This is a genomic window from Ciceribacter sp. T2.26MG-112.2 (assembly GCF_900492205.1).
Taxonomy (GTDB): Bacteria; Pseudomonadota; Alphaproteobacteria; order Rhizobiales; family Rhizobiaceae; genus Allorhizobium; species Allorhizobium naphthalenivorans_A.
The window spans coordinates 1-112,786 of sequence record NZ_UEYQ01000001.1 but is presented as its reverse complement, the minus strand read 5'-3'; the positions used below and the strand labels follow the sequence as shown (position 1 = coordinate 112,786).

At 63.5% G+C, this 112,786-nt stretch carries 111 protein-coding genes and 1 tRNA gene (1 of these 112 cut by a window edge); 72 read left to right on the top strand and 40 right to left on the bottom strand.

The genetic code is table 11. The annotated features are described in order from the left end of the window. Positions 1-643: the 5' portion of a bifunctional demethylmenaquinone methyltransferase/2-methoxy-6-polyprenyl-1,4-benzoquinol methylase UbiE gene (gene ubiE / locus DYZ14_RS00560; protein ID WP_154718864.1), read on the bottom strand. It extends 134 nt beyond the left edge of the window; 643 of the gene's 777 nt are visible here — the first part of the coding sequence; the start codon lies at positions 641-643; the stop codon falls past the left edge of the window. Positions 644-786: 143 nt separating this feature from the next. On the opposite strand from ubiE, the gene mutM reads away from it, so the two are divergent. The 5 genes from mutM (at position 787) to DYZ14_RS00535 (ending at position 5,996) form a co-directional block, all read left to right on the top strand. Next, positions 787-1,683: a bifunctional DNA-formamidopyrimidine glycosylase/DNA-(apurinic or apyrimidinic site) lyase gene (gene mutM / locus DYZ14_RS00555; RefSeq protein ID WP_154718863.1), complete on the top strand. Its 897-nt coding sequence runs from the start codon at positions 787-789 to the stop codon at positions 1,681-1,683. Positions 1,684-1,709: 26 nt separating this feature from the next. Further along, positions 1,710-2,483 carry an enoyl-CoA hydratase gene (locus tag DYZ14_RS00550; RefSeq protein WP_154718862.1) on the top strand — a complete coding sequence of 258 codons (774 nt, stop codon included), beginning with the start codon at positions 1,710-1,712 and terminating at the stop codon, positions 2,481-2,483. Positions 2,484-2,673: 190 nt separating this feature from the next. Further along, positions 2,674-2,940 carry a 30S ribosomal protein S20 gene (gene rpsT, locus DYZ14_RS00545; RefSeq protein WP_115668673.1) on the top strand — a complete coding sequence of 89 codons (267 nt, stop codon included), beginning with the start codon at positions 2,674-2,676 and terminating at the stop codon, positions 2,938-2,940. 848 nt (positions 2,941-3,788) lie between these two features. Beyond that, positions 3,789-5,342, top strand: a complete 1,554-nt coding sequence (gene dnaA / locus DYZ14_RS00540) for a chromosomal replication initiator protein DnaA (RefSeq protein WP_154718861.1) — start codon at positions 3,789-3,791, stop codon at positions 5,340-5,342. Positions 5,343-5,402: 60 nt separating this feature from the next. After that, the gene (locus tag DYZ14_RS00535) at positions 5,403-5,996 is read left to right on the top strand and encodes a class I SAM-dependent methyltransferase (protein WP_195949768.1); all 594 of its coding nucleotides are present in this window, start codon (positions 5,403-5,405) and stop codon (positions 5,994-5,996) included. A gap of 27 nt (positions 5,997-6,023) precedes the next feature. Here DYZ14_RS00535 and DYZ14_RS00530 read toward each other — a convergent pair whose 3' ends face one another. The 5 genes from DYZ14_RS00530 to rph are packed head-to-tail and all read right to left on the bottom strand — an operon-like array spanning position 6,024 to position 9,795. Continuing rightward, positions 6,024-6,761, bottom strand: a complete 738-nt coding sequence (locus DYZ14_RS00530) for a class I SAM-dependent methyltransferase (protein ID WP_154718860.1) — start codon at positions 6,759-6,761, stop codon at positions 6,024-6,026. 28 nt (positions 6,762-6,789) lie between these two features. Further along, positions 6,790-7,971 carry a radical SAM family heme chaperone HemW gene (gene hemW, locus DYZ14_RS00525; protein ID WP_154718859.1) on the bottom strand — a complete coding sequence of 394 codons (1,182 nt, stop codon included), beginning with the start codon at positions 7,969-7,971 and terminating at the stop codon, positions 6,790-6,792. Positions 7,972-7,978: 7 nt separating this feature from the next. Continuing rightward, positions 7,979-8,623, bottom strand: coding sequence for an RdgB/HAM1 family non-canonical purine NTP pyrophosphatase (gene rdgB, locus DYZ14_RS00520; RefSeq protein WP_154718858.1), 645 nt, complete (start codon positions 8,621-8,623; stop codon positions 7,979-7,981). 11 nt (positions 8,624-8,634) lie between these two features. After that, on the bottom strand, positions 8,635-9,051 hold the full coding sequence (locus DYZ14_RS00515; RefSeq protein WP_154718857.1) for a VOC family protein: 417 nt from the start codon (positions 9,049-9,051) through the stop codon (positions 8,635-8,637). Between the two features lie 27 nt (positions 9,052-9,078). Further along, positions 9,079-9,795 carry a ribonuclease PH gene (rph, locus tag DYZ14_RS00510; protein WP_154718856.1) on the bottom strand — a complete coding sequence of 239 codons (717 nt, stop codon included), beginning with the start codon at positions 9,793-9,795 and terminating at the stop codon, positions 9,079-9,081. Positions 9,796-9,967: 172 nt separating this feature from the next. Between rph and hrcA the strand changes: the two genes are divergently transcribed. Together hrcA and grpE are read left to right on the top strand one after the other, a co-directional pair. Continuing rightward, the gene (hrcA, locus tag DYZ14_RS00505; protein WP_154718855.1) at positions 9,968-11,056 is read left to right on the top strand and encodes a heat-inducible transcriptional repressor HrcA; all 1,089 of its coding nucleotides are present in this window, start codon (positions 9,968-9,970) and stop codon (positions 11,054-11,056) included. Between the two features lie 99 nt (positions 11,057-11,155). Then, positions 11,156-11,773, top strand: a complete 618-nt coding sequence (gene grpE / locus DYZ14_RS00500) for a nucleotide exchange factor GrpE (RefSeq protein WP_154718854.1) — start codon at positions 11,156-11,158, stop codon at positions 11,771-11,773. Positions 11,774-11,845: 72 nt separating this feature from the next. Here grpE and ptsN read toward each other — a convergent pair whose 3' ends face one another. The 6 genes from ptsN to lptC form a co-directional block, all read right to left on the bottom strand. Next, positions 11,846-12,310, bottom strand: a complete 465-nt coding sequence (gene ptsN / locus DYZ14_RS00495; protein WP_115668663.1) for a PTS IIA-like nitrogen regulatory protein PtsN — start codon at positions 12,308-12,310, stop codon at positions 11,846-11,848. Positions 12,311-12,382: 72 nt separating this feature from the next. After that, a complete protein-coding gene (hpf, locus tag DYZ14_RS00490; RefSeq protein ID WP_115668662.1) occupies positions 12,383-12,967 on the bottom strand; it encodes a ribosome hibernation-promoting factor, HPF/YfiA family in 585 nt (194 codons plus the stop codon). A 231-nt stretch (positions 12,968-13,198) separates the two neighbouring features. Further along, positions 13,199-14,770: an RNA polymerase factor sigma-54 gene (gene rpoN / locus DYZ14_RS00485; RefSeq protein ID WP_154718853.1), complete on the bottom strand. Its 1,572-nt coding sequence runs from the start codon at positions 14,768-14,770 to the stop codon at positions 13,199-13,201. Positions 14,771-14,918: 148 nt separating this feature from the next. Then, positions 14,919-15,704 carry an LPS export ABC transporter ATP-binding protein gene (lptB, locus tag DYZ14_RS00480; RefSeq protein WP_181903933.1) on the bottom strand — a complete coding sequence of 262 codons (786 nt, stop codon included), beginning with the start codon at positions 15,702-15,704 and terminating at the stop codon, positions 14,919-14,921. A gap of 40 nt (positions 15,705-15,744) precedes the next feature. After that, on the bottom strand, positions 15,745-16,305 hold the full coding sequence (locus tag DYZ14_RS00475; RefSeq protein WP_154718852.1) for an LptA/OstA family protein: 561 nt from the start codon (positions 16,303-16,305) through the stop codon (positions 15,745-15,747). A gap of 14 nt (positions 16,306-16,319) precedes the next feature. Then, positions 16,320-16,985, bottom strand: a complete 666-nt coding sequence (lptC, locus tag DYZ14_RS00470) for an LPS export ABC transporter periplasmic protein LptC (RefSeq protein WP_154718851.1) — start codon at positions 16,983-16,985, stop codon at positions 16,320-16,322. A gap of 341 nt (positions 16,986-17,326) precedes the next feature. Here lptC and DYZ14_RS00465 point away from each other — a divergent pair, with 341 nt between their 5' ends. From DYZ14_RS00465 to DYZ14_RS00440, 6 genes are all read left to right on the top strand, one after another. Further along, positions 17,327-17,629 carry an integration host factor subunit beta gene (locus DYZ14_RS00465; protein WP_028738774.1) on the top strand — a complete coding sequence of 101 codons (303 nt, stop codon included), beginning with the start codon at positions 17,327-17,329 and terminating at the stop codon, positions 17,627-17,629. A 110-nt stretch (positions 17,630-17,739) separates the two neighbouring features. Then, entirely contained in the window at positions 17,740-18,084 is a 345-nt protein-coding gene (locus tag DYZ14_RS00460) for a DUF1049 domain-containing protein (protein WP_154718850.1), read from the top strand. 105 nt (positions 18,085-18,189) lie between these two features. After that, positions 18,190-19,401, top strand: coding sequence for a class I SAM-dependent methyltransferase (locus DYZ14_RS00455; RefSeq protein ID WP_445292172.1), 1,212 nt, complete (start codon positions 18,190-18,192; stop codon positions 19,399-19,401). Further along, positions 19,398-20,258 (top strand): TrmH family RNA methyltransferase, encoded by an 861-nt coding sequence (locus DYZ14_RS00450; protein ID WP_154718848.1) that lies wholly within the window; start codon positions 19,398-19,400, stop codon positions 20,256-20,258. The genes DYZ14_RS00455 and DYZ14_RS00450 overlap by 4 nt, the downstream gene beginning before the upstream one ends. Beyond that, positions 20,255-20,746: a signal peptidase II gene (lspA, locus tag DYZ14_RS00445; RefSeq protein ID WP_115668655.1), complete on the top strand. Its 492-nt coding sequence runs from the start codon at positions 20,255-20,257 to the stop codon at positions 20,744-20,746. Before DYZ14_RS00450 ends, lspA begins: the two co-directional genes overlap by 4 nt. A gap of 138 nt (positions 20,747-20,884) precedes the next feature. Further along, a complete protein-coding gene (locus DYZ14_RS00440; protein ID WP_154718847.1) occupies positions 20,885-21,763 on the top strand; it encodes a GNAT family N-acetyltransferase in 879 nt (292 codons plus the stop codon). A gap of 91 nt (positions 21,764-21,854) precedes the next feature. On the opposite strand, the gene DYZ14_RS00435 is transcribed toward DYZ14_RS00440, so the two are convergent. Further along, positions 21,855-24,140, bottom strand: coding sequence for an NADP-dependent malic enzyme (locus DYZ14_RS00435; protein WP_154718846.1), 2,286 nt, complete (start codon positions 24,138-24,140; stop codon positions 21,855-21,857). A gap of 197 nt (positions 24,141-24,337) precedes the next feature. Between DYZ14_RS00435 and mutS the strand changes: the two genes are divergently transcribed. From mutS to murJ, 3 genes are all read left to right on the top strand, one after another. After that, a complete protein-coding gene (mutS, locus tag DYZ14_RS00430; protein WP_154719384.1) occupies positions 24,338-26,989 on the top strand; it encodes a DNA mismatch repair protein MutS in 2,652 nt (883 codons plus the stop codon). A 99-nt stretch (positions 26,990-27,088) separates the two neighbouring features. Continuing rightward, entirely contained in the window at positions 27,089-29,917 is a 2,829-nt protein-coding gene (locus tag DYZ14_RS00425; RefSeq protein ID WP_154718845.1) for a [protein-PII] uridylyltransferase, read from the top strand. A 2-nt stretch (positions 29,918-29,919) separates the two neighbouring features. Further along, positions 29,920-31,488, top strand: a complete 1,569-nt coding sequence (gene murJ / locus DYZ14_RS00420; RefSeq protein WP_154718844.1) for a murein biosynthesis integral membrane protein MurJ — start codon at positions 29,920-29,922, stop codon at positions 31,486-31,488. On the opposite strand, the gene DYZ14_RS00415 is transcribed toward murJ, so the two are convergent. After that, positions 31,485-31,916, bottom strand: a complete 432-nt coding sequence (locus DYZ14_RS00415; protein WP_154718843.1) for a YcbK family protein — start codon at positions 31,914-31,916, stop codon at positions 31,485-31,487. The two genes, murJ and DYZ14_RS00415, sit on opposite strands and share 4 nt — an antisense overlap. A gap of 327 nt (positions 31,917-32,243) precedes the next feature. Here DYZ14_RS00415 and trpS point away from each other — a divergent pair, with 327 nt between their 5' ends. From trpS to trmB, 15 genes are all read left to right on the top strand, one after another. After that, a complete protein-coding gene (gene trpS / locus DYZ14_RS00410; protein ID WP_154718842.1) occupies positions 32,244-33,308 on the top strand; it encodes a tryptophan--tRNA ligase in 1,065 nt (354 codons plus the stop codon). A gap of 85 nt (positions 33,309-33,393) precedes the next feature. Continuing rightward, on the top strand, positions 33,394-33,885 hold the full coding sequence (locus DYZ14_RS00405) for a universal stress protein (protein WP_115668648.1): 492 nt from the start codon (positions 33,394-33,396) through the stop codon (positions 33,883-33,885). A gap of 111 nt (positions 33,886-33,996) precedes the next feature. Continuing rightward, positions 33,997-34,560 (top strand): NifU family protein, encoded by a 564-nt coding sequence (locus DYZ14_RS00400; RefSeq protein ID WP_115668647.1) that lies wholly within the window; start codon positions 33,997-33,999, stop codon positions 34,558-34,560. Between the two features lie 23 nt (positions 34,561-34,583). Continuing rightward, positions 34,584-35,234 carry a tRNA (adenosine(37)-N6)-threonylcarbamoyltransferase complex dimerization subunit type 1 TsaB gene (gene tsaB, locus DYZ14_RS00395; RefSeq protein WP_154718841.1) on the top strand — a complete coding sequence of 217 codons (651 nt, stop codon included), beginning with the start codon at positions 34,584-34,586 and terminating at the stop codon, positions 35,232-35,234. Positions 35,235-35,240: 6 nt separating this feature from the next. After that, entirely contained in the window at positions 35,241-35,738 is a 498-nt protein-coding gene (locus DYZ14_RS00390; RefSeq protein WP_154718840.1) for a GNAT family N-acetyltransferase, read from the top strand. A 43-nt stretch (positions 35,739-35,781) separates the two neighbouring features. After that, positions 35,782-36,210 (top strand): Fur family transcriptional regulator, encoded by a 429-nt coding sequence (locus tag DYZ14_RS00385; protein ID WP_115668644.1) that lies wholly within the window; start codon positions 35,782-35,784, stop codon positions 36,208-36,210. A 29-nt stretch (positions 36,211-36,239) separates the two neighbouring features. Beyond that, positions 36,240-37,037: a lysophospholipid acyltransferase family protein gene (locus DYZ14_RS00380; RefSeq protein WP_154718839.1), complete on the top strand. Its 798-nt coding sequence runs from the start codon at positions 36,240-36,242 to the stop codon at positions 37,035-37,037. Between the two features lie 56 nt (positions 37,038-37,093). Beyond that, a complete protein-coding gene (gene miaB / locus DYZ14_RS00375; protein WP_154718838.1) occupies positions 37,094-38,500 on the top strand; it encodes a tRNA (N6-isopentenyl adenosine(37)-C2)-methylthiotransferase MiaB in 1,407 nt (468 codons plus the stop codon). 39 nt (positions 38,501-38,539) lie between these two features. Next, the gene (locus tag DYZ14_RS00370; RefSeq protein ID WP_154718837.1) at positions 38,540-39,595 is read left to right on the top strand and encodes a PhoH family protein; all 1,056 of its coding nucleotides are present in this window, start codon (positions 38,540-38,542) and stop codon (positions 39,593-39,595) included. Positions 39,596-39,609: 14 nt separating this feature from the next. After that, the gene (ybeY, locus tag DYZ14_RS00365; protein ID WP_154718836.1) at positions 39,610-40,116 is read left to right on the top strand and encodes an rRNA maturation RNase YbeY; all 507 of its coding nucleotides are present in this window, start codon (positions 39,610-39,612) and stop codon (positions 40,114-40,116) included. A gap of 12 nt (positions 40,117-40,128) precedes the next feature. Then, positions 40,129-41,340, top strand: a complete 1,212-nt coding sequence (locus tag DYZ14_RS00360; protein WP_154718835.1) for a transporter associated domain-containing protein — start codon at positions 40,129-40,131, stop codon at positions 41,338-41,340. A 102-nt stretch (positions 41,341-41,442) separates the two neighbouring features. Continuing rightward, the gene (lnt, locus tag DYZ14_RS00355; RefSeq protein WP_154718834.1) at positions 41,443-43,032 is read left to right on the top strand and encodes an apolipoprotein N-acyltransferase; all 1,590 of its coding nucleotides are present in this window, start codon (positions 41,443-41,445) and stop codon (positions 43,030-43,032) included. Between the two features lie 146 nt (positions 43,033-43,178). Then, the gene (locus DYZ14_RS00350; protein ID WP_115668639.1) at positions 43,179-43,598 is read left to right on the top strand and encodes a helix-turn-helix domain-containing protein; all 420 of its coding nucleotides are present in this window, start codon (positions 43,179-43,181) and stop codon (positions 43,596-43,598) included. Between the two features lie 163 nt (positions 43,599-43,761). Further along, positions 43,762-45,000, top strand: a complete 1,239-nt coding sequence (metK, locus tag DYZ14_RS00345) for a methionine adenosyltransferase (protein ID WP_154718833.1) — start codon at positions 43,762-43,764, stop codon at positions 44,998-45,000. Positions 45,001-45,004: 4 nt separating this feature from the next. Next, positions 45,005-45,706, top strand: coding sequence for a tRNA (guanosine(46)-N7)-methyltransferase TrmB (gene trmB, locus DYZ14_RS00340; protein WP_154718832.1), 702 nt, complete (start codon positions 45,005-45,007; stop codon positions 45,704-45,706). A gap of 9 nt (positions 45,707-45,715) precedes the next feature. On the opposite strand, the gene DYZ14_RS00335 is transcribed toward trmB, so the two are convergent. Together DYZ14_RS00335 and DYZ14_RS00330 are read right to left on the bottom strand one after the other, a co-directional pair. After that, positions 45,716-45,973 carry a BQ00720 family protein gene (locus DYZ14_RS00335; protein WP_115668636.1) on the bottom strand — a complete coding sequence of 86 codons (258 nt, stop codon included), beginning with the start codon at positions 45,971-45,973 and terminating at the stop codon, positions 45,716-45,718. A 44-nt stretch (positions 45,974-46,017) separates the two neighbouring features. Next, positions 46,018-46,239, bottom strand: coding sequence for a hypothetical protein (locus tag DYZ14_RS00330; RefSeq protein WP_154718831.1), 222 nt, complete (start codon positions 46,237-46,239; stop codon positions 46,018-46,020). Between the two features lie 29 nt (positions 46,240-46,268). On the opposite strand from DYZ14_RS00330, the gene DYZ14_RS00325 reads away from it, so the two are divergent. Further along, positions 46,269-47,213 (top strand): nucleoside hydrolase, encoded by a 945-nt coding sequence (locus DYZ14_RS00325; RefSeq protein ID WP_154718830.1) that lies wholly within the window; start codon positions 46,269-46,271, stop codon positions 47,211-47,213. Between the two features lie 38 nt (positions 47,214-47,251). Here DYZ14_RS00325 and DYZ14_RS00320 read toward each other — a convergent pair whose 3' ends face one another. Both DYZ14_RS00320 and DYZ14_RS00315 read right to left on the bottom strand, forming a co-directional pair. After that, on the bottom strand, positions 47,252-48,151 hold the full coding sequence (locus DYZ14_RS00320) for a ribokinase (protein ID WP_154718829.1): 900 nt from the start codon (positions 48,149-48,151) through the stop codon (positions 47,252-47,254). A gap of 36 nt (positions 48,152-48,187) precedes the next feature. Continuing rightward, complete coding sequence (locus DYZ14_RS00315) at positions 48,188-49,405, bottom strand: DNA recombination protein RmuC (protein WP_154718828.1); 1,218 nt, start codon at positions 49,403-49,405, stop codon at positions 48,188-48,190. 273 nt (positions 49,406-49,678) lie between these two features. On the opposite strand from DYZ14_RS00315, the gene DYZ14_RS00310 reads away from it, so the two are divergent. The 7 genes from DYZ14_RS00310 to arsH all read left to right on the top strand — a co-directional run bounded on the left by DYZ14_RS00310 (position 49,679) and on the right by arsH (position 56,488). Further along, on the top strand, positions 49,679-51,211 hold the full coding sequence (locus DYZ14_RS00310) for a methyl-accepting chemotaxis protein (RefSeq protein ID WP_154718827.1): 1,533 nt from the start codon (positions 49,679-49,681) through the stop codon (positions 51,209-51,211). A gap of 174 nt (positions 51,212-51,385) precedes the next feature. Then, a complete protein-coding gene (locus tag DYZ14_RS00305; protein WP_195949806.1) occupies positions 51,386-52,903 on the top strand; it encodes a globin-coupled sensor protein in 1,518 nt (505 codons plus the stop codon). 94 nt (positions 52,904-52,997) lie between these two features. Next, positions 52,998-53,513, top strand: coding sequence for a peptide deformylase (gene def / locus DYZ14_RS00300; RefSeq protein WP_154718825.1), 516 nt, complete (start codon positions 52,998-53,000; stop codon positions 53,511-53,513). A gap of 65 nt (positions 53,514-53,578) precedes the next feature. After that, a complete protein-coding gene (gene fmt, locus DYZ14_RS00295) occupies positions 53,579-54,514 on the top strand; it encodes a methionyl-tRNA formyltransferase (protein WP_154718824.1) in 936 nt (311 codons plus the stop codon). Then, entirely contained in the window at positions 54,514-55,275 is a 762-nt protein-coding gene (truA, locus tag DYZ14_RS00290; protein WP_154718823.1) for a tRNA pseudouridine(38-40) synthase TruA, read from the top strand. The genes fmt and truA overlap by 1 nt, the downstream gene beginning before the upstream one ends. Before the next feature lie 80 nt (positions 55,276-55,355). Next, positions 55,356-55,769: an arsenate reductase (glutaredoxin) gene (arsC, locus tag DYZ14_RS00285; protein WP_154718822.1), complete on the top strand. Its 414-nt coding sequence runs from the start codon at positions 55,356-55,358 to the stop codon at positions 55,767-55,769. Continuing rightward, entirely contained in the window at positions 55,766-56,488 is a 723-nt protein-coding gene (gene arsH, locus DYZ14_RS00280) for an arsenical resistance protein ArsH (protein WP_154718821.1), read from the top strand. Before arsC ends, arsH begins: the two co-directional genes overlap by 4 nt. A 4-nt stretch (positions 56,489-56,492) precedes the next feature. On the opposite strand, the gene DYZ14_RS00275 is transcribed toward arsH, so the two are convergent. The 4 genes from DYZ14_RS00275 to dapD all read right to left on the bottom strand — a co-directional run bounded on the left by DYZ14_RS00275 (position 56,493) and on the right by dapD (position 59,621). Further along, on the bottom strand, positions 56,493-57,089 hold the full coding sequence (locus tag DYZ14_RS00275; RefSeq protein WP_154718820.1) for a hypothetical protein: 597 nt from the start codon (positions 57,087-57,089) through the stop codon (positions 56,493-56,495). After that, positions 57,076-58,269 (bottom strand): succinyl-diaminopimelate desuccinylase, encoded by a 1,194-nt coding sequence (gene dapE / locus DYZ14_RS00270; protein WP_154718819.1) that lies wholly within the window; start codon positions 58,267-58,269, stop codon positions 57,076-57,078. Before dapE ends, DYZ14_RS00275 begins: the two co-directional genes overlap by 14 nt. Positions 58,270-58,374: 105 nt before the next feature. Further along, positions 58,375-58,758 (bottom strand): DUF805 domain-containing protein, encoded by a 384-nt coding sequence (locus DYZ14_RS00265; protein ID WP_154718818.1) that lies wholly within the window; start codon positions 58,756-58,758, stop codon positions 58,375-58,377. A gap of 5 nt (positions 58,759-58,763) precedes the next feature. Next, the gene (gene dapD / locus DYZ14_RS00260) at positions 58,764-59,621 is read right to left on the bottom strand and encodes a 2,3,4,5-tetrahydropyridine-2,6-dicarboxylate N-succinyltransferase (protein WP_154718817.1); all 858 of its coding nucleotides are present in this window, start codon (positions 59,619-59,621) and stop codon (positions 58,764-58,766) included. Positions 59,622-59,774: 153 nt separating this feature from the next. Between dapD and DYZ14_RS00255 the strand changes: the two genes are divergently transcribed. Further along, positions 59,775-60,635 carry an LOG family protein gene (locus DYZ14_RS00255; protein WP_154718816.1) on the top strand — a complete coding sequence of 287 codons (861 nt, stop codon included), beginning with the start codon at positions 59,775-59,777 and terminating at the stop codon, positions 60,633-60,635. 60 nt (positions 60,636-60,695) lie between these two features. Here the strand turns inward: DYZ14_RS00255 and DYZ14_RS00250 are convergent, their stop codons facing one another. From DYZ14_RS00250 to DYZ14_RS00240, 3 genes are all read right to left on the bottom strand, one after another. After that, complete coding sequence (locus DYZ14_RS00250) at positions 60,696-61,541, bottom strand: calcium-binding protein (protein WP_154718815.1); 846 nt, start codon at positions 61,539-61,541, stop codon at positions 60,696-60,698. A gap of 111 nt (positions 61,542-61,652) precedes the next feature. After that, positions 61,653-62,372, bottom strand: a complete 720-nt coding sequence (locus DYZ14_RS00245) for a pyrimidine 5'-nucleotidase (protein ID WP_154718814.1) — start codon at positions 62,370-62,372, stop codon at positions 61,653-61,655. Between the two features lie 153 nt (positions 62,373-62,525). Next, on the bottom strand, positions 62,526-63,296 hold the full coding sequence (locus DYZ14_RS00240) for an ABC transporter substrate-binding protein (RefSeq protein WP_154718813.1): 771 nt from the start codon (positions 63,294-63,296) through the stop codon (positions 62,526-62,528). 141 nt (positions 63,297-63,437) lie between these two features. On the opposite strand from DYZ14_RS00240, the gene DYZ14_RS00235 reads away from it, so the two are divergent. From DYZ14_RS00235 to DYZ14_RS00220, 4 genes are all read left to right on the top strand, one after another. Next, positions 63,438-64,394: a LysR family transcriptional regulator gene (locus tag DYZ14_RS00235; RefSeq protein WP_154718812.1), complete on the top strand. Its 957-nt coding sequence runs from the start codon at positions 63,438-63,440 to the stop codon at positions 64,392-64,394. A 78-nt stretch (positions 64,395-64,472) separates the two neighbouring features. Continuing rightward, positions 64,473-65,594, top strand: a complete 1,122-nt coding sequence (locus tag DYZ14_RS00230) for an NAD(P)/FAD-dependent oxidoreductase (protein WP_154718811.1) — start codon at positions 64,473-64,475, stop codon at positions 65,592-65,594. A 66-nt stretch (positions 65,595-65,660) separates the two neighbouring features. Further along, positions 65,661-66,575, top strand: coding sequence for an EamA family transporter (locus DYZ14_RS00225; RefSeq protein WP_154718810.1), 915 nt, complete (start codon positions 65,661-65,663; stop codon positions 66,573-66,575). Between the two features lie 93 nt (positions 66,576-66,668). Further along, the gene (locus DYZ14_RS00220; protein WP_195949766.1) at positions 66,669-67,202 is read left to right on the top strand and encodes a methylated-DNA--[protein]-cysteine S-methyltransferase; all 534 of its coding nucleotides are present in this window, start codon (positions 66,669-66,671) and stop codon (positions 67,200-67,202) included. Positions 67,203-67,232: 30 nt separating this feature from the next. On the opposite strand, the gene argB is transcribed toward DYZ14_RS00220, so the two are convergent. After that, positions 67,233-68,120: an acetylglutamate kinase gene (gene argB, locus DYZ14_RS00215; protein ID WP_154718808.1), complete on the bottom strand. Its 888-nt coding sequence runs from the start codon at positions 68,118-68,120 to the stop codon at positions 67,233-67,235. A 179-nt stretch (positions 68,121-68,299) separates the two neighbouring features. Between argB and DYZ14_RS00210 the strand changes: the two genes are divergently transcribed. From DYZ14_RS00210 to DYZ14_RS00200, 3 genes are all read left to right on the top strand, one after another. Next, complete coding sequence (locus tag DYZ14_RS00210) at positions 68,300-68,860, top strand: sigma-70 family RNA polymerase sigma factor (RefSeq protein ID WP_154718807.1); 561 nt, start codon at positions 68,300-68,302, stop codon at positions 68,858-68,860. Next, complete coding sequence (locus DYZ14_RS00205; RefSeq protein ID WP_154718806.1) at positions 68,832-69,554, top strand: anti-sigma factor; 723 nt, start codon at positions 68,832-68,834, stop codon at positions 69,552-69,554. Before DYZ14_RS00210 ends, DYZ14_RS00205 begins: the two co-directional genes overlap by 29 nt. 214 nt (positions 69,555-69,768) lie before the next feature. Continuing rightward, positions 69,769-70,326, top strand: coding sequence for a fasciclin domain-containing protein (locus tag DYZ14_RS00200; RefSeq protein WP_154718805.1), 558 nt, complete (start codon positions 69,769-69,771; stop codon positions 70,324-70,326). A gap of 54 nt (positions 70,327-70,380) precedes the next feature. Here the strand turns inward: DYZ14_RS00200 and yihA are convergent, their stop codons facing one another. From yihA to rpmH, 5 genes are read right to left on the bottom strand one after another with little or no spacing between them, the layout of a single operon-like run. After that, complete coding sequence (gene yihA, locus DYZ14_RS00195; RefSeq protein WP_115668610.1) at positions 70,381-71,040, bottom strand: ribosome biogenesis GTP-binding protein YihA/YsxC; 660 nt, start codon at positions 71,038-71,040, stop codon at positions 70,381-70,383. Positions 71,041-71,089: 49 nt separating this feature from the next. After that, a complete protein-coding gene (locus DYZ14_RS00190; protein WP_154718804.1) occupies positions 71,090-72,007 on the bottom strand; it encodes a DMT family transporter in 918 nt (305 codons plus the stop codon). 58 nt (positions 72,008-72,065) lie between these two features. After that, positions 72,066-73,865 (bottom strand): membrane protein insertase YidC, encoded by a 1,800-nt coding sequence (gene yidC, locus DYZ14_RS00185; RefSeq protein ID WP_154718803.1) that lies wholly within the window; start codon positions 73,863-73,865, stop codon positions 72,066-72,068. Next, the gene (rnpA, locus tag DYZ14_RS00180) at positions 73,865-74,254 is read right to left on the bottom strand and encodes a ribonuclease P protein component (RefSeq protein WP_115668607.1); all 390 of its coding nucleotides are present in this window, start codon (positions 74,252-74,254) and stop codon (positions 73,865-73,867) included. The genes yidC and rnpA overlap by 1 nt, the downstream gene beginning before the upstream one ends. A 27-nt stretch (positions 74,255-74,281) precedes the next feature. Continuing rightward, on the bottom strand, positions 74,282-74,419 hold the full coding sequence (gene rpmH, locus DYZ14_RS00175) for a 50S ribosomal protein L34 (RefSeq protein ID WP_115668606.1): 138 nt from the start codon (positions 74,417-74,419) through the stop codon (positions 74,282-74,284). A 443-nt stretch (positions 74,420-74,862) separates the two neighbouring features. Here rpmH and DYZ14_RS00170 point away from each other — a divergent pair, with 443 nt between their 5' ends. The 3 genes from DYZ14_RS00170 (at position 74,863) to DYZ14_RS00160 (ending at position 78,796) form a co-directional block, all read left to right on the top strand. Then, positions 74,863-76,881, top strand: coding sequence for a methyl-accepting chemotaxis protein (locus DYZ14_RS00170; protein ID WP_154718802.1), 2,019 nt, complete (start codon positions 74,863-74,865; stop codon positions 76,879-76,881). A gap of 259 nt (positions 76,882-77,140) precedes the next feature. Beyond that, positions 77,141-78,571 (top strand): sensor histidine kinase, encoded by a 1,431-nt coding sequence (locus DYZ14_RS00165; RefSeq protein WP_232365416.1) that lies wholly within the window; start codon positions 77,141-77,143, stop codon positions 78,569-78,571. A 148-nt stretch (positions 78,572-78,719) separates the two neighbouring features. After that, positions 78,720-78,796, top strand: a tRNA-Arg gene (locus tag DYZ14_RS00160). Between the two features lie 101 nt (positions 78,797-78,897). Here DYZ14_RS00160 and DYZ14_RS00155 read toward each other — a convergent pair. Then, on the bottom strand, positions 78,898-80,283 hold the full coding sequence (locus DYZ14_RS00155) for a hypothetical protein (RefSeq protein ID WP_154718800.1): 1,386 nt from the start codon (positions 80,281-80,283) through the stop codon (positions 78,898-78,900). A 319-nt stretch (positions 80,284-80,602) separates the two neighbouring features. Between DYZ14_RS00155 and DYZ14_RS00150 the strand changes: the two genes are divergently transcribed. Continuing rightward, positions 80,603-82,096, top strand: coding sequence for an acetyl-CoA hydrolase/transferase family protein (locus DYZ14_RS00150; RefSeq protein ID WP_154718799.1), 1,494 nt, complete (start codon positions 80,603-80,605; stop codon positions 82,094-82,096). A 51-nt stretch (positions 82,097-82,147) separates the two neighbouring features. Here DYZ14_RS00150 and DYZ14_RS00145 read toward each other — a convergent pair whose 3' ends face one another. Then, complete coding sequence (locus DYZ14_RS00145) at positions 82,148-82,450, bottom strand: ArsR/SmtB family transcription factor (protein WP_115668601.1); 303 nt, start codon at positions 82,448-82,450, stop codon at positions 82,148-82,150. An 83-nt stretch (positions 82,451-82,533) separates the two neighbouring features. Between DYZ14_RS00145 and trxC the strand changes: the two genes are divergently transcribed. Both trxC and DYZ14_RS00135 read left to right on the top strand, forming a co-directional pair. Beyond that, positions 82,534-82,977: a thioredoxin TrxC gene (gene trxC / locus DYZ14_RS00140; protein WP_154718798.1), complete on the top strand. Its 444-nt coding sequence runs from the start codon at positions 82,534-82,536 to the stop codon at positions 82,975-82,977. Positions 82,978-83,156: 179 nt separating this feature from the next. Continuing rightward, complete coding sequence (locus DYZ14_RS00135; protein ID WP_154718797.1) at positions 83,157-84,386, top strand: alpha/beta hydrolase; 1,230 nt, start codon at positions 83,157-83,159, stop codon at positions 84,384-84,386. 14 nt (positions 84,387-84,400) lie between these two features. On the opposite strand, the gene DYZ14_RS00130 is transcribed toward DYZ14_RS00135, so the two are convergent. The 4 genes from DYZ14_RS00130 to DYZ14_RS00115 are packed head-to-tail and all read right to left on the bottom strand — an operon-like array spanning position 84,401 to position 87,413. After that, a complete protein-coding gene (locus DYZ14_RS00130) occupies positions 84,401-84,817 on the bottom strand; it encodes a hypothetical protein (RefSeq protein ID WP_154718796.1) in 417 nt (138 codons plus the stop codon). Further along, on the bottom strand, positions 84,817-86,172 hold the full coding sequence (accC, locus tag DYZ14_RS00125; RefSeq protein WP_154718795.1) for an acetyl-CoA carboxylase biotin carboxylase subunit: 1,356 nt from the start codon (positions 86,170-86,172) through the stop codon (positions 84,817-84,819). Before accC ends, DYZ14_RS00130 begins: the two co-directional genes overlap by 1 nt. A 4-nt stretch (positions 86,173-86,176) precedes the next feature. Then, on the bottom strand, positions 86,177-86,638 hold the full coding sequence (locus DYZ14_RS00120) for an acetyl-CoA carboxylase biotin carboxyl carrier protein (RefSeq protein WP_154718794.1): 462 nt from the start codon (positions 86,636-86,638) through the stop codon (positions 86,177-86,179). Positions 86,639-86,648: 10 nt separating this feature from the next. After that, on the bottom strand, positions 86,649-87,413 hold the full coding sequence (locus DYZ14_RS00115; RefSeq protein ID WP_154718793.1) for a LamB/YcsF family protein: 765 nt from the start codon (positions 87,411-87,413) through the stop codon (positions 86,649-86,651). 143 nt (positions 87,414-87,556) lie between these two features. On the opposite strand from DYZ14_RS00115, the gene pxpB reads away from it, so the two are divergent. The 9 genes from pxpB to pyrC all read left to right on the top strand — a co-directional run bounded on the left by pxpB (position 87,557) and on the right by pyrC (position 96,741). Further along, positions 87,557-88,222, top strand: coding sequence for a 5-oxoprolinase subunit PxpB (gene pxpB, locus DYZ14_RS00110; RefSeq protein WP_154718792.1), 666 nt, complete (start codon positions 87,557-87,559; stop codon positions 88,220-88,222). Further along, positions 88,219-89,244: a 5-oxoprolinase subunit C family protein gene (locus DYZ14_RS00105; RefSeq protein WP_154718791.1), complete on the top strand. Its 1,026-nt coding sequence runs from the start codon at positions 88,219-88,221 to the stop codon at positions 89,242-89,244. The genes pxpB and DYZ14_RS00105 overlap by 4 nt, the downstream gene beginning before the upstream one ends. A 16-nt stretch (positions 89,245-89,260) precedes the next feature. Then, the gene (locus DYZ14_RS00100) at positions 89,261-90,301 is read left to right on the top strand and encodes a 4-hydroxyproline epimerase (protein WP_154718790.1); all 1,041 of its coding nucleotides are present in this window, start codon (positions 89,261-89,263) and stop codon (positions 90,299-90,301) included. Between the two features lie 142 nt (positions 90,302-90,443). Further along, positions 90,444-91,178: a Crp/Fnr family transcriptional regulator gene (locus tag DYZ14_RS00095; RefSeq protein ID WP_154718789.1), complete on the top strand. Its 735-nt coding sequence runs from the start codon at positions 90,444-90,446 to the stop codon at positions 91,176-91,178. A 200-nt stretch (positions 91,179-91,378) separates the two neighbouring features. Beyond that, a complete protein-coding gene (locus DYZ14_RS00090) occupies positions 91,379-91,771 on the top strand; it encodes a response regulator (protein ID WP_154718788.1) in 393 nt (130 codons plus the stop codon). Between the two features lie 27 nt (positions 91,772-91,798). Further along, a complete protein-coding gene (locus DYZ14_RS00085; protein ID WP_154718787.1) occupies positions 91,799-92,296 on the top strand; it encodes a molybdopterin-dependent oxidoreductase in 498 nt (165 codons plus the stop codon). Beyond that, the gene (locus tag DYZ14_RS00080) at positions 92,293-94,533 is read left to right on the top strand and encodes an ATP-binding protein (RefSeq protein ID WP_232365392.1); all 2,241 of its coding nucleotides are present in this window, start codon (positions 92,293-92,295) and stop codon (positions 94,531-94,533) included. Before DYZ14_RS00085 ends, DYZ14_RS00080 begins: the two co-directional genes overlap by 4 nt. A gap of 17 nt (positions 94,534-94,550) precedes the next feature. Then, complete coding sequence (locus DYZ14_RS00075) at positions 94,551-95,636, top strand: response regulator (protein WP_154718786.1); 1,086 nt, start codon at positions 94,551-94,553, stop codon at positions 95,634-95,636. Between the two features lie 67 nt (positions 95,637-95,703). Next, positions 95,704-96,741 carry a dihydroorotase gene (pyrC, locus tag DYZ14_RS00070; protein WP_154718785.1) on the top strand — a complete coding sequence of 346 codons (1,038 nt, stop codon included), beginning with the start codon at positions 95,704-95,706 and terminating at the stop codon, positions 96,739-96,741. A 3-nt stretch (positions 96,742-96,744) separates the two neighbouring features. Here pyrC and DYZ14_RS00065 read toward each other — a convergent pair whose 3' ends face one another. After that, the gene (locus tag DYZ14_RS00065) at positions 96,745-96,900 is read right to left on the bottom strand and encodes a DUF3096 domain-containing protein (protein WP_154718784.1); all 156 of its coding nucleotides are present in this window, start codon (positions 96,898-96,900) and stop codon (positions 96,745-96,747) included. 207 nt (positions 96,901-97,107) lie between these two features. On the opposite strand from DYZ14_RS00065, the gene DYZ14_RS00060 reads away from it, so the two are divergent. Both DYZ14_RS00060 and DYZ14_RS00055 read left to right on the top strand, forming a co-directional pair. Further along, positions 97,108-97,800 (top strand): orotate phosphoribosyltransferase, encoded by a 693-nt coding sequence (locus DYZ14_RS00060; RefSeq protein ID WP_154718783.1) that lies wholly within the window; start codon positions 97,108-97,110, stop codon positions 97,798-97,800. Between the two features lie 83 nt (positions 97,801-97,883). Continuing rightward, positions 97,884-98,813 (top strand): carbohydrate kinase family protein, encoded by a 930-nt coding sequence (locus tag DYZ14_RS00055; protein WP_154718782.1) that lies wholly within the window; start codon positions 97,884-97,886, stop codon positions 98,811-98,813. Positions 98,814-98,849: 36 nt separating this feature from the next. On the opposite strand, the gene pgi is transcribed toward DYZ14_RS00055, so the two are convergent. Together pgi and DYZ14_RS00045 are read right to left on the bottom strand one after the other, a co-directional pair. Then, positions 98,850-100,469 carry a glucose-6-phosphate isomerase gene (gene pgi, locus DYZ14_RS00050; RefSeq protein ID WP_154718781.1) on the bottom strand — a complete coding sequence of 540 codons (1,620 nt, stop codon included), beginning with the start codon at positions 100,467-100,469 and terminating at the stop codon, positions 98,850-98,852. Between the two features lie 130 nt (positions 100,470-100,599). Then, positions 100,600-102,369 carry a long-chain fatty acid--CoA ligase gene (locus DYZ14_RS00045; RefSeq protein ID WP_154718780.1) on the bottom strand — a complete coding sequence of 590 codons (1,770 nt, stop codon included), beginning with the start codon at positions 102,367-102,369 and terminating at the stop codon, positions 100,600-100,602. 207 nt (positions 102,370-102,576) lie between these two features. Here DYZ14_RS00045 and DYZ14_RS00040 point away from each other — a divergent pair, with 207 nt between their 5' ends. From DYZ14_RS00040 to nirB, 8 genes are all read left to right on the top strand, one after another. After that, complete coding sequence (locus DYZ14_RS00040; protein WP_154718779.1) at positions 102,577-102,966, top strand: PRC-barrel domain-containing protein; 390 nt, start codon at positions 102,577-102,579, stop codon at positions 102,964-102,966. 374 nt (positions 102,967-103,340) lie between these two features. Further along, entirely contained in the window at positions 103,341-104,648 is a 1,308-nt protein-coding gene (locus DYZ14_RS00035; protein WP_154718778.1) for a UDP-glucose dehydrogenase family protein, read from the top strand. Between the two features lie 189 nt (positions 104,649-104,837). Then, positions 104,838-105,425: an ANTAR domain-containing response regulator gene (locus DYZ14_RS00030; RefSeq protein ID WP_115668580.1), complete on the top strand. Its 588-nt coding sequence runs from the start codon at positions 104,838-104,840 to the stop codon at positions 105,423-105,425. A 48-nt stretch (positions 105,426-105,473) separates the two neighbouring features. Continuing rightward, positions 105,474-106,748 (top strand): CmpA/NrtA family ABC transporter substrate-binding protein, encoded by a 1,275-nt coding sequence (locus DYZ14_RS00025; protein ID WP_154718777.1) that lies wholly within the window; start codon positions 105,474-105,476, stop codon positions 106,746-106,748. A 354-nt stretch (positions 106,749-107,102) separates the two neighbouring features. Further along, positions 107,103-108,401, top strand: coding sequence for a CmpA/NrtA family ABC transporter substrate-binding protein (locus DYZ14_RS00020; protein WP_154718776.1), 1,299 nt, complete (start codon positions 107,103-107,105; stop codon positions 108,399-108,401). 200 nt (positions 108,402-108,601) lie between these two features. Further along, complete coding sequence (ntrB, locus tag DYZ14_RS00015; protein WP_154718775.1) at positions 108,602-109,495, top strand: nitrate ABC transporter permease; 894 nt, start codon at positions 108,602-108,604, stop codon at positions 109,493-109,495. Positions 109,496-109,507: 12 nt separating this feature from the next. Then, entirely contained in the window at positions 109,508-110,305 is a 798-nt protein-coding gene (locus tag DYZ14_RS00010; protein WP_154718774.1) for an ABC transporter ATP-binding protein, read from the top strand. Between the two features lie 5 nt (positions 110,306-110,310). Continuing rightward, positions 110,311-112,761 carry a nitrite reductase large subunit NirB gene (gene nirB, locus DYZ14_RS00005; RefSeq protein ID WP_154718773.1) on the top strand — a complete coding sequence of 817 codons (2,451 nt, stop codon included), beginning with the start codon at positions 110,311-110,313 and terminating at the stop codon, positions 112,759-112,761. Positions 112,762-112,786: the final 25 nt, after the last annotated feature.

Below are 112,786 nucleotides of genomic sequence, written 5' to 3'. Positions count from 1 at the left end.
GATACTGATAGGGCTCGGCATCACCTGTGATCATCTTGCCGAAGCGCGGAATGGCCTTGAACGACCACTGGTCGTAGAAGCGGTCGAGCAGAGGCATCTCGACCTCGGAGAATTCCAGCACCAGCAGTCGCCCGCCGCGCTTCAGCACGCGATAGGCTTCGCTCAAGGCGACGTCGATGCGCGGCACGTTGCGGATGCCGAACGCGATCGTATAGGCGTCGAAGCTGTTGTCCTCGAACGGCAGTTCCTCGGCATTCGCCTCAACGAAGGTAAGGTTGTCCGAAAGGCCCTTTTTCTCGGCGCGCTCGGCGCCGACGCCGAGCATCGAGCCATTGATGTCGAGCACGGTGGCGTGGGCAAGCCGGCCGGACGCCTCGACGATGCGAAAGGCGATGTCGCCGGTGCCGCCGGCCACGTCGAGCACCTTGTAGGCGGGATCCTTGCGCGGGTTGAGCGCCGCGATCATGGCATCCTTCCAGATGCGATGCAGGCCCGCCGACATGACGTCGTTCATGATGTCGTAGCGCTTGGCGACCTTGTGGAAGACCTCGTTGACCAGAACCTGCTTTTCGCCTTCCGCGACCTCGCGGAAGCCGTAGGAGGTTTCCATGCCGCCATCGGCGGAAGTGCGGCTCTCGGCCATCTGATCACTCCATTGTCTCATGCGGTCGAAAGACCATAGCGAAATCGCCTCTGGCGCGCTATCTCGGGCCTGTGCCGGCAAACGCGCTGTCGCGCTGGTCTACAGACGTTTCAGGCGCCGTTCAAACGGAAAGATGGGATGCCATGCCGGAATTGCCAGAGGTCGAGACGGTCAAAAGAGGGCTTTCGCCGACCATGGAAGGGGCGGTGATGCAACGGGTCGAGCTGCGTCGCCCTGACCTGCGCTTTCCTCTGCCGCGCAATTTCGTCGCACGGCTGACCGGCCGGCAGATCATCGGTCTCGCGCGGCGCGCCAAGTACCTGCTGATCGATCTCGACGATGGAACGACGGTGGTCGCCCATCTCGGCATGTCCGGATCTTTCCGCATCGAGGAAGGGGAAAGGTCCGACCAGCCGGGCGATTTCCACCATGCCCGTTCAAAGGACGAAAAGCACGATCACGTCATCTTTCATCTGGAGCAGTCGCAGGGCAGGGGGCCGGCGCGCGTCATCTATAACGACCCACGCCGTTTCGGCTTCATGGATCTGGCGCTGCGTAACGATCTCGATGCCTATCCCGCCTTTCGCGAGTTAGGACCGGAGCCTCTCGGCAATACCCTCGATGCCGCCTATCTCGCCGGCCGTTTTGCCGGCAAGCAGCAACCGCTGAAGGCGGCCCTGCTCGACCAGAAAGTCATCGCCGGGCTTGGCAATATCTATGTGTGTGAAGCGCTCTGGCGGTCGCATCTGTCGCCGAAGCGCGCGGCCGCGACCTTGGTGACGGCGACCGGCCGGCCGAAGAAGGAGCTGCAGTCGCTGACCGAAGCGATCCGCGCGGTGATCGCCGACGCGATCGAGGCGGGCGGCTCGTCACTGCGCGACCATATCCAGACCGACGGGACGCTCGGCTACTTCCAGCACAGCTTCTGCGTCTACGACCGCGAGGGCGAAGCTTGCCGGACGCCCGGCTGCGGCGGTAGGGTCGAGCGGATCGTGCAGGGTGGACGTTCGTCATTCTATTGTCACCACTGCCAGAAATAGACTCTAAGAAGAAACGGGAGATACCGATGACCTATGAAACCCTCCTGCTGGAGACCCGCGGCCGCGTGGCGATCATCACGCTCAACCGGCCGCAGGCGCTGAATGCGCTCAATTCGACCGTGCTGGCCGAAATGCGCCAGCTGCTCGGCGAACTGCAGGCGGATGACGGCATCGGCGCCGTCGTGCTGACCGGCTCGGAGAAGGCCTTTGCCGCCGGCGCCGATATCAAGGAGATGCAGTCGCTCGAATTCGTCGATGCCTATCGGGCCGATCTGTTCAGCGGCTGGGACGATGTCGCAGGCTTCCGCAAGCCGATGATCGCCGCCGTATCCGGCTTTGCGCTCGGCGGCGGCTGCGAGCTTGCCATGATGTGCGACTTCATCATTGCCGCCAAGACGGCGAAGTTCGGCCAGCCGGAGATCACCCTCGGCGTCATTCCCGGCATGGGCGGCACGCAGCGCCTGACCCGGGCGGTCGGCAAGGCCAAGGCGATGGACCTGTGCCTGACCGGCCGGCTGATGGACGCCCACGAGGCCGAGAGCGCCGGACTGGTCGCGCGGGTGGTGGACCAGGAGCGCCTGCTGGAGGAGGCGGTCGCCGCCGCCGAGAAGATCGCCGGCTTCTCGCAGACCGCCGTCGGCATGGTCAAGGAGACGGTCAGCCGGGCTTTCGAGCAGACGCTGAGCGAGGGGCTGCGATTCGAGCGCCGCCTTTTCCATTCGCTGTTTGCCACGGAAGATCAGAAGGAAGGCATGGCGGCCTTTACCGAGAAGCGCAAGCCGGTGTTCAAGAACCGCTAAAGGGGACAGTAACGCGCGATTTCCTTGAAATTGCGCGTTGACGGCCCCGCGCTTTCGGGCTATATGCCCGCCCACGGTTGGGAAAGCTGATGGCTTTTCCGAGAATAGCTCCCGAATTGCTGGAATGGCAGGTCGCAACGACCCGACGCGGCGATGGCGGAGTTTGGTTTGAATTCGAAGAGAGGCATCCATGGCCAATACCACTTCGGCGAAGAAGGCGACTCGCAAGATCGCTCGCCGTACCGCAGTCAACAAGGCTCGCCGTTCCCGCGTTCGCGGCTTCATCCGCAAGGTTGAAGAAGCCATCGCCTCGGGTGATGCCGCTCTCGCCAAGGACGCCCTGCAGGCCGCACAGCCGGAACTGCAGCGTGCAGCCAGCAAGGGTGTGGTTCACGCCAACACCGCTTCGCGCAAGATCTCGCGTCTCGCGAGCCGCGTAAAGGCGCTGGCGGTCTAATTTCCGCCCAATTTTTGTCACATTTGAAAGAGCCTGGCTGAGAAGCCGGGCTTTTTCTGCATTCTCGAAATCCCGACCCGGGTGTCAGCCAGTTTAACAATTGGGTGTCATCTGAGTGACAGAAAAAATACAATAAAATCAATTAGTTGCTGGAGGAATGTCGTCTGCCTCCAGCATCACTTAACGGCAGGTGGTTGCGGTTTCGAGTCAAGCGAATTTTTATTTTCGCGCGATTTTCCGCGTCCCATCCCCGTCCTTTTTTGAATCTCCTTGATTCAAAAGCGATTCTCCAGACGGCAATTGTGACAGTCTGAAGAGGGCGGGCGAGTCAATGGCCGCGGCTTAATTTTGCGTAAAAATCACAGTTGATCTTCACTTTTGATCCTGCCTTAATGCCTTCCAACAAGGGGCGCGGAGTTGACCTCCGGGGGTGTTCTGAACTGGCAAATTGCGTGTCAGGGCCACCTATCGTCACTTGGGGCGGGATTTTCCTATTCCGTTTCTTCAGACACTGTTGGCCGTGCGCCGGGAATCTCACGATTTCCGCAATGGCGGATTTTGTCGAAAACGTCGGTGATCAGTCGACGCAAGGAAACGGAAGAGGAGCGCAGCTCCCGGCCGCGATCGTTCATGTCGAGGATGAAGGATCAGCCGGTATCTGCGCGGGATGCGCGCCACCGCAAGGTAGCTGCATCCATTTCGCATGGGGATCCCTTTCCGGGGTCGCCAGGCGAACAAGGTGTGCGTCGGCGTCCTGTCCAGGGCGCGGGCTGTCACACCGCACGGGGACCAGATTGAACATCGGACGCTCGGCGCCCGGTGCGACAGAGAAGTGAAAAGGCGGCAAAATGCAGATGAATACAGTGACGGCCGGTGCGCTGGTTAACGGGGACCAAGCACAAGCGGCGCTTGGCGTCGCATGCTCCGACACGGCGGGGGACGGTTCCGAGATGAAGCATGATGTGATGTTCGAGCGCTTCAGCCAGCGGCTGAAGGCACAGGTTGGTGCGGACGTCTATGCCAGCTGGTTCGGTCGTCTGAAGCTGCATTCCGCCTCGAAGAGCCTGGTGCGCCTCACGGTGCCGACGACCTTTCTGAAGTCGTGGATCAACAACCGGTACCTCGACCTGATCACCAGCATTTTCCAGCAGGAAGATCCGGCCATTCTGAAGGTCGAGATCCTGGTGCGCAGCGCAAGCCGCAACCAGAAGGCTCCGGCGGCCGACGAGCGCCCGGCCGCAGATGCGGCGCCCGCCGCACCGGCCCGCAAGCCTTCGGCCCAGCCGATCGGTCAGTTCGCCGCATCCGCCGGCCATGCGGCGGCGACCCGCAGCACGCCCAACGGCCCGCTCTTCGGATCGCCGCTCGACAGCCGTTATACCTTTGAAGGCTATGTCGAAGGCGCGTCCAACCGGGTGGCGCTGGCCGCAGCCAAGACCATTGCCGAAGCCGGCGCCGGCGCCGTGCGCTTCAATCCGCTGTTCATCCATTCCTCCGTCGGCCTGGGCAAGACCCATCTGCTGCAGGCGATCGCCAATGCCGCCGTCCACAGCCCGCGCGCACCGCGCGTCGTCTATCTGACGGCCGAATATTTCATGTGGCGCTTTGCCACCGCCATCCGCGACAACGATGCCCTGACGCTCAAGGACTCGCTGCGCCACATCGACCTGTTGATCATCGACGACATGCAGTTCCTGCAGGGCAAGATGATCCAGCACGAGTTCTGCCACCTTCTCAACATGCTGCTCGACAGCGCCAAGCAGGTTGTCGTTGCCGCCGACCGGGCCCCTTGGGAGCTGGAATCGCTCGACCCGCGGGTGCGCTCGCGCCTGCAGGGCGGCGTTGCCATCGAAATGGAGGCGCCGGATTACGAGATGCGTCTCGAAATGCTGAAGAGCCGGCTGGATGCCGCCAAGAAGGACGATGCTTCGCTCGACATTCCGCTGGAAATCCTCTCGCATGTCGCTCGCAGCGTGGTGAGCAGCGGCCGTGACCTGGAAGGCGCCTTCAATCAGCTGATCTTCCGCCGTTCCTTCGAACCGAACCTGTCGGTCGAGCGGGTCGACGAACTGCTCGCCCACCTGGTCGGGGCGTCCGAGCAGAAGCGCGTCCGTATCGAGGACATCCAGCGCATCGTCGCACGCCACTACAATGTCTCGCGCCAGGAACTGGTGTCGAACCGCCGTACCCGCGTCATCGTCAAGCCGCGCCAGATCGCCATGTATCTCGCCAAGACGCTGACGCCGCGCTCCTTCCCGGAAATCGGCCGCCGTTTCGGCGGGCGCGATCACACCACCGTGCTGCACGCGGTGCGCAAGATCGAGGAACTGGTCGGCGAGGATACCAAGCTCAGCCACGAGATCGAACTGCTGAAGCGGCTGATCAACGAGAATAACGCATGAGGAACGGGGGCCGGCGGAAACGCCGGCCTTCTTCGTTGCGGCCAATCGCGGAGCCACGACTTGCGCACTTCAACGGACAAGCCGATCGCCTTCTATGACGAGAATGCGGAGACCTATGCGGCGAGGCAGCGGCAGCCACCGGTTGAACGGTTAACGGCTTTCGCGAACCTTCTACCGTCGGGCGGCACGATCCTGGAGCTCGGCTGCGGCGCGGGAGGGGACAGCGCATGGCTGATCGAACGCGGTTTTGCCGTCACGCCGACGGACGGATCGGCTGCCATGGCGCATCAGGCGGAGGCGAAGCTTGGCCGTCCCGTGCGGGTGATGCGCTTTTCCGATCTGGACGAGGTGGCGGCCTATGACGGCGTCTGGGCCAATGCCTGTCTTTTGCATGTACCTCGCGCCGAACTTCCTGATGTCCTTCTTCGCATCCGCCGCGCTCTGCGCGAGGGTGGCCTCTTTTACGCGAGCTTCAAGGCCGGCGTGGACGAGGGGGCGGATCGCTTCGGTCGCTACTACAATCGCCCCTCCCAGGAGTGGCTGACCGAGACCTATCGTCTGGCTGGCTTTGCCACGCCGCGGATAGAGACGGCGTCCGGCGGCGGCTATGACGGCGAGCCGACCGAGTGGCTGCATGTCTGGACGCAAGGCTGACCGAGGGGGTCGTCTCCGACGGCCGTCTCAGGCTTCGGCAATCACGATGATTTCGGGGCTGTGCGGAGCAAGCGGCGTTCCGTCCCAGTCTCCGAGCCATTTGACCGAGGAGAAGCTGGCTGCCTTGAGCAGTTGGGCGATGGTATTCCGGTCCGGAAACCGCAACGTGCTCTCGCTGATCCGGCGCTCGCCGGTCTTGAGCAGGGTGAAGACGGCGTCGAAGCGGACGAAATCTCCCCATGCGTCCCGCACCTGATAGTAGACCTCGACCGGTCCGATGCCCGGCACATCGGTCCGTTCGCACGTTCGCTCTTCTATCCAGCCTTCCCACGCCCGCGCCGGCGGATTACGGCTCTCGAAGACGAGCCGACCGCCCTCCGCAAGGTGCCTGCACGCGCTGGACAGGACGGCAAGCGTTTCGGCATCGTCGTGGAAGACTTGGAAGACATGGCCGGTCATGATGATCAGGTCGAAGGCCTCGCCAAGTGCAAAGTCACGGGCGTCCGCGGCAATCCAGCACACCGTGCCGGCCTTGTCCTTCTGGCGGGCGACGTCGAGCATGCCGGGCGCGGGATCGAGGCCGGTGACGGCGTGACCGAGATCGGCGAGCCGCAGCGCGAGGGAACCGGTGCCGCAGCCAAGGTCGAGGATGCGGCAGGGGCTACGAGCCAGGCTCAGATAGAAGTCGCCATCGGCGCCGTGAGCATTGAAGCTGTCGTAGAGGACGGCCATGTCGCGGCGGGCAAAGGCTGCGTCGACCGGCATGGCGTCCTTCTCCTTGTTTTAAGCCTTCTCAGCAGGCGAGATCGGCCACGACCGCGTCGAGGATCAGCATCCCCTTCGGCGTACAGCGCAGCCGCGAATTGCCGAGCCGCTCGATAAAGCCGTGTTCCAGTAAAGTCTGCTCGCGCGCCGGATCGGGATCGCGGCCGGAAAGTTGTTGCCAGCGGGCCAGGTCCACACCCTCGCGCAGCCGAAGCCCCATCAACAGCAGTTCGTCGGCCTGCTCGTCCGAACCCAGCAATTCCTGTTCGATCATGCCGTGGCCGTCGCGCTCGACAGCAGCGAGCCATCCTTCCGGATTGCGTTCGGTGGCGGTCGCGAGCTTGTCGCGGCCGCGCGTCAGCCGGCCATGCGCACCGGGGCCGATGCCGGCATAGTCGCCATAGCGCCAATAGGTCAGGTTGTGCCGGCTTTCCGCCCCCGGGCGGGCATGGTTGGAGACCTCATAGGCCGGAAGCCCTTCGCTTGCCGTGATCTCCTGCGTCGCCTCATAGAGCAGGGCTGCCTGCTCCTCGTCCGGCACGATGACCTTGCCGGCCTTGTGCAGGCCGTAGAAGGCCGTACCTTCCTCGATCGTCAGCTGGTAGAGCGACAGATGGTCGACGGCATAGGAGATCGCCTGGCGCAATTCCTTTTCCCAGGCCTCGACCGTCTGGTGCGGCCGGGCATAGATCAGGTCGAAGGACATGCGCGGAAAGATCTCGCGCGCCAGCCGGATCGCCTTCAAGGCATCCTCGACGTCGTGCAGGCGGCCGAGGAATTTCAGGTCCGGATCGTTGAGCGCCTGCACGCCGAGCGAGGCGCGGTTGACGCCGGCTGCGCGATAGCCGCGAAAGCGGGTCGCCTCGACGCTCGACGGATTGGCCTCCATGGTGATCTCGATGCCGTCGGGCACGTGCCACTGGCGGGCAATGCCATCGAGGATCGCGCCGACGGTCGACGGATCCATCAGCGAGGGCGTGCCGCCGCCGAGAAAGATGCTGGTGACGGTCTTGGGGCCGCTCAATCGCCGCATCTCCTCCATCTCGCGCAGGAAGGCGGAGACGAAACGCGGCTGGTCGACCGGCTGATGGCGGACATGGCTGTTGAAATCGCAATACGGGCATTTGGCCGCGCAGAACGGCCAATGCACGTAAATGCCGAAGCCCGGTTCGCCGGTATCGGGCAGGAGAAGCGGCGGGGCCTCTGACATCGGCGGTTCAGGCCTCCAGGCAGGTTTCGACGAACAGCTTGAAGGCGCGGGCCCGGTGGGACAGTGCTTCCGCATCGCCGGGTTTCCAGCCATGCTTCTGTTCCGACGTCATCTCGCCGAAGGTGGTGTCGAAACCCTCAGGCTGGAACACCGGGTCATAGCCAAAACCCTTGGTGCCGCGCGGCGGCCAGACGATCGTGCCTTCCACCTCGCCGCGGAACATTTCCGTGTGACCGTCGGGCCAGGCGAGGCAGAGCACGCTGACAAACCGCCCGCTGCGCTGTGCAGGCGTCGTGGCGCCACGTTCGGCAAGGGCCTTTTCGACCTTCTCCATCGCCATGGCAAAGTCGCGGCTGCCGTCCTCGCGCTCGGCCCAGTTGGCCGTGTAGACGCCGGGCGCCCCGTCGAGCGCATCGACGACCAGGCCGGAATCGTCCGACAGCGCCGGCATGCCCGAAGCGCGAGCGGAGGCGAGCGCCTTGATCGCGGCATTTTCCTCAAAGGTCGTGCCGGTCTCGTCGGGTTCGGCAAACTTCAGTTCGGCGGCCGACTTGGCCGAAAACCCGAACGGACCGATCAGGTCGGCGATCTCGGCGATCTTGCCGGCATTGTGGCTGGCAACCACGATGGTGCGGGTGTCGAGCTTGCGCATGCGGTCAAATCCTATTCGAGGTTCCAGAGCCTGGGCTCTGCGCATTCCAGGCTGTTGCCGGCCGGATCGCGGAAGTAGATGGAGCGCGCTCCGTTCGGCCAGCAGAAGTCCGATTCCACCTGCACGCCCGCCGCCTGCAGCCGCTCGACGAGCCCCTCTATCTGTTCGCCGCGCACGCGGAAGCAGACATGGCCGGGTCCGGTCGCCCCATGGCTCGGCACTGGCAGGGCACCGGCCGGGACGGGCTTTGCCGTCTCGGCCGGGTTGAAGATCAAGAGGATGCCGGGGCCGCAGCGGTAGAACAGGTGCCGGTTTGCCTGCCGGGTCACCTTTTCCAGGCCGAGCACGCCGCCGTAGAAGGCTTCCGCCGCATCGAGGTCAGCGGCGTAGAGCGCTGTCTCCAGGATACCTTCCAAGGGCTGCGTCACGTCTCCCGGTCCTCTGGTCTTTCGCGTCTAGAGCAGGGCCTGCTTCTGCATCTCGACGAGTTCGCCAATGCCGCCGCGGGCAAGCCGCATCAGCGTCAGGAATTCCTCTTCCGAGAACGGCACGCCTTCCGCAGTCCCCTGCACCTCGACGATCGCGCCCGAGCCGGTCATGACGAAGTTGGCATCGGTCTCGGCCGCCGAATCTTCCAGATAGTCGAGATCGATGACCGGCTGGTTGGCGAAGATGCCGCAGGAAATGGCTGCGACATGGTCTTTGAGGACCTTCTCGACCTTGACCATGTTGCGGGCTTCCATCCACTTCAGGCAGTCGTGAAGGGCGATCCACGCGCCGGTGATCGATGCCGTGCGGGTTCCGCCATCGGCCTGGATGACGTCGCAGTCAAGGGTAATCTGGCGTTCGCCGAGCGCTTCGAGATCAACGATGGCCCGCAGCGAGCGGCCGATCAGCCGCTGGATTTCCTGGGTGCGCCCACCCTGCTTGCCGGCTGCGGCTTCGCGCCTCATCCGGTCGCCGGTGGCGCGCGGCAGCATGCCGTATTCGGCCGTGACCCAGCCCTTGCCACTGTTGCGCAGCCACGGCGGGGTCTTTTCCTCAAGGCTTGCGGTGCAAAGCACATGCGTGTCGCCGAACTTGACGAGGCAGGAACCCTCCGCGTGCTTGGAAAAATTGCGCTCGAAGGACACCTTGCGCATTTGGTCGGTTTTTCTGCCTGATGGCCGCATTGCCCACTCCTGAGATCGTTAGAGGCCTTCTACGGTCCGTGGTTGTGATTTGCAAAGAAAAACCATGATGCCGGCCAATTCCGGCGGAACTTGGCGAAATTCCCCATTGGTGATCGCTGCCAGAGTGACTATATTTCAGGGCAATGACAGACCAACAACGCCTGCGCGACGAATGAAATCACCGAAGTCACCGTCGAAGGACGTGACCGCTTCGCTGGACGAGCGCTCCAGGGAAGTTTTTCGGCGTATCGTCGAAACCTATCTTGAGTCGGGCGATCCGCTCGGATCGCGCAATCTTTCCCGCCTGCTGCCCATGTCGCTGTCGCCGGCATCGGTGCGCAATGTCATGGCCGATCTCGAGGATCTGGGGCTGATCTATTCCCCGCATATCAGCGCCGGCCGTCTGCCGACCCAGCAGGGACTGCGCTTCTTCGTCGATGCCTTCATGCAGGTCGGCGACCTGTCAGAGGAGGAGCGCGGCAGCATCGAGCGGCAGATGCGCCCGCCCGGTCCCGCCCAGCCGATGGACAGTCTGCTGACCGAGGCCAGCCGCATGCTGTCGGGGCTGTCGCGTGGCGCGGGCCTGGTCATATCCTCCAAGAACGACCCGATCCTCAAGCATGTCGAATTCATCCGCCTGGAGCCGACCAAGGCGCTCGCGGTTCTGGTCGGCGAGCACAATCAGATCGAGAACCGGATCATCGACCTGCCGGTGGGCATCACCGCCTCGCAACTGACGGAAGCCGCAAACTTTCTCAACGCCAACCTGGCCGGGCAGACGCTTCCCGAACTGCGGACGCAACTGGTGAAGCTGAAGCAGCAGGTGGCGGGTGAACTCGACACCCTGTCGCAGGACCTGGTGGAGCGCGGCCTTGCCGTGTGGTCGGGCGGCAGCGACGAGGAGAAACCGACGCGGCTGATCGTGCGTGGCCGTGCCAATCTGCTCGAAGGTCTTGCCGGCTCGGAAGACGTGGATCGCCTGCGGCTGTTGTTCGACGACCTGGAGCGCAAGGAAAGCCTGATCGAGATCCTCAATCTCGCCGAAAGCGGTCCGGGCGTCAGGATTTTCATCGGTTCGGAAAACAAGCTGTTCTCGCTGTCGGGCTCGTCGCTCATCGTCGCGCCCTATCGCGACGGTGAGGACAAGATCGTCGGCGCGGTCGGCGTCATCGGCCCGACAAGGCTCAACTATTCCCGCATCGTGCCGATGGTCGACTACACGGCCCAGTTGATGGCGCGGTTGGCGCGTTCGGGGCTGTAGCGGATCGGGCGCGACACTTCTTTCGCCAGAACCTTGATTTTTCCACCTTAAACCCTGATATCGGGCACGAATTGCAAACACTGTCACTCGGAGGACGTCATGACCGACGAAGCCAACAACAACGGCCCTGACACAGCGGCTGAGACCGCCGCGGCCGATGCCGCGCAGGACGCCGCAACCCCCGGCACGGACGCGGAGGTTGACCCGATCGAGACGCTGAGGGCGGAAAATGCCGAACTGCGTGATCGCTTCCTGCGCCTGGCCGCGGAAATGGACAACCTGCGTCGCCGCACGGAGCGCGAGCTGAAAGACGCCAAGGCCTATGCCGTCACGGCGTTTGCCCGTGACATGCTGTCGGTCTCGGACAATCTGCGCCGCGCCCTCGAAGCCCTTCCGGACGAAGCCCGCGCCGCTGCTGATACCGGGCTTTCCGCTCTGGTCGAGGGGGTCGAGATGACCGAGCGTGGCATGCTTTCGACGCTCGAGCGCCACGGCGTTCGCAAGATCGACGCGGAAGGCCAGAAGTTCGACCCGAACTTCCACCAGGCCATGTTCGAAATCCCCAATGCCGATGTGCCCAACAATACCGTGGTGCAGGTGGTCCAGGCCGGCTATGCGATCGGCGACCGGGTACTGCGCCCGGCCATGGTCGGCGTCGCCAAGGGCGGCCCGAAGGCCGAAGGCAACGGCGATGCAGCGGACGTCAAGAATGGCTGAGCTGCGGCTCTTTTGCATTCAAACAAAAAAAGCGCCCGTCGGGCGCTTTTTTCATGAGGTCGTCTTCGGCGCTCAGGCGGCGTTCGACGCCTGTTCCTCGTTGAGGAAGGCATAGATGGCGGACGCGGAATCGGTTGCGCGGAGCTTGGCCACCAGGTCCTGGTCGCGCAGCACGCGGGCGATGCGCGACAGCGCCTTCAGGTGATCGGCGCCGGCGCCTTCGGGCGCGAGCAGCAGAAACACCAGATCGACCGGCTGGTCGTCCAGCGCCTCGAAGTCGACCGGGGTTTCCAGCCGGGCGAAAATGCCGGTGATGGCATGGATGCGGCTGAGCTTGCCGTGCGGAATGGCAATGCCGTTTCCAACGCCGGTTGAGCCGAGCCGCTCGCGCTGCAGGATGACGTCGAAGATTTCCCGCTCGGAAATGCCTGTCAGTTTCGAGGCTTTGGCCGCCAGTTCCTGCAGGAGTTGCTTCTTGGAATTCACCCGAAGCGCGGGAACGACCGCATCTTGTTGCAGCAAATCTGCCAAGGCCATTTCAAAATCCTTCATGCCGCCGAGACAAGGATGAGGCAGGCGGCGGCGAACCGCCGCTTGCCGTGGGGCTGGTCAGCCCCTGATGTTGGCGGGATCAATCCATCCGATATTGCCGTCGTGACGGCGGTAGACGATGTTCACTTCCTGCGTGCCCGGCGTGCGGAACAACAGGATCGGCTCATCCGTCATGTCGAGTGCCATGACGGCATTGGCAACCGACATCGTGCGCAGCTTCTTGGTGCTTTCGGCAACGATCGTCGGCGCGTAGTCCTCCGGCACTTCGTCGTGTTCGTCCGGAACCGCATCCATGACCGTGTAGGCGATCTCGACAGCCGGGCTCGCCTGGTTGTTCGGATGGTGGTCCTTGAGCTTGCGCTTGTAACGGCGCAGGCGTTTCTCGATGCGGTCCGCGGCAATGTCAAAGGCGATCTGCGGGTCGTTGGCCGAGCCGGTGGCCTGCAGGTTGGCACCAGCGTCGAGGTGCACCATGCAATCGGCGACGAACGGCGCTGCGGCCGCTGCCGACTTCGTCACGGTAACCTGGCCCGAATAGCCTCCGTCGAAGTACTTCGTGACGGCGTCTTCGACCCGCTCACCGATCTTCTGCCGGAAAGCATCGCCGATTTCCATATGTTTGCCGGATACACGAACACTCATGGCGTTTCCCTTCTTATCATTGGTTGGCATCGATCAGCTTACGCCAAGCCCCTTCCGCATCCAAGCTTTTCAAGCGCTAATGTCGGTTCGTTTCCTGTGTGCCGAGCGTAGATTTGGGGATAAGTCGGAACGTCTGAACCTCTGTCGATCGGGGCGGGCTTCTAGCCCTGCCACCTGTAAAAGTCAACGCCTTCTTAACCTTTCCTCAACCTGGGCGGTGATTTCGCAATCCTAAATTGCCGCGACCTTGGCGATCGCGCGCTTCTCGCGGCGACGCTGGACCGAGGACGGAATATTCATCGCCTCGCGATATTTCGCCACGGTGCGGCGCGCCAGATCCACCCCGGAGGATTTCAGCGTGTGCACGATATCGTCGTCCGACAGCACGGCATCGCAGCTTTCCTGGGCGATCATCGCGCGGATGCGATGGCGCACCGCCTCGGCCGAATGATTGTCGCCGCCCTCCGCCGAGCCGATCGAAACGCTGAAGAAGTATTTGAGCTCGAACAGCCCGCGCGGCGTCAGCATGTATTTGTTCGACGTCACCCGGCTGACCGTCGATTCGTGCATCTTGATCGCGTCGGCGACCGTCTTGAGGTTGAGCGGCCGCAACTGGTCGACGCCGTGAAGCAGGAAGGCGTCCTGCTGGCGGACGATCTCGCTCGCCACCTTGACGATCGTGCGGGCCCGCTGGTCCAGGCTCCGCGTCAACCAGTTTGCGTTCTGCAGGCATTCCGACAGGAAAGCCTGGTCCTTGTCGGAGGCCTTGCTGCCCTTGCCGACGGCCGTCACATAATTCTGGTTGATCAGCACGCGGGGCAGGGCGTCCGGATTGAGTTCGACACGCCAGCTGCCGTCCGACGCCGGGCGCACGACGATGTCGGGAATCACCGATTCAAGGATGCTGTTCTCGAAGCCGCTGCCCGGCTTCGGGTTGAGCTTGCGGATCTCGGCCAGCATGTCGATGAGATCCTCCTCATCCACACCGCAGAGCCTCTTGAGGCTGGAGAAATCGCGTTTGCCGAGCAGTTCGAGATTGTCGACCAGCGACTTCATCGCCGGATCGAGGCGATTGCGTTGTTTCAGCTGGATGGAGAGGCACTCGCTGAGCGAGCGGGCAAATATGCCGGGCGGATCAAGATCCTGGAGCGTTTCCAGGACGGTCGACAAATGTTCTGCCGTTTCGCCGAGCCGCGCGGCTATCTCGTCGATATCGGCGCGCAGATAGCCGGCTTCGTCGAGATGATCCATGAGGATCGCGGCAATCAGCCGATCGCCGGGCTTGGACAGCGCAAAGGGAATTTGCTGATTGAGGTGGTCGCGGATGCTGATCTGGCCGGCGACGAAATCATCGAGGTCATAGCCTTCCCCTTCGCCCGATCCGCCGCCGGGCATGGATTTCCATTGGCCGAGCAATTCCGGCGCATCGGCGCGCGTCGCCGTTCCCTCGTCGGAAAGCGCCGTTTCGAAATTGGCATCAAGACGGTCATCGAGCCTGTCGCCATGCCCGGGTTCGTACCATTCGCTGTCGAGAGAGGGACTTGGCTCGGCGTGCTCGTCGCTCGCGCTGTTCTCGTGCTGGTTGGCTGAAGGAGCGTCGTCATTGCCGCCGGTCCGCGGCTCGCCCAATTGTTCGCCACCCTCCGCCGCCATTTCGAGCAAAGGGTTCTTTTCCACCTCCTGCGCGATGAAATTCATCAGTTCGAGATGAGTCATCTGCAGCAACTGGATGGATTGCATCAGTTGCGGTGTCATCACCAGCGACTGGTTCTGGCGCAGGAACAGGTTTGCCGACAACGCCATGGCGGACGCGAAACTCCCCTATACAGCCTTGAAATCCCGCTCTGTGGCGCGGGACTTTCCGTTGTAATCCACTTGGCCCAAAAATTGCTTTTTTGCGAGGTTTGGTCAAGCCGAACCGTGGGGTGCCGGCGTATTTCTTAAGTAGGGGTCAGAGGCTGAACTTGTCGCCGAGGTAGAGACGGCGCACATCCGGGTTGTTGACGATGTCGTTGGCCCGCCCGTGCGTCAGCACCTCGCCGGCGTGGATGATGTAGGCGCGGTCGATCAGTCCGAGCGTTTCGCGGACATTGTGATCGGTGATCAGCACGCCGATGCCGCGCGCCGTCAGGTGGCGGACGAGGTTCTGAATGTCGGATACCGAAATCGGATCGACGCCGGCAAACGGCTCGTCGAGCAGCATGAAGGTCGGATCGGTGGCCAGTGCCCGGGCGATTTCGAGCCGCCGGCGTTCACCACCTGACAGCGCCACCGCCGGAGACTTGCGCAATTTCTCGATGTGGAATTCGTGTAGCAGTTCGTCGAGCTTGGCATCGCGCTTCTTGCCGTCGCTCTCGTGAAGTTCGAGCACCGCCCGGATGTTGTCCTCGACCGTCAGGCCGCGAAAGATCGAGGCTTCCTGCGGCAGGTAGCCGACGCCGAGGCGCGCGCGCCGATACATCGGCATGCCGGTGACTTCGTTGCCGTTGATGGCGATCGTGCCGGCATCGACCGGCACGAGGCCGGTGATCATGTAGAAACAGGTCGTCTTGCCGGCACCGTTCGGGCCGAGCAGGCCGACGGCTTCGCCGCGGCGCACGACCAGCGATACGCCGTTGACCACGCGACGGGTATTGTAGCTTTTCGTCAGACCGTGGGCGATCAGCGTCCCCTCATAGCGCGTCTTGTCGAGACGCACTTCCGCAGGATTGGGCTGCGGCGCGCGATTGGCGCCGATCAGGTCTGAGACGACGGGAATTTTCACGTTGTGGCCGATACTAGTTCTTCTTCTGGGACTTGGGATCGAGCTGGATCTGCACGCGGCCGCCACAGCTGTCGAGCTTCGCTTCTCCCGAATTCATCTGCACCGTCAGCTTGCAGCCGACGAAGACGTTCTGGCCTTCCGACAGCACCACCCGGTCGCCTTCCAGCACGAAGACCTGGGCGTCGAGATTGAAGGTGCCCTTGTCCGCCGTCGCCTGCTGCGTTCCGGAAGACAGGAACACCTTGTCGGTGACGTCGATCTTCTCGATGTCGGCATTGCCGTTGGTGACGCTGGTGCCCTCGCCGCGGTAGTGCACGGTCATGTTGCCCGACTGCAGCGTCGTCGTGCCCTGCACGACCTTGACATTGCCGGAAAACAGCGCGGTCTTTTCCTGCTCGCGGATCTCCAGCGCATCGCTTTCGATCTGGATCGGCTGGTCGTTCGACAGCTTGAGGCCATTCAGATTGCTCTTTGTCGCCTGGGCCAACGCGGCCGGCGAGCAGGCCAGGAAGGCAAGACCGGTTGCGACCAGGAGGCCAGTCTTGAAGGACGATGTACGGCGTTCGAAATTCATGACGGGCCCGGCTCTCAATTGCCTGTTTTGCGGATGGCGGACGGTTCGATGTTTACCCGAACGGCGCCCTGAAAAGTGATGATGCGTCCCTTATCCGTTATCTTGAGCGACTGCGCAACAATCGACGCTTCTTCTGCCTTGATGGCGACGGGATCGCTCGTCTCCATCTTGCCGCCCTTGATGTCGAGATGGGCGGACTGGAAGCTGGCCTCGAGGCCGGTCGAGAGCTTGATGGTGAAGGGCTTGTCCATGTCGAGAAGATCGGAGGAGCGGTCGAACACCCCGCTCAACGCCTCGACCCGGGCGATGATCTTCTCGTTCAGCGGCACTGCCGCGGCGATGGTCTCGAGCGCGATGATGTTCGGGTTCTTGATGTCCTGGAGCGCACGCTCGGCCCGCATCGAATAGCTGATGCCGTCTTCGTTGCGCCCGGCGATCGCCGGCTTCTCCATCACCACCTTGCCATTCTCGATCTTCGCCGAGGCGATCTGCAGGTTCTCCGGCAGATAGGCCCTGACCACCGAGACGCCGACGAAGGCGAGCGAGATGAGTAAGGCGACGACAGGCAAAAGGACCTTCAAGCGCTTGACCCGGGCGGAATGGCTGACGGCCAGGCGATAGGCATCGCCCTCTGGCCGGCCGCCAGCGGTCGTCGCACCATGGTCCACGCGATTCAACATAAGTGAAGCCTGTTCGGGTTGGCCTGCCCGGATAAGCGGGGGAGGAATCCGGTTGACATTTCGCATTATTGCATTCGCTTGCCAATATGGAAATTGCCTGACCGAATACAAGCGGCCGCCGCCGGTCCGGACAGCAAGGCCTGCACACCACATGCTGCCTGGCTCCGATGTCCAAGATGAGGCGAAACGACCGCCGAAGGTTGATTATCGCGCGACATTGTGGTGTTTTACCGGCGGCCGAGCGGATCGCCTCGGGCCGGTTAAGTTGTTCCTTGACGCTGCTTTTTCGGTTTGGCACGTTTGGAGCGACCAAGGTCTACTCAACCATTCAGGGGGCGCGCGTGATCAAGTCGGAACTGGTGCAGATTGTCGCGGCGCGTAATCCGCATCTCTACCATCGTGACGTGGAAAACATCGTCAATGCGGTTCTGGACGAGATCACCGACGCGCTCGCGGCGGGCAATCGCGTCGAATTGCGCGGCTTCGGCGCGTTCTCGGTGAAGAACCGGCCTTCGCGCTCGGGCCGCAATCCGCGCACCGGCGAAACCGTTTTCGTCGAGGAAAAATGGGTTCCCTTCTTCAAGACCGGCAAGGAATTGCGCGAACGGCTCAATCCCGGCATGGCGGACGAGGGCGACGAATAATCGGTCAGAAGCCCGGCGCGCTTGAAAAGCCCGCGACGCGGCTTAACTTGGAGGCATCCGCCGAGCTCAGATCGGATGCGTGGCGGCGGGCCGTCGAGGAGTAATGCGCTATGGTCAAGAAAGTCGTCAGTCTGGTTGTCTTCGTGCCCCTGGCGATCGTGCTGATCGTCTTGTCGGTCGCCAATCGGCAGGCGGTGACGCTCGCGCTCAATCCGTTCAAGCCCGACGACGCCCTCTTGTCCCTGACCGCGCCATTCTTCGTCTTCCTGTTTCTCGCGCTCATTCTGGGTCTTCTGCTCGGCTCTGCCGCGACCTGGCTCGCTCAGGGCAAGTACCGCAAGAAGGCCCGCACCGAATCCCGCCAGGTCGTGCGCTGGCAGGCCGAGGCCGATCGACACAAGAGTCGCGCCGAACAACTGGCCGGCAGCGGATTGCCGCAGATTCCGGCCAAGTGACGCTGGCCAGGTGATGCTGGCAAGGTGACACAGAAAATGTGACGCTGTCGCACGCAAGGCGCGCGAAGATGGCGGCGGGAAAGCGCTTTTCCCATCTGTGCAGGGATGCTAAGGCGTTTCGCTCGATTTCAGGACGACAAGCAGGATCATCGCGTGAAGAACAAGGAACGCCGGCCGATGCGCAACGCATCCGCCGGAAAGGCCGGGAAGGCGTCCAAGCCCATGGCGAAGCCCGCCAAGGCTGGCCTTCGCGATGCGGACGGGAGCGTCTCCCACAAGCCGCGCGGCGTGAGGCCCTCCGAAGGGGAGGCGCGTACGCCGAAGCCGGCCGACGTGCCGGTGGCGGCCGACAGTGCCCGCCCGCCGGCCGAGCCGCAGCGGACACTGATCGTGCGCACCGGCGAGCGCCCGGCCGAACGCGTGCCGCTGATCCTCGAATCCCAGGGCGCCGGCGACTTCCATCTGATCGACAGCGGCGCGGGAGAGAAGCTCGAGCAATACGGTCCCTATCGCATCGTCCGGCCGGAAGCCCAGGCCTTGTGGCCCAAGGCACTGCCGGCCCATGTCTGGGAAAAGGCCGATGCGATCTTTACCGGCGACACGGATGAGGACGGCATGGGCCGCTGGCGCTTTCCCCGCGAAGCGCTCGGTGAAACCTGGCCGCTGTCGCTGCTCGGCGTCGATTTTCTCGGCCGTTTCACATCCTTCCGTCACGTCGGCGTGTTCCCTGAGCAGATCGCCCACTGGAGCTGGATGAAGGAGCGTGTCGAGACGGCAGATCGGCCGCTGAAGGTCCTGAACCTGTTCGGCTATACCGGTGTCGCTTCTCTGGTTGCCGCCGCCGCCGGGGCCGAGGTCACCCATGTCGATGCGTCCAAGAAGGCGATCGGCTGGGCGCGCGAAAACCAGTCGCTGAGCCGGCTCGACAAGGCGCCGATCCGCTGGATCTGCGACGATGCGATGAAGTTCATCCAGCGCGAGGAGCGGCGCGGCCATCGCTACGACATCATCCTGACCGATCCGCCGAAATTCGGCCGGGGACCGAATGGCGAGGTCTGGCACCTGTTCGAGCATCTGCCGCTGATGCTCGACATCTGCCGCGAACTCCTGGCACCCAAGGCGCTGGGCCTGGTGCTCACCGCCTATTCGATCCGCGCAAGCTTCTATTCGATCCATGAATTGATGCGCGAGACGATGCGCGGCAAGGGCGGCCTGGTTGAATCCGGCGAACTGGTGATCCGCGAGGCCGGCCTCGACGGCAAGACCCCGGGGCGGGCGCTCTCGACCTCTCTTTTCAGCCGCTGGGTGCCGAAATGAACGAAGAATACAGGAATGACGGCCCCCGTCGGGTCGGCCAGGTCAAGGAAATCACCAGCCTCGCCAACCCGATCATCAAGGACATCAAGGCGCTGTCCTTGAAGAAGACACGCGACGAGACCAAGAGCTTCATGGCGGAAGGCCTGAAGCTGGTCATCGACGCGCTTGATCTCGGCTGGACGATCCGCACGCTGATCTATTCCAAGGGTGCCAAGGGCAAGCCCCTGGTCGAAAAGGTCGCCGCCCGCACCGTCGCCGCAGGCGGCCTGGTGCTCGAGGTCAGCGAGAAGGTCATGGCGTCGGTCACCCGGCGGGAAAATCCACAGATGGTCGCCGGCGTCTTCGAACAGCGCTGGAATGCGCTGAAGGATGTCCGCCCTTCAGGATCGGAGACCTGGGTGGCGCTCGACCGCGTCCGCGATCCCGGCAATCTCGGCACCATCATCCGTACCGCCGATGCGGCCGGCGCCTCGGGCGTAATCCTGGTGGGCGACTGCACCGACCCGTTTTCGATGGAGACCGTGCGCGCCACGATGGGCTCGCTCTTCGCCGTGCCGCTGGTCAAGACGACGCCCGCCGACTTCCTGCGCTGGAAGAAGGAGTGTGGCGCGCGTCTTGTCGCGACCCATCTTGCCGGCGCGGTCGACTATCGCACCATCGACTACCGCAGCAAACCGGTCGTGCTGATGATGGGCAACGAGCAATCCGGCCTGCCGGATGATCTGGCCGCTGCCGCCGATGCGCTGGCTCGGATTCCGCAGGTCGGACGCGCCGATTCGCTCAATCTGGCCGTTGCGACCGGCGTCATGCTGTTCGAGGTCCGCCGCCATCTTCTGACCCTCGACGGGCCCAAATGAACACCTTCCTCGCCCCCTTCAGCCGGCCGCTGCCGGCCGCGATCTTCATCGCCATTGCCTTGCTGCTCGACCAGGCGATCAAGCTTGCCGTCGAGCTTTACCTGCCGCTGCACGAGGCCGTGCCGGTCATGCCCATGCTGGCGCTCTACCGCACGCACAATCTCGGCGTCGCCTTCTCCATGCTGGCCGACGCCCATGGCTGGTTCATCGTCGGCTTGCGGATCGTCATCGTCGCTTTTGTCCTTTGGCTGTGGAAACGGACCGGACCCGGACACCACATCGCCCATCTCGGCTTTGCCATGATCATCGCCGGTGCGCTCGGCAATATCATCGACCGCTTCGTCTATGGTCACGTGGTCGACTACGTGCTCTTCTATACCCAGACTTGGTCCTTTGCCGTGTTCAATCTCGCCGATAGCTTCATCAGTGTCGGTGCCGCTCTCATTCTCCTCGACGAGATACTGGCGCATCGGGCCTCGAAAGCGTAATCTGTCCTCTGCCGCGGATGCGCGGGACAGCCGGAAGCGGAAGAGCCCGCCGGGGCTCTGTCAGTACAGCGTCATCTGTCACTTTGCTGTCGCACATCCATGGTTTATGGCGCTTTAAGACAACCCGGACGAGTCGCTATGAGCATTGAACTTTTGGATCGAGTGTCCCTGGTTGATGGTGGCGCGCAGTCCGCCGTCGTCAACGGTCGGACGACGGAAGGCTTGCTCGGACGTATCGGCAACCTGGAAACCAGAATTGCCCGCAATGATCGCGAGATCGACGCCGCGCAGGCCGTTCGCTACCGGGTCTTCGTCGAAGAGATGGGCGCGCAGATCCCTCCGGAATCGGCCCGCCGCAAGCGCGACATCGATGCCTGGGACATGGTCTGCGATCACCTCCTGGTGCTGGACCGCTCGCTCGACTGCGACCCGGAGGATCAGATCGTCGGCACCTACCGGCTTCTGCGTCACGACGTGGCGCGCGCCAATGGTGGTTTCTACTCGGCGACCGAATTCGACGTCGACGCCCTGATGGCACGTCATCCGGAAAAGCGCTTCATGGAACTCGGCCGTTCCTGCGTTCTGCCGGAATACCGCAGCAAACGCACCGTCGAACTTCTGTGGCAGGGATGCTGGGCCTATGCACTGACCCATCGTGTCGATGCCATGTTCGGCTGCGGTTCGTTCCCCGGCATTCGTCCCGAAGAGCATGCGCTGGCGCTGTCCTTCCTCTACCACAACGCCGTGGCGCGTGGTGAATGGGCGGTTCGCGCACTGCCCGAACTCTATCGCGAAATGGATCTGATGCCGGTCGAGGCGATCAATCCGCGCAAGGCGCTTGCCGCCATGCCGCCGCTGATCAAGGGTTATCTGCGCGTTGGCGCGATGATCGGCGAGGGCGCGGTGGTCGACCACGCCTTCAACACGACGGACGCGTTGATTGTCCTGCCGATTTCCAGCATTTCCGAGCGCTACCGCAACTATTACGGCGCCGACGCGGGCCGCTTCGCCAGCTGATCCTCATGCCGTGAAGGCTTGAGGAAAAAACAGCCCGCCGACTTGGGTCGGCGGGCTGTTTTCTTTGATGCTTGATCGGGTTTCTGCCGGATCACTCGCCCGCATTGTAGGCGGCGATCGCCGCCATGTTGACGATGTCGCTGTCCTTGGCGCCGATCTGGGCGATCTGCACGGACTTCTCGAGGCCGACCAGCAGCGGGCCGATCACGGTCGAGCCGCCGAGTTCCTGCAGCATCTTGGTCGAGATCGAGGCCGAGTGGATCGCCGGCATGACCAGGACATTGGCCGTGCCCGACAGGCGGCAGAACGGATACTGTTCCATGCGATGGGCGTTGAGCGCGACGTCGGCCCCCATTTCGCCGTCATACTCGAAATCGACACGGCGCTTGTCGAGGATCTTCACCGCCTCGCGCAAGCGTTCGGAGCGTTCACCGGTCGGATGGCCGAAGGTCGAATAGGCGAGAAGCGCCACGCGCGGTTCATAGCCGAGGCGTCGGGCAAGGCCGGCGGCCTCCTCGGCGATGTCGGCGAGTTCCTCCGCCGTCGGCATGTCGTGCACGGCGGTGTCGGCCACCAGAACCGTGCGGCCGCGCGTCAGCGCCAGCGACACGCCGATCACCCGATGGCCCGGCTGCGGATCGATGCAGCGGCGGACGTCCTCGAGCGCGGTCGAGTAGTTGCGGGTGGTGCCGGTCACCATGGCGTCGGCATCACCGAGCGCCACCATGCAGGCGGCAAAATGGTTGCGGTCGGTGTTGATCAGGCGTTGGCAGTCGCGGTGCAGGTAGCCTTTGCGCTGCAGGCGCGAGTAGAGATATTCGGTATAGGCCTCGACCCGGGTGGAGACGCGGGCATTGACCACCTCGATGCCGGGGCGGTCGAGATCGATGCCGGCGCGTTCGGCGGTCTCCTTGAGCGGTGCGTCGCGACCGAGCAGGATGGCGGTGCCGAGCCCTTGGTTGACGAAGGAAATCGCCGCCCGCATGACCTGCTCTTCCTCGCCCTCGGCGAAGACGACCCGGCGCGGGTTCTGGCGTATGCGCTCGTAGAGCCGCTGCGTGGTGGCGGCAATCGGATCGCGCCGGGCGGAAAGCTCTTGGGCGTAGGCATCGAGATCGTCGATCGCCTTGCGGGCAACCCCGGTTTCCATCGCCGCTTTCGCCACAGCGACCGGGATGGCCGAGATCAGGCGCGGATCGAAGGGCACGGGAATGATGTATTCGGGCCCGAACCGCGGCCGGTTGCCCTGGTAGGCAGCCGCGACGTCGTCGGGCACGTCCTCGCGCGCCAGGCTTGCCAGCGCCCTGACGGCGGCGATCTTCATCGCATCGTTGATCTGCGAGGCGCGCACGTCGAGCGCTCCCCGGAAGATGTAGGGAAAGCCCAGAACATTGTTGACCTGGTTCGGATAGTCCGAGCGGCCCGTCGCCATGATGGCGTCGTCGCGGATCTCGGCGACTTCCTCCGGGGTGATTTCCGGGTCGGGATTGGCCATGGCGAAGATGATCGGGTTTGCCGCCATGGAGCGGATCATGTCGGCCGAAAACGCGCCCTTCTGCGACAGGCCGAGCACCACGTCGGCACCTTCCATGGCTTCCTTCAGCGTGCGGCGGTCGGTCTTGACCGCATGGGCCGACTTCCACTGGTTCATGCCGTCGATCCGGCCCTGATAGATCACGCCCTTGGTGTCGCACAGGATGATGTTGGCGGGATCAAAGCCCATCGCCTTGATGAGTTCGATGCAGGCGATCGCTGCAGCGCCGGCGCCGTTGCAGACCAGCTTGGTGGTCTTGAAGTCGCGACCCGTCAGTTCGAGCGCGTTGATCAGGCCCGCCGCGGCGATGATCGCCGTGCCGTGCTGGTCGTCATGGAAGACCGGGATATCCATGAGTTCGCGCAGTCGGCTCTCGATGATGAAGCAGTCCGGCGCCTTGATGTCCTCGAGGTTGATGCCGCCGAAGGAGGGCCCGAGATAACGCACGCAGTTGATGAACTCCTCGACATTCTCCGTATCGACCTCGAGGTCGATCGAATCGACGTCGGCGAAGCGCTTGAAGAGCACGGCCTTGCCCTCCATTACCGGCTTGGAGGCCAGGGCGCCGAGATTGCCGAGCCCGAGAATGGCCGTGCCGTTGGAGATGACGGCGACCATGTTGCCGCGCGTCGTGTAGTCGTAAGCCGTTGCCGGATCGGCGGCGATCGCCTTGACCGGAACGGCGACGCCCGGCGAGTAGGCAAGCGACAGGTCGCGCTGGGTGGCCATGGCCTTTGTCGGGGTGATTTCCAGCTTGCCCGGCCGTCCCTGGGCGTGGAAATCGAGCGCTTCCTGCTCCGTGACCGACGTCTTGCTGCGTCCGTTGCGATCCTTGCTTGCCATGTTCCCTCGAAGCTTGTTGTGGGCAGCCTTGGCCCGGTCGACCTTGGCGGTTGTTTTTGCTTGGCTTAGGTCGTTAGTGTTGCACGACTTCCGTTTCAAGAAAACTTCAGACAGTGACAATCAACAGCGTCCCCACCAACGAGGTCCTGAACGTAGCCGAGCTTGCCTCGGAGGAAAGTCGCGCGTCGGCGACCCCGATGATGGAACAGTATATCGAGATCAAGGCCAACAATCCGGGCAGCCTGCTGTTCTACCGGATGGGCGATTTCTATGAGCTGTTCTTCGAGGATGCCGTCGACGCCTCGCGGGCGCTCGGCATCACGCTGACCCGGCGCGGCCAGCATCTGGGCCAGGACATCCCGATGTGCGGCGTGCCGGTCCATGCCGCCGACGACTACCTGCAAAAGCTGATCTCGCTCGGTTTCCGCGTCGCGGTCTGCGAACAGGTGGAAGATCCCGCCGAGGCGAAGAAGCGCGGATCGAAGTCGGTGGTCAAGCGCGACGTCGTGCGTCTGGTGACCCCCGGCACGCTGACCGAGGAGAGGCTGCTTTCGCCATCGGAATCGAACTACCTGATGGCGCTTGCCCGCATCCGGGGCGGTGCGACCCCGCAATTGGCGATCGCCTGGATCGACATCTCGACCGGCATCTTCCGTCTCGCCGAGACCGACGAGGGGCGCCTGCTCGCGGATATTCTCCGGATCGAGCCGCGCGAACTGATCGTCGCCGACACGCTGTTCTTCGATCCCGAGCTGAAACCCGCCTTCGACGTGCTGGGCCGCGTGGTGGTGCCCCAGCCGGCGGTGCTGTTCGACAGCGCGACGGCGGAAGGGCGCATCGCCCGCTATTTCGGCGTCAAGACGCTGGATGGTTTCGGCACGTTCAGCCGCGCCGAGATTGCTGCCGCCGCCGCCGCCGTTGCCTATGTCGAGAAGACCCAGATCTCCGAACGCCCGCCGCTTGGGCTTCCCGAGCGCCAGAGTGCCGCCTCCACGCTGTTCATCGACCCGGCCACGCGTGCCAATCTCGAGCTGGTGAAGACGCTGTCGGGCGATCGCAACGGCTCGCTGCTGAAAGCCATCGACCGGACGGTAACCGGCGGCGGCGCCCGCCTTTTGGCCGAGCGACTGATGTCACCGTTGACCGATCCGGAGCAGATTGCCGGACGGCAGGATTCCGTCGCCTTCATGCTGTCCGAGCCGTCGCTCTCCGACCGGCTGCGCGACGGCCTCAAACGCGTGCCGGACATGCCGCGCGCGCTCTCGCGCCTGGCGCTCGATCGCGGGGGGCCGCGGGATCTCGGCGCGATCCTGCAGGGGATCGTCACGGCCGGCGAGGTCGCGGCGCTGCTGGGCAGTGCGGTTCTTCCCGAAGAACTCGCCGCAGCCGTTGCGGATCTCAAGGTCTTGCCCAAGGCGCTTGCCGACCTACTCGGCGCGAAGCTGGCAGATGACCTGCCGCTGCTGAAGCGGGACGGTGGCTTCCTCAAGGCCGGTGCCCTCCCCGAGCTAGACGAGGTGCGGGCACTGCGCGACCAGTCGCGCCGGGTGGTCGCCGGCCTGCAACTGCAATATGCCGAGGAGACCGGCATCAAGTCGCTGAAGATCAAGCACAACAACGTGCTCGGCTATTTCATCGAGGTGACCGCCGGCAATTCCGGAACGATGACGGAAGGGGAGGCGGCCAAGGCCCGCTTCATCCATCGCCAGACCATGGCAAGCGCCATGCGCTTCACCACGACCGAGCTTGCCGATCTCGAAACCCGCATCGCCAATGCCGCCGGCCAGGCGCTGTCGATCGAACTCGAGGCCTTCGAGCGGATGACGGCGGAGGTGGTCGCCGCCGCCGAGCCGATCAAGGCGGCGGCGCGGGCGCTCGCCGTGATCGACGTTGCCGCCGGGCTGGCCGCCCTTGCCGAGGAGCAGGGCTATTGCCGGCCGCTGGTCGATGACAGCCGAATGTTCTCGATCGTCGCCGGTCGCCATCCGGTGGTCGAACAGGCGCTGCGCCGCCAGTCGGCGAACCCCTTCATCGCCAATGACTGCAATCTCTCGCCGTCGGAGACGGGCTCGGACGGCGCGATCTGGCTGCTGACCGGCCCCAACATGGGCGGTAAATCGACCTTCCTGCGGCAGAACGCGCTGATCGCCATCCTGGCGCAGATGGGCTCCTTCGTGCCGGCGGGTGCTGCCCATATCGGCGTGGTCGATCGCCTGTTCTCCCGCGTTGGTGCTTCCGACGATCTGGCGCGCGGCCGCTCCACCTTCATGGTCGAGATGGTCGAGACGGCGGCGATCCTCAACCAGGCGACCGAGCGCTCGCTCGTCATCCTCGACGAAATCGGCCGTGGCACGGCGACTTTCGACGGCCTGTCGATCGCCTGGGCGGCGGTCGAGCATTTGCATGAGGTCAATCGCTGCCGCTCGCTGTTTGCCACCCATTTCCATGAACTGACGGTGCTGTCGGAAAAGCTCGAGCGCCTTTCCAACGTCACCATGCGGGTGAAGGAATGGGACAATGACGTGATCTTCCTGCACGAAGTCGGCCCAGGCGCCGCCGACCGTTCCTATGGCATTCAGGTGGCGCGCCTTGCCGGTCTGCCGGCTTCCGTCGTCGCCCGGGCGCGTGATGTGCTGACCCGTCTGGAGGATGCCGATCGCAAGAATCCGGCAAGTTCGCTGATCGACGACCTGCCCTTGTTCCAGGTGGCGGTGCGCCGTGAGGAGGCGAAAAAGGCAGGGCCGTCCAAGGTCGAGGAAATGCTGAAAGGCCTTGATCTCGACGACATGACACCGCGCCAGGCGCTCGACGCGCTGTATGACCTGAGGAAACAACTTGGCAAGCCTTGAGGGCTAATATCCCTGTCCAAGGCGCCCGAAAGGCGTTATAGCGCCATCCGTCGCCGGCCTTCGGGCAGGCCGACAAGCCGAAGAAAGCATGCCGCAACAATGGCCATGACCGAACTCGAATACGGCGACCTGCTCGACGTCGCCGCCCTCAAGGCTGACTGCGAGGCCGTCGCGCTCGCGCATTCCGGCCACCTGCTCGACATCCGGGCCGGGCTCTTGCCGATCCTCAAGAAGGTCAGCGCCGACGGCCGGGAACTGGCCAAGGAAAAGCTGTTCCAGGATGGCAGCGGGATCAATTGCGCCCGGCGGATCTCCTGGATTCAGGACCAGCTGATTTCGGTGATCTTCGATCTCGTCGTGCGCCACGTCTATCGCGACAAGGCCGACATGGTCGCGGTCTCGGCGGTCGGCGGCTATGGCCGCGGCACACTGGCACCGGGTTCTGATATCGACCTCCTGTTCCTGACGCCTCCCAAGCTGACGGCGGACATGCACAAGGCGGTCGAGTTCATGCTCTACCTGTTGTGGGACATCGGCTTCAAGGTCGGCCATGCGACCCGCACCGTGGATGAGTGCATGCGCCTGTCGAAGGACGACATGACGATCCGCACGGCCATTCTGGAGACGCGTTTCGTCTGCGGCCAGGAGGCACTCGTCACCGAACTGCAGCGCCGCTTCGACCAGGAAGTGACCAACAACACCGCCCCGGAATTCATCGCCGCCAAGCTGGCCGAACGGGACGAACGTCATCGCAAGGCGGGGGACAGCCGCTATCTGGTCGAGCCCAATGTCAAGGAAGGCAAGGGCGGGCTGCGTGACCTGCAAACGCTGTTCTGGATCGCCAAATATCGCTACCACATCCGCGACGCCGGCGATCTCGTCCGGCTTGGTGTGCTGTCCCGCCAGGAATGGCGCCTGTTCGAGAAGGCCGACGACTTCCTCTGGGCGGTGCGTTGTCACATGCACTACCTGACCGGCAAGCCGGAGGAACGCCTCTATTTCGATATCCAGCCGGAGATCGCCCGCAATCTCGGCTACCAGCCACGCCCCGGTCTTTCCGCCGTCGAGCGCTTCATGAAGCACTATTTCCTCGTCGCCAAGGATGTCGGCGACCTGACGCGTATCTTCTGCGCGACACTCGAGGAGCAGCAGGCCAAGGCGGCGCCGGGCCTCTCCGGCGTGATCGGGCGTTTTGCCAATCGCGCCCGCAAACTCCCGGGCACGCCGGAATTCATCGAGGACCGCGGGCGGATCGCGCTTGCCGACCCGGATGTCTTCAAGCGCGATCCTGTGTCGATCATGCGGCTCTTTCACGTCGCCGACCTGAAAGGGTTGGAATTCCATCCCGACGCGCTAAGGGCCGTGACCCGCTCGCTGGCGCTGATCGACCACGACTTCCGCGAGAACGAGGAGGCGAACCGCCTCTTCCTTGCCATCCTCACGTCGCGCCGTGATCCGGGCTTCGTGCTGCGGCGGATGAACGAGGCCGGCGTGCTCGGCCGTTTCATCCCCGAATTCGGCAAGATCGTCTCGATGATGCAGTTCAACATGTATCACCACTACACCGTCGACGAGCACCTCATCCGCACCGTGGAAGTGCTGGCCGAGATCGACAAGGGCAAGGCCGAGGACATTCATCCGCTGTCGGCCAAGGTGCTGCCGAGCATCGAGGATCGCCAGGCCTTCTATGTGGCCGTCCTGCTGCATGATGTCGCCAAGGGGCGCCAGGAGGATCATTCGATCGCCGGCGCCAAGGTGGCACGCAAGCTCTGCCCGCGCTTCGGCCTCAATGCCAAGCAGACCGAGCTCGTCGCCTGGCTGATCGAGCAGCATCTCCTGATGTCCATGGTCGCCCAGACCCGCGACCTGCACGACCGCAAGACGATCACGGACTTCGCCGAGAAGGTCCAGTCGCTCGATCGGTTGAAGATGCTGCTGGTCCTGACCGTCTGCGACATCCGCGCGGTCGGACCGGGCGTCTGGAACGGCTGGAAGGGCCAGTTGCTGCGCACGCTTTACTACGAGACGGAATTGCTCCTGTCCGGCGGCTTCTCCGAAGTGTCGCGCAAGGAGCGGGCCAAGCACGCGGCCGAAATGCTGACGCAGGCGCTCGGCGACTGGAGCCAGAAGGACCAGAAGACCTATACCAAGCTGCACTACGAGCCCTATCTGCTCTCCGTGGAACTGGAAGACCAGGTGCGCCACGCCCATTTCATCCGTGAAGCGGACAAGGCCGGCAAGGCGCTGGCGACCATGGTTCGCACCCACTCCTTCCATGCGATCACCGAGATCACGGTGCTCTCGCCGGACCATCCGCGCCTGTTGTCGATCATCGCCGGCGCCTGTGCCGCAGCCGGTGCCAACATCGCCGATGCACAGATCTTCACCACCTCCGACGGCCGGGCGCTCGACACCATTCTGGTCAACCGCGAGTTCCCCATCGACGAGGACGAGATGCGGCGTGCCGCAACCATCGGCAAGATGATCGAAGACGTGTTGTCGGGCCGCAAGCGCCTGCCGGAAGTGATTGCCACCCGCAGCAAGGGCAAGAAGAAGAACAAGACCTTCCCGGTCCAGCCGCATGTGACGATCTCGAACACGCTGTCGAACAAGTTCACCGTCGTCGAAGTCGAATGCCTCGACCGCATCGGCCTGCTTGCGGAAATCACCGCGGTCCTCTCCGACCTGTCGCTCGACATCCACTCGGCCCGCATCACCACCTTCGGCGAAAAGGTCATCGACACCTTCTACGTCACCGACCTGGTCGGCCAGAAGGTGACCAACGAGAACCGCCAGGCGAGCATCGTCACCCAGCTGAAGGCTGTCATGGCCGAGCAGGGCGACGAACTGCGTGACCGGATGCCGTCCGGCATCATCGCCCAGGCCGTCCAGCGCGCCGTGCCGGTCCAGAAGAAGGCCAAGGTCTGACCATGGGGCTGGTGAAGAAGTTCATGACCGTCGGCGGTGCGACGCTCGGCAGCCGCGTCTTCGGCTTTGCCCGCGAAACACTGATGGCGGCAGCACTCGGCACCGGGCCCATGGCCGACGTCTTCTATGCCGCCTTCCGCTTTCCCAACCTCTTTCGCCGGCTTTTTGCCGAAGGCGCTTTCAACGCCGCCTTTGTGCCGCTGTTTGCCAAGGAGATCGAGGCCAACGGCGTTGACGGTGCCAAGCGCTTCTCCGAGGAAGTCTTCGGCGTCCTCTTCACCGTGCTTTTGCTCATCACCATCGTCATGGAGCTATCCATGCCGCTGCTGGTGCAATGGGTGATCGCGCCCGGCTTTTCCGATGATCCGGTCAAATATTCCCTGACGGTGCGCCTTGCGGCGGTCATGTTCCCTTATCTGATGTGCATGTCGCTGACCGCCATGCTGTCCGGCATGTTGAATTCGCTGCATCACTTCTTCGCAGCCGCCATCGCTCCGGTCTTTCTCAACATTCTGATGATCGGCGCCCTTCTCTGGGCGCTCTATACAGGTGCCGATCCGGCGATGACCGCCTGGTATCTCTCCTGGTCGGTTCTCGCCGCTGGCGTGTTGCAGATGGCGGTCGTCTATGCCGGCGTGCGCCATGCCGGCATCAGTCTTTCCTTCAAGTTCCCGCGCTTCACGCCGAACGTGAAACGCCTGCTGGTGCTGGCCGTTCCAGCGGCGGTGACGGGCGGCATCACCCAGATCAACCAGCTGATCGGCCAGGCGATCGCCTCGGGCAAGGAAGGGGCGATCGCCGCCCTGCAATATGCCGACCGCATCTACCAGTTGCCGCTCGGCGTCGTCGGCGTGGCGGTCGGCGTGGTGCTCCTGCCCGAGCTCGCACGCGCGCTGAAGGCCGGTCACATGAAGGAAGCCGGCAACATCCAGAACCGCTCGATGGAATTCGTTCTGTTCCTGACCCTGCCGGCCGCAGCCGCGCTCTGGGTCCTGTCGGACGAGATCATCCGCGTGCTCTACGAGCGTGGCGCCTTCACGCAGGAGAACACCACGGTCGTCGCCGCGATCCTGGCCATCTACGGCATCGGCCTCCCGGGCTTCGTGATGATCAAGGCGCTGCAGCCGGGCTTCTACGCCCGCGAGGATACCCGCACGCCGATGCGGTTCACCGGGATTTCCGTGGTGATCAACTCCGCCCTGGCGATCTCGCTGTTCCCAATCCTCGCCGAACGCGGCATCGCCATTGCCGAAGCGGCTGCCGGCTGGATCAATACCGTGCTGCTTTTCATAACGCTGCATCGCCGCGGTCACCTGACCTGGGAATGGGCCCTGTTCACCCGCACCCTGCGCCTGATGATCGCGGCCGCGATCATGTCGGTCATGCTGGTCTATCTGTCGGACTATTGGTCCGCTTGGCTGGCGCCGGATGCTTCGCTGCTCCATCAGCTGACAGCGCTTGGCGGCCTGGTGGCCATCGCCATGGTCGTCTACTTCAGCATCGCCTTTGCCATTGGCGGGGCAGACATCGGCATGCTGCGGCGAAACCTGAGACGCAAGCCCAAGGCCTAGCGGCGACCGCAATGACGCCAGGTGCGTTTCGGGCCGATGTCGACATGGACGAGACCATTGCAGTACCGGCCGATGCCGCCGATCCCCGGAGCGCTGGCGGCCGCTGCCAGCACGCGTTTTTCCGACACGCCCGGCACGCGAATATCCGCCGCATAGCAGTGACTGTGCTGCGAACCGCCGGAATGTGGGCGATGACCCGACGTGATGACCGGCTTGCGGCCGGTCTTCTGCGCAATATGCGCAAGGACCCGCCTGAGCTCCTTCGGAAAGCAATTGGCCCGCACACTGACCCGCTGCAGCGTATAGGCGGCGGTGTAATCGTGCTTCAGCTTGATGACACGCCGCTCCTCCTTGTTTCCGGCGAGCGCCGCGGTGTTCAGGCTGAGCGTCAAGAGGCAGGCAAGCGCGACGCGATAAGAAATGCGCATGATATCCCCCATGGAAGGACCTTTCCTCATGAAAGGTCATCTAGGATGTGGGGAGGCATTTCATTCCTAAAAGTGACGTCAATAAGGAGGAAAATGCTCCAATTTAGGAATCTTGCTGCCGCAATGCTTAATCTGCGTTAACCTGGGTGGCGGATGCGCTGCGTTCCTGGCGCGGTTCTCAGGAAAATTCCGGGTTGAGTTCCGACCGTGCTCCAAGCTCCAGAGGCCGCAAAACTGGCCCTTGATTGTCGACCTTTCGGGGTGCATAAGCCGCTGGCTAATTTCGATCGACAGATCGGGCCCTCCACCAGCCTGTTGAGGACAATCATGGGTGAGTTCAAGCCGCTGGTCTTTTCCGGCGTTCAGCCGACCGGCAATCTCCATCTTGGCAATTATCTCGGTGCGATCCGCAAGTTCGTCGCGCTCCAGGAACATCACGACTGCATCTATTGCGTCGTCGACCTGCATGCGCTGACGGCCCAGCTCGTTCATGACGACATGCCGGGACAGATTCGCTCGATCACCGCGGCGTTTCTGGCAAGCGGCATCGATCCGAAGAACCATATCGTCTTCAACCAGTCGGCCGTGCCGCAGCATGCGGAGCTGGCCTGGATCTTCAACTGCGTTGCCCGCATCGGCTGGATGAACCGCATGACGCAGTTCAAGGACAAGGCCGGCAAGGACCGCGAGCAGGCCTCGCTCGGTCTCTACGCCTATCCGAGCCTGATGGCGGCCGACATTCTCGTCTACCGCGCCACCCATGTACCGGTCGGCGAGGACCAGAAGCAGCACCTGGAGCTGACCCGCGACATCGCAATGAAGTTCAATCTCGACTTCGTGGACCATATCCGCCGCACCGGCTACGGCATCGACATCACGGTCGGCGAAGAGCCGGTTCATGCCTATTTTCCGATGGTCGAGCCGCTGATCGAAGGCCCCGCGCCGCGCGTGATGAGCCTCAAGGACGGCACCAAGAAGATGTCGAAGTCGGATCCGTCCGACCTGTCGCGCATCAACCTGATGGACGACGCTGAAACGATCTCGAAGAAGATCCGCAAGGCCAAGACCGACCCGGACGCGCTTCCGAGCGAGACCGATGGACTGAAAGGCCGCCCCGAAGCCGACAACCTGGTCGGCATCTTCGCCGCCCTTTCCGACCGCACCAAGGAAGACGTGCTGAACGAGTTCGGCGGCCAGCAGTTTTCAGTGTTCAAGCCGGCGCTCGTCGAGCTCGCCGTCGAAGTCCTGTCGCCGGTCAACGGCGAAATGCGCCGCCTGATGGGCGACACGGCCTATATCGACGGCGTCCTGCGCGACGGCGGCGAAAGGGCGCGGGCCCGCGCGGAAAAAACCATGAAGGAAGTCCGCGACATTATCGGCTTCGTGCAGTAAAGTCGCGGGCATCCTGCGCGGCCGGAAAAAGCAAGCCAGCCGCGAATATGGCTGAAGTTCAACCCATCCTGCGGCGGGGTACCCTATGGTTTCAACACGCCTGTCACGCCTCGAAGGTCACCGACGCAAGTTCATGGCGGTGATCGACAATACGCCGGAATGCTCGCGCGCGGTGCACTATGCCGGGCGACGTGCCAAGAACTCCAATGGCGGTCTGGTGCTGATGTATGTCATCCCGGAAGGCGATTTCCAGCAATGGCTGGGCGTGGAGGAGATCATGCGGGCCGAGGCTCGCGAAGAGGCGGAGGCCGTGATGGCCAAGGCGGCGCAGACCGTGCGCGAGACGATCGGCATCGAGCCGGAGATCGTCATCCGCGAGGGAAATTCCACCGCTGCTATCAACGGGCTGATCGAGGAAGACCGCGACATCGCCATTCTCGTTCTGGCGGCAGGGTCGACCAAGGAAGGCCCGGGTCCGCTGGTTTCGATGATCGCCGGACGAGGGGCCGCCTTCCCGATCCCCGTGACCGTCCTGCCGGATTCCCTCACCAACGAGGAAATCGACGCGCTCTGCTGATCGGCCGCGTGGCAAATGTCAGATCAGGCTTGAAGGCCGTTGCGTTCAGGACTATCTTTTTTGAAGCATTCTAAATTGGACGGCGGCCCTTGAAGCCGCTCGGAGGTTCCCATGTTCATACAGACCGAAGCCACGCCGAACCCGGCGACGCTCAAGTTTCTTCCCGGCAAGGTCGTGATGGAGTCCGGCACGGCCGAATTCCGCGACGCCGATAGTGCTGCCGTCTCGCCGCTGGCGGCTCGGATCTTCTCGATTCCCGGCGTGACCGGCGTCTTCTTCGGCTATGATTTCGTCACCGTGACCAAAGACGGTCCGGAATGGCAGCATCTGAAGCCGGCGATCCTCGGCACGATCATGGAGCATTTCATGAGCGGCGCGAAGGTCATGGGCTCGGCCGCGACCGCCAATGACGAGGACGGCGACGAAGAGTTCTTCGAAGCGGGCGACGAAACGATCGTCGCGACCATCAAGGAACTGCTCGAGACTCGCGTCCGCCCGGCCGTCGCGCAGGACGGCGGCGACATCACCTTCCGCGGTTTCAAGAACGGCAAGGTCTATCTCAACATGAAGGGCGCCTGCGCCGGTTGCCCGTCCTCGACCGCGACCTTGAAGCACGGCGTGCAGAACCTGCTGCGCCATTTCGTGCCCGAGGTGCAGGAAGTCGAAGCGGTCTGACCGCGGGTCGCGAGGAGCGGGGAATGATCGTACTGGCGATCGATACGGCCGGCGTCGATTGTTCCGCGGCGGTCTATGACGGCGACGCTCATCGTCTGCTGGGTGAAGCGACCGAAATGATCGGTCGGGGCCATGCGGAAAAACTGATGGCGACGATCGATGCGGCACTCGATGCCGCCAAGATCGATCTGTCGGCGGTTGAGCGCATCGCCGTGACCATTGGCCCCGGCTCGTTCACCGGCATCCGCGTCGGCGTCGCCGCCGCGCGTGGCCTGGCGCTCTCGCTCGGCATCGAGGCCGTCGGCATATCGACGCTTTCCATTCTGGCGCACATGGTGCCAAACCAAGGGATGCCCGTCCTGGCGGCGATGGATGCCAAGCGCGGTGAAATCTATCTGCGGCGCTTTTCGGCCACGCTGGAACCGCTGGGCGCGGCAGAAATGACGTCCCTGGACGAGTTCCGCGCGCTTGCCTCTTCCGGGGAATGGCAGATCACGGGTTCCGCCGGGCCTCTTCTGTCTGACGCTGACGCAGTGACGGAGACCGACCGGTTCTCGATTTCGGTTGCCGCCATTCTCGGCGCCGAGGCGAAAGCTGCGGGCAAGCCGACGCCGCTATACTTGCGCGGACCCGATGCCAAGCCGCAGACGGGTTTTGCCGTATCCCGAGCGTGAAGACCGATGCTGGACACCTATCTCAATCGCAAACCCGAATTCGAAATCGTGCCGATGGCGGCCGAGCATTGCGCTGCGGTCGCGGAATTGCACGCTCAGCGCTTTTCCAAGGCATGGAACGACGGCGAGTTCCTCAGCCTTCTGCTCCAGCCCAATTCCTTCGGTTTCGTCGTCTGGCAGACCAATACCCTGATCTTCAAGGCCCCGTTGGCGGGTTTCGTGCTGGCCCGGGAGACGGCGGGCGAGGCGGAAATCCTGACGATTGCCGTCGGCGAAAAGTGCGCTCGCTTTGGCCTTGGATGGCGGCTGATGCAGGCGGCGATGCGTGAGGCAGGCAGCCGTGGCGGCGAAGCCATGTTCCTGGAGGTCGACGACGGCAACCAGGCCGCCCTTGGCCTCTATCGCAAGCTCGGCTTCCAGAAGGCCGGCGAGCGGCCCGCCTATTACACCGACGCAAGTGGACGGCGATCCTCCGCGCTTGTCATGCGACGCGATCTTCGATAGTTGCCTCTGTCATAAGAGTGGCACGCGCGGGAACATTCTGGTCATGAGCGAAGCACCCAAATCGCTGGAGGAACTGTGCGTCGAGCGCGGCATGCGCATGACGGAACAGCGTCGCATCATCGCGCGGATTCTCGAGGAATCCGCCGACCATCCCGATGTCGAGGAACTCTATCGCCGCTCAGTCAAGATCGACGCGAAGATCTCGATCAGTACAGTCTATCGCACCGTCAAGCTTTTCGAGGATGCCGGAATCATCGAGCGCCACGATTTCCGCGATGGCCGCTCGCGCTACGAAACCGTGCCGGAAGAACATCACGACCACCTGATCGACCTGAAGACCGGTGTTGTCATCGAATTCCATTCGCCGGAGATCGAGGCGCTGCAGGAGCGCATCGCCCGCGAGCACGGTTTTCGTCTCGTTGACCACAGGCTCGAACTCTACGGTGTGCCGCTTGCCAAGGACGAAGGCTGAACCATGCGTCCGTCAACTGGGGTGATTGCGTGATCAACTGGTTGAGGGTCGCGCTTGTCCTGCTCGTGATCGCGATCATGACTCTGCTGCTCGCGCCGATCCAGCTTCTGGCTCTCCGTTTCGACTGGAAACTGCGCCGCCGGCTTCCCCGTCTCTGGCATGGACTGGCGTGTCGACTGATCGGCATCCGCATCCGCTCCCACGGCAGGCTGGAGCGCCATCGTCCGCTGATGATTGCCGCCAACCACGCCTCGTGGAAGGACATCCTTGTGCTCGGCGCACTTGCCGACGTCGTCTTCATCGCCAAGACCGAGGTTTCCGGCTGGCCGATCTTCGGCCTCCTCGCCAGGATGCAGAAGAGCATTTTCGTCGTGCGTGAGGAAAAGCGCCGCACCGGCGACCAGGTGAGCGAGATTGCCGAGCGCATGGCCGACGGCGAGATCGTCGTCCTGTTCCCGGAGGGGACGACCTCCGACGGAAACCGCGTTCTCGATGTGAAGACCTCCCTGTTCGGTGCCGCCGCCGCCGCTCTGCCGCTCGCCCCCGAAGGTGTCGTCTATGTCCAGCCCGTGGCGATCGCCTATACGCGGGTGCATGGCATGCCGATGGGACGCTACCACCGGCCGCTGGCCGGCTGGCCGGGCGATGTCGGCATGGTGCCGCATCTCCTCGGCGTGCTGAAGGCGGGCGCGATCGATGTTGACGTCAGCTTCGGCGAAGTCGTCGAGTATCGCCAGGGCGGAAATCGCAAGCAGGTTGCGGCGCTGGTGGAAAAGCGAATCCGCAGCATGTTGCTCGACCATCTGCGCGGCCGGCTGTGGCGCTAGGGGCCGCCTGGCATTTTTCGGTTTAATCCGCCGGCAAAAACCACTAAATAGCCCGCATGACACAGGACACCGCACTTCTTGCCGCCACGGATCAGCCGCAAGGCGCCACCGCCCTTGCCGAGCGCAAGGTCTTCATCAAGACCTATGGCTGCCAGATGAACGTCTATGATTCCGGCCGCATGTCCGATGCGCTGGCCGCCGAGGGCTATGTCGCCACGGAGACCATGGACGATGCCGATCTGGTTCTCCTGAACACCTGCCATATCCGCGAAAAGGCCGCCGAAAAGGTCTATTCGGCGCTCGGCCGGCTGCGCGAGACGAAGAAGGCCCGCGCCGCCGAGGGCCGCGAGTTCATGATCGGCGTCGCCGGCTGCGTCGCCCAGGCGGAGGGCGACGAGATCGCCCGCCGGGAACCCGCCGTCGACGTGGTAATCGGTCCGCAGACCTACCATCGCCTGCCCCAGGCGCTTAAGCGCGCGCGATCCGGCGAGCGGGTGGTCGACACCGAATACGCGCTCGAAGACAAGTTCGAGCATCTGCCGGACCCGACCAGGGTGAAGGGCAGGGCGCGCAGCGTGACCGCTTTCCTCACCGTGCAGGAGGGCTGCGACAAGTTCTGCACCTTCTGCGTGGTGCCCTATACGCGCGGTTCGGAGGTTTCCCGCCCGATCGCACAGATCGTCTCGGAAGCCGAAAAACTGGTCGCCGCCGGCGTTCGCGAACTGACCCTGCTTGGCCAGAACGTCAATGCCTGGCATGGCACGGATGCAGCCGGCCGGGCGATCGGGCTTGGCGACCTGCTATACCGGCTGGCGGAGATACCGGGGCTGGCCCGTCTGCGCTACACCACAAGCCATCCGCGCGACATGGATGACCGGCTGATCGAGGCGCATCGCGATCTCAGAATGCTGATGCCCTATCTGCACCTGCCGGTGCAGGCCGGCTCCGATCGTATCCTCAAGGCGATGAACCGCCGCCACAATGCCGCGGACTACATCGCTCTGGTCGAGCGTATCCGCGCGGCCCGTCCGGACATTGCCTTGTCCGGCGATTTCATCGTCGGTTTCCCCGGCGAGACGGAGGCGGATTTTCAGGCGACGATGGATCTGGTCGAAACCATTGGCTACGCCCAGGCCTATTCGTTCAAATATTCGACGCGTCCCGGAACGCCGGGTGCCGATCTGCCGGACCACGTGGCCGAGGATGTGAAGACCGAACGCCTCGCCAGGCTGCAGGAATTGTTGCTGAAACAGCAGCAGGATTTCTCCCGCTCCTTGATTGGCCGCGAAATCGACTTACTTCTGGAAAAGCCCGGTCGCATGCCCGGTCAGTTGATCGGTCGGTCTCCCTGGCTGCAATCTGTGAATGTTGATGCAAACACGTCGAAAATCGGTGACATTATCAATGTACGAATCACCGCAGCCGGCCCGAACAGCTTGTTTGCCGAGGTGGCAGAGGGTTAGAGTGAGGGCCAGAACCTGATCGCACAGGAGCCTGATCGCTTGAACCCACAAGAAGTGATTACTTCATCTTCACGCAACCTCCATGCCGCCGTGACCGACGCCAATCACTTCATCTTGACGTTCGAGAACAATAGGTTCGCCAGTGAGCTCTTCGGTCAGTTCGACCAGAACCTCAAGCTGCTGGAGGATCGACTGCAGATCCAGGCGCGGGCGCGGGGCAATTCCGTATCGATTTCCGGTGAACTGCTTGCGACCAACCAGGCGCGCCGCGCGCTGGATTTCCTCTATGCCCGGCTGCAAAGCGGCGGCTCGGTGGAAGCCTCCGACGTCGAGGGGGCGATCCGCATGGCGGTAGCCGCCGACGATCAGTTGACGCTGCCGACGATGGAGCGCAAGGCCAAGCTGTCCATGGCGCAGATCGCCACGCGCAAGAAGACGGTCTCCGCTCGCACGCCGACGCAGGACGTCTATATGCGGGCGCTCGAGCGCTCGGAACTGGTCTTCGGCGTCGGTCCCGCCGGGACGGGCAAGACCTATCTGGCGGTCGCCCATGCGGCACAATTGCTGGAACGCGGCGCGGTCGACCGCATCATCCTGTCGCGTCCGGCCGTCGAAGCCGGCGAACGCCTCGGCTTCCTGCCCGGCGACATGAAGGAGAAGGTCGACCCCTATCTGCGGCCGCTCTATGACGCGCTCTACGACATGATGCCCGGCGACAAGGTCGAGCGGGCGATCACCGCCGGCGTCATCGAGATCGCGCCGCTCGCCTTCATGCGTGGCCGCACGCTGGCCAATGCCGCGGTCATTCTCGACGAGGCCCAGAACACCACGTCGATGCAGATGAAGATGTTCCTCACGCGTCTCGGCGAGAATGCGCGGATGATCGTTACCGGCGATCCGAGCCAGGTCGACCTGCCGCGCGGGGTGAAGTCGGGCCTGGTCGAGGCGCTGCAGATCCTCAAGGGGGTGGAGGGAGTGTCCTTCGTGCGTTTCAAGGATGTCGATGTCGTGCGCCATCCGCTGGTCGGGCGCATCGTGCGGGCCTATGATGCGCAATATGCCGTCCAGGACGAAAGCGAGCAGACCGACCGCTAGGCCGGATACCGATGATGCCGAAACTCGACATACAGATCGCCATCGAAGCCGAGGGCTGGGCGCAGGAAGCGGAACTGGAAAGCCTGGCGGGCAAAGTGCTGGAGACGGCTGCGGAATATTTGCGCAGCGAGGAAAAACAGCTCTTTCCCGCCATGCCGATCGAGGTGTCGCTGGTTTTCTCCAACGACGAGCAGGTGCGGGCGGTCAATGCGGAATGGCGCGGGCAGGACAAGCCGACCAACGTGCTTTCCTTTCCCGCCTTTCCGCTCGTCCCCGGCGGAAAGCCCGGCCCGATGCTCGGCGACATCATCATCGCGCGCGAGACCGTTGAGCGCGAAGCGGTCGATCTCGAAAAGAGCTTCACCGACCATCTGACCCATCTGATGGTCCACGGTTTTCTGCATCTCTTCGGCTATGACCACATGGACGGCGAGGAAGCGGAAATAATGGAGAGCCTTGAGACTCGCATTTTGGCCTCACTTGGATTATCTGATCCCTATGCGGGCCAGGACCCGGTTTGACAGTTTGGAATAATGAGCGATTTTGCGACAAGACTGGCCTCCGAGGCCAATGAGGGATCCGACGGTTCCTCTTCCGACGAGGGCGGAAGTCCTTCCAGGCCGGAAACTTCCGGCCGAACCCACACTTCCTTCTGGGCTCGCGCCGCGCGAATCCTGCGGCCGCCGCAGACATCGAGCCTTCGCGAAGACCTGACCGACGCGCTGAAGGCCGACGCCGGAACGAGCGATGTCTTCACCCCTGAAGAACGGGCAATGCTCCACAATATCCTGCGTTTCCGCGAGGTGCGGGTCGAGGATGTGATGGTGCCGCGGGTCGACATCGAGGCGGTGGATCAAAATATCAGCATCGGCGAATTGATGGTCCTGTTCGAGGAATCCGGACGCTCGCGCATGCCGGTCTATTGCGAGACGCTCGACGATCCCCGCGGCATGGTGCATATCCGCGATCTTCTGTCCTACGTCACCAAGCAGGCCCGCAACAAGCGGCGCAACGGGTCACGCGCGGCGTCGTCCGCCGGCGACAAGTCGGTGGCGGACAAGGCCGACAAGTCCGACAAGGCGGATAAGGCCCCGCGCGCCGCCAAGACCGATTTCGATCTCGGTCGCGTCGATCTGTCGAAGACCGTGGCCGAATGCGGCATCGTCCGCTCGATCCTGTTCGTGCCGCCTTCGATGCTTGCTTCCGACCTGTTGAGCCGCATGCAGACGGCCCGCACCCAGATTGCCCTGGTGATCGACGAATATGGCGGCACCGACGGTCTGGTTTCGCATGAGGACATCGTCGAAATGGTCGTCGGCGATATTGACGACGAACATGACGACGAGGAGGCCATGTTCAGCCGGATGTCGGACGATGTTCTGGTGGCCGATGCCCGCGTCGAACTGGAGGAGATCGCCGAGGCGATCGGTCCCGATTTCGAGATTCGCGAGAAGCTCGACGACGTCGACACGCTGGGCGGTCTGATCTTCGCCGCGCTCGGACGTATTCCGGCTCGTGGCGAGGTGGTCCAGGCGCTGTCGGGCTTCGAGTTTCACATCCTCGATGCCGACCCTCGCCGCATCAAGCGCGTACGCATCGTTCGCAAGCGTCCGTCGGCGCGCCGGCGCCTGGCCAAGGGCGATGTCGAGGCGCCGCTCAAGGCCGCAAGAGCGCGGGCGGCGGTGCCGAATGCCGTGCCTCCCGCCGACTCGGCGCTTTCCACCGAGACCGACAAGACCGCCTGACCCTGTTTGGATCAGGCGATCCCTTCCCTATCCGCACGACAAGTCCGGTGTTTTTTGGAACACTGCGGGCAGATTGATTCGGGGCGACGGGAAAGGGACGGGATGGAACGGCTGGCCGGAAGGATCATGCTGCTCGCAGGAGCGAAACGCGCACTCCTTGCGTTTCTCGCCGGTGCGCTCGGGGCCTTGGCGCTGCCGCCCTTCGGCTTCTTCGCAGTCCTGTTCGTTTCCTTTCCGCTATTGGTGTGGCTGCTCGACGGTGTCTCGGGCAATCCTGATCGGGCCCATTCCTACGGCCTTCGATCCGCCTTCGTCATTGGTTGGCTATTCGGCTTCGGCTATTTCGTTGCCGGCCTGTGGTGGCTCGGCAATGCACTGCTGATCGAGGCGGAGGACTTCGCCTGGGCGCTTCCGCTGGCCGTCCTGGGCTTGCCGGCGGTGCTTGCCCTGTTCTACGGACTGGCGACCCTGTTCGTCCGGTTGCTATGGTCGGATGGGATCGGTCGGATCGCGGCACTGGCCGCCGGCTTCGGTCTGGCCGAATGGCTCCGCAGCTTTGTCGCCACCGGCTTCCCGTGGAATGCGATCGGTTACGGCGCGATGCCGATCCCGCTGATGATGCAATCGGCCGCCCCGCTCGGATTGTTCGGCGTGAGCACATTGGCGGTCCTTGTCTTCTCGGTTCCGGCACTGCTGGGGACCCGCAAGGGTCTGCTGCCGGGGCTCGCCCTGGCGGGGCTGCTGTTTGGCGCCCACCTCGGCTTTGGCGCCTACATGCTGGGACAGTCTCTGCCGAGCGGTGAGAAGACGCTGACGGTGCGGCTCGTCCAGCCGGTGATCGACCAGGCGCGCAAGCTCGAAAACGCCGACCGGATCGACATATTCAACCAGCACCTGGAATTGTCCGCCGAGCCGGTAGAGGAGGGAAAGCCGCAGCCCGATGTGATCGTCTGGCCGGAAACCTCCATTCCCTTCATCCTGACCGAGCATCCCGACGCCCTGGCGCGGATCGCCGATGTGCTGAAGGACGGGCAGGTGCTGGTGAGCGGCGCCGTGCGCGCCGAGGAGCAGGGGGCAGGGCAGGCGCCGCGCTATTATAATTCCGTCTACGTGATCGATGACAAGGGGCAGATCCTGTCGGCATCCGACAAGGTTCACCTGACGCCGTTCGGCGAATATGTTCCCTATGAGGATGTGCTGCGCCGGGTCGGCTTCGACAACCTCGTGAGCCTGCCCGGCGGATTCTCGGCGGCCTCGGATCGGTCGCTGCTCCCGCTTCCCTCCGGCGTCGGACTCTATCCGCTGATCTGCTACGAGATCATTTTTCCCGACGAGATCGACATTCCGGCGGGCGAGGCCGGAGCGATCCTCAATCTGACGAACGACGCCTGGTTCGGCGCGACCCCAGGCCCCTATCAGCACTTCCTCCAGGCCAGAATCCGCGCCGTCGAGGCCGGTCTGCCGCTCATTCGCAGTGCCAATAACGGCATTTCCGCCATCGTCGATGTCCGCGGGCGTATCATTTCTGGGGTGGCGCTGAACGCCAGAGGGGCGGCAGATGCAACCATCGGGTTAGTGCCTGTTTCAAAATGGAACAATGCCGACCGATCGATAAACTTCTGGTTGATTGTGCTTGCCATGGTATTGGCTGCGCTGATTTCACGCATGGGTTTTATTTTCCGGACGAATTGACCAAAAACCCCTAAAATTGCATAGTGGATTGAACCATAGGTCCGTACGTATGCTTAAAGTTCCTGAACGGCGTGTGCAACGCCACGTTATGGTCCGTCCGGAGCAGAGGGTTATGGTGCAATGCCAACACTTGTCAGGATCGCAACATGATTGAGAATAAGAAGAAGCCGAACCCGATCGACATCCATGTCGGCAGCCGGATTCGCCTTCGCCGTACCATGCTGGGTATGAGCCAGGAGAAGCTGGGCGAAAGCCTCGGCATCACCTTCCAGCAGATCCAGAAATACGAAAAAGGCACCAATCGCGTCGGCGCCAGCCGGCTGCAGAACATTTCCAGCATTCTGAATGTTCCGGTTTCCTTCTTCTTCGAAGACGCGCCGGGCGATCAGGCATCGGGTGCCTCCGGCATGGCCGAAGCATCGAGCTCCAACTACGTCGTCGACTTTCTCTCCTCGTCGGAGGGGCTGCAGCTCAACCGCGCTTTCGTCAAGATCACCGACCCGAAGGTGCGTCGCAAGCTGGTGGATCTGGTCAAGGCGCTGGCTGCGGAAGCCGATGCCGACTGATTTCTGCTGCGATCGATGGAAGAGAGCGGCTCCGGCCGCTTTTTTTCTGCCCAGTGGGCCGCGGAAATGTCGATATAAAGATATATTTATGTCGTTGTCTCCTTGTTTTTCGTGCGTGAACTGACTAACAAGGGCAAGGCCTGTTCTTTGAGGGGAATCCCGCATGCGCGCGAACTATCTTTTCACCAGTGAATCTGTGTCCGAAGGTCACCCGGACAAAGTCTGTGACCGCATCTCCGACGAAATCGTCGACCTGGTTTACCGGGAAGCCGCCAAGACTGGTGAAGACCCCTGGAACGTGCGAATCGCATGCGAGACCCTGGCAACGACCAACCGCGTCGTGATCGCCGGCGAGGTTCGCCTGCCCGACAGCCTGATGAAGCTCGACAAGAACGGCGAGAAGGTCATCAATCCCTCGAAATTCAAGTCGGCCGCCCGCAAGGCGATCCGCGACATCGGCTATGAGCAGGACGGCTTCCACTGGAAGACGGCGCGCATCGACGTGCTGCTGCATTCGCAGTCCGCCCACATCGCCCAGGGCGTCGACAAGGCCGCCGACCATGACAACAGCGAAGGCGCCGGCGACCAGGGCATCATGTTCGGCTATGCCTGCCGCGAAACGCCGGACCTCATGCCGGCGCCGATCTACTACGCCCACCGCATTCTCCAGCTGCTCGCCGCCGCCCGCAAGAAGGGCGAGGGCGAGGCTGCCAAGCTCGGGCCCGACGCCAAGAGCCAGGTGACCGTGCGCTATGTCGACGGCAAGCCCTTCGAAGCGGTGTCGATCGTCCTGTCCACCCAGCATCTCGATGACAGCTGGGATTCGAACAAGGTCCGCTCGGTCGTCGAACCCTATATTCGCGAAGCGCTCGGCGACCTGAAGATCGCCGATGACTGCAAGTGGTATGTCAACCCGACCGGCAAGTTCGTCATCGGCGGCCCGGACGGCGACGCCGGCCTGACCGGCCGCAAGATCATCGTCGACACCTATGGGGGTGCTGCCCCCCATGGCGGCGGCGCCTTCTCCGGCAAGGACACCACCAAGGTCGACCGTTCGGCGGCCTACGCGGCGCGTTACCTCGCCAAGAACGTCGTGGCCGCCGGTCTTGCCGACCGCTGCACCATCCAGATCTCCTACGCGATCGGCATCGCCCAGCCGCTGTCGATCTATGTCGACCTGCATGGAACCGGCAAGGTCACCGAGGACGAGGTCGAGGCCGCGATCCGCAAGGTCATGGATCTCTCCCCGTCTGGCATCCGTCGCCATCTTGACCTGAACAAGCCGATCTATGCTAAGACGTCGGCTTACGGTCATTTCGGCCGCAAGGCAGGCCGTGACGGCTCCTTCTCCTGGGAGAAGCTCGATCTGGTCAAGCCGCTCAAGGATGCTCTCAAGGCTTGAACGAATGACGGAAGCGGAACGCAGGACACGGTCGACCGAAGCCTTCTTCGGTCGGCGAAAGGGAAAGCCCTTGCGCGACCAGCAGGTCGAGCGAATGGAAACCCTCCTGCCGGCGTTGAAGATCGACCTGGCTTCTCCAGCCCCGGTCGACATCAAGTCGCTCTTTCCGCTTGCGGTGGATAAGGTCCGCCTCGAAATCGGCTTTGGCGGCGGCGAGCATCTCGTTCATCGCGCCCGCACCAATCCCGAGACCGGATTCATCGGCGTCGAGCCCTTCGTCAACTCCATGGCCAAGCTTCTGGCCGTGGTCGAGGCCGAGGGATTGAAGAATATCCGCGTTCATGACGATGACGCCACGCAGCTGCTGGACTGGCTGCCGGACGGCTCGATCGACCAGATCGACCTCCTCTATCCGGACCCCTGGCCCAAGAAGAAGCATTGGAAACGGCGCTTCGTCTCGCAGGTCAATCTCCAGCGTTTCCATCGCGTGTTGAAGCCCGGCGGCCTGTTCTGCTTCGCCTCGGACATCGATACCTATCTGAACTGGACCCTGCAGCATTGCAGCCGACATGGCGGCTTCCAATGGACCGCGCGCAATGCGGCGGACTGGCGGACCCCGTTCTCCGGTTGGCCGGGCACGCGCTACGAAGCCAAGGCGAAGCGCGAAGGCCGCGCCTCTGCATATCTCACATTCGTTAGGTCGTGACGTCGAAGGTCAGTGCAGGCTGACCGTCTTCAATTCGTCCTCGGCTGCCTTGTAGAAGGTGCTGGAGCGATTGTCGGTCAGGAGGATCGGCGTACCGTCGGCGCCGAACAGGGCCCAGAGATCGAGGCTGGGATCGATATCCGGCGCTTCCGGAAAGCAGCGGGACACTTCCTCGGAACGCATCTTGCGGATGTATCCCACTTCGCCGGCACCGAGATGGGCCAGTTCCGACTGGGTAAGACGCGCGTTTACTTCTCTCATCAACATTCCGGTCCTCCGCCACTTCAGGGAGCTACGGCACGATCATGCCGTTAACCGTACTGTGCAGCGGAAATGTTAATTTTTCGCACCATTTTCGCCTCACGCGGGCGGAACGGGGCGATCGGGAGAGAGCCATTGCGCAAGGTGGCGCCAAACCGTTCGTGTTCCTTTTTCGGAGGATGATGCGCTTTGGCGGCGTCGATCAAGGTGAGGCGGCCGGGAGTAGCGGACACACCGTGCCGATACTTGACAAAAGCCTTGACCGGGCTCATCAGGCGACCCTTTTAACAGGATGGCGGGCATGACCGAGCGCAGGAAGATCATCATCGACACCGACCCGGGGCAGGATGACGCGGCAGCCCTGATGCTGGCCTTTGCCAGCGGGGAAGAGCTCGAGATCCTCGGGGTCACCACCGTCGCCGGCAACGTGCCCCTGGGACTGACGAGCCGGAATGCGCGGATCGTCTGCGAATTGTGCGGGCGCACCGACATCCCGGTCTATGAAGGCGCCGACAGGCCGATCGAACGCCCGCTGGTCACCGCCGAGCACGTTCACGGCAAGACGGGTCTTGATGGCGCGGTGCTCGACGAACCGACGATGCAGGTCATGCCGCAGCACGCCGTCGATTTCATCGTCGAGACGCTGCGCCGGGAGCCGGAGGGCAGCGTGACGCTGTGCACGCTCGGCCCGCTGACCAATCTCGCCATGGCGATCCGCAAGGCGCCGGACATCGCCCCGCGCATCCGCGAACTGGTGCTGATGGGAGGCGGCTTCTTCGAAGGCGGCAACATCACGCCCGCGGCCGAGTTCAATATCTATGTCGATCCTCAGGCGGCCGACATCGTCTTCAGGGCGGGAATCCCGCTCGTCATGATGCCGCTCGACGTGACCCACCAGTTGATGACCACCAAGGCCCGCGTGGCCCGGCTTGCCGCGCTCGGCACCCGCCCGGCCAAGGTCATGGTCGACTGGCTGGAGTTCTTCGAGCGCTTCGACGAGGAAAAATACGGCTCCGATGGCGGCCCGCTGCACGATCCGACCGTGATCGCCTATCTTCTCAGGCCCGAACTCTTTTCCGGCCGGCATTGCAATGTCGAGATCGAGACCACTTCGGAGCTGACGGTCGGCATGACGGTGGTCGACTGGTGGCGGGTATCGAACCGCACGCCGAATGCGCGCGTCATGCGCCATGTCGATGCCGACGGCTTCTTCGACCTGCTGATCGAGCGCTTCGCCCGCCTCTGATCCGGGATGGTGAAAAGGGGCGGCCGAAGCCGGCATCCCTAGAGATGTGGCTCGACCTCGCCGGCGGTGGGGATGGATGGCTGGGCGCCATGCTTGAGGCAGGCAAGCGACCCGGCGACGGCCGCCCGGCGAAGCGCGGCTTCGAAATCCAGTCCCTGATCCAGGCTCGCGGCCAGGTAGCCGCAGAAGGTGTCGCCCGCGCCGACCGTGTCGACCGGTTCGATCGCCAGGCCTTGGGCCCGATGGAGCTTGGAATCCCGTGCGGCGATCACGCCCTCGGCGCCGAGCGTGACGATCAGCGTCTGGCCGGTCTCTCGATGAAGTTGCATCAGGGCGTCCTCGCGCTGCGGCGCGGTCATCACACCACGCCCCGCGAAAAGCTCGAATTCGGTTTCGTTGGCGATGACGATATCGGCCATCCGCCCGAGACGGACGGCATCCGCCGTCAGAGGGGCGATGTTGAGGATGCTCGAAACGCCGCGGCCCTTCGCCTCGACCAGAGCCCGCTCCACGGCTCCTGCCGGCACTTCCAACTGCAGCATGAGAAAATCGCCCGGCTGCATGACCGCGACAGCTGCCGAGGCTTCCTGCTCGCCGACCGTGCCGTTGGCGCCCGGCACCACCGTGATCATGTTCTCGCCGTCGCCGCCGACCAGGATAAGGGCGATTCCGGTCGGTCCGCCGACGCGCCGGACGGCGCCGAGATCCGTTCCCGCTTCCTCCAAGAGGGCGAGCGCCGGCGCGGCGAATTCGTCACCCCCCACGGCGCCGACCATGCGCACGGTAGAGCCGGCCCGGCGCGCGGCCAGGGCCTGATTGGCGCCCTTGCCCCCGGCGGCGGTTGAAAAGCCGCTGCCAGCCACCGTTTCGCCCGGTTTGGGGAGCCGGGGTGTCGTGGCGATGAGGTCCATGTTGATGGAGCCGAATACGGTGATCATGCGTGTTTCCGTCCTTGGTCTTGGTTGGACCGGGTCCTATTCGTCGTCGACGATCCTCAGCTTCAGCAGGCCGGTTCGGCTCTCCACCGATCTCTGGTCCTCGTCGGTCGATGCGGCCGAGCCCGCCTGGAATTCGAGGGCTTCGATCCTGGCGCCCCGTTTGGTCAGCTTGTCGGCGGAAGTGAGAATCATGTCCACATCTTTTTGCGCGGCGAGAAAATGCGCCTGCAGCTTTCTCGTACGCTCGTCCAAGCGGACCAGATCTTCCATCAGGTGGACGACCTCGCCCTGGATCAGGTGCGCCTGCTCGCGCATGCGCTGGTCCTTGAGGACGGCCTGGATCACCTGGATCGACAGCATCAGCAGCGAGGGCGAGACGATCACGACACGTAGGCGATGGGCTTTCTGGACGGCCGCCTCATAATGCTCGTGGATTTCGGCGAAGATCGATTCCGATGGAACGAACAGGAAGGCCATGTCCTGGGTTTCCCCGGCTATCAGGTACTTGGCCGAGATGTCACGGATATGCACCTCGATATCGCGGCGAAAGGCCTGGCCGGCGAGTTTCCTTTCCTCCGGCGTCTGCGCGTCGCGAATGGCGTTCCACGCCTCGAGCGGAAACTTCGCGTCGATCACCAGGGGTGGCGAGCCGTTCGGCATGCGGATCGTACAGTCGGGGCGCATGCCGTTCGAGAGCGTCGACTGGAAGGTGTAGGCGCCCATCGGCAGGCCGTCCGCGACGATCGTCTCCATGCGTGATTGGCCGAAGGCGCCGCGCGTCTGCTTGTTGGACAAGATCGCCTGCAGCCCGACCACGTCCTTGGCGAGCGACTGGATATTGTTCTGCGCCGCATCGATCACCGCCAGACGTTCCTGCAGGTGCCGCAGGTTCTCATGCGTCGATTTCGTCTGCTCGGTGATCGTCGTGCCGAGGCGTTGGGTCAGGCCGTCCAGCCGCTGGTTGATCGTCTGGTTGAGCTCCGTCTGACGCTTGCCGAACACGTCCGACATGGCGGCCAGTCGTCCCTGTATCTCCGCCTGGGCTCGGAGCAGTTCCGCAAGCCGCGCCTCGGCCACGGCTTCGCGTCGGGCCGCCTCCATCTCCATTGAGGCGCGAAGGCGACCGGAGCGGCGCAGGGACAGGAAAAGCAGGAAAAGGAAAACGAGCAGTATCGCGCCGACGATGCCGACAAGTGCGGAGGGAGAAAGACCAAATGTGTCGATGGCGAGCGCGGTGAGATCGGTGCTGTTCATGGCCGCGGAGACTAGCAGATTCTCTCGGGCGTGACAGATCAAATCAGGAACATTTACCGACGTGTCTCGCAGCGCGGACTGATGCACTGCGTCTCGCCGGCCGGGGCGGCCAAGGCCTCATTGGGGAAAGAACGAGGGCGCATGTGTCTCGCGAAGGGGCATAAATCGCAGATTAGTTAAATCAAATATTTACCGTTCTCGACAATTCATCAAAAGCTAAATAACGCATCGCAAAAACAACGTTCAACGGCCGATCCAGCGCCCGGGGCTAACATGACCAGACACGACGAAAATAACGGCCTCGGGGCCAGACTTCAGTTCCTCGGTCTCGATGAGACGGCAAGACAGAAGCTGAGGGCGCTTGCGCCGACCATCGGCAAGAACATCGGCTCGGCGCTCGACGTCTTCTACAAGAAGGTCAGGGGCACGCCCGAGACCGCCGCCTTCTTTCGCAATGAGGACCATCTTCAGGGGGCCAAGAAGCGGCAGGAGGGGCACTGGAACATCGTCACGGCGGGACAGTTCGATGAGCGTTATGTCGCCGGCGTGACCGCTGTCGGCCAGGCGCATGCCCGCATCGGCCTGGAGCCCCGCTGGTACATCGGCGGCTATGCGCTGTTGATCGAACAGCTCATCCATGCCGTGGTCCGGGAGCGCTGGCCATCCCGGTTCGCCCGCAAGGAAGGCAAGGTGCTGGGCGAAGAGATCGGCGTTCTGGCGAAGGCTGCTCTCCTCGACATGGATTACGCTATCACCGTCTATCTGGACATCCTGGCCGCCGAACGGCAGGCGGCGGAAGATGCGCGCGTCAAGGCCGAGCATCAGCAGGCGGTCGCGCTCGCCGCCCTCAGCGATGTGCTGAACCGGCTTTCTGCCGGCGATCTCGAGGCCAAGCTCTCGCCCGATCAGCCGGAAAACTTCGTCGGCATGGCCCATGATTACAATGCTTCGGTCGAGAAACTGCGCGACACGATCAGCACGGTGCGCGGCGCGGCCGAAGAGATCCTGCGTTCGACGACAGCCATTTCGGAGGCGTCCAATCACCTCGCCCAGCGGACGGAACAGCAGGCTGCCGGGCTTGAGGAGAGCACGGCCGCGCTGCACGAATTGACCCAGAACGTCACACTCGCCGCCGATGGAGCGCAAAAGGCGGCGAGCGTCGTGCGCATCACCCTCGACGAGGCCAGGGCATCGGGCGAAGTGGTGACCCGCGCGGTGAGCGCCATGGGGGCGATCGAAAAGTCGTCCGAGGAAATCTCCAAGATCATCGGCGTCATCGACGAGATTGCCTTCCAGACCAACCTACTCGCCCTCAATGCCGGGGTGGAGGCGGCCCGCGCGGGCGAGGCCGGCCGCGGCTTCGCGGTCGTGGCCCAGGAGGTTCGCGAACTGGCGCAACGCTGCGCCAATGCGGCGCGCGAGATCAAGGGCCTGATTTCCCAGAGTTCGGGACAGGTTCAGACCGGTGTCGGCCTGGTCAACAGTGCCGGCGAGGCGCTCGACCAGATCATCGGTCGCATCGGCGAAATCAACGGCATCGTCGCGGGCATCGCCGGTGCCGCGTCCGACCAATCGGGCGGCCTGCGGGAAGTGAACGCGGCGGTCGCCAGCATGGACACGATCACCCAGCAGAATGCCGCCATGGTCGAGGAGACCTCCGCCCAGACCTTGACGCTCCGCGACGAGGTGGAGCGCCTGGTTGCCGCGCTGCGTGGTTTCCGGACGCGCGACGCGGCGGCTGTCTCGACGGTCGCTCACGCACGTCGAGAACAAGACCACCCGGCGGCCTACCGTCGCGCCGGCTGATCGCTCTCTTAAAGCAACGCCGCCATGACCCAGGTCCGATCGTCCCGGGATGGGCCATGGCGAGGTGATTTCTCGCGCGATCTGTTCATGCTCCATTTAGGAATTTCACGAATTGTTGTCATGTATTCCTAAAATTTGGAGCGCGCACGAAAGCGCCCGAGAAAGCATGGCGATATCATGAGTGTAGAAGCAGACAAGAGTTTGGAGGAACGTCTGGCATTCCTCGAGATTGACCAGAAGACGTCCAAGATACTGAACTCTCTGCGACCGTCCCTCGGTGAACTTCTCGGCGGCGTGCTCGACAAGTTCTACGCCAAGGTCGGCGCCACGCCGCAACTCGCCCGCTTCTTCAGCAGCAAGGAGCATATGGCGGGAGCGAAGAATGCCCAGTTGGGTCATTGGGACAAGGTTTCCAAGGGAACCTTCGATCCCGACTACGTCAAGGGCGTGACGGCGATCGGCAGGACCCATGCGCGGATCGGCCTGGAGCCGCGTTGGTATATCGGCGGCTATTCCATGCTGATGACCGAACTGGTCGCAGGCGTGCTGGTCAAGCACTGGCCCTTCCCCTTCGGCAAGCATCATGCGGAGGCGCTGGCCGACAAGCTGGGTGCTCTCATCAAGGCGTCCATGCTCGACATGGACTACTCGATCTCGGTCTATCTCGACACGCTCGAGGAGCGGCGCAAGCAGCTCGAGGAGGATCGCAAGCAGTTCGAGGCCGACCAGCAGATCGCCATGGAACATCTGCGCCGCGGTCTCGAGGCGCTGGCCCGCGGCGACTTCGAGAGCAAGATGACCACGGATCTGCCGGACAATTTCAAGCGGATGGCCGTCGACTATAACGAGACCGTCGTTCGTCTGAGCGAGTCCTTCGCCTCGATCCGCCGCGCTTCGGAGGAAATCCTCGACGGCACCGAGACGATCGCCAAGGCCTCGGACGACATCGCCGTCAGCACCGCCAAGCAGGCAGCCGGCGTGCAGCAGAGTTCGTCCGCCCTTCAGCAGCTGTCGGTCAGCGTCGGCCAGACGGCGACCAATGCCGAACGCGCCTCGATGGCGGTGCAGGACACCCAGCAGCAGGCCCGCAGCTCCGGCGACGTCGTCGCCCAGGCGATTTCCGCCATGGCGGAGATCGAGAAATCATCGACCGAGATTTCCAAGATCATCGGCGTCATCGACGAAATCGCCTTCCAGACCAATCTGCTGGCGCTCAATGCCGGTGTCGAGGCAGCGCGCGCCGGTGAAGCCGGCAAGGGCTTTGCCGTCGTCGCCCAGGAGGTCCGCCAGCTCGCCCAGCGCAGCGCGGATGCCGCCAAGGAAATCAAGCGCCTGATCTCGCAGAGCAGCAACCAGGTCAACGAGGGCGTCGGCCTGGTCTCCAATACCGGTACGGCCCTTGCCGACATGATCAGCCGGATCGACACGATCCATGCCATCGTGTCCGAGATCGCCACCGCCGCCAAGGACCAGGCGACCGGCCTCAAGGAGGTCAACCAGGCGACCCAGAGCATGGACACCCTCACCCACCAGAATTCCGCCATGGTCGAACAGACCTCCGCCGAAACGCAGCGGCTGCGCAGCGAGGTTGCCGGACTTGTTCAATTGCTCGGCCAGTTGAGTACGCGCGGTCATGCTGACCGGGCAGGTGCGAGTGAACGCCGTCCGGCCTCGCAAAGATACGCCGCCTAGAGCTTTTCCTCTTCCATTCGCGACTTGCCGGAAACGCGGGCCTGGCCCGCGTTTTTCGATTCCATCGCCGGAAAAGATGCGATATGGGAGCCCCATGACCATCAAGCCGCTCATCATTCTTCCCGACCCCCTGCTGCGCCAGGTCTCAACGCCTTTTGAGCATGTCGATGCGGAGCTGCAGAAGCTCGCCGACGACATGCTCGAAACCATGTACGAAGCGCCGGGCATCGGGCTTGCCGCCATCCAGATCGGCGTGCCGCGCCGGCTGCTCGTGATCGACGTTTCCAAGGAGGGAGAGGACAAGTGTCCGCTGGTCTTCATCAATCCGGAGATCATCAAGTCGTCGGACGAGCGTTCCGTCTATGAGGAAGGATGCCTGTCCATCCCGGATTACTATGCCGAGGTGGAGCGTCCGGCGTCGGTGACGGTCAAGTCGCTCGATCGGGACGGCAAGGAACAGTTGACCGAGGCCGATGGACTGCTCGCCACCTGCCTGCAGCACGAGATCGACCATCTCAACGGCATCCTGTTCATCGACCATATCTCCCGCCTCAAGCGCGAGATGGTGATCAAGCGGTTCACCAAGGCGGCAAGGGCGAAGGCGCTCTGATCTCGTCGGGCGACTGGCGCCTGAACAGCAGGACGGCTCGCGAAAAAGGGAGGGCGAAAACCATCATGGCACTTCGCATCATCTTCATGGGCACGCCGGAGTTTTCCGTGGCCACGCTCGAAGCCCTGGTGGCCGCCGGCCACGAGATCGTCGCGGTCTATACCCAGCCGCCCCGTCCGGGTGGACGTCGCGGGCTGGACCTGCAGAAGTCCCCGGTTCATCTTTCCGCCGAGCGGCTCGGCCTGCCGGTTCTGCATCCTTTGAATTTTCGTGCCGAGGAAGACCGGGACCGTTTCCGTGCCTTTGGTGCCGATGTCGCGGCGGTCGTCGCCTATGGCTTGCTTTTGCCGGAAGCGATCCTGACCGGCACAAGGCTCGGTGCCTTCAATGGCCATGCCTCGCTCCTGCCGCGTTGGCGCGGAGCGGCTCCGATCCAGCGTGCCATCATGGCTGGCGATGCCGAGACCGGCATGATGGTGATGAAGATGGACAAGGGCCTCGATACCGGCCCCGTGGCGCTCACCCGCAAGGTTGCGGTCGGGCCGGACATGACTGCGGGCGAACTGCATGATCGCTTGAGCGCCGTCGGCGCCGAAGCCATGGTCGAAGCCATGGCTGCTCTCGAGGCGGGAACACTTGCGACGGTTCCCCAGCCCGATGAGGGCGTGGTCTACGCGGCCAAGATCGACAAGAGCGAAACGCGCATCGATTTTTCCCGCGATGGGGCTGAGGTGCACAATCACATTCGTGGCCTGTCGCCCTTTCCCGGCGCATGGTTCGAGCTCGCGGTGAACGGCAAGCCGGAGCGGGTCAAGGTTCTCGGTTCGACCCCGGCCGAAGGCGAGGGCGCCCCCGGCGCGGTCCTCGATCGATCGCTGACCATTGCCTGCGGGCAGGGCGCCGTCCGCCTAACCCGTTTGCAGAAGGCAGGCGGCAAGCCGCTGGATGCGGCCGATTTCCTGCGTGGTACGCCCGTTTCGCCCGGAACGGTCCTAAGCTGATGCCGCGTTTCCGCATGACCGTCGAATATGACGGTTCCCCCTATGTCGGCTGGCAACGCCAGGACAACGGCCATTCGGTGCAGAGCGCACTCGAAAATGCGGTCCTGTCGCTGACCGGGGAGACGGTGTCGATCCGCGGTGCCGGCCGCACCGATTCCGGCGTTCATGCCAAGGGTCAGGTCGTTCATGTCGACCTGACACGTGCCTGGGTGCCCTACAAGCTGCGCAATGCGCTGAACGCCTATCTGGCCTTGGGCGGCGAAAGGGTCGCCGTGCTGGACGTCTGCGCGGTCGATGACAGTTTCGACGCGCGTTTTTCCGCGATCCGCCGGCATTATCTCTATCGCATCATCACCCGGCCTTCGCGCCTCGCACTCGAGGCCGAGCGCGCCTGGTGGGTGTCGAAACCGCTCGACCATGAGGCCATGCACGCGGCCGCCCAGCGGCTCGTCGGCCACCATGACTTCACCACCTTCCGCTCGGCCCATTGTCAGGCCAACAGCCCGATGCGAACACTCGACCGGCTGGACGTGACAAGGACCGAGGACCTGATCGAGATCCGCGCCACGGCGCAGAGTTTTCTGCACAACCAGATTCGCTCGTTCGCCGGCACGCTGAAACTCGCCGGGGAAGGCAAGATGACGCCGGACGACGTCGAGGCCGCGCTCAAGGCGCGCGACCGCGCCGCCTGCGGCCCGGTCGCGCCGCCGGAAGGGCTCTTCTTCCTCCGCGTGGATTATCCGGGCGACGAGCTGGTCTGATGGTCCGTGGCGCGGCGCTTGTCATGCGTCGCGAAATGACATATCCATATTTCAAGAAGTTTCGAAATATGGAGAGCGCCGTGCCCGTCACCATCTATCACAACCCAGCCTGTGGAACCTCCCGCAACACGCTCGAAATGATCCGCCTGTCGGGCGAAGAGCCCGTGGTCATCGAATACCTGAAAACCCCGCCCAGCCGCGAGCGGTTGGTCGAGCTGATCGGCAAGATGGGCATTGCGCCGCGCGAACTGCTGCGCAAGAAGGGGACACCCTACGAGGAGCTCGGTCTCGATGACGCGGGCCTCTCCGACGAACAACTGATCGATGCGATGATGGCGCATCCGATTCTCATCAATCGCCCGATCGTCGAGACGGACAAGGGCACGCGCCTGTGCCGTCCTTCGGAGACGGTTCTGGCGCTCCTGGACAATCCCGTCGACACCTACACCAAGGAAGACGGCGAAGTCGTCAGGACCGGTGGTGCGGCCGAATGAACCTCGAGGATACCGATACGCCGAACATCGACGACAGCCAGTTTCGCCCGGTCGACGAGGCGCGCCTGTTCCAGCCGGAGCGCATGACCCATCCGCCGCGCATCCTGATGCTCTACGGCTCTTTGCGGGAGCGCTCCTATTCGCGGCTCCTGACCGAGGAGGCGGCCCGCATCCTGCGCCGCTATGGCGCGGAGGTCCGCATCTACGATCCGCACGGCCTGCCGCTTGCCGACGAAGTCGAGGCGTCGCATCCCAAGGTGCAGGAACTGCGTGAATTGTCTCTCTGGTCGGAGGGCCAGGTCTGGTGCTCGCCGGAGCGCCATGGCGCCATGTCGGGCGCGATGAAGACGCAGATCGACTGGCTGCCGCTGTCGATCGGGGCCGTGCGCCCGACACAGGGTCGCACTCTGGCACTCATGCAGGTCTGCGGCGGTTCGCAAAGCTTCAATTCGCTCAACCAGATGCGCGTGCTCGGCCGCTGGATGCGGATGTTCACCATCCCCAACCAGTCGTCCGTGCCGAAGGCCTTCAGCGAATTCGACGAAGCCGGGCGGATGAAGCCGTCCTCCTATTACGAGCGCGTCGTCGACGTGATGGAGGAACTGGTCAAGCTGACCTTGCTGTTGCGCGAGCGTTCCGACTATCTGGTGGAGCGCTATTCCGAGCGGGTCGAGACGGCGGCCGAACTGTCGAAGCGGGTCAACCAGCGATCGATCTGAGCCGTCAGCCGGGATAGACGTCGAGGAAGCGTTCCAGCGCTTCCGAAAGGATCATTCCCGGCACGAGCAGGACCATCGTGACAGTCGCGATGGTCAGCACGTGGTCGCCCAGCACCATGCGCAGAATGCGGAAAAGCGCCATGATCAGCGCGAAGGCCAGCACATAGGACAAAAGCACCGCAAGGCCGGTGAGGCCGGGCGTCAGCATCATGATCAGCAGCACGACGGTGTAGGCATAGGCGATCGGCAGGGTCAGCCAATTGGCAATGACGACGATGGAAAGGAAGCGGGCGCCGATCCCGACCATCCAGCAGACCAGCCCGACGAGCACCAGCGGCACGATCCAGTTGGCAATCTCGACCAGCCCGAGGCGGAAGAAGAAAAGCGGTCCGACGTCGGCGCCCTCCGGCATCGACTTCAGATAGAGGCCGCGCCACCACAGGAAGGTCAGCAGCGTCGTCGGCAGCGCGAAAAAGGCCGCCCAGAACGAACGCAAGGCGCCGCGATCGGAAAAATCCAGATAGGCAAGGCCCTTGGGATCCTGCCTGAACAGCAGCCAGAGGCCTGTGAGATAGAACTCGACCTCCTTAAGCGTTGGCATTCGCGAACCACTGTTCGATGAAGGTCTTGTAGATCCGGGTCAGCGTTTCCAGGTCTTCGACCGCCACCCGCTCATCGACCATGTGCATGGTCTGGCCGACCAGGCCAAACTCCACCACAGGGCAATAGTCCTTGATGAAGCGGGCGTCCGAGGTGCCACCGGTGGTTGAAAGCTGCGGCGTCGCGCCCGTCACTGTCTCGATCGCGCGCGACAGCGAGCCGATCAGCGCGTCGTCGCGGGTGAGGAAGACATGGCTCGGCCGTTCCGACCAGACAATGTCATAGGCGACCGGAGCGCGTCCGGGACGCAGATGGCTGTCGGCGGCCGCCTCGTCGAGCCGGCGCAGGATCTCCGTCTGCACGCTTTCCGCCGTCCACAGGTCGTTGAAGCGGATGTTGAACTTGAAGCTCGCGGCAGCCGGTATGACATTGGTTGCACTATTGCCGACATCGATCGAGGTGACCTCGAGATTGGACGGCTGGAAATTGTCGGTGCCGTGATCGAAGGGCGGGTGCATCAGCGCATCGGCCAAGCGCACCGCGCCGCGCACCGGATTGTCGGCGAGGTGAGGATAGGCCGCGTGACCCTGCACGCCGCGCACGGTGACGGTCGCTGAAATCGAGCCGCGCCGGCCGATCTTGATCATGTCGCCGAGTTGATCGGGATTGGTCGGCTCGCCGACTAGGCAAGCGTCCCAGCGCTCGCCCTTTTGCCTCGCCCATTCGAGCAGCTTGACCGTCCCGTTGACGGCCGGGCCTTCCTCGTCGCCGGTGATGAGCAGCGAGACCGAGCCCTTCGGCGGACCCTTTTCCTCGAGCAGGCGCGCCAGCGCGGTGACGAAGCAGGCGATGCCGCCCTTCATGTCGACGGCGCCGCGACCATAAAGCATGCCGTCGGCGATCTCTGCGGCAAAGGGCGGGTGGCTCCAGTCGGCCTCGCTGCCGACCGGCACGACATCGGTATGGCCGGCAAACATCAGATGCGGGCCCTGGCTGCCGAGCCGGGCATAGAGGTTCTCGATGTCGGGCGTGCCCGGTTCGCTCGCCGTCATGTGCGTAACCTCGAGGCCGAGCGGTTCGAGCAGGGCCTGCAGGGTGGTCAGCGCCCCGCCTTCCAAAGGTGTGACGGAAGGGCAGCGGATAAGTGCCTGGAGGACGTCGATGGGATTGGTGGCGTTCATGATCTCGGGCGCTTTTTTGGGAGGTCCGGCAGCGTCGGCCGGGACCGTTCGGGAGGATGAACGACGTTTAGCCGATCGGCCGGCAACTGTCACCAGCCGCAGGGGTCAGGTCTGCGGCCAGTCGGGTGCCGGCCCATAAGGATTGGGGCCCGGCCGCGATGGCCAGAGAAAGAGCACAAAAAGCATGACGAAGGACACGGCGGGAATGAACAGCACCAGGACCAGGAGGCCCGAAAGCCCCATGTCGTGCAGGCGCTTGATGCTGAGCATGATGGTCGAGGCGAACGAGGCGGCAAAACCGGCGAAGAACAGCAGGCTGAACACCCGGAACAACTCCTCGTCCTCTTGATGGAGGGCGAGTGAGGTGACGGTATAGCTGTTGATCATCAGCCAGAACAACCAGCCGAGGATGAACACCTGCCGTCCGGCGCGGCCGGTCGGGCTGAAGAGCAGCCAGCTGATGGTCGGCCGCCGGGCGGGCGCCTGCATCCTGATCAGTCCCGAAGCAGCTCGTTGATGCCGGTCTTCGAGCGGGTCTGCGCGTCGACGCGCTTGACGATCACCGCGCAGTAGAGGTTCGGAGCCGGTTGTCCGTTGGCCATGGTCTTGTCGGACGCCAGCGAGCCGGCGACCACGACGGAATAGGGTGGCACTTCGCCATAGGAAATTTCCCCGGTGGAGCGGTCGACGATCTTGGTCGACTTGCCGATGAACACGCCCATGCCCAGCACCGAACCCTCGCGGATGATGCAGCCTTCGACGACTTCGGAACGGGCGCCGATGAAGCAGTTGTCCTCGATGATGGTCGGGCCGGCCTGCATCGGTTCCAGCACGCCGCCGATGCCGACGCCGCCCGACAAATGCACATGGGCGCCGATCTGGGCGCAGGAGCCGACGGTCGCCCAGGTGTCGACCATGGTGCCTTCGCCGACATAGGCGCCGAGATTGACGAAGGACGGCATGAGGATGGCGTTCGGCGCGATATAGGCCGAGCGACGCACCACGGCATTGGGCACGGCGCGGAAGCCGGCGCGCTCGAATTCATTGGTGCTCCAGCCTTCGAACTTGGAGGGAACCTTGTCCCACCAGGTCGAGCCGCCCGGGCCGCCGCTGACCACTTCCATGCCGTTCAGGCGGAAGGACAGCAGTACGGCCTTTTTCAGCCACTGGTGAACCGTCCAGTTGCCGTCCTCGCCGCGTGTGGCGACGCGCGCATTGCCGCTGTCGAGCAGGTTGAGCGCGGTTTCGATGGCGTCGCGGATCTCGCCGCGGGTCGCGGTGGTGACCGTGTCGCGATTGTCGAAAGCCGCATCGATGACGTGTTCGAGGGCGCTGAGATCCGTGGCGTTCATCTGAATTCCTTAAACTTCGTTGTCTATCGTTGAACCGGACGATATCCGCATTCGCAATCGGGAACTGGTGACTGCTCTAGCGCATTCGACCGGGGTTGAAAACAGCCGCCGGCGCATTCGGCGTCTCCGATCGCGGCAAGAAAGGCATGACAGATGGCAAAGCCCACCAATGGACAAGAGAGACGCAAGGACGGGGTCTGGGATCCGCTGAAGGACAGCCGGACCGACCGCCGGCGCGCCGCCGAAGTGCCGCGCACGCCGCAGTCCGAATCGCCCTCCTATCGCCTCGCCTATGTCGACGACGATTTCATGATGCGGGAGGAGCTGCGTCCGGTGCGGCTGCAGCTCGAACTGCTGAAAGTGGAGATGATCCTTGCCGAGCGCGGCATCAAGTCGACGGTCGTCATGTTCGGCGGGGCACGCATCCCCGAGCCAGGCAAAGATGCCTGGGCGGCCCGCAACGAAACACAGCGCGCCAACCTGATGGCCGCATCCGTCTATTATGAAGAGGCGCGCAAGTTCGCTCGGCTGTGCGCCGAGCACGCAGCCATCCACGATCATCGGGAATATGTCGTGACGACCGGCGGTGGGCCGGGGGTGATGGAGGCCGGCAATCGCGGGGCTGCCGAAGTCGGCGCGCCGACCATCGGGCTCAACATCGTTCTGCCGCACGAGCAGGCGCCGAACCCCTATGTGACGCCGGAGCTCAGCTTCAATTTCCACTATTTCGCCATCCGCAAGATGCACTTCCTGATGCGCGCCAAGGCAATCGCCATCTTCCCCGGCGGCTTCGGCACGCTGGACGAGTTCTTCGAGTCGGTGACCCTGATCCAGACCAAGCGCATGGCGGCGATCCCGCTCATCTTGTTTGGCGAGGCCTTCTGGCGGCGTATCGTCGATTTCGAGGCGCTGGCGGATTTCGGAACAATCGCCCCGGATGATCTGAAACTGCTGCATTTCGTCGAGACTGCCGATCAGGCCTGGCAGATCATCGCGGAGCACTACGAGCACTGAATGCGAATAGGCCCGCGACAGAAGTCGCGGGCCGATTGCAGTTCCTGGCCTTGGCGGGCCTTAACGGCCCCAGAAGCCACGCTTGGGCAGGTCGTCGGCCGTGATGAAGCCGTCCTTGTCGGTGTCCATCTGGGTGAACATCTTGTCGGCGACGGCGGTCGCTTCTTCCTTGCTGATCTGGCCGTTCTCGTCGGTGTCGGCCATGCGCATCATGCCGCCGGGACCGCGATGGCCCATGTGCTCGCCCATCGGGCCGCCACGGCCCATTCCGGGACCGCGTTCGCCGTCACGCATGCCGTGATGCTTGCCCTGGCGCGGACCGTCGTCATCGCCCCAGCCACGACCCCAGCCGTGATGCTGACCGCGTTCGCCGCGCGGTCCGCGATCGTCGTCGCGGCCCCAGCCGAACTGGTTGCCCGTTCCGTCACGCGGCGGTTCGGCGTTCATCGGACCCGAGCCGTCCTGCGGGCCTTGACCCTGGCCGGCGCCGGGGCCATTGCCCTGACCCTGACCCTGACCCTGACCCTGACCCTGACCCTGACCCTGGCCCTGACCCGCGGCAGGACCATTGCCCTGGCCCTGGCCGTTCTGCGCCGGTGCATTGGCCTGCATCTCCGCCTGGCGGGCGGCGCGCATGGCTTCGCGATGCTTGCGGAACTCGCCGGGCGTCAGCACGCCGTCATTGTCGGCGTCGACGGTGGTGAACATCTTCTCCCGCGCGGCCGTCGCCTCGTCCTTGGCAATCTTGCCGTCCTTGTTGGTGTCGAATTCCTGCAGCATGCGGACGAACATGCCTGCGCCGCCGGGACCGCGGCCCATGTCCTGCCGGGCGAGAACGGCGGTTGCCGAGGTGCCGATCAGGAGGCTGCCGACGACGGCTGCGAGGGTGAGTGTCTTGCCGGTCATGGAAGTTTTCCTTTCATCCAGTGGTGATGAAGGAAATCTAGGGCGGCTGAATGCAAGAACCTACTTAAACATCGGTAAGCTGGGTGAAGCTTTGGTAATGTTTGAATTCCGTCAAGCCGACAGGTCGATCAGGCGGCCGAGGAAGCCGGCAAGGTCGTCGGTGACATAGTCGATGTTGGCCGGATCGGTATTGTCGGCCAGTTCCCAGCTTTCCAGCACCACGTCGCCGAGATTGCGCGGCACCAGCAGCACCGTCTTCATGCCCAGTGTCTTCGGCACCGCCAGATTGCGCGGCAGGTCCTCGAACATGGCGGCATGGCGCGTGTCGATGCGGTTCAGGCTGGTGAACTTGTCATAGGTGCTGCCGGCCGGCTTCGGCTGGTAGCCGGCGGCGACGATGTCGAAAATGTCGTCGAAATGATCGAGAATGCCAAGTGCACGGGCGGCCGCTTCCGCATGGGCGACCGTGCCGTTGGTAAAGATGAACTTGCGGCCCGGCAGCGCCTTGATCGCCGCGCCGAGGGTCTCGTCCGGCAGCAGAGCGGAATAGTCGATCGCATGGGCCTTTTCGAGGAAGTCGTTCGGATCCACGCCGTGATGCTGCATCAGGCCGGCGAGCGTCGTGCCGTGGTCGTGGTAATATTTCTTCTGCAGCACCTTCGCCTCGGCCGGTTCCATCTGCAGCAATTGTGCCACATAGGCCGTCATGTTGCGGTCGATCTGCGCGAACAGATTGATGTGATGCGGGTAGAGCGTGTTGTCGAGGTCGAACACCCAGTCGCGGACATGGGCGAAGTCGTCTTTGTGCGGGAGAAGGGCTTTGTCGGTCATGCTGGCGTTATGACAGGACCGGCGGATTTGGCAAGCCGATCTGCGTCGACCGGCACGCCCGGAACCGCCTGCGCACGCAATTCCCGGATGCAAAAATCCCCTCGCGGCGTCGGCCGGCGAGGGGATCGTGTGTTGACCGGGCGAATGGCCCGATCACTTCATCTCGTAGATGTCGATCGGGAAGTACTTCTTGTTGATCTCGGCATATTTGCCGTTGGCGCGGATCGCGTCGATCGCCGCATTCAGCTTGGCGAGCAGGTCGGTGTCTTCCTTGCGCACCGCGATGCCGGCGCCCTGGCCGATGAACTTGGGATCGGCGATCGGTGCGCCGACGAGTTCGCAGCACTTGGCGCCGTCGCCCTTCGACAGCCAGTCCATCATCGGCAGCATGTCGCCGATCTGGACGTCGAGACGGCCGTTGATCATGTCCATGTTGACCTCGTCCTGGGTCGGATAGAGCTTGATGTCCAGGTCTGGGTAGGTGGCGGTCGCATATTCCGCCTGGGTCGTGCCGGACTGCGCGCCGATCACCTTGCCCTTCAGGCCCTCGTTGGAAAAATCGGTGATGTTGGCGCCCTTCTGGGCGATATGGGTCATCGGCGCCTTGTAGTAGGACTTGGTGAAGGCGACCTTCTCGGCGCGTTCCGGCGTGATGAACATCGAGGCGATCATGAAGTCGAACTTCTTCGCCTGCAGCGCCGGAATGATGCCGTCCCAGTCCTGGGTCACCACTTCGCACTCGACCTTCATTTCGGCGCACAGCGCCATGCCGATCTCGACGTCGAAGCCGCCGACCTTGCCGTCCGCCGAGACGAAGTTGAAGGGCGGATAGGCGCCCTCGGTGCCGATCACCAGCTTGTCGGCCGCCTGGGCGGAAAGCGCTGTCAGGGCCGTGAAGGCCAGAGCCAGAATGGTTTTCTTCATGATTGTTCCCCTTGTTGTGACGCCTGTCGCGACGCCTTGCCGGCCAGTCTAAGCACGGCGGGATCATCAGCGAAATAGATAGTTGCAATAGTCGATATCAACGTGATTTATTGGCGAGGTGCCTTAAACCGGGACGACCTCATGGCCAGCAAACGGCTCGAACGCTTCGCCCACAATCTCGACTGGAATCTGCTGCGCACCTTTGCCGTCGTGGTCGAGGAAGGGTCGATCACGGCCGCCGCCTCGCGCCTGCTGTTGCAGCAGCCGGCCGTCTCCATGGCCTTGAAACGGCTAGAGGAAACGACCGGCCATCGCCTGATCGACCGCCGCCCCGGCCGCTTCGAAATGACCGAGGCCGGCGAGCGGCTCTATCGTCAGGCGCGCGACATCTTCGCCGCCGTCGTTCGGCTGCCGGACACGCTCGAAGGCGCTGGCGCCGACATCACCGGCCATGTTTCCGTCCATGCCGTCTCCCACGTCCATCACCCCGGCTGGGACGAACGCACCGCCCGTTTCTTTGGCGCCCATCCGAAGGTCACCATGAACGTGACGATCGAGACCACGGCGGACGTCATCAGCTCGGTCGAGCGCGGCATTGCCAGCATCGGCATCTGCGACGGCATCATTCCCGATCACCTGGCGAAAGTGCCGTACAAGCTGGAGCGCTATGCCCTCTATTGCGGTGCCGGCCACCGGCTGTTCGGCGTCAAGGGCGCATCGCTCAACGACCTGCGCGGCGATCCCTATGTGGCATTTACCGCCGACGTGCTCGGCGGCCAGCACATGAATGCGGTGACGGCCGTGCGCGCCGTCGGTTCCTTCGGGCAGGAGGTGCGCGCCGTGTCCAGCCATGTCGAGGAGGTGATCCGCATGGTCGCTGCGAATATCGGCATCGGCATGCTGCCCAATCATCTGGTGCGGCCCTGGGTCGAGGCCGGCCGGCTCTGGCAATTGCCGCCCTATGGCAACCTGCCGGTCAGCGAGGTCTTCCTGATCAGCAATCCCAATGCCATGCTCAATCCGGCCGAGCAGGCCTTCGTGGCCGCGATGGACGGCCTTGAACTGTTCGAGGATGAAGTGTTGCATCAATTGAATTGATGGTGGCTTTTGTCGCTATAAATTTGAACGGGGGCCATGTCCCCGGCTAGCATGGGCCTTCATTCGGGAAGACCATGCATGCAGACCTATGACATTGCCATCCTCGGCGGCGGGATCGCCGGCCTTTCGCTCGCCTATTTCCTCGGCGCCAGCCGCTCGGTCGTGGTGCTCGAGCGCGAAGAAAACCTCGGCTATCATTCGACCGGCCGCTCGGCGGCGGAATTCGTGCTGCGTTATAATAGCCCCGAGGTTTGCGCGCTCGCCGCGATCAGCCGCGATTTCTTCGACCGTCCGCCGGAGGGTTTCACCGACGTGCCCCTGCTGGTGCCGCGCGGCGGGCTGATGATCGCCAATGCGGAAAAACTGGAAAGGTTCGAGGCCCATTTCGCCGCCGAACGGACGAAGGCCGACAATCTCACGCGGCTGTCGGTCGAAGAATCCCTAGTCATGGCGCCGATCCTCGACCCCGGCTATGTCGCCGGCGTCTATCACGATCCGGAATTCTGGGACATCGAGGTGGAAAGCCTCCTGCAGGGCTATGTGAAGGGCGCCCGCCGCGCCGGCGTCGAAATCCGCCAGAAGGCCGGTGTCATGTCCGCCCGCGACGATGGCCGCCATTGGCTGCTCGACACCGAAGCAGAAACGATCGCCGCGCGGATCGTCGTCAATGCCACCGGTGGCTGGGCCGATCCGACAGCGGCGCTGTTCCGCATCGCGCCGATCGGTATCGTACCGCATCGGCGAACCGCGATCCTGGTCGACCTGCCGGACGGCGTCGATGCCCGCACCATGCCGGAAATCAACGAACTGGACGACGAGTTCTACATCAAGCCCGATGCCGGCCGCCTGCTCGTCTCTCCGGCCGACGAGACCCCCTGCGAGCCGGGCGATGTCCAGCCGGAGGAGATCGATGTCGCCTGGGCGGCGCATCATCTGGAAACCGCGACCACCATGGAGGTCCGCCGGATCGCCAAGAGTTGGGCCGGTATGCGCAGCTTCGCGCCCGACCGCCTTCCGGTGCTCGGGCCGGCCAGCGACCATCCTCGCTTCTTCTGGCTCGCCGGGCAGGGCGGCTACGGCATCCTCAGTTCGCCCGCGCTCGGCGCGCTCGCCGCCAGCCTGTTGACGGGAGGCGAGGCTCCGGAGGGTTTTGCCCGCATAGGCCTCGCGCCGACGGCCTTTTCGCCGCTGCGTTTTTGAGCGATCCGTCCCTTTCGCACGGACACCGACTTTCGCTCCTCCTTGCCTGGTGCTAACAGCTCAGCCATGCCCGCCTGGATCCTCATCACCTTCGCCAGCGCATTCCTGCAGAATCTGCGCTCCGTCCTGCAAAAGCACCTGAAAGGCCGAATGGGCACGACGGGCGCAACCTTCGTGCGCTTCGGCTACGGGGTGCCCTTCGCGCTCGTGTATCTGGCCGTGCTGCACTATGGCCTCGGTCGGCCGCTGCCGGTGCCGGACGGCGCCTTCGCCTTCTGGGCGGTCATCGGCGCCTTTGCCCAGATCTCGGCGACCTTCCTGCTGGTCCACCTCTTCTCGTTCCGCAACTTCGCCGTCGGCACCGCCTATTCGCGCACCGAGCCGGCCCAGGCCGCTCTGATCGCGCTGGTGCTGTTCGGCGAGACGATCACCGTCCCGACCCTGATGGCCATTCTCGTCTCGGTGCTCGGCGTCATGCTGATCTCGGTGGCGCGCACGACGCTGACCTTGTCGGCGCTGTTTACCTCGGTGGTCAGCCGTACCGCGCTGATTGGCCTCCTGTCGGGCCTGTTCTTCGGCATATCTGGCATTGCCTACCGTTCCGCCTCGCTTGCGCTTGAGCCGAGCCTGCCCGCACCCGACAGCGTCATGCAGGCGAGCTACACGCTGGTCGTCGTCATTCTCGTGCAGACCTTCGCCATGCTCTTCTGGATGCTGTGGCGCGACCGCGCCGAGCTTCGCCGGGTCGGTTCCGCCTGGAAGATCGGCATTCTCGTCGGCTTCGTCGGCGCGACCGCCTCCTTCGGCTGGTTCACGGCCATAACCCTGCAGCAGGTGGCCGTCGTCAAGGCGCTGGCCCAGGTCGAGATGCTCTTCACGTTTGCCTCCTCGGTCTTCTTCTTCAAGGAAAGGATCAACCGCCTTGAGGTCGCCGGCTGCGTTCTGATCGTCGCAGGCGTCCTGCTGCTGCTCGTCGTCTAAGTGCTCGCTTGGTCTCCGTCCGTGCTCACCGATTGCGGCGACTTGGCCAAGCCACTATCATTCCTTCCTCGACAAGCGGGAGGTCTGGCTCACGTGACGGAAACGCTGTTCTGCGAGTGGTTCGACAGTCCCGTTGGCGACCTGGTTGCCGTCGCCGACGACACGCACTTGCGGGTTCTCGGATTTGAGGATGACGGATCGCCGGCCGACAGGCTCGAGCGGCAGCGCCGCCGTCTCGGCGGCGATGTCATAGCCACCGGCAATGCGATCACCACGGCAACGGGTCGGCAGCTCAAGGCCTATTTCGCCGGCGAACGCTTTGACTTCACCCTGCCGCTGTCACCGGCCGGCAGCGAATTCGAGCAGAAGGTCTGGGCGGAGTTGTTGAAGGTGCCGCTCGGCGAAACCTGTTCCTATGGCGATATCGCCAGGAATGTCGGGGGAATGGAAACGGTGCGCGCGGTCGGCAAGGCCAATGGCGCCAATCCGATTGCCATCGTCATCCCGTGCCACCGCTGCATCGGTTCCGACGGTTCGCTGACCGGCTATGGCGGCGGGCTGTGGCGCAAGAAACTTCTCCTGCGCCACGAAGGGAAGATGCGGCCGGTCGGGCTGTTTGCCCTCTGACCGCCTGGGGTCAGCCCGGCAAAGCCTCGATCAGGGAACGATCAGCGTTCCGGCGCCGTGTTCGGTGAAGATTTCCAGGAGTACCGAATGCGCCGTCTTGCCGTTGAGGATGACGACGCCCTGAACGCCGGCACTGATCGCGTCGATGCAGGTCTCGACCTTGGGGATCATGCCGCCGGAGATCGTACCGTCCTTGATCAGCGCGCGCGCCTGGGCGACCGAGAGTTCCTTGATCAGTTCGCCATCCTTGTTCAGCACGCCCGGCACGTCGGTGAGGAACAGCAGGCGGGTGGCCCGCAGTGCCCCGGCGATGGCCCCGGCAAAGGTGTCGGCGTTGATATTGTAGGTGTGCCCGTCGCGGCCCGGTGCGACCGGTGCGATGACCGGGATCATTTCGGACTTGGCAAGCAGATCCAGCAGCGTGCGGTCGACTTCCACCACTTCGCCGACGAAGCCGAGGTCGAGCACGCGCTCGATGTTGGAATCCGGATCGGTGACGGTCTTCTTGGCCTTCTCAGCAAAGACCATGTTGCCGTCCTTCCCGCAAAGGCCGATCGCCCATTCGCCGGTCTGGTTGATGAGCGCGACGATCTCCTTGTTGATCGATCCGGCCAGCACCATTTCGACGATCTCGACGGTCTTCTGGTCGGTGACGCGCAGGCCCCCCTCGAACTTCGATTCGATGCCCATCTTGGTCAGCATGGCGCCGATCTGCGGGCCGCCGCCGTGGACGACGATCGGGTTGACGCCCGACTGCTTCAGAAGCGCGATGTCGGCGGCAAACGCCTTGCCGAGTTCGGCATTGCCCATGGCGTGCCCGCCATATTTCACCACGATCGTCTTGTTCTCGTAGCGCTGCATGAAGGGCAGGGCCTGAGCAAGGAGCCGCGCCTGGGTTTCGCTTTCGGATGCCGTCATCGGATGCCCTCGTGATTGGTTCGCGGCCTTTTAACGCAAGATCGTCCGCGATGGAATAATCCGGGCAAAGATATGCGTCGCCGATGATCCGGTGATGAACGGACGGCGTAGACACCGTTAGGACACGACGAAATTGCGCCCGGGGGGAGTGCTGTCTGGAGGAGAGGGCCCGAAAGCCGATGCCTAGCGACGAAATCGCCGTACTGCTGAGCCGGGTGGCGCTCAAGGACCGCTCCGCATTTTCCGTGCTCTACATCCGTTCCTCGCCGAAACTTTTTGCCATCTGCCTTCGTATATTGCGAGACAGGGCCGATGCCGAGGAGGCGTTGCAGGATGTCTTCGTCAAGATCTGGCAGCGCGCCGAAAGCTTCGCCTCGTCGGGAAATGGTGCCATGGGCTGGCTGGCGGCGATCACCCGCTATCACTGCATCGACCGTCTGAGGGTGAGGCGCCCGCCGGCGGAAGAGCTGGAGACGGTTGTCGACCTCGCCGACAGCGCGGCCGACCCGGAGCAGAGCGCGTTGCTGCGATCGGAAGGAAGGCGGATTGACACCTGTCTGCAAGAGTTGGATCCTGACCGGGCGCGCGCCGTGAGGCATGCCTATGTGGAGGGATTGTCCTATCAGGAGCTGGCCGATCGGTTCGCGGTGCCGCTGAACACGATGCGCACATGGCTGCGTCGCAGCCTGTTGAAATTAAGAGAGTGCATGGATGACGACGCCAGACCAGAGCAAGGGTGACCGTTCCCGCGACGAAGTGATCGCCGGCGAATATGTGCTCGGCGTGCTCGGCGTCGAGGATCGCCTGCAGGTCGAGCAACGGCTGCGCCACGACCAGTCCTTCGCCACCATCGTCCGCCGCTGGGAGGACAACCTCTCGCAGTTCAACGAGGATTACGGCGTCGAACTGCCGCCTGAGGCGCTCTTTGCCAGGATCGAGAGCAAGATCTACGGCCAGCCACGTCGGAATCCGTCGTGGACGGCGTTGGGTGGCCTGTGGAACTCGCTCGCCCTCTGGCGTGGCCTGGCCTTTGCCGGCGTCGCCGTCGCCGCCGTTCTGGCGGGAACCGAGGCGGGGCTCTGGGACCGCTCGGCCGGTGGCCGGCCGCTGGTCGCCGAACTTGCCGGCAAGGACAGTGTCATCAGCCTCGTCGCGCGCTACGACAGCGGATCCGGCAGGCTTCAGGTGACGCCGGTCGCAACCGGCGAGCAGCAGCAGAAATCGCTGGAACTCTGGTTGATCGAGGGCGAGGCGGCACCGCGTTCGCTGGGCGTCCTGCCGCAGACCGGGGAAGGGGAGATCATCGTCCCCGATACCCTGCGCGACCGCTTTGCCGAGGGTGTCATTCTCGCCGTCAGCCTCGAGCCCTTCGGCGGCTCCCCGACCGGCCAGGCGACCGGTCCGGTCATCGCGCTTGGACCGGCGCACCTGTGACGAGCGGGTCGCCTCGGTTCACCGGAGTCAATGAAAAAAATTAGAAATATCAGTTGTTTAAAGTTTTTCTTCCGATTTTTGCGCGGCGCCTGAAACTTCCTCGCTCGAACCCTCGTCCTCTGTAGTGTTCCCGACAACGGGATCGAAACAACCGCCCGGATGGCAATCCTGCCGCCGAGGACGGATCGAGAACACCAGGACAGAGGAAACCGAAATGTTCAAGACCACCCTTCGCCCGCTCACCCTTGCCGTCGCACTCGCAGCCGGTACCGTCGCCGCCCATGCCGAAAACCCGATGGTCGGTGGCGCCGCCATGGCGCAAGACAAGAACATCGTCGAAAACGCCGTCAATTCGAAGGACCACACGACGCTGGTCGCCGCCGTCAAGGCTGCAGGCCTGGTCGAAACCCTCTCCGGCGCTGGCCCCTTCACCGTCTTCGCTCCGGTCAACGCCGCCTTCGACGCGCTCCCGGCCGGCACGGTCGATACGCTGCTGAAGCCCGAGAACAAGGATCAGTTGACCAAGGTCCTGACCTGCCACGTCGTGGCGGCCGAAGCCATGTCGTCCGCGGTCGGCAAGATGATCGCCGATGACGGCGGCACCCATCCGGTCAAGACGGTCGGCGGCTGCACGCTGCAGGCCAAGATGGATGGTGACAAGATCACCCTCACCGACGAGACCGGCGGCGTGGCCACCGTGACCATCGCCGACGTCAAGCAGTCGAACGGCGTGATCCACGTGATCGACAAGGTTCTGCTGCCGAAGGCCTGAGCCACACGCCTGCCCCGCCTCGGGCGGGGCAATGTATAGGCCGGGCGTACTGCGTCAGGTCGCCTGGCCGATGGCCTCGAGGATTGCCGCGCGCAAATCGTCGAGGCCATTTCCTTTTTCCGACGAGGTCGCGAGGACGAAGGGATAGGCGGCCGGGCGCTTCTTGATCTTCTCCAGCGTCTCCGCGATCAGGCGCGGCACGCCCGCTTCCTTGATCTTGTCGGTCTTGGTCAGGACGATCTGGTAGGACACCGCCGCCTTGTCGAGAAGGTCGAGCACTTCGTCGTCGTTCTTCTTGATGCCGTGGCGGCTGTCGATCAGCACATAGACACGCTTCAGCGTGGCGCGGCCACGCAGGTAGTCGAAAACCAGCTTGGTCCAGGCGTCGACATGTTCCTTCGGCGCCTGGGCATAGCCGTAGCCGGGCATGTCGACCAGCGCCATCGGCGGCAGGTCGCCGGCCTCGCCCGAATAGCCTTCGGGAACGAAATAGTTGAGCTCCTGGGTCCGGCCCGGCGTGTTGGACGTGCGGGCCAGGCCTTTGTGACCGACCAGTGCATTGATCAGCGACGACTTGCCGACATTCGAACGTCCGGCAAAGGCCACCTCGAGCGGGCCTTCGGGGGGCAGGAATTTCATCGACGGCACGCCGCGGATGAAGATCCACGGACGGCCGAACAGAGGCTGATCGGTCTTCTGGTTGTTGCTTGTCATGGGATCGCCTTTCGCATGCCCTGTGAAATCCGGGTTTTGACCGGCAAAGTCAAGACGCAGGCGGCACGCGCGGTCCCGGATCGTTGCGGCTGTGGCCGATAAGATAGGTGAACAGGGCCGCAAGGACGATAGCTCCGCCGATCATGGTGCGGCCGGAGGGAACCTCCTGATGCAGGAGAACCATCCACACCGGCGCGAGGATCATCTCCGTAGTCCCGAGCAGTGCTGCAAGCGCCGACGGGATCATCCGCGCGCCCGTCACATACATCGCCATGCCGAGCCCGAGGTTCAGCGCGCCGAAGGCAAACAGCAAGGCAAGATCCTGAGCGCCGACGGCAAATGAACCTGCCTGGGTGGCCGCAATCCCGGCCGCGATGAAGCAGCCCGTGCTGGCGGCAGGCGTCATGCGGATATCCGGGTGACGCCGCGTCAGCACCGTCATGCAGGCGAAGATGACGGGGATGGAGGCCGCAAGGGCGAGCCCGAGCAGAGAGCCGCCTTCGCCGATCGATGCAGACACCATGATCGCCACGCCGATGATCACGGCGCCGATGGCGCCCCAGGTCACGGCGGTAATCGGTTCGCGAAGCACCACGCGGGCAAGCAGCGCCGCAAACAGCGGAATGCCCGCCATGAACAGCACGACATTGGCAACCGCCGTCATGCTGACGGCCAGCACGAAGCAGGTCGACACTGCGGCGAAGCCGGCGGCGACCATCAGCCCGGGCCATCCCATCGCCCTAAACAGCCGGATCGTCCCGGCAAACCCGTCACGGATCAGCATGAAGGCCAATAGGAACAGGCCGCCGAACAGGCAACGCCAGAAGACGATCGCCCAGCCATCGTTAAGGCCGATGAAGCGCTGGATCGCCCCACCATAGCTCCAGGCCAGGGCGGAGCCGAGCACCAGGGCAATTCCGAGCCAGGGGCGGTGGGCCGGGAGGGGAGAGGAAGTTGGGACGGCCATCGAAGCTCGCAAGGTCTTGGACATAAAGGAAAGCCCCGGAGAACCGGGGCTTTCAGGCTTACTTCGTCTGCGTCGGCTTTCGCCGGAACATGCCCTTGATATTGTCGAACAGTTCGATCTTGGCGCCCTGGCGCTTCATGATGATCGACTGCTGGGCGATCGACAGCGTGTTGTTCCAGGCCCAGTAGATGACCAGACCGGCCGGGAAGCTGCCGAGCATGAAGGTGAAGATCAGCGGCATCCAGTTGAACAGCATGGCCTGGGTCGGATCCGGCGGGGTCGGGTTCATCCGCATCTGCAGCCACATGGTGATGCCCATGATGATCGGCCAGACGCCGAGATGCAGGAAGGTCGGACCTTCGAACGGCAGCAGGCCGAACAGGTTGACGAAGGTCGTGGGATCCGGCGCCGAGAGGTCCTGGATCCAGCCGAAGAACGGCGCATGGCGCATTTCGATGGTGACGTAGATCACCTTGTAGAGAGCGAAGAACACCGGGATCTGCAAGAGCACCGGCCAGCAGCCCGCCACCGGGTTGATCTTCTCTTCCTTGTAGAGCTGCATCATCGCCTGCTGCAGCGCCATCTTGTCGTCGCCGTGCTTGACTTTCAGCTCTTCCATCTTCGGCTGCATGCGCTTCATGTTGGCCATGGAGGCATACTGCTTGCTGGCGAGCGGGAAGAAGATCGCCTTGACGACGATCGTGGTGAGCAGGATGGCGACGCCGAAGTTGCCGACCAGACGATAGAAATAGTCCATCATCGTGAACATCGGCTTGGTGATGAAGTAGAACCAGCCCCAGTCGATCATCAGGTCGAATTTCGGGATGGAATAAGCGGCCTCGTAATTGTCGACCACCGGAACTTCCTTGGCGCCGGCGAAAACCAGCTGCTTGACGGTGGCGTCCTGGCCCGGCGCGACGCTGACGGCATCGTTCTTGAAGTCTGCCTGATAGCGCGGCTGGCCATCGGTGAAATGCGAGAAACGGCTTTCGAAGGCCAGCGTCTGCTGGGGAACGAGAGCGGCTGCCCAATACTTGTCGGTAATGCCGAGCCAGCCGCCGGTGGCCTTTGCTCCCGCCAGGGATTCTTCCTCGATATCGCCGTAGGATTCCTCGGTCAGGCCGTTCTCAGCACCCAAAACGCCGAGGAACCCCTCGTGAAGAACGTAGACGGAAGCGGTGGTCGGCTTGTTGTACCGCGTGATGCGGCCGTAGGGTGCGACCGAAGCGGCGGCCGTGCCGGCATTCTTGATCGTGTCCTCGACGGTGAACATGTAGTGCTCGTCGACCGAGATCTTGCGCAGGAAGGTCAGGCCCGTCTCGTTGGTGAAGGAGAGCGTGACGGGCGTCGCCTGGGTCAGCTTGTCGCCTTCGGCGAGCGCCCAGGGGGTCGAAGGACCGGGAACCGCACCGGCATTCTCGCCGGCGATGTAGCCCAGTTCGGTGAAATAGCCGTCCTTGGTGTCCGCCGGGTTGAACAGCGTGATGATCGGGCTCGTCGGGTCGACGGTCTCGCGATATTCCTTGAGCTTCAGGTCGTCGAAGCGGGCGCCGGACAGGTTGATCGAGCCGACAAGCGCCGGGGTGTCGATCGCTACGCGCTCCGACTTGCCGATCGCCTCTTCGCGGTTGGTCTCGGCGGTCGCCTGGGCGCTGCTGCCCGGCAGGTTGCCGGAGACGCTGCCCGCAGGAGCGGCGGTGTCCGTCTGCGCCTGGGTCGTCTGGGCCTGCTGGGCAAGGCGTGCCTCTTCAGCCACCCGCTGGGCTTCGATCCGGGGACCCATGATGAAATACTGCCAGCCGAGGACGATCAGCACAGACAGGGCAATCGCGATGAAGTAATTGCGGTTGTTTTGCATCATACTTTCCTGGAATCGGTCGCGGGGGACCGTAAGTGTTTTGGTCTGGTCTTGATCCGTTCGGCCAATTGCGCGGCAATCCGCGCAAAGGGTGCGTTGAGCACCTCCCTGCGGGCGACAATGACATAGTCGTGTCCGGGCTGCATTGCAAACGCCGCATTCAGTCGTACCGCCTCTTTCAGGCGGCGGCGCATGCGGTTGCGCTCGACGGCGTTGCCATGCTTCTTGGTAACGGTAAAACCGACCCTGGGCTCGGTGTCGGGCTGCTGACGGTCGAGAACCTCGAGGAGGAACAACCCGCCCTTGCGCTTTTCGCCGGCGCGAACGGCAAGAAACTGCGGCCGGCTTTTCAGCCGCCCGACAGTTTGTTTCTTTTTGGTTTCAGTCACTCGCCCGGTCCCGGGCAAACCCGGCCTTTAGGCCGAGAGACGCTTGCGACCGCGAGCGCGGCGAGCAACGAGAACCTTGCGGCCGCCCTTGGTGGCCATACGCGCACGGAAGCCGTGGCGGCGCTTGCGAACAAGCTTGGAAGGTTGAAAGGTACGCTTCGTCATTTATTTAATACCGCGGTGTGCGGCCCTTCTTGGGTTTGCATTTCTGCAAGAGCGTTGGATTGCGCACGGCTTTCCACCCGTCGTTGCGGGTTTTTCGGTCCGGACGTGCGCGGCTTATACGGACGAAGAAGCCGGGAGTCAATTGCCGCAGCTGTCGCCGTCGAGGCCTATGACGAAAGGCTAGGCGAAAACTAACAATCCGCAATTAACCACGTTCGGTCGCCTCGGAGAGGGCTTTCACACCCGGGGGCGGTCAATGCCGTTCGCCCGAGCGGGAAATTCCGGAAAAATCCCCGGATATGCGGTCGCTCTCCAGGTCTGATGCGGGGCAAAGGGGGCGAAGCAACCGTAGTTTAGCAATCAATGGTTCGTTAACGTGCGATTGCTAAATTCCTCAATATCCGGGGGCAGATCAGGCTCCCTTCTGTTTGAGGAGCAAGTCCGTGAAAGTCAGCGGCAAGATCTATACATTGGTGGCAATACTCGGTTTGGCGGCTGTGCTCATCGGCGCGATGGGGATTTTCGTGACGACGCAGTATGGGGCGAAGTCCCATGAAGTGGGCGTCGCCTCCGAGCGCGTCTATCTCGGTGAACGGTTGAACCGTCTGGTGACCGGCGTCGTGATGGAGGCGCGCGGCATTTATGGCGCCGCCAGCAGCGAAAAGGCCGAGGGCTTCGCCAAGGGGTTGATGAAGAACCTCGACCTGATGGACGAGGTCCTTGCTCGCTGGAAGCCTCTGGTACCGCAGGAGCAACTCGCGGCCTTTGACGCGATGACGGCGCGTGCGGCCGAGTTCCGCCAGTTCCGCTCCGAAACGGTTCGTCTGGGTCGGGAGGTCGGGCCTCCAGCCGCCAATGAGCAGGGCAACAATGAAGGCAACCGCGCCAACCGCAAGGCCTTCCAGGCCGAGATCGATGCCGTGGTCGACGCCGACAAGGCCAAGCTGGCCGAGCTGATGAGCTCGCTCGACGCGTTCCGCGCCCTGATGCTCTCGTTGATCACCGGCTTTACGGCCGTTGCTGTCCTGGTCGGTGCCGGCCTCGGTATCCACATCGGCGTCAACCATCTGAGCCGGCCGATCCGCAACGTCACCGCGGCGATGAACAAGGTGGCCGACGGCGATTTTGCCACGGATATCCCCTATGAGGGCCGCGCCGACGAAATCGGCGAAATGGCCGCCGCCGTCGCTGTGTTCAAGCAGAATGGTCTGGCCGTGCAGCGGATGAACGCCCAGGAAAGCGCGATGCGCGCCAAGAGCGACGATCTGCAGTCGAGCATGTCGGTCGTTGTCGCGGCTGCCGCCGCCGGCGATTTCGGCCAGCGCATCGACAAGGACTACGGCGACGCCAACCTCAACCAGTTCGCAGCCAACATCAACGCCTTGCTGTCCTCGGTCGATCAGGGCATTTCCGAAACGCGCCGGGTCATTGCCAGCCTGTCGTCCGGCGATCTGACGCAGAGCATGCGGGGCGAGTTCCGCGGCGCGTTTGCCGAGCTGCAGACCAATGTCAATGCGACCTTCGAGCGCCTGCGCCAGACGATGAAGGATATCCGCACCAAGACGGACACCATCAACGGCAATACCGATGAAATGACCACGGCGACCAACGATCTCGCCAAGCGCACGGAACAGCAGGCCGCCGCGCTGGAAGAAACCTCGGCCGCCCTCGACCAGATCACCGTCGTGGTGCGCGGCTCGAGCGAGCGGACCCAGGAAGCCAGCCAGATGGTCAGCGAAGCCAAGGAGAGCGCAGCCCAGTCGGCGATCGTCGTCTCCGACGCGGTCAGCGCCATGGGTCGGATCGAGCAGGCCTCCCGCGAGATTTCGCAGATCATCAACGTCATCGACGAAATCGCCTTCCAGACCAACCTCCTGGCGCTGAATGCCGGTGTCGAGGCGGCCCGTGCCGGGGACGCCGGCAAGGGCTTCGCGGTCGTTGCCCAGGAGGTACGCGAGCTCGCTCAGCGCTCGGCAAACGCGGCCAAGGACATCAAGGCGCTGATCACCAAGTCGGGCGAGGAAGTGTCAGGCGGCGTCAAGCTGGTGCAGCGCACCGGTGAGGCCCTGTCGGAGATCGAGGCTCGCGTCCTCAAGATCAACGACCATATCCATTCGATCGCCTCGGCCGCCAAGGAACAGTCGACCGGTCTGGCCGAGGTTGCCACCGCGATGAACCAGATGGACCAGGTGACGCAGCAGAATGCGGCCATGGTCGAGGAAACTTCGGCGGCCACCCACAGGCTGTCGGGCGAAGCCAACGGTCTGGCCGGCCTCGTCGCCCAGTTCCGCATCGGTGAGGAAACGCGGTCCCATGCCGCCCCCGTCGTCGCCAAGCCTTCGCAGCACAAGCCCGCACCGTCGCCGGCACGCCAGATGATGGGTTCCGTGGCGAAGGCCTTCGGTGGCGGCCGGGCCGCCACTGCCAGGGTCCAGGAAACGGAAAGCTGGGAAGAGTTCTGATCTGCCGCCAGAACCGGATCGATTTCTTGGGCGCCGCGACCTCAGGGTCGCGGCGTTTCCGTGTCCGCGGTCGTCTCGACGAGGGACAGGCCATGACCGCGATGCCATTGGCCAAATTCTCGATGTCCGCTAATATAGTTGCACTTTGAAGTGTCCGACGGTTCGCAGCAGCGTCCGTTCCGGACGAGAGCGACGGGAGTGGACGATGGCGCGACTGACCGAAACCGGTCGGCAGGCCGGATCGACGGGGCCATCGGTCATGCCGCATCGGCTGCGCGGCCTGTCGGGCAAGCTTCTGTGGCTGACCATGGCTTTCGTCATGCTCGCCGAGGTGCTGATCTTCGTGCCGTCGGTCGCCTCCATGCGCCTGCGCTGGCTGGAAGACCGGCTGAACACGGCCGCAGCGGCCGGCGTCGTGATCGACGGGCTGCAGCCGGCGGAACTGCCGCGCGACGTCCAGGATGACACGCTGATGGCGACCGGCACCAAGGCGATCGTGCTGCGCAAGGACGGGACATCCAGGCTTCTGGCGGTCGACGGCATGCCGCCGCAGGTGGACGCGAAATACGATTTGTCCGACGTGCCGGCCCTGCAGTCGATCGGCGATGCACTCTATACGCTGCTGCTCGGCGGCGACCGCGTACTGCGCGTCTACGGGCCGGTCGGCGAAAGCGACATGATCATCGAACTGGTGATGGAGGAGAACAGCCTGAGGCAGGCCATGCTGGCCTATGCCCGCAACGTCTTTTCCGTATCGCTGATGATTTCACTCATCACCGCCTCGCTGATCTACATCGCCATCAACCGCATGATGATCAGGCCGATGCGCCGGCTGACGCGGAGCATGCAGTCCTTTGCCGAATACCCGGAGGATCCAGCCCGCATCCTGGCGCCCGCGCCCGGCGACGACGAGATCGCGCTCGCCGGCCGGCACCTCGCGATGATGCAGGAACAGCTGCAGAAGACCCTGAAACAGCAGCGCAATCTCGCCGATCTCGGACTGGCGGTGTCGAAGATCAATCACGACATGCGCAATATTCTCGCCTCGGCGCAGCTGATGTCCGACCGCCTCGTCGATGTCGATGATCCGATGGTCAAAGGGTTCGCGCCCAAGCTGGTTCGCACCATTGACCGGGCTGTCGGCTATACCAACGAGGTGCTCGCCTTCGGGCAGGCCTCGGAAGCAGAGCCCCGGCGCCGCCGCTTCCGGCTGGCGGACGTCTGCCAGGAAGTGCGCGACATTCTCGCGATCGACCCCGACAGCGGGATCGATTTCGTCGACATGGTTGCCGGCGACATCGAGGTCGAGGCCGACAGCGAACAATTGTTCAGGGTCATCCACAACATCTGCCGCAACGCCGTTCAGGCGCTGGCCAATCACGGCATCGACGATCCGGGCGCCCTGCGTCGCATTTCCCTGTCCGCCCAGCGCATCGGCAGCGTCGTCGCCATCACCATCGACGACACCGGCCCCGGTCTGCCGGCCAAGGCGCGGGAAAACCTGTTCACCCCGTTCCGCGGCTCGGCTCGCTCGGGCGGCATCGGTCTCGGTCTGGCGATCGCCCGCGAACTCGTGCTCGCCCATGGCGGCACCATCGCGCTTGTGGAGAAGCCGGGGCCGGGCACGCTGTTCCGCATCGAAATTCCTGATCGCCCCGTGGCGCTGGACGATTGGCGGGCCCGCGCCTGACCCGGCGATCGTCACGATACGCAGTCGATGGACGCGGTCGGCTGACACATGTGACGGCAAAATGACTCTTTTTTCCGAAAGGTGCTTGCAATCCTGCGCGGCACGTTTTAGAGGATCGCCACGCCGCCGACGACAGTCGGACCGGTACGCACCCGTAGCTCAGCTGGATAGAGCACCAGACTACGAATCTGGGGGTCAGGAGTTCGAATCTCTTCGGGTGCGCCATTTTCCTTCAATCAGATTTATGGATTGCTTGGCGCTTTTGACGCCGTGCGACTAGCTGTGAGCCGACGTAAGCGCTGGGCCGGTTATGGCTCAACAACCTCTCACTGAGGCTTGTGGGTCAGCTTCACCGTGAACTTCCCGGTGAAGCCCTTGGCGCTCTGATCAAAGACGGTATCGACCGCCTTTTCGGTTTTTGTCTTGACCGGCAGCTCGAATTCGAACCCCTGGTCGACCTGTTGCACGCGAAAGATGTTGGCAAAGGCCGCCCAGACGATAGGTGCCTTGTTCGTCGTGTCCTTCCGCAGATAGGTCTCGCCCTCCTGCGCAAAGAAACGGTCGAGAAAGAGCACCGCTGTGCCTTTGCAGGGATCGAAGTCCGTGACCTTGGCCATCACCGGAAAATCCGGGGCTTGCATCGTCTGCGTGCCGGTCTTGTAGACGTAGCTGGCATAGGTTCCCTGGCCCTCGCCGACATACATCAGCTGGAGCAGCTTGTTCTTGCCGGCAGCCAGCGTCGGGGTGAGCGCGAACTCGCTCTTGAGAGACCACTCGTGGGCCCCGCCCGACGCCTCGAGCGCCAGCGAGAGGTCGAAACGCATCGCCGCCTCGATCTGCCGCAGGATTTCGCTGGGGTCCGCCTGTCCGCTCAGCTTCCCGGACGAGTTGATCACGCGGGTCAGGGTGAAGACCGCATTGACCAGCCGGTAGTCATGCTGCGTCCTGATGTCCTTGAGCATGCCCGGGACGAGCTTGGACAGCCATCCGGTGATCTCGCCGAAAAATTTCTGCTCGATCGCCGAATCTCCGAGCAGTTGGAGCACATTGGCGGCCTTGTGGGCGAGGCCAAGGATCGCCAGGACCTTGTCGCGCTGGCTGCCATAGGTCTTGATCAGTGTCTGCGCTTTCACTAGCAGCCGATTGGCGAGTTGCGCCTGGTAGCTGTCGGCCGGCTCGACGCCGAGCATGGCAAGCTCCCTGCGCACCGTGATCAGTTGTTCGAGAAGGCCCAGTTCCGGATCGCCGCCCTGCTTCACATACGACTGGACCAATTGCTCGGTCAGGAGTTCGACGACCGGATCTTCGTTGCATTCAAGTTCGTAGGACGGTGGTGGAACGATAGAAACATTGCTCTGCTTCAGCAGCGCCTTGATCTGTTCGATGAGCGCGTTCTGGTGCTTTGCGGAGTCAGCGATGCGCTGCTCCACGGAGCGGTCGTCACGAACCGGGCGATCGGATGTGCCGGCCAGTGGAGGGGGCATGAACGGCCCGAGAATATCTGGCGGAGGCTCCGGGTCCGACATCGGATAGGCATCCTCCGGTGTCGGCGGAAACATCTCGTCGAGGCCTTCCTCCGTGGATGGAAAGGCGCTCGTTCCATCTTCCGCCCAGGTCGGCGCAACGCCCACCGCAAGGAGAACGGCCGCGGCGCAGACGCACCTGAGCCATCCTTCCGTCGCGCGTTTCGGCCTTTTCAGCAGACGATCCATCAGGGCACTCTCTCGCGACAAGGATATTCGGTCAATCGGTCGCCCACCATAATCGGCCCAGGCCGATCTTTCTGCGTTCTCGATGCTCCCATCAGCAGGGGCGGGTAGGCGCCCGACACCATCTGGCCGAATTGGAGCGGACGGTCGGCGTGCCATCTCCACGCGTCTCGCCCGAGACTTTAGCCATGCGAAAAGCGCATGGCAGCCAATCGTGCAATGCGACGGAAGAATGATTGCGTTTACTCCGCGAGCGCCGTTAAGCCATGGCCTCTGTCCGACCAAGCTGGATCGGGCCTGCGTTTTCTCATGAGGATAGATCATGCTGCGTGACCGGATCAGATTTAAGCCGCTGCTCGACAAGCTGGTGAGCGCCGAGGAGGCCGCGGCCTGTATCAAGGACGGCATGACGGTCGGCATGAGCGGCTTCACCCGCGCCGGCGAGGCCAAGGCGGTGCCGATGGCCCTGGCCGAACGGGCCAGGTCGCATCCATTGAAGATCACCCTGATGACCGGCGCCTCGCTCGGCAATGATCTCGACAAGACCCTGGCCGAGGCCCATGTCACGGCGCGTCGCATCCCCTTCCAGTCGGATCCGGGGCTGCGCAAGGCGATCAATGCCGGTGAGGTGATGTTCATCGACCAGCACCTGTCCGAAACCGTGGAGCAGTTGCGCACCCAGCAGCTGAAGCCGGTGGACATTGCCGTCATCGAGGCGGTCGCCATCACCGAGACCGGCGGCATCGTGCCGACCACATCGGTCGGCAATTCGGCCAGCTTCGCGATCCTCGCCGACAAGGTCATCGTCGAGTTGAACATGTCGCAGCCTGTCACGCTCGAGGGGCTGCACGACATCTACATTCCGTCGCGCCGGCCGACCCGCATGCCGATCCCGGTCGTCACGCCGGAAAGCCGGGTGGGGCTGCCTTTCATTCCGATCCCGCCGGAAAAGATCGTCGCGATCGTTGTTTCGGAGAAGCATGACAGCTCGGCCGCCATCCAGCCGCCGGACGACGATACCCGCGCGATCGCCGGCCACCTGACGGAATTCCTCGTCAACGAAGTCAAGCAGGGTCGCCTGGGCTACGAACTGCAGCCGCTGCAGGCCGGCATCGGCACGATCGCCAATGCGGTCCTGCACGGCTTCATCGACACGCCCTTCCATGACCTGAAGATGTATTCCGAGGTGCTGCAGGATTCGACCTTCGAACTGATCGATTCGGGCAAGCTGACCTTTGCCTCCGGTTCGTCGATCACGCTGTCGGCGGAAATGTATCAGAAGGTCCTGCCGCGTCTGGCCGAGTACAAGCACCACCTGATGCTGCGCCCGCAGGAGATCAGCAACCATCCGGAAGTGATCCGGCGCCTCGGCCTGATCTGCATCAACACCGCGCTGGAGTTCGACATTTACGGCAATGTCAATTCGACCCATGTCGGCGGCACGCACATGATGAACGGCATCGGCGGCTCGGGCGACTTCGCCCGCAACGCCTTCATGTCGATCTTCGTCACCAAGTCCACCGCCAAGAACGGCGCGATCTCCTCCGTCGTGCCGATGGTGAGCCACGTCGATCATACCGAGCACGATACCGACATCCTGGTGACGGAAGTCGGTCTTGCCGACCTGCGCGGCCTTGCGCCGCGCGAACGGGCGGCGGTGATCATCGCCAATTGCGTCGATAAGGCCTATCGCGATGCTTTGCAGGATTATTACGATCGCGCCGTCAAACGGGGCGGCCACACGCCGCATGTGCTCGAGGAGGCTTTTTCCTGGCATGCGAACCTGCGCGACAAGGGCACGATGCGGCCCGCCTGAGGCGGGTCGTCATGCAGGCTTGTGCTTGGGTGCGGTTGGCGGTGGTCCGGTCTAGACGGCGCAGAAGCTGCCGTAGAGCGCGGCGATGACATTGCGCGCCGGCTCGCTTTCAATCCGATACCAGATGGTCTGCCCATCGCGGCGGCCGGCGATGATCCTGTCGCGGCGCAAAAGCGCCAGATGCTGCGAGACCGTCGAGTCGCGAATGCCGAGGAATTCGGCGAGTTGGCCGACCGAACGCTCGCCGTCGATCAGTTGGCAGAGAATGAGCAACCGGTGACGGTTCGCGAGCGCCTTCAGCAACTCGCTCGCATCGTCGGCGGCATCCTGCATGGAGTCAGGGTCAACTTTCATTCTTGCGTATCTACGTTATTCCGAATATATTGTCAAGCCCGTGAACCCGTCCGATGGGGCTTGAAACCGCAGGAATACGCAAGATGCAAGAAGACAAAAAGATCGTTTGTCCGCAGTGTTCTGCCGTCAATCGCCTGGTTGCCGATCGTCCGGCTTCCGAAGCGCGCTGCGGCAAGTGCGGCCGGGCCATGTTCGATGCGCATCCGGCCGATGCCGATGCCGCGTCGTTCGACAAGCAGATGAGCCGCAGCGACATTCCGGTCCTGGTGGACGTCTGGGCGCCGTGGTGCGGCCCATGCCGGATGATGGCGCCGGCCTTCGCGGAGGCCGCCGGCGTCCTGGAGCCCGAGGTGCGGCTGATCAAGTTGAATTCGGAAAACGAGCCGCAACTGGCCTCGCGGCTCGGCATTCGCGGCATCCCGACCATGCTGCTCTACAAGGGCGGGCGTGAGGTCGGCCGGGTCTCCGGCGCCATGTCGGCGCGGCAGATCGTCGACTGGACCCGCGGGCAACTCGCCTCCGCCTGACGCCAAAGCCGGAGCCTGGAAGGCGAGGGGCTGGAAACCGGGCTTGAAGCCCGGTATGACGCCAGGCGTAGCTGTCAAGCCTGGGCGTTGGAGAAGTCGTGGATCCGCATTGCATCGATAAGGCCGGATCACCGCGGCCAAGGGGCGCAGGCACAGCAGCGGTTTTCCGCCGCGCGACGATGGCGGCCGGTCTGCTGCTTGTCTTGGCGGCTTGTGCCGGCCGGCCGATCGGCGTGATGGAGCCCACCAATCACGTGGCCAACGGCACGACCAAGGTCGAACTGATCGCCGCGACGACGAGGGCGCCGGCTGAGGACAAGGCGATCCTCTTTACCGGCGAGCGCGGCACCGGCCTGATGATCGATGCGGTGACGATCTCCATCCCGCCCGACGGCCAGCGCGAGATCGGCCAGGTCCAGTGGCCGAAGCGCCTCCCTGCCGATCCGCAGAAGGACTTCACCACGGTCGCGGTCGATCCGATCGGCGACGAGAAGGAGGGTGAGGCCTGGCTCAAGACCCATGTTCCGAAGAGCCGGCGCGTGCTCGTCTTCGTCCATGGCTTCAACAACCTCTATGAGGAAGCCGTCTATCGCTTCGCCCAGATCGTGCATGATTCCAAGGCCGACGTCGTGCCGGTGGTATTCACCTGGCCGTCACGCGGCTCGCTGTTCGACTATAACTACGACAAGGAAAGCACCAATTATTCACGCGACGCGCTGGAGGACCTGCTGACGCAGATCGCCCGCAATCCGGCGGTCGGCGAAGTGACGGTCATGGCCCATTCCATGGGCACATGGCTCGCGGTCGAGGCGCTGCGCCAGATGGCGATCCGCAACGGCCGGATCGATCCGAAGATCAGCAATGTCATCCTGGCCGCCCCCGATCTCGACGTCGATGTCTTTGGCCAGCAATACCAGTCCATTGCCGGCAAGGCGCCGCATTTCACCCTGTTCGTCTCGCGCGACGATCGCGCTCTTACCCTGTCGAAACGGATTTCCGGCAATGTCGAGCGGCTTGGCCACATCGACCCCAGCACCGAGCCCTATCGCAGCCAGCTGGAGGCGGCCGGGATCACCGTTCTCGACCTGACCAAATTGAAATCCGGCGATCCGCTCAATCACGGCAAGTTTGCCGAGAGCCCCGAGGTCGTGCGCCTCATCGGCGACCGGCTGATCGCCGGCCAGGCGGTGACCGACTCTGCCGCCGGTCTCGGCGAGAGCCTCGGCGCCGTGGCGATCGGAGCCGGTACCACCGTGGGCCAGGCGGCGAGCACGGTGATCAGCGCGCCGATCTCGATCTTCGACCCGCGGACACGGCGCAATTACGGCCAGCAATGGCTGCAGCTCGGCAGTTCGGCGGGCAATACGATCGGTGCCGCCGGAACCGCCTTGATCCCGTCACGGCCTTGAGGGCCGAAGCGCTCTCAAGGCCGGACGGTGTGCAGTTCGAATAGGGCTGTACCGTAGCCCACCAGCACGCCCTCGTCAGCCAGCTGCCGCGACAGCACGCCATCCGACGGCGCAAGGACCGGGCGCAGCAGGGCGCCTGCCTTCAGATAACCGATGATTTCGCCACGTCTGACCAGCCGCGGCAGCGCGGCAGCTTCCGCGTCGCGGGGGTGGGTGGCACGGAACATGCCGATATGCGGAGCGAGAAGCGTTTCGCCGGCGCGGGGAGCATGGTCCGGTTGGTGAAATACCGGTTGGTTCAAGGGCTGGTCGCCCTCCAGGATCGCGCCCTCGCTCGCGACGACATGCCGCTCGGCATCCTCGTATTCGAATTCCGCAATACCGTGGCGCCGCATCAGCTCCATCACGGCTTCGATCCATTCATTCCCCATCATGACCTCCCGAAACCGTCGGCCATCAGCCGTTCGAGATGATGGATGTCGATGCCGCCGGCGGTAAAGCCCGGTTCCCTCAGCAGTGCCAGGTGAAGCGCGCTCGACGTCTCCACGCCCTCGATGGCGAGCTCGCCCAGCGCCCGGCGCATGCGGGCGATCGCTGCGTCCCGCGTCGGCCCATGCGCGATCAGCTTGCCGATGAGCGAGTCGTAGTTCGGCGGGATCTCATAGCCCGGATAAAGATGGGTATCGAGCCGAACGCCGGGCCCGCCCGGCGCGATGAACTGGCTTACCTTTCCCGGCGAAGGCGTGAAGTTGAAGGCGTGTTCCGCATTGATCCGGCATTCGATGGCATGGCCGTCGAAGCGAATGGCGTCCTGCGCGACTTCGAGCCTCTCGCCCATGGCGATGCGCAACTGTTCGCGCACGATGTCGACGCCGGTGATTTCTTCGGTAACGGGATGCTCGACCTGGATCCGCGTGTTCATCTCGATGAAGTAGAATGCGCCGTCCTCGTAGAGGAACTCGAAGGTACCGGCGCCGCGATAGCCGATGGCAAGACACGCCGCCGCGCAGCGCCGGCCGATCGCGTCGATGGCGGCCGGATCTATGCCCGGCGGCGGCGCCTCCTCGATCAGCTTCTGGTGACGGCGCTGGATCGAACAGTCGCGGGCGCCCAGATGGATCGCATTGCCATGACTGTCGGCCAGAACCTGGATCTCGACATGGCGCGGAAATTCGAGGAAGCGCTCGACATAGACTTCCGGATTGCCGAACGCCCGTCCGGCCTCCTCGCGCGCCATCTGGACCGCCCCGATGAGGGCGTCGGGATCGCGGACGATCCGCATGCCGCGCCCGCCACCGCCGCCCGAGGCCTTGACGATCAGCGGATAGCCGGTTTCCGCGCCGATCGCCGCGATGCGGGCCGCGTCCTGCGGCAGAGCGCTGTCGGGTCCGGGAACGCAGGGCACACCGGCGGCGATCATCGCCCGCTTGGCGGCGACTTTGTCGCCCATCACCCGGATCGCCGCAGACGGCGGGCCGACGAAGGTGAGGCCGGCCTGTTCGACCATTTCGGCGAAGTCGGCATTCTCCGACAGGAAGCCGTAGCCGGGGTGGATGGCACCGGCTCCCGTCAGTTGCGCGGCAAGCAGGATTTCAGCACCGTCAAGATAGCTCCGCGCCGCAGGTGCCGGCCCGATGCACAAGGCCTGATCGGCGAGTGCCACGTGACGAAGATTGCGATCGGCTTCCGAGTGGATGGCAATGGTCTTAAGGCCAAGGTCGCGGCAGGCCCTCAAGATCCGCAGGGCAATCTCGCCTCGGTTGGCAATCAGCACGCTGTCGAACATAGGCTCAATCCCGCGCGAGGAGGATCAGCGGCATGCCGGGCGTCACCGGCTCGCCGTCGCCGACCAGAATGGCCGCGATACGGCCGCCGCGGGTTGCCTCGACCGGATTGAGCATCTTCATCGCCTCGATGAGCGCAAGCGTCTGGCCCTCCTCGATCAGGTCCCCTTCCTGCGCATAGGGCTCGGCGCCGGGCGCGGGCGCGCGGTAGAAGGTGCCCGACAGGCCGGCCACGATCACCGCTTCATCCGTCTCGGCAATTTCCGGCAGCGCCATCAAGGCTGCGATCTCCGCCGCCGCCATGGCCTCCGGCGTGTCGCGCCGCAGCGACGGCGAGGGCGGGGCGCCACCATTGCGGGTCGCGGTCTTGGCCAGGCGGATGCGCATGCCGTTCTCGCTCACCTCCAGCTCGTTGAGCGTGGAATTCTCCAGCATCTGCATCAGTCGCTCGATCGTCGCGAGATCCATGTCGTCCCCTTCAGCGCAGGAAATTGGCAATCGCGATCCCTTGCGATTCAAGGGTCTCGCGGATGGTCCGGGCGATGGAAACGGCGGACGGCGTATCGCTGTGGACGCAGATCGAATCGACCGGCGTGACGATCGTTCGGCCGGTCACGGTCTCGATCGCGCCGTTCTTCACCATGCGCACCACCCGCTCCGCTGCGGCCTGCGCGTCGTGGATCACGGCACCGGGTTGGCTGCGATGCACGAGAAAGCCCTCGTCGGTATAGGCACGGTCGGCGAAGATCTCGGAGCGGCAGGTCAGCCCCATCTCGCGCGCCAGCCGCTCCTGGTGGCCAAGCGCGATGGTCAGGCAGACGAGCGACGGATCGACCGCCTTGATGGCATTGTTGACCGCGCGCGCCACGCTTTCGTCCTGCTGGGTGAGGTTGCCGAGCGCGCCATGCGCCTTGACATGGGTGATCGGATGGCCGGCATAGATCGAAAGCGCCTGCGCGGCACCGATCTGATAGGCGACCAGCCGCTCGATCTCGCCGGCGGAGAAGGGAATGTTGCGCCGCCCGAAGCCCCAGAGGTCGGGAAAGCCGGGATGGGCGCCGACAGCCACGCCCTTGGACCTGGCGATGGCAAAGGTCGAAGCCATGATGTCGGGATCGCCGGCATGCATGCCGCAGGCAATATTGGCCGAACTGACGATCGACAGCATCGCCTCGTCGTCGCCCATGCGATAGGCGCCGAAGCCTTCGCCCATGTCGGAATTGAGATCGACGCTGAGTGCCATGCCGCTTACGCTCCTGATGCTTCGGTTCTTACGAATAGTAGGTCGAGCCGGCGCCGAAGCACAATGGAGAGCCCAAGAAATGCTTTGGGTCTCCACCACATTCTGATATATCACGACGCGAAGGACAGGGATGAAGGCGGGGCATGCGGCAAGACGGCGACAATCCGAAGGTTAGTGCTGAAGGGGCGGGAGCCCTTCTTTTCGATGTCGCCGGCCCGGTTTTCGATCCTTCGCTGCAGGAGCGCATCTGGGTGTTCGCCGATGTGCTGAGGACACTACCCGGCGTCCGCGAGGTGGCGCCCGGCATGAACAATCTGATTGTCGTGTTCGACCCGCTTGGCCTCGATCCGGACAGTCTCGAAGCCCATCTTCTTGCCGAATGGACGAAGACGGTTGCCGCACCGGCGGCCGGTCGCCTGCTCGACATTCCGGTCGTCTACGGCAATGAAGGGAGCGATCTCTCCGAGGTTGCCCAGGAAAAAGGCCTGACGATCGAGCGCCTTGTCGCGCTGCACACGGCACCCGTCTATTCGGTCGCCGCTGTTGGAGCCATGCCCGGTTTCGTCTATCTTTCCGGGCTCGACCCTCGATTGGCGCTGCCCCGGCGGGCGGTGCCGCGCATGGGTGTGCCGGAGGGCTCGGTCATCATTGGCGGCGCCCAGGCCGGCATCATGCCGCTCACCGCCCCTTCCGGCTGGCATATTCTCGGCCATACCGATTTTCACCTGTTCGATCCGCTGCGCGAGCCGCCTGCCGCCCTTCGCGCCGGGGACCGTATCCGTTTTGTCGTCAAGGAGATCCGCGCATGATCGAGATCCTGACGACGGGCGCGGCCAATTGCGTGCAGGACCTCGGCCGCTTCGGCTATCTGGACGCCGGCGTTTCACGCTCCGGTGCGATGGATGCACCGGCGCTGGAGCTCGCCAACCGGCTGGTCGGCAATGATCCGAACGCGGCCGCCATAGAGGTAGCGATCTTTCCTTTCCGGTTGCGCTTCGATCGGGCTGGGCTGGCGGCGGTGACCGGTGCGGATCTGCCGGTCACGCTGGGCGGTATTCGCTATCCATCCTGGTGGGCGCTGCCCGTAAGTGCCGGCGATATTCTCGAACTGGGTCTGCCGCGTCGCGGTGCCCGCGCCTATCTCGCCATTGCCGGCGGTCTGATCGTTCCCCCCGTGCTCGGTTCGGCCTCCACCGACCTCAAGAGCCGCTGGGGCGGGCTGAAGGGCAGGGGCTTGCGCCGCGGCGACCGGCTGGAGGCAGGCTTTGCGCCGGCCGCGCTCGGCGACCTGCCGGCGGGTTTCGGGCTCGATCCCGAGACGATCGGCCGTGGTGCCGCCGACATCGGGGAGGAGGTTCCCATTCGCGTCTTGCCGGGTGCGGAGTATGACGTCTTCGATCAGGCGGCGGTCGATGCCTTGGAAGCCGCCGCATGGCAGGTCTCCGAGGATGCCAATCGCCAGGGCTATCGCCTGTCCGGCCCCCAACTGACGCTCCGGCAAAAGCTCGAACTGCATTCGCACGGCATCATGCCCGGCACCGTACAGGTGCCGCCGTCCGGCCAGCCGATCATCCAGCTGGCCGAGGCCAATACCTGCGGCGGATATCCGAAGATCGCCCATGTGATCGAGGCCGATCTCTGGCGGCTCGGCCAGGCCCCGGTCGGCAGCCGCCTGCGTTTTGCCAGGGTGGACAGGAGGCAGGCGGTCGCCGCCCTGCGCGCGCAACGTGTCCTGATCGACCGCGCCGCCGCCTTTGCCGCACTCGCCCGCAAGGATGCGGCAAACCCCGAACTTCTGGCGGCGCTGTCGCGTCGTGACACGAATTCCTGACGGACGGAGCAAGACCATGAGATGGAAGCGTACGCTGCAACTGATCGACGTTCATTGCGAGGGCGAGATCGGCAAGGTGGCGGTCGGCGGCGTGCCGAAGATCCCCGGCGAGACGATCGCCGAACAACTGCATTGGCTGAACAACGACCCGAAGGGCCAGGAACTGCGCCGCTTTCTCGTGCTCGAACCGCGCGGTGCGCCGATCGGCTCGGTCAACCTGCTGCTGCCGGCCAAGAATCCCAAGGCCGATGCCGGTTTCGTCATCCTCCAGCCGGACCAGGCCCATGCCAGTTCGGGATCGAATTCGATCTGCATCACCACGGCCCTGCTCGAAAGCGGCATCGTCGAGATGACCGAGCCGGAAACGACGGTGGTGCTCGACACGGCGGCCGGCCTCGTGACGGCAACCGCGACCTGCCGCGACGGCCGTTGCGAGCGGGTCAAGCTCACCATGGTGCCGTCCTTCGTTCATGAACTGGACGTCAGCCTCGAGACCGAGCAATGGGGCCGCATAAGCTTTGACCTCAGCTATGGCGGCATCTTCTATGCGCTGGTCGATGTCGGCCAGATCGGCCTCACCATCGACAAGGCCAATGCCCGCGGCCTGGTCGAGGCGGGCATGATCCTGAAAGAGGAGATCAACCGGTGCATTCCCGTCGTCCATCCGGACATCCCGGCAATCTCCGGCGTCGCCTATGTCATGTTCCGTGATGTCGATCCGGACAGCGCGATCCGCACCTGCACGACGATGTGGCCCGGCCGTGTCGACCGCTCGCCCTGCGGCACCGGCAATTCCGCCAATCTTGCGACGCTCCATGCGCGCGGCAAGGTCAAGGTCGGCGATGTGCTGAAATCCCGCTCGATCATCGGTTCGGAATTCGAGGTGGGGCTGAAGGAGTTGACCGAGGTCGCCGGCCGTCCCGCCGTCATCCCGACGATCAGCGGCCGCGGCTTCACGTTCGGCCTGCACCAGGTGGCGCTCGACCCCTTCGACCCTCTGGCCGACGGCTTTGCCCTCACCGACGTCTGGGGCCCCTCGGCGGGGTCGATTGGTTAATGGGCTAGGCTCCGGCTGTCGAAATTAACCTCCTGGTAATACATCGACCGTTTCTTCGGCGGGCCCTTCTTGCGCTTCCGGTGTCCAGAGGCATAAGAAGCACCGTGTTCATCTCGTGCTCATGGCTGCAAGAACAAGAAAAATGGAAGATAATCTGATCGTGGGAGCCATTCCGCCGAATAACGTGCCCTGTCTTTCCACGCTGCGGGGCACCGCAATATTTGCCAGCCTGACGGCCGAGGAAGACAATGAACTGCTGTCGCGTTGCCATACCAGAAATCTATGCGCGGGCGAAAGTCTAGTCGACTTCGAGGACCTGTCCAAGGACGTCTTCGTCGTGCAGAGCGGGGAAATCCGCGCTGTCCTGCGCTTCACCGTGGGCAAGGAGGCGATCCTTGGAACCTTTCGCCGCGGGGACCTCTTGGGCGAACTGTCGGCGATTGACGGTCTGTCCCGTTCGGCAAGCCTCATGGCGGTCACGGACGCCGTTGTCACCGTCATCCCCTATGCCGTCTTTCACGATGTTCTCGAGGCGCATCGGGACGTGTGCCTGGGGTTGATGCAACTCCTGTCGCGGCGCATACGGGCGATGAACGAGCGGATCTCGGAGCTTTCCTTTCTCGACACCAAGCACCGCCTCTACAATGCGCTGCTGCGTCTTTCGCGCCTGCGCGGCGATGGCGGGCGCGAGCGCATCATCTCTCCGCCCATGGTTCATGCCGAACTCGCCGAGCACATCGGTTCGAGCCGGGAAACCGTTTCGCGCGAGATGTCGCGCCTGATCCGCGAACAGGTGATCGAGCGGACCAGCCGCGCCATCATCTTGAAGAATCCCGTCGAGCTTTCCCGGCGCATTTCCCGCGCTCTCGAGGGTTGATCGACGGGTCCCGATAGCCGCACGGGAAAGACGCTTGCCGACCCGCGGGCCTCCGCCTTGCGCTTTAGTCGCCGCTAATTGATTAAGGCCGACTTAAAGTAGCAATCGGTAAAATTGATTCAAAATGGTTCAGCCTATCGCAGCCTCCCTTTGCTAGAGATCGCCTAAGGGTAGGCGGTTTGCAGCGAAGGGAAGCGGGCATGGCCATTTTGATCGTGGAAGACAATCCGACCAATGCGATGATCCTGAAGCACCTTGCCAGAAAGGTGACCGACGAGGAAATCGTCATCGAGCCGGACGCGGGCAAGGCGCTGACGATGTGCCACAACAGGCTTTTCGCCATGCTGATCGTCGACCACATCCTTCCCGGAATGAGCGGTCTCCAGTTCGTCAAGGCGATCCGTATGACCTCCCGTTACGATGAAGTTCCCGTCGTCATGGTCACCGCCGATCAAGAGCCGGGCCTGCGCGAAGCCGCGCGGCAAGGGGGCGTGACCGACTTCCTCACCAAGCCGGTGGAGGCCGTCGCCTTTCGCTCGCTGATTTCGTCCTGTCTGGGACACCGCACGGATCCCGCGGCCTTGGCCATCTGAGACCGATCGTTCCTGACGAGTGCACGCATGAAATCCGCTCTCACCTTCATTTTCGCCGCTCTGCTCGCCGCCGCCCCGGCCGCAGAACTGGATGTGCCGAAAGGTCCTGTCATCCTCACGATCAGCGGCGCCGTCGCGCAGCCCAATCGCGACGGATCGGCGGTCTTCGACCTTTCCATGCTGGAAGGGCTTGAAGGGAGGCGCGTGACCATGGAGACACCGTGGACGCAAGGCGAAGTCGAGTTCTCCGGTCCCTTCCTGCGCGAAGTGCTTGAAGCCGCGGGCGCAGACGGCAGCCGTCTGATCATTCGCGCCCTCAACGGCTATTCCGCGGAATTGCCTATTTCCGATGCCCGCGACATCGACACCATCCTGGCCACGCGGCTCGACGGCAAGATCATGACCGTGCGGACCAAGGGGCCATCCATGCTGGTCTATCCCTTCGACCAGGATCGGGCGCTCTACAACGAAAAATACTTCGCGCGTTCGGTCTGGCAGATCGGGGAAATCGAGGTCCTTCGGTGACACGCGTCCGCAGAACCGCCGACATCATGCGCAAGGCAGGGAGCACCACCCTGATCCTGCAAATCCTGTCGGCCGTGCTTCTGCTGGTGCTGATCATGCTCTTCGTCGACATTTCACGCCAGTTCCGATTCCTCCAGGACGGCATTCGCGAGAACGCCGTGTGGTCGGTCTACCAGCTGGATCGCGAGGCGCGCACCCTTGACGACAGCCTCGCCGACCTGCGCCGTCAGTCGCCGAGCAAGGTCCTCATCGACGAACTCTCGCTGCGCTATGACATTCTCCATTCGCGCGTGCAGGTGGTGAAGGAATCGAAGTTCAGCAGCTATTTCACCGAGGATCCCAAGATCCTGCGCTTGCTCGGCGAGATCGAGACGACGGCTGCCGCTATCCAGCCGGCTTTTGACCGCTACGCCGAGGGCACCATTCCGAATGCCGCCGAACTGGAAAAGCTCGACCTTGCGCTGGCGGGCCTGGTCAAGCTGACCGAAGACCTCCTCGTTCAGACCAATATGCAACTGAGCGCCGAACGGGCCGATGCGCGCGCCACCATTCTCGACCTCGAGAAGACTTCGGCGATCATGCTGGCCTTGCTCATGGTCTCGGTCGTGTTCCTTGTCGTCACCTTGCGCCGGCAGCTGAAGTCGGTGCGCAAGGCGGGGCTTGAACTCGAGGGCATGGCCCAGCGCCTGACGGAAGCCTACGAGGCGGCGGATGCCGGCAACCGCGCCAAGTCGCAGTTCATGGCGACGATGGGCCACGAGATCCGCACGCCGCTCAACGCCATTCTCGGCATGTCGGAGCTCCTCGAATTCTCCGAGCTTCCGGAAGATGCGCTGTCCAGCGTCAAGACCATTCGCTCCTCCGGCGAGGCGTTGCTGGAAGTCATCAACGAGATCCTCGACTATTCCAAGATCGAGCACGGCAAGCTCGAGCTCGAGGAGCGTGCCGTCGACATCCGCGCCCTGTCGGAGACCACCGTCAGCATCATTCGCGGCCGGGCCGACGACCACGGCAATTCGATCGTCCTCGACATCCCCTATTCCCTCGACGCGCTCTATGTGCGCACCGATCCGACGCGCCTGCGCCAGGTCCTGCTCAATCTCCTGTCGAACGCGGCCAAGTTCACCACCAGGGGAACGGTGACCTTGCGTCTTCGCGAATTTTATCGGCACGGCAAGCTGATGCTTCGTTTCGAGGTCGAGGATACCGGTATCGGCATCGACGAGGCGGGGCTTGCCAAGCTGTTCAAGCCGTTTTCGCAGGTCGATGCCTCGATCAGCCGCAAGTATGGCGGCACCGGCCTTGGGCTGACGATCTGCAAGCAGATCGTCGAAAAGCTCGGCGGCGAGCTGGGCATGAGCAGCACGGTCGGCGTCGGAAGCATCTTCTGGTTCGAGCTTGCGGTCGTCGCCGTCGGCAAGGACGAGGTCCGACGCCAGGCCGGTGGGCAGGACAAGGCGCCCTTGCCTCGCCTCAGGATCCTGCTGGTCGAGGACAATCGGGTAAACCAGCTTGTCGCGACCCGTTTCCTCGCTCGCCTGGGCCAGGAGGTCGTGGTGGCCAGGGACGGCGCGGAAGCCGTCTCGATCGCCAGGGAGCAGCCCTTCGACACGATTCTGATGGACATGCAGATGCCGGTGATGGACGGCATCGAGGCGACCCGCCGCATCATCGCCGAGGGCGGAGCGTGCTCGACCACGCCGATCATCGCGATGACCGCCAATGCCTCCGACGACGACCGGCGACGCTGCATCGAGGCGGGCATGGCCGGCTTCGAGTCCAAGCCGATAACAATGGAAAGGCTGCGCAACGTGATACAGTCGATCGCGCAATTCCCGGCCACCGGGCACGATGACGCCGAGCAGGACGATATAGGCCTGCCGGAACCGATCATCATCGACGACGTCGACCTGCCGGCCCTGTCGATCGAGGGCCTTGACGAGGCGCGGCATTCCGAACTGGTCGATGCGCTCGGCGAAGACGTCTTCCGCGAACTGGTCGAGTCCTTCTTCGATGATGCGGCATCCCTGATCAAGGATCTGCACGTCGCGCTGGCCAACCATGATCCCGAAAGGATCGATCGTGTCCTGCACACGATCAAGGGCGCAGCCGTCAATGTCGGCCTGAACGACATCGCCGACAAGGCGCATGCGCTTCGCCGCGTCAGGCCGTCACCCGCTGACGTCGACAGGCTGAGCGATGAAATCGAAACCCTGAAATTCAAACTGGTAGCTTGAGAGTGAAGGAGGCGTCTATGCGTATTTTGCTGGTGGATGACAACAGCACCAACCTGAAGCTGTTGACGAAACTCGTCGGCAAGCTGGAAAACTGCGAGGCGCTCGCTTTCGCCAGTCCCGATGCGGTTCTGTCCGCTCTTCCGGAACTCGATTTCGACATCGCGATCATCGACTACCAGATGCCGGTCTATAATGGCGTCGAGCTTTTCACCGAGATCGTCCGTTTCGAGAAATATGCCCAGGTTCCGGTGATCTTCGTCACGGCCGACAAGGACATGACGACGCGCATGGCGGCACTCAATGCCGGTGCCATCGATTTCCTGACAAAGCCGATCAACCCGGTCGAGTTCCAGGCGCGCGTGCAGAACATCGTGTCGCTCGCCCGGGCCCGCCGCCAGCTCGCCGACCAGGCCGAATGGTTGCGCCGCGAGGTCGACCGGGCGGTCTTCGAACTGCGCCAGCGCGAGCAGGAGATCATCCACCGCCTGACGCTTGCCGCCGGCTACAAGGATCCGGAGACCTCGCGCCACACCCTGCGGGTGGCCGCCTATTCCGAGGCGATCGCGCTCGAGCTCGGTCTGCCTGAACAGTTCTGCAACGACATCCGCCTAGCGGCGCCGATGCACGACATCGGCAAGGTGGCGATGCCGGACACCGTGCTCCTCAAGCAGGGGCGCCTGACCGAGGCCGAGTACCGGCAGATGCAGGCGCATGCGCAGATCGGCAGCGACATCCTCGCCCGCTCGCATTCCTCACTGCTGCAACTCGCATCGGAAATCGCCGCCAGCCATCACGAACGCTGGGACGGCCAGGGTTACCCGAACCGCCTGGCCGGCACGGTGATCCCGATCTCCGGCCGCGTTGTGTGCATCGCCGATAATTTCGACGCCCTGACGACCGAGCGACCCTACAAGCCGGCATGGTCTTTCGAGCGCACGGTGGAACATATCCTCGGTCGCGCCGGCACCCAGTTCGATCCGGACTGCGTCGCCGCCTTCGAGCGTGCCCTGCCGAAGATCAAGGCCATCATGGAGAACGACCGGCGCGAGCAGCTGGAGGAAGCGGAACGGACGCTGGCTGCCCTTTCCGGCAAGGTCGCCTAAAGGCAGGTTTGATCCGATCCGAGAACATGCTATCTGCGGGCCACCGACCATGCCCGGAGGTTTTGTCATGCGCTCGATCACCATCCGCCGCCCCGATGACTGGCACTTGCATCTGCGCGACGGCGCCATGCTCGAAGGCGTGATCGGCGATACCAGCCGGCATTTCGCCCGTGCCATCATCATGCCCAACCTCGTGCCGCCGGTCGTCACGACGGCGGATGCGAAGGCTTATCGCGACCGCATCATGGCGGCCCTGCCGAAGGGCGACCGCTTCGAGCCGCTGATGACCCTCTACCTCACCGAGGACACGAGCCCGGACGATGTGGAGGAGGGCGCAAGGAGTGGTCTCGTCACCGCCGTGAAGCTCTATCCCGCCGGCGCCACCACCAACTCCCACGGCGGCGTGCGCGACATGGCAAAGGCCATGCCGGTGCTGGAACGCATGGCGAAGATCGGCCTGCCGCTCTGCGTCCATGGCGAAGTGACGACGCCCGAGGTCGACATCTTCGACCGCGAAAAGGTCTTCATCGATACCGTGCTCGATCCGCTGCGCCGGCGTCTGCCGGACTTGAAGGTGACGATGGAACACGTGACCACCTCGGACGGCATCGACTATATCCGCTCGGCCGAGCGCAACATTGCCGGCTCGATCACCACCCACCATCTGATCATCAACCGCAATGCCATCCTGGTTGGCGGCATCAAGCCGCACTACTATTGCCTGCCGGTCGCCAAGCGCGAGAGCCATCGTCTGGCGCTGCGGGCCGCCGCGACTTCCGGGGATCGCCGTTTCTTCCTCGGCACCGATTCCGCACCCCACGTCGATCCCTTGAAGGAATGCGCCTGCGGCTGCGCCGGCATTTACACCTCGATCAACACGATGAGCTGTCTGGCCCATGTTTTCGAACAGGAAAACGCGCTCGACAAGCTCGAGGCCTTTGCCTCGCTGAACGGTCCGGCCTGGTACGGCCTTGCTCCCAACGAGGATACGATCACGCTGGTGCGGCGCGACACGCCGGTGTCCTATCCGGCAAAGATCGAGACCGGAGCCGGTCCGGTGACCGTCTTCGATCCGATGTTCGACTTGTTCTGGGACGTGAACTGAAGATTAGAGATTGAGCCCGCTCGTCAGGTTCGGCCAAAGCCCGGTCACGCCGACAATGATCAGATAGATCGCGATCACGTAATTGAGCAGGCGCGGCATGATCAGGATGAGAATGCCGGCAATCAGTGCGATCAGCGGTTGAATGGCGATGGCGTTCATGTTCGTTCTTCCTGTTTCCAGTGTTCGTCTTGATGGGTGGGCGAGGGGGACCAATGGTGCCCTGTCGAAGGCGGAACGCAACTCCTGTTCCTCGCAGGCGTTAAGATTCGTGCGGATGAGGCCGCCGCCATGGCCGGTGGCGCTGGCCAGTGCGCCGCGTTGCTGCTATTGGCCGCTTTCGGATGCCGTAACGCGACAGGAGCCGAAATGATCCAGACGACCTTTCCCGAACCCGCCGTCATGGCGGAATTGATGGCGAAGATGCTGTGGGAGATCAAGGCGGTGCATTTTTCCGCCGACAAGCCCTACAAGCTGTCCTCCGGCATGATGAGCCCGGTTTATATCGATTGCCGCAAGCTGATCTCCTATCCGCGCATTCGCTCGGCGATCATGGATTTCGCTGCCGCCACTGTGATGCGCAATGCCGGCTTCGAGCAGTTCGACGTCGTGGCCGGCGGCGAGACGGCCGGCATTCCCTTTGCCGCCTTCCTCGCCGAACGGCTCGGCCTGCCGATGATCTACGTGCGCAAGGCGCCGAAGGGTCACGGTCGCAACGCCCAGATCGAAGGCCATATGCCGGAAGGTGCACGTGTCCTGGTGATCGAGGACCTGACGACGGCGGGCGGCAGCATGTTCAAGTTCATCGATGCGATCCGCGCCGCCGGCGGCGTCGTCGATCATGGCATCGCCCTCTTCTACTATGGCATCTTTCCGGAGGCCGAGGAGCGCTTCACCAACGGCAATGTCACCCTCCACCACATCGCCACCTGGCGCAACGTGCTGGCCGTCGCCCGCGAGCGCAAGCTGTTCGACGACAAGACGCTATCCGAGGTCGAGGCCTTCCTCGATGCGCCGCTCGCCTGGTCCGGCCGCAATGGCGGGGTGTCTTCGCTCGGCTGATACGGGGCTGGCATTTTCATGCAGGATGGATTAAATCGATTGAAATCCATTCCGGCTACGGGACATATCGGGAGAACGGTCGAATGATCTTGTGTTGTGGAGAAGCGCTGATCGACATGTTGCCGCGCGAATCGACACGGGGTGAGCGGGCCTTTGCCCCTTACGCCGGCGGCGCCATCTTCAACACGGCGATCGCCCTTGGCCGGCTCGGCATCCCGACCGGCTTCTTCACCGGCCTTTCCGACGACATGATGGGCGACATCCTGCGCGATACCCTGACGTCGAGCGGGGTCGACTTCCGTTTCTGCGCGACGTCGTCCAGGCCGACGACGATCGCCTTCGTCAAACTGGTCGACGGCCATGCAAGCTATGCCTTCTATGACGAAAACACCGCCGGCCGGATGATTTCGCCCGCCGATCTTCCGGTGCTGGGCGCGGATTGCGAGGCATTGCATTTCGGCGCGATCAGCCTCATCCCCGAGCCCTGCGGCTCGACCTACGAAGCGCTGATGGCGCGCGAGTATCAAACCCGCGTCATCTCCCTCGATCCCAACATCCGGCCCGGCTTCATCAGGGACAAGGCGGCGCACATGGCCCGGATCAACCGCATGGCGGCCATGTCCGACATCCTCAAGTTCTCCGACGAGGATCTCGAATGGTTCGGCCTGTCCGGCAGCCATGACGATCTGGCCCGGCATTGGCTGGAGACGGGCGCGAAGCTGGTCGTCATCACCCGCGGCGCGGACGGTGCGACCGGCTATACCGAGCGCTTCAAGGTCTCCGTGCCGAGCCAGCGGGTCGAAGTGGTCGATACGGTCGGAGCCGGCGATACCTTCGATGCGGGCATCCTGGCATCGCTGAAGCGCCAGGGTCTCTTGACGAAGGCCAAGGTCGCCAATCTGGACGAGGCGGCGGTTCGCTCCGCCCTCGAATTGGGCGCCAGGGCGGCCGCCGTCACGGTCTCGCGCGCCGGCGCCAACCCGCCCTATGCAGACGAAATCGGCCTCGTCTGACGCGAGCCTCCGACACCCGTCATTCTTGCCGCGCGGTTATTTCGCCCTCGAGAGCAGGGTCGCGACGAGGCCGGCGGTCGAGCTGTCATGCCCGGTCGCGGCCACCTTCCCCTCGATCACCGGCAAAAGCCCGGTCGCCAGTTCCTTGCCGAGTTCCACGCCCCATTGGTCGAAGGAATTGATCCGGAAGATCACCCCCTCGACGAATACGCGGTGCTCGTAGAGCGCGATCAGCCGACCGAGCGTATAGGGCGTCAGCTGGTCGTAGACGAAGGTGATCGACGGACGATTGCCGGAGAACACCCGGTGTGGGGCGATGAAATCGGCCTTCTCCTCGTCCATGCCCTTGGAGGTCAGCTGGGCCCTGGCCTCGGCGAGAGTGCGCCCTTTCATCAGGGCTTCGGACTGCGCCAGGCAATTGGCGATCAGCAGTTCGTGCTGGTGGCGCAGCTCCGGTTCGAAGCCTCGTGCGGCGATCAGGAACTCGGCCGGGATGACGCTCGTCCCCTGGTGGATCAGCTGGTAGAAGGCGTGCTGGCCGTTGGTGCCGGGCTCGCCCCAGACCACCGGGCCGGAGCTGCCGGCCACCGGCTTGCCGTCTATGGTGACGCTCTTGCCGTTCGATTCCATGTCGAGCTGCTGCAGATAGGCGGGAAAGCGCGACAGTCGCTGGTCGTAAGGCAGGATTGCGCGCGTCTGGTAGCCGAGCACATTGCGGTGATAGACGCCGATCGCGCCGAGCAGCATGGGCAGGTTCTTTTCGAATGGCGCGTGACGGAAATGCTGGTCCATCGCATGGCCGCCGTCGAGGAAGCGCCCGAAGTCGTCTTCGCCGATGGCGATCATCAGCGGCAGGCCGATCGCCGACCAGATCGAATAGCGCCCGCCGACCCAGTCCCAGAAGCCGAACACGCGCTCGGGGTCGATGCCGAAGGCGGCGACCTTGTCCAATGCGGTCGAGACGGCGGCAAAGTGCTTGCCGACCGCGGCCTCGCCGAGCTTTTCGGCAACGAACCGCCGCGCCGTCTGCGCATTGGTCATGGTCTCGATCGTCGTAAACGTCTTGGAGGCGATGATGAACAGCGTCGTCTCGGCGGAAAGGATCTTCAGCGTGTCGGCGATATGGGCGCCGTCGACATTGGAGACGAAGTGCAGGCGCGGGCCGTCATGAAAGGGGGCGAGCGCCAGCGTCGCCATCACCGGGCCCAGGTCGGAACCGCCGATTCCGATATTGACCACATCGGTGATCGCCTTGCCGGTCGAGCCCGTGAGTGAGCCCGAGCGGATCCCTTCGGCGAAGCGGCCCATGGCGGCAAGCACGGCATTGACCTCGGGCATGACGTCGCGGCCGTCGACCATGACCGGCGCGTTCGACCTGTTGCGCAAGGCGGTGTGCAGGACGGCACGTCCCTCGGTAAAGTTGATCGACTCACCGGCAAACATCGCCTCGCGCTTTTCGGCAACGCCGGCGCAAAGCTCTTCGAGCAGGACCATGATCTCGTCGTTCACCGCGCATTTGGAATAGTCCATCAGCAGGTCGTCGAGCGCGGCGCTGTATCGGGTGAAGCGCTGGTTGTCAGCGGCAAAGGCGGCGCGCAGATCCTCGGCCCGGGTGGCCGCGGCGGTGCTCGTGAGCTTGTCGATGATTGCCTGCATCTTCATGTCCCTGATTTGGCGGAGATGAAGGCGACCCTATTCTGGGCGGCGCTGGCGATCAAGCGCATGAAAACGCCCGGACTGCACTTGGCAATTCCGGGCGTCTGTCGTGGCTCCCTGAAGCGCCGCTTTACTTGGCCGGCTCGCTGTCGCGCAGTTCGCGCCGCAGGATCTTGCCGACATTCGACTTCGGCAACTCGCTGCGGAACTCGATGAAGCGCGGACGTTTGTAATTGGTCAGGTTCGCGGCACAATGCGCCTTGAGATCGGCTTCGGTCAGCGCCGGATCCTTCTTGACGACGAAGATCTTCACCGCTTCGCCGGAATGCGAATCCGGCACCCCGATCGCCGCGCATTCGAGCACGCCCGGATGCATCGCCGCCACTTCCTCGATCTCGTTCGGATAGACGTTGAAGCCCGATACCAGGATCATGTCCTTCTTGCGGTCGACGATCTTGACGTAGCCACCCTCGTTCATCATGCCCATGTCGCCCGAGCGGAAGAAGCCGTCATCGGTCATGACCTTGGCCGTCTCTTCGGGGCGCTGCCAGTAACCGGCCATCACCTGGGGGCCGCGAATGCAGATTTCGCCGACTTCGCCGATCGGCAGCGTGGCGCCGTCCTCGTCGCGGATCTCGATATCCGTCGAGGGCAGGGGAAGGCCGATCATACCGCTGAATTCGGTGCTGTCGAGACGATTGACGGTGGCGACCGGCGAGGTTTCCGAAAGGCCGTAGCCCTCGGTGATCGGGCAGCCTGTCATTTCCAGCCAGCGTTCCGCCACCGGCCGCTGCACGGCCATGCCACCGCCGAGCACCAGCAACAGCGAGGAGAAATCGAGGTTCTTGAAGTCCGGATTGTTCATCAGCGCGTTGAACAGCGTGTTGAGGCCGGGGAAGATATGCGCCTTGTGGTTCTGCAGTTCCTTGACGAAGGCGGGAATGTCGCGGGGATTGGCGATCAGCACATTATGGCTGCCGGTGGCGATCCCCATCAGCGAATTCACGGTGAGTGCGAAGATATGATAGAGCGGCAGGGCGCAGATGAAGGTCATGACCTCCGGCCGGCCCTTGATCGCGAAGGCCGCCTCGAGCCAGATGGCGATCTGCTGCTTGTTGGCGAGCAGGTTGGCATGGGTCAGCGTCGCACCCTTGGATACGCCGGTCGTGCCTCCGGTATATTGCAGGAACGCAACGTCGCTCGCGACCACGTCGACCGGCTTCAGCGTCTGGCGGGCGCCCTCGGAGAGAACCGCCTTGAAGCTGGTGTGTCCCGGGATCGACCAGGCCGGAACGAGCTTCTTCACCTTGCGCACGACGAAATTGACGATGTGGCCCTTCAAGCCCAGCATGTCGCCCATGGTGGCGACGATCACATGCTTGACCGGCGTATTGGGCAGCACCTGCTGTACCGTGCCGGCAAAGTTTTCCAGCACGATGATCGCCTTGGAACCTGAGTCCACCAACTGATGTTGCAGTTCGCGCGGCGTGTAGAGCGGGTTGACGTTGACGACCGTGAGGCCCGCCCGGAGGATGCCGTAGACCGCGACCGGGTTCTGCAGGATGTTCGGCGTCATCACCGCGACGCGGTCACCCTTGACCAGACCTTTGGCCTGGAGCCAGGCGCCGACCTTGCGCGACTGGATCTCCAGTTCGCGGAAAGTCATTCCCCGGCCCATGCTGGAGAAGGCTATGCGATCGGCATAGGTGGCGCAGCTCGCTTCGAACAGCGCGCCGAGCGACGGATGCGCATGGGGCGCTATGTCCGCCGGCACCGAAGGGGGATATGAAGTGAGCCAGATCTTTTCACTTGCCCGCCCGCTCAGGCGGTTCGTTGTGTCCGTCAATGTATTCCCCTCCCGACGACCATTGAAATGTCCGCCTGCGCGGCGGGCATTCATCCTCCCAGATGCTTCAAGTGAGCTTAAGCCTTTGGCATTCCGGTTCAAGTGGCTAGCTCTATATAACCTTGACGTAAGCGTCAATAATCCCTGCGTTGCCGCCTCGCTCTGGCCCGCCGGCACCGGTTCCTCCGCCTGTAAATTCGGAACTTTCACCCCGGCCGGCCGTTTCCCTCCCATCGCCACACCAGAAAGAGGAGGTGCAGCATGCATCAGAATTCTCAAGCAATGAACCGCGATCCTTACGTGAAGGACACGCCGTCCCTGATCGCCAGCGACAAGGTCGACGGCACTGCCGTTTATGGTGTCGATGGAGAGCGCATCGGTTCGGTCAAGCGGATCATTCTCGAAAAGCGCGGCGGTCGTGTTGCCTATGCGGTGCTGAGCTTCGGCGGCTTTCTCGGCATTGGTGACGACTATTATCCTCTGCCGTGGGAAAAGCTGACCTTCGATGAATCGCTCGACGGTTATCGCATCGACCTTACCCGAGAGCAGATCGAGCGCGCTCCGCGTCTGCGGGACGACAGTCAGGACTGGTATCGCGATAACGGCCGTTCGGTTTACGACTACTACGGCGTTCCGCCCTACTGGATCTGATCGATCCCACCAGGACTACCCAGGAATACAAGGCCCCCGCCAGGCGCGGGGGCCTTTGCGTGTCCCGAAACCGGCAAGCATGCTCTGAGATCGAAAAGCGTTGCACAGACCGCGTCGGGCGACTGCGAGTCCATGTTTGATCGAGCTCCCATCGAGCTGAATGATCTTGTAGCGCGCTGCCGCGGTTTGCGCGATCGAAGCTCTTGGTTTTCGTTTTGCAATGCGGTAAGCATCTCTCCGGAAAACAATAAATTTTAATTCAAGGCATGAGCTGCCATGGATTCTTGCTTCCGCAATTCTGCGATCCTCATGTAGATCGGCAAGAATAGCGAACGGAAACACTTGCAGCCTTTAGAGCCAAATGGAGTCTGGGCGTGCGTATTGCGATCATTGGCACAGGTTATGTCGGACTGGTTTCGGGTGTCTGCCTGGCGGAATTCGGCCATGATGTCGTCTGCATCGACAAGGCGGCCGAGAAGATCGTCCAGCTCCAGCGGGGCGAGGTGCCGATATTCGAGCCGGGGCTCGATGAACTGATTTCCAGGAACGTCTCCGCCGGGCGGCTACATTTCACCACCGAGGTTGCCGAACCGGTCGGCAATGCCGATGTCGTCTTCCTTGCAGTCGGCACCCCGTCGCGCAAGAGCGATGGTCACGCCGATCTGACCTATGTATTCGCCGCGGCGCGCGAAGTCGCTGCCGCGGTGCGCGGCTTCACCGTGATCGTCACCAAGTCGACGGTGCCGGTCGGCACCGGCGACCAGTTGGAGCGGATCATCCGCGAAGCCAATCCCGATGCCGACGTGGCCGTTGTCTCCAACCCCGAATTCCTGCGCGAAGGCGCCGCCATCGACGACTTCATGGCGCCGGATCGGGTCGTGGTCGGGATGAACGACGACCGGGCCCGCTCGATCATGGCGGAGGTCTACGGCGCGCTCGATCCGGTCAGGCATCCGGTCCTGTTCACCTCGCGGCGCACCGCGGAACTGACCAAATATGCCGCCAACGCCTTCCTGGCGCTGAAGCTCGCCTATATCAACGAGATCGCCGATCTTTGCGAGCAGGTCGGGGCCAATGTCCAGGACGTGTCGCGCGGCATGGGCCTCGACAGCCGCATCGGGCTGAAGTTCCTCAACGCCGGACCGGGCTACGGCGGCTCCTGCTTCCCCAAGGATACGCTGGCGCTGGTCAAGACCGCGCAGGACCACAATGCCCCCATCCGCCTGATCGAAACGATCGTCGGCATCAACGAAACCCGCAAGCGCGCCATGGCCCGCAAGGTCGAGCGCGCGGTCGGCGGCGAATTGCGCGGCAAGACGATCGGCATCCTCGGCCTGACCTTCAAGCCCGACACCGACGACATCCGCGAATCGCCCGCCCTGTCGATCGTCCAGGCGCTGCTCGACAAGGGCGCCACGCTGAAGGCGCATGACCCGGAAGGCATGCCGGCGGCCCGCCATGTCATGCCGGAACTCTCCTACCACGACGATGTCGATGCGGTCGCGGCCGAGGCCGATGCGCTGGTCATCATCACCGAGTGGAAGCAGTTCCGTTCGCTCGACCTTGCCCGCCTGAAGAACATGATGAAATCGCCGGTCCTTGTCGATCTGCGCAACATCTACACGCCGTCCGAGGCCCGCAAGCACGGCTTCGTCTACGAAAGCGTCGGCCGCGCCGAGTAATGCGTCTCCGCGGATCTTCTGTGTGATAAGTCGGCCCCGCCCTCGTGGGCGGCGTTTTCGTCCGTCGGGATGGTGATCCCGGCCTCACGCGTCTGTGATCCGTGCTTAATTTGTGTGCAGAGTTAAGTCGGCATATTTTCTAGGCATTGACCGCTTGCCAAGCTTTTTGCGCTGCGTCATTTATAGGGCATGATGCACTCCGACCTCACTGTCCTCGTGATCGATGAGAACGCCATCCGCGCTTCCATTATCGAGGAAGGCCTGCGGGAGGCGGGGCACCTGCGCGTTACGGTCGTGCATGAGGTCAACGGCATCGCCCGGATCATTGAGAACCTGAAGCCCGACGTCATCATCATCGATCTGGAAAACCCGAACCGGGACATGATGGAACACCTGTTCCAGTTGACCCGCACCGTCGGGCGGCCGATCGCCATGTTCGTCGACCGCTCCGACACGGCCTCGATCGAGGCGGCGGTCGATGCCGGCGTCTCGGCCTATATCGTCGACGGCCTGAAGAAGGAGCGGGTCAAGCCGATCCTCGACATGGCGGTGAGCCGTTTCAATGCCTTCAGCCGCCTCCAGCGCGAACTGGCGGATGCCAGGAGCGCGCTGGAAGAGCGCAAGGTGATCGAACGGGCCAAGGGCATTCTGATGAAGATGCGTGGCCTTTCCGAGGAAGAGGCCTTCGCTCTTCTGCGCCAGACGGCTATGAACGAGAAGAAGAAGCTGTCGGACATCGCCCAGAGCGTGGTGACGGCGGCGGGATTGTTGATGTGATGGAGACCCTGACAACGGTCGATATCCGGAGAAGCCGGAGTGAATGACATGACACGACCGAGCGATAGCGGAACGAGTCTGCCCCTGCCGGCGGTCGGCACCGCGCGCGGCGCGAAAGTGCTGCGTGCCGGCTTCATCCCGCTGATGGATGCCTCGGTGCTGATCGTCGCGGCGGAACTCGGCTTCGCCGCCAGGGAAGGTCTGGCCCTCGATCTGGTGCGCGACGTCTCCTGGGCCAATGTCCGCGACCGGTTGGCCTTCCGCCAGTTCGACATCGCCCATATGCTCTCGCCAATGCCGGTCGCCTCCATGCTCGGCCTCGGCTCCAATCCGTCTCCGACCATCACGCCCTTCTCGCTCGGCCGCGGCGGCAATGCCATTACCCTGTCGCTTAGGCTGTTCGAGCGCATGCAGGCCCTGACCGGTCTCGACGATGCGGCGTCGGCGCTCGACAATGCCCGTGCCCTTGCCTCGGTGCTGGCCGACATGCGGGAAAGGGGCGAACAGCCGCCGACCCTCGGCATGACCTATCCCTTCTCCTCCCACAATTACGAGTTCCGCTATTGGCTGGCCGCCGGCGGCATCGATCCCGACCGTGACGTCAAGCTGGTCGTCGTGCCGCCGCCGCTCACCTCCGATGCGCTGGCTGCCGGCGCGATCGACGGCTTCTGCGTCGGCGCGCCGTGGAACATGGTGGCCTCAGAGCGTGGCGTCGGCCGCATCGTCGCCGCCAAACAGGACATCTGGCCCTCGGCCCCGGAAAAGGTGATCGGCATGCGCCCGGATTGGGCAGGCGCCAATCCCGAGACGGTGTCGCGCCTGATTGTCGCGCTCGATGCGGCGGCGCGCTGGTGCGACGACGGGGCAAACCACGACACGCTCGCCGCGCTGCTCGCCGAACCTCGCTACATCGCCGCCCCGGTCGGCATCATCCGGCGTGTCCTGGCCGGCGAGTTCAGCCTGGACTCCAAGGGCCATCGCCGCACGATCCCCGACTACTTCGTCTTTCATCGTGACCACGCCAATTATCCACGGCCGAGCCAGGCGCTGTGGATCTACAGCCAGATGATCCGCTGGGGGCAGGCGGAATTCAGCGAGGAGGGGGCAAGGGTGGCAGTGTCCGCCTACCGGCCCGATCTCTATCGTGCTGCCCTCGGTAGCCCGGATGGGCCGGCGGACGCCGATGTGCGGCTGGAGGGCGCCGCCCCCGACGATCGTTTCATGGACGGCCACGTCTTCGATCCGAACCGCATTGCCGACTATGTCGCCGCCTTCCCGGTGCGGGCTCTTGGCGCCTCGAATGGCTCCGACGAGGATGCCTGACGGCGAGCGCAGTGCACAATTCGCCAGCGTCTTTTCAGTCGACCTGAGAGCAGTCGCACAATTGTTCGGCACTGCTTCTTTTTAGTCAGGCGCCACTCCTGCATGGCCAGGCGAATATTCTTCCAGCGGAAACATCGGCTTACCCGCAGCGCGCCAAACTGGCACGCCGATTGCTTGGATAAATACGCACCGGTCAATGGCGACCGGCAGCAGATGAGCGCATAGCGCGCGTTCACATCAGACATCGACGTCGCAAGGTTTTTGCTGTCCGGGGCTCCTCCTCCCCGCTGACGCATTCACCGAGCGGCGTTTTTTCGTTTTCCGGCTCTCCGTCTCCAGCAAAGGGAACAGCACATGACGAAGACTACAGGAATGGGCTTCAGCCGCCGCAGTATCCTCAAGACCTCCGCTGCCGCCGCCGTGATCGGCGCCGCGCGTGCTCTTCTGCCCTCGGGCGCCTTTGCCGCCGGCGCCGGCCCCGAGGTTGCCGGACTGAAGCTCGGCTTCATCGCGCTCACCGATGCCGCACCGCTGATCATCGCCAAGGAAAAGGGCCTGTTCGACAAGTATGGTCTGACCGGGGTCGAGGTCCTCAAGCAGGCCTCCTGGGGCGCCACCCGTGACAATCTCGTGCTCGGCGGCGAGGCGAACGGCATCGACGGCGCGCATATCCTCACCCCGATGCCCTATCTCATCTCCGCCGGCAAGGTGACGCAGAACAATGTGCCGGTGCCGATGTCGATCGTCGCCCGGCTCAATCTCGACAGCCAGGGCATTTCGGTCGCCAAGGAATATGCCGGGACCGGTGTCGGCCTGGATGCCTCCAAGCTCAAGGAGGCCTTCGCCGCCAAGAAGGCGGCCGGCAACGAGATCAAGGTCGCGATGACCTTCCCCGGAGGCACCCACGACCTGTGGATCCGCTATTGGCTCGCCGCCGGCGGCATCGATCCGGACAAGGACGTCTCCACCATCGTCGTGCCGCCGCCGCAGATGGTCGCCAACATGAAGGTCGGCAACATGGACGCCTTCTGCGTCGGCGAACCGTGGAACGAGCAGCTGGTCAACCAGGGCATAGGCTTCACCGCCTGTACGACGGGAGAACTGTGGAAGGGCCACCCTGAAAAGGCGCTCGGCCTGCGTTCCGACTGGATCGAGAAGAACCCCAACGCCGCCAAGGCGCTGATGATGGCCGTCATCGAGGCCCAGATCTGGGCCGACAGCATGGACAACAAGGAGGAAATGGCGGCGATCCTCGGCAAGCGCCAGTGGTTCAACGTGCCGCCGAAGGACGTGGCCGGCCGCCTCAAGGGCAACATCAACTACGGCAATGGCCGGATGGAAGAGAACACAGGCCTGGAGATGAAGTTCTTCAAGGATCACGCCTCCTATCCGTTCAAGAGCCACGACACCTGGTTCCTGACCGAGAACATCCGCTGGGGCAAGTTCTCGGCTGACACCGACATCAAGGCGTTGGTCGACAAGGTCAACCGCGAGGACATCTGGCGCGCGGCAGCAGCCGATCTGGGGCTCGCCGCCGCCGACATCCCGACCTCCACCTCGCGCGGCGTGGAAACCTTCTTCGACGGCAAGGTCTTCGATCCGGAAAACCCGAAGGCCTACCTCGACAGCCTGACGATCAAGGCCGGCGCCTGATTTCCCTTCTCCCCGCCGGGGAGAAGGTGGCCCGACAGGGCCGGATGAGGGGGAGCGAAGCTCACGCGATGTTGTGCATTTGCCCCCTCATCGCCTCGCATCCACTGGGCCCTTCTCCCCGCTGGGGAGAAGGGGCCGACAGGGTGGGATGAGGGGCAAACCCCGACGACAACCGACACCGCTCGCAAGAGGACCACACCATGACCGCAACCGCCCGCAAGACCGAGGTACCGATCACCACCCTGACGACCGGGGGCGGCACCGTCGTGCAGATGGTGAAACGCCCGGCCCGCAAGCTCGATTTGAGCCGCATCGGTGCAGGGATGGCCCGCAATGTCGTGCCGCCGCTCGTCGTCGCCGCGCTCCTGCTGGCGCTCTGGCAGCTGACCTGTTCTCAAGCAGGCTCCAGCCTGCCGCCGCCGTCGCAGGTCTGGATCGACAGCTTCGACCTGATCGCCTACCCCTTCTTCAACTACGGCTCGCAGGACATCGGGCTTGCCTGGCGCGTGCTCGTTTCGCTCGAACGCGTGGCAATCGGCTTCGGACTTGCCGCCATCGTCGGCGTCCTGCTCGGCGCAGTCGTCGGCCAGTCGGTCTGGGCGCTGCGCGGCCTCGATCCGATCTTCCAGATCTTGCGCACCGTGCCGCCGCTGGCCTGGCTGCCGCTGTCGCTCGCCGCCTTCCAGGACAGCAACCCTTCCGCGATCTTCGTCATCTTCATCACCTCGATCTGGCCGGTGATCATCAACACCGCCGTCGGCGTGCGCAACATCCCCGACGACTACCGCAACATCGCCCGCGTTCTGCGCCTCAACCCGCTGGAATTCTTCGCCCGCATCATGGTGCCGGCCGCAGCGCCTTACATCTTCACCGGCCTGCGCATCGGCGTCGGCCTGTCCTGGCTCGCCATCGTGGCGGCGGAAATGCTGACCGGCGGCGTCGGCATCGGCTTCTTCATCTGGGATGCGTGGAACTCGTCGCGCCTCTCCGACATCATCGTGGCGCTCGCCTATATCGGCGTGACCGGCTTCGTCCTCGACAAGCTGGTCGCCCTCTTGGGCAGCGTCGTCACCCGCGGCACAGCGGCCAATTGAGGAGATGACACCATGAACGCCTATCTCAAGATCGACCATATCGACAAGAATTTCGAACGCGCCGGCACGACGACCGAAGTGCTGAAGGACGTGACGCTGACCATCGACAAGGGCGAGTTCGTCTCGATCATCGGCCATTCCGGCTGCGGCAAGTCCACCCTCTTGAACCTGATCGCCGGCCTGACGAGGGTCTCCTCCGGTGCCGTCCTGCTCGAAAACACCGAGGTCAACGCACCCGGCCCGGAGCGCGCCGTCGTCTTCCAGAACCACTCGCTGCTGCCCTGGTTGACCGTCTACGAAAACGTCAATCTCGCCGTCAACAAGGTGTTTGCCGGCCGCAAGACCAAGGCCGAGAAGCATGACTGGGTCATGCGCAATCTCGATCTCGTGCAGATGGGACACGCCAGGGACAAGCGCCCGGCGGAGATTTCCGGCGGCATGAAACAGCGTGTCGGCATCGCCCGTGCGCTCGCCATGGAACCGAAGATCCTGCTGCTCGACGAGCCCTTCGGCGCGCTCGACGCGCTCACCCGCGCCCATTTGCAGGATGCCGTGATGGAAATCCATTCCCGCCTCGGCAATACGATGATCATGATCACCCATGACGTCGACGAGGCCGTGCTCCTGTCCGATCGCATCGTCATGATGACCAACGGCCCGGCGGCCAAAATCGGCGAAGTGCTCGATGTGCCGATCCCCCGCCCGCGCGATCGCATCGCGCTCGCCTCCGACCGCACCTATCTCAAATCCCGCGAAGCCGTGCTGAAGTTCCTCTACGAACGCCACCGCTTCGTCGAAGCCGCGGAGTAAGAACCATGGCAGAAAAACTCGTCATCATCGGCAACGGCATGGCCCCCGGCCGCATGCTGGAGGAACTGTTCGAAAAGGCCCCCGGCCTCTACGACGTGACGATCTTCAACGCCGAGCCGCGCGTCAACTACGACCGCATCATGCTCTCGCCGGTTCTCTCGGGTGAGAAGACCTACGAGCAGATCGTCATCCATGGCGACGGCTGGTATGTCGACCACGGCATCATGCTCTACAAGGGCCACAAGATCGTCGCGATCGACCGGGAGAAGAAGACCGTCACCTCCGACCACGGCGTGACGGAGAGCTATGACAAGCTGGTGATCGCCACCGGCTCGGTGCCCTTCATCATTCCCGTCCCCGGCAATGATCTGCCGGGGGTCATCACCTATCGCGATCTCGACGATGTGCAGGCCATGCTTCTGGCCGCCCAGTCCCGGGACAAGGCGGTCGTCATTGGCGGCGGCCTGCTCGGCCTCGAAGCCGCCGCCGGCCTCAGCGCACGCGGCATGGACGTAACGGTACTGCATGTCATGCCGACCCTGATGGAGCGCCAGCTCGATCCGGCCGCCGGCTATCTATTGCAGAAGGCCGTCGAGGAGCGCGGCATCAAGGTGATCTGCAAGGCCAACACCAAGGCGATCGTCGGCGATGGCAAGGTCGAGGGCATCGAACTCGACGACGGCCGGATCATCCCGGCGACGCTGGTGGTCATGGCCGTCGGCATCCGTCCGAATGTCGGGCTCGCCAGGGAGGCGGGTCTTGCCGTCAACCGCGGCATCGTCGTCGATGCCGGCATGCAGACCTCCGACGGCGACATTCTGGCGCTCGGCGAATGCGCCGAAGTCGGCGGCATGGTCTACGGCCTCGTCGCCCCACTCTACGAAATGGCGCGGATCGCCGCCTCGCACCTTGCCGGCGACCGCACGCCCGCCTTCGTCCATTCCGACACACCGACCAAGCTCAAGGTCACCGGCATCGACCTCTATTCGCTCGGCGATTTCGCCGACGGCGACGACCGCCAGGAAATCGTGCTGCGCGATGCCACCGCCGGCGTCTACAAGCGCCTCGTCATCAAGGACAACCGTATCATCGGCACGGTGCTCTATGGCGAGACGGCCGACGGCGCCTGGTTCAACGACCTGAAGAAGAAGGGCGCCGACATCTCCGCGATGCGCGACACCCTGATCTTCGGCCAGGCCTATCAGGGAGGCAGCCCGCTGGACCCTACGGCGGCCGTTGCAGCCTTGCCGGATGATGCGGAAATCTGCGGCTGCAACGGCGTCTGCAAGGGCAAGATCACCGGGGCGATCACGACCAAGGGCCTGACCTCGCTCGACGACGTCCGCGCCCATACCAAGGCCTCGGCCTCGTGCGGTTCCTGCACCGGCCTTGTCGAACAGCTGATGGCGCTGACGCTGGGCGACAAATACAATCCCGCCGCGGTTACCCCGATGTGTACCTGCACGGAGCTCGGCCATGACGATGTCCGCCGCCTGATCAAGGCCAAGGGCCTAAAGACCATCCCGGCGGTGATGCAGGAGCTGGAGTGGAAGACCTCCTGCGGCTGCGCCAAATGCCGCCCGGCGCTCAACTATTACCTCGTCTGCGACTGGCCGGACGAATATGCCGACGACTACCAGTCGCGCTACATCAACGAGCGGGTGCACGCCAACATTCAGAAGGACGGCACCTATTCCGTCGTGCCGCGCATGTGGGGCGGCGTGACCAACGCGGCCGAACTGCGCGCCATCGCCGATGTCGTCGACAAGTTCGAGATCCCCATGGTCAAGGTCACCGGCGGCCAGCGCATCGACCTGCTCGGCATCGAGAAGGAGGATCTGCCCGCCGTCTGGGCCGATCTCGGCAAGGCCGGCTTCATCTCCGGCCAGGCCTATGCCAAGGGGTTGCGCACGGTAAAAACCTGCGTCGGCTCCGACTGGTGCCGCTTCGGAACGCAGGATTCGACAGGCCTTGGCATCCGCATCGAAAAATTCATGTGGGGCTCCTGGACCCCGGCCAAGCTGAAGCTCGCCGTCTCGGGCTGTCCGCGCAACTGCGCCGAGGCGACCTGCAAGGACATCGGCGTCATCTGCGTGGATTCCGGCTTCGAGATCCATTTCGCCGGCGCCGCCGGCCTCGACATCAAGGGCACGGAAGTCCTGGGCCTGGTCAAGACCGAGGACGAGGCGCTCGAACACATCGTCGCGCTCACCCAGATGTATCGCGAGCAGGCCCGCTATCTCGAGCGCATCTACAAATGGGCGAAACGCGTCGGCCTGGACGAGATCCGCAGGCAGATCATGACCGACACGGAAAGGCGCAAGGCCTATTACGAGCGCTTCGTCTTCTCCCAGAAATTCGCCCAGGTCGACCCATGGTCGGAACGCGTCTCGGGCAAGGACAAGCACGAGTTCAAGCCGATGGCGACCGTCGGCTATTCGGCGGCGGCGGAATAGTCACCTCCCCCTTGAGGGGGGAGGT

Coding starts and splice junctions, on each gene's coding strand:
- mutM (WP_154718863.1), top strand. CDS start 787: ATGCCGGAATTGCCAGAGGTCGAGACGGTCAAAAGAGGGCTTTCGCCG.
- DYZ14_RS00550 (WP_154718862.1), top strand. CDS start 1,710: ATGACCTATGAAACCCTCCTGCTGGAGACCCGCGGCCGCGTGGCGATC.
- rpsT (WP_115668673.1), top strand. CDS start 2,674: ATGGCCAATACCACTTCGGCGAAGAAGGCGACTCGCAAGATCGCTCGC.
- dnaA (WP_154718861.1), top strand. CDS start 3,789: ATGCAGATGAATACAGTGACGGCCGGTGCGCTGGTTAACGGGGACCAA.
- DYZ14_RS00530 (WP_154718860.1), bottom strand. CDS start 6,761: ATGCCGGTCGACGCAGCCTTTGCCCGCCGCGACATGGCCGTCCTCTAC.
- hemW (WP_154718859.1), bottom strand. CDS start 7,971: ATGTCAGAGGCCCCGCCGCTTCTCCTGCCCGATACCGGCGAACCGGGC.
- rdgB (WP_154718858.1), bottom strand. CDS start 8,623: ATGCGCAAGCTCGACACCCGCACCATCGTGGTTGCCAGCCACAATGCC.
- rph (WP_154718856.1), bottom strand. CDS start 9,795: ATGCGGCCATCAGGCAGAAAAACCGACCAAATGCGCAAGGTGTCCTTC.
- hrcA (WP_154718855.1), top strand. CDS start 9,968: ATGAAATCACCGAAGTCACCGTCGAAGGACGTGACCGCTTCGCTGGAC.
- grpE (WP_154718854.1), top strand. CDS start 11,156: ATGACCGACGAAGCCAACAACAACGGCCCTGACACAGCGGCTGAGACC.
- ptsN (WP_115668663.1), bottom strand. CDS start 12,310: ATGGCCTTGGCAGATTTGCTGCAACAAGATGCGGTCGTTCCCGCGCTT.
- hpf (WP_115668662.1), bottom strand. CDS start 12,967: ATGAGTGTTCGTGTATCCGGCAAACATATGGAAATCGGCGATGCTTTC.
- rpoN (WP_154718853.1), bottom strand. CDS start 14,770: ATGGCGTTGTCGGCAAACCTGTTCCTGCGCCAGAACCAGTCGCTGGTG.
- DYZ14_RS00475 (WP_154718852.1), bottom strand. CDS start 16,305: ATGAATTTCGAACGCCGTACATCGTCCTTCAAGACTGGCCTCCTGGTC.
- lptC (WP_154718851.1), bottom strand. CDS start 16,985: ATGTTGAATCGCGTGGACCATGGTGCGACGACCGCTGGCGGCCGGCCA.
- DYZ14_RS00460 (WP_154718850.1), top strand. CDS start 17,740: ATGGTCAAGAAAGTCGTCAGTCTGGTTGTCTTCGTGCCCCTGGCGATC.
- DYZ14_RS00455 (WP_445292172.1), top strand. CDS start 18,190: ATGCTAAGGCGTTTCGCTCGATTTCAGGACGACAAGCAGGATCATCGC.
- DYZ14_RS00450 (WP_154718848.1), top strand. CDS start 19,398: ATGAACGAAGAATACAGGAATGACGGCCCCCGTCGGGTCGGCCAGGTC.
- lspA (WP_115668655.1), top strand. CDS start 20,255: ATGAACACCTTCCTCGCCCCCTTCAGCCGGCCGCTGCCGGCCGCGATC.
- DYZ14_RS00440 (WP_154718847.1), top strand. CDS start 20,885: ATGAGCATTGAACTTTTGGATCGAGTGTCCCTGGTTGATGGTGGCGCG.
- DYZ14_RS00435 (WP_154718846.1), bottom strand. CDS start 24,140: ATGGCAAGCAAGGATCGCAACGGACGCAGCAAGACGTCGGTCACGGAG.
- mutS (WP_154719384.1), top strand. CDS start 24,338: ATGATGGAACAGTATATCGAGATCAAGGCCAACAATCCGGGCAGCCTG.
- DYZ14_RS00425 (WP_154718845.1), top strand. CDS start 27,089: ATGGCCATGACCGAACTCGAATACGGCGACCTGCTCGACGTCGCCGCC.
- murJ (WP_154718844.1), top strand. CDS start 29,920: ATGGGGCTGGTGAAGAAGTTCATGACCGTCGGCGGTGCGACGCTCGGC.
- DYZ14_RS00415 (WP_154718843.1), bottom strand. CDS start 31,916: ATGCGCATTTCTTATCGCGTCGCGCTTGCCTGCCTCTTGACGCTCAGC.
- trpS (WP_154718842.1), top strand. CDS start 32,244: ATGGGTGAGTTCAAGCCGCTGGTCTTTTCCGGCGTTCAGCCGACCGGC.
- DYZ14_RS00405 (WP_115668648.1), top strand. CDS start 33,394: ATGGTTTCAACACGCCTGTCACGCCTCGAAGGTCACCGACGCAAGTTC.
- DYZ14_RS00400 (WP_115668647.1), top strand. CDS start 33,997: ATGTTCATACAGACCGAAGCCACGCCGAACCCGGCGACGCTCAAGTTT.
- tsaB (WP_154718841.1), top strand. CDS start 34,584: ATGATCGTACTGGCGATCGATACGGCCGGCGTCGATTGTTCCGCGGCG.
- DYZ14_RS00390 (WP_154718840.1), top strand. CDS start 35,241: ATGCTGGACACCTATCTCAATCGCAAACCCGAATTCGAAATCGTGCCG.
- DYZ14_RS00385 (WP_115668644.1), top strand. CDS start 35,782: ATGAGCGAAGCACCCAAATCGCTGGAGGAACTGTGCGTCGAGCGCGGC.
- miaB (WP_154718838.1), top strand. CDS start 37,094: ATGACACAGGACACCGCACTTCTTGCCGCCACGGATCAGCCGCAAGGC.
- ybeY (WP_154718836.1), top strand. CDS start 39,610: ATGCCGAAACTCGACATACAGATCGCCATCGAAGCCGAGGGCTGGGCG.
- DYZ14_RS00360 (WP_154718835.1), top strand. CDS start 40,129: ATGAGCGATTTTGCGACAAGACTGGCCTCCGAGGCCAATGAGGGATCC.
- lnt (WP_154718834.1), top strand. CDS start 41,443: ATGGAACGGCTGGCCGGAAGGATCATGCTGCTCGCAGGAGCGAAACGC.
- DYZ14_RS00350 (WP_115668639.1), top strand. CDS start 43,179: ATGATTGAGAATAAGAAGAAGCCGAACCCGATCGACATCCATGTCGGC.
- metK (WP_154718833.1), top strand. CDS start 43,762: ATGCGCGCGAACTATCTTTTCACCAGTGAATCTGTGTCCGAAGGTCAC.
- trmB (WP_154718832.1), top strand. CDS start 45,005: ATGACGGAAGCGGAACGCAGGACACGGTCGACCGAAGCCTTCTTCGGT.
- DYZ14_RS00335 (WP_115668636.1), bottom strand. CDS start 45,973: ATGTTGATGAGAGAAGTAAACGCGCGTCTTACCCAGTCGGAACTGGCC.
- DYZ14_RS00330 (WP_154718831.1), bottom strand. CDS start 46,239: ATGAGCCCGGTCAAGGCTTTTGTCAAGTATCGGCACGGTGTGTCCGCT.
- DYZ14_RS00325 (WP_154718830.1), top strand. CDS start 46,269: ATGACCGAGCGCAGGAAGATCATCATCGACACCGACCCGGGGCAGGAT.
- DYZ14_RS00320 (WP_154718829.1), bottom strand. CDS start 48,151: ATGATCACCGTATTCGGCTCCATCAACATGGACCTCATCGCCACGACA.
- DYZ14_RS00315 (WP_154718828.1), bottom strand. CDS start 49,405: ATGAACAGCACCGATCTCACCGCGCTCGCCATCGACACATTTGGTCTT.
- DYZ14_RS00310 (WP_154718827.1), top strand. CDS start 49,679: ATGACCAGACACGACGAAAATAACGGCCTCGGGGCCAGACTTCAGTTC.
- def (WP_154718825.1), top strand. CDS start 52,998: ATGACCATCAAGCCGCTCATCATTCTTCCCGACCCCCTGCTGCGCCAG.
- fmt (WP_154718824.1), top strand. CDS start 53,579: ATGGCACTTCGCATCATCTTCATGGGCACGCCGGAGTTTTCCGTGGCC.
- truA (WP_154718823.1), top strand. CDS start 54,514: ATGCCGCGTTTCCGCATGACCGTCGAATATGACGGTTCCCCCTATGTC.
- arsH (WP_154718821.1), top strand. CDS start 55,766: ATGAACCTCGAGGATACCGATACGCCGAACATCGACGACAGCCAGTTT.
- DYZ14_RS00275 (WP_154718820.1), bottom strand. CDS start 57,089: ATGCCAACGCTTAAGGAGGTCGAGTTCTATCTCACAGGCCTCTGGCTG.
- dapE (WP_154718819.1), bottom strand. CDS start 58,269: ATGAACGCCACCAATCCCATCGACGTCCTCCAGGCACTTATCCGCTGC.
- DYZ14_RS00265 (WP_154718818.1), bottom strand. CDS start 58,758: ATGCAGGCGCCCGCCCGGCGGCCGACCATCAGCTGGCTGCTCTTCAGC.
- dapD (WP_154718817.1), bottom strand. CDS start 59,621: ATGAACGCCACGGATCTCAGCGCCCTCGAACACGTCATCGATGCGGCT.
- DYZ14_RS00255 (WP_154718816.1), top strand. CDS start 59,775: ATGGCAAAGCCCACCAATGGACAAGAGAGACGCAAGGACGGGGTCTGG.
- DYZ14_RS00250 (WP_154718815.1), bottom strand. CDS start 61,541: ATGACCGGCAAGACACTCACCCTCGCAGCCGTCGTCGGCAGCCTCCTG.
- DYZ14_RS00245 (WP_154718814.1), bottom strand. CDS start 62,372: ATGACCGACAAAGCCCTTCTCCCGCACAAAGACGACTTCGCCCATGTC.
- DYZ14_RS00240 (WP_154718813.1), bottom strand. CDS start 63,296: ATGAAGAAAACCATTCTGGCTCTGGCCTTCACGGCCCTGACAGCGCTT.
- DYZ14_RS00235 (WP_154718812.1), top strand. CDS start 63,438: ATGGCCAGCAAACGGCTCGAACGCTTCGCCCACAATCTCGACTGGAAT.
- DYZ14_RS00230 (WP_154718811.1), top strand. CDS start 64,473: ATGCAGACCTATGACATTGCCATCCTCGGCGGCGGGATCGCCGGCCTT.
- DYZ14_RS00225 (WP_154718810.1), top strand. CDS start 65,661: ATGCCCGCCTGGATCCTCATCACCTTCGCCAGCGCATTCCTGCAGAAT.
- argB (WP_154718808.1), bottom strand. CDS start 68,120: ATGACGGCATCCGAAAGCGAAACCCAGGCGCGGCTCCTTGCTCAGGCC.
- DYZ14_RS00210 (WP_154718807.1), top strand. CDS start 68,300: ATGCCTAGCGACGAAATCGCCGTACTGCTGAGCCGGGTGGCGCTCAAG.
- DYZ14_RS00205 (WP_154718806.1), top strand. CDS start 68,832: ATGACGACGCCAGACCAGAGCAAGGGTGACCGTTCCCGCGACGAAGTG.
- DYZ14_RS00200 (WP_154718805.1), top strand. CDS start 69,769: ATGTTCAAGACCACCCTTCGCCCGCTCACCCTTGCCGTCGCACTCGCA.
- yihA (WP_115668610.1), bottom strand. CDS start 71,040: ATGACAAGCAACAACCAGAAGACCGATCAGCCTCTGTTCGGCCGTCCG.
- DYZ14_RS00190 (WP_154718804.1), bottom strand. CDS start 72,007: ATGGCCGTCCCAACTTCCTCTCCCCTCCCGGCCCACCGCCCCTGGCTC.
- yidC (WP_154718803.1), bottom strand. CDS start 73,865: ATGCAAAACAACCGCAATTACTTCATCGCGATTGCCCTGTCTGTGCTG.
- rpmH (WP_115668606.1), bottom strand. CDS start 74,419: ATGACGAAGCGTACCTTTCAACCTTCCAAGCTTGTTCGCAAGCGCCGC.
- DYZ14_RS00165 (WP_232365416.1), top strand. CDS start 77,141: ATGCCGCATCGGCTGCGCGGCCTGTCGGGCAAGCTTCTGTGGCTGACC.
- DYZ14_RS00155 (WP_154718800.1), bottom strand. CDS start 80,283: ATGGATCGTCTGCTGAAAAGGCCGAAACGCGCGACGGAAGGATGGCTC.
- DYZ14_RS00150 (WP_154718799.1), top strand. CDS start 80,603: ATGCTGCGTGACCGGATCAGATTTAAGCCGCTGCTCGACAAGCTGGTG.
- DYZ14_RS00145 (WP_115668601.1), bottom strand. CDS start 82,450: ATGAAAGTTGACCCTGACTCCATGCAGGATGCCGCCGACGATGCGAGC.
- trxC (WP_154718798.1), top strand. CDS start 82,534: ATGCAAGAAGACAAAAAGATCGTTTGTCCGCAGTGTTCTGCCGTCAAT.
- DYZ14_RS00135 (WP_154718797.1), top strand. CDS start 83,157: ATGGCGGCCGGTCTGCTGCTTGTCTTGGCGGCTTGTGCCGGCCGGCCG.
- DYZ14_RS00130 (WP_154718796.1), bottom strand. CDS start 84,817: ATGGGGAATGAATGGATCGAAGCCGTGATGGAGCTGATGCGGCGCCAC.
- accC (WP_154718795.1), bottom strand. CDS start 86,172: ATGTTCGACAGCGTGCTGATTGCCAACCGAGGCGAGATTGCCCTGCGG.
- DYZ14_RS00120 (WP_154718794.1), bottom strand. CDS start 86,638: ATGGATCTCGCGACGATCGAGCGACTGATGCAGATGCTGGAGAATTCC.
- DYZ14_RS00115 (WP_154718793.1), bottom strand. CDS start 87,413: ATGGCACTCAGCGTCGATCTCAATTCCGACATGGGCGAAGGCTTCGGC.
- pxpB (WP_154718792.1), top strand. CDS start 87,557: ATGCGGCAAGACGGCGACAATCCGAAGGTTAGTGCTGAAGGGGCGGGA.
- DYZ14_RS00105 (WP_154718791.1), top strand. CDS start 88,219: ATGATCGAGATCCTGACGACGGGCGCGGCCAATTGCGTGCAGGACCTC.
- DYZ14_RS00100 (WP_154718790.1), top strand. CDS start 89,261: ATGAGATGGAAGCGTACGCTGCAACTGATCGACGTTCATTGCGAGGGC.
- DYZ14_RS00095 (WP_154718789.1), top strand. CDS start 90,444: ATGGAAGATAATCTGATCGTGGGAGCCATTCCGCCGAATAACGTGCCC.
- DYZ14_RS00090 (WP_154718788.1), top strand. CDS start 91,379: ATGGCCATTTTGATCGTGGAAGACAATCCGACCAATGCGATGATCCTG.
- DYZ14_RS00085 (WP_154718787.1), top strand. CDS start 91,799: ATGAAATCCGCTCTCACCTTCATTTTCGCCGCTCTGCTCGCCGCCGCC.
- DYZ14_RS00075 (WP_154718786.1), top strand. CDS start 94,551: ATGCGTATTTTGCTGGTGGATGACAACAGCACCAACCTGAAGCTGTTG.
- pyrC (WP_154718785.1), top strand. CDS start 95,704: ATGCGCTCGATCACCATCCGCCGCCCCGATGACTGGCACTTGCATCTG.
- DYZ14_RS00065 (WP_154718784.1), bottom strand. CDS start 96,900: ATGAACGCCATCGCCATTCAACCGCTGATCGCACTGATTGCCGGCATT.
- DYZ14_RS00060 (WP_154718783.1), top strand. CDS start 97,108: ATGATCCAGACGACCTTTCCCGAACCCGCCGTCATGGCGGAATTGATG.
- DYZ14_RS00055 (WP_154718782.1), top strand. CDS start 97,884: ATGATCTTGTGTTGTGGAGAAGCGCTGATCGACATGTTGCCGCGCGAA.
- pgi (WP_154718781.1), bottom strand. CDS start 100,469: ATGCAGGCAATCATCGACAAGCTCACGAGCACCGCCGCGGCCACCCGG.
- DYZ14_RS00045 (WP_154718780.1), bottom strand. CDS start 102,369: ATGAATGCCCGCCGCGCAGGCGGACATTTCAATGGTCGTCGGGAGGGG.
- DYZ14_RS00040 (WP_154718779.1), top strand. CDS start 102,577: ATGCATCAGAATTCTCAAGCAATGAACCGCGATCCTTACGTGAAGGAC.
- DYZ14_RS00030 (WP_115668580.1), top strand. CDS start 104,838: ATGATGCACTCCGACCTCACTGTCCTCGTGATCGATGAGAACGCCATC.
- DYZ14_RS00025 (WP_154718777.1), top strand. CDS start 105,474: ATGACACGACCGAGCGATAGCGGAACGAGTCTGCCCCTGCCGGCGGTC.
- DYZ14_RS00020 (WP_154718776.1), top strand. CDS start 107,103: ATGACGAAGACTACAGGAATGGGCTTCAGCCGCCGCAGTATCCTCAAG.
- ntrB (WP_154718775.1), top strand. CDS start 108,602: ATGACCGCAACCGCCCGCAAGACCGAGGTACCGATCACCACCCTGACG.
- DYZ14_RS00010 (WP_154718774.1), top strand. CDS start 109,508: ATGAACGCCTATCTCAAGATCGACCATATCGACAAGAATTTCGAACGC.
- nirB (WP_154718773.1), top strand. CDS start 110,311: ATGGCAGAAAAACTCGTCATCATCGGCAACGGCATGGCCCCCGGCCGC.